The 113,451-nt window shown below is 72.9% G+C and carries 99 protein-coding genes and 3 pseudogenes (2 of these 102 cut by a window edge); 54 read left to right on the forward strand and 48 right to left on the reverse strand.

The annotated features are described in order from the left end of the window. Positions 1-315, reverse strand: partial view of a fumarylacetoacetate hydrolase family protein gene (locus tag ACFV46_RS06980; RefSeq protein WP_385497287.1) — the 5' end (the start) only. The gene continues 537 nt to the left of window position 1, outside the view; 315 of the gene's 852 nt are visible here — the first part of the coding sequence; the start codon lies at positions 313-315; the stop codon falls past the left edge of the window. A gap of 260 nt (positions 316-575) precedes the next feature. Here ACFV46_RS06980 and ACFV46_RS06985 point away from each other — a divergent pair, with 260 nt between their 5' ends. The 3 genes from ACFV46_RS06985 to ACFV46_RS06995 all read left to right on the forward strand — a co-directional run bounded on the left by ACFV46_RS06985 (position 576) and on the right by ACFV46_RS06995 (position 4,561). Then, positions 576-1,358: an IclR family transcriptional regulator gene (locus tag ACFV46_RS06985; protein ID WP_361936839.1), complete on the forward strand. Its 783-nt coding sequence runs from the start codon at positions 576-578 to the stop codon at positions 1,356-1,358. A gap of 835 nt (positions 1,359-2,193) precedes the next feature. Continuing rightward, positions 2,194-2,994: a PTS sugar transporter subunit IIA gene (locus ACFV46_RS06990; protein WP_385497288.1), complete on the forward strand. Its 801-nt coding sequence runs from the start codon at positions 2,194-2,196 to the stop codon at positions 2,992-2,994. A 16-nt stretch (positions 2,995-3,010) separates the two neighbouring features. Next, positions 3,011-4,561 (forward strand): PTS ascorbate transporter subunit IIC, encoded by a 1,551-nt coding sequence (locus tag ACFV46_RS06995; RefSeq protein ID WP_385497290.1) that lies wholly within the window; start codon positions 3,011-3,013, stop codon positions 4,559-4,561. Positions 4,562-5,913: 1,352 nt separating this feature from the next. Here ACFV46_RS06995 and ACFV46_RS07000 read toward each other — a convergent pair. After that, the gene (locus ACFV46_RS07000; protein WP_385497291.1) at positions 5,914-6,825 is read right to left on the reverse strand and encodes an alpha/beta fold hydrolase; all 912 of its coding nucleotides are present in this window, start codon (positions 6,823-6,825) and stop codon (positions 5,914-5,916) included. 785 nt (positions 6,826-7,610) lie between these two features. Here ACFV46_RS07000 and ACFV46_RS07005 point away from each other — a divergent pair. Continuing rightward, positions 7,611-10,373 (forward strand): AAA family ATPase, encoded by a 2,763-nt coding sequence (locus ACFV46_RS07005; RefSeq protein WP_385497292.1) that lies wholly within the window; start codon positions 7,611-7,613, stop codon positions 10,371-10,373. 309 nt (positions 10,374-10,682) lie between these two features. Then, positions 10,683-11,093 (forward strand): hypothetical protein, encoded by a 411-nt coding sequence (locus ACFV46_RS07010; RefSeq protein ID WP_385497293.1) that lies wholly within the window; start codon positions 10,683-10,685, stop codon positions 11,091-11,093. A gap of 131 nt (positions 11,094-11,224) precedes the next feature. On the opposite strand, the gene ACFV46_RS07015 is transcribed toward ACFV46_RS07010, so the two are convergent. The 5 genes and pseudogenes from ACFV46_RS07015 to ACFV46_RS07035 form a co-directional block, all read right to left on the reverse strand. Continuing rightward, positions 11,225-12,139, reverse strand: a complete 915-nt coding sequence (locus ACFV46_RS07015; protein ID WP_385497294.1) for an MBL fold metallo-hydrolase — start codon at positions 12,137-12,139, stop codon at positions 11,225-11,227. Positions 12,140-12,798: 659 nt separating this feature from the next. Further along, entirely contained in the window at positions 12,799-13,428 is a 630-nt protein-coding gene (locus tag ACFV46_RS07020) for a cysteine hydrolase family protein (RefSeq protein WP_385497295.1), read from the reverse strand. A gap of 63 nt (positions 13,429-13,491) precedes the next feature. Further along, positions 13,492-13,991 (reverse strand): annotated as a pseudogene (locus ACFV46_RS07025) (alpha-L-fucosidase); the annotation flags it as partial. A 364-nt stretch (positions 13,992-14,355) separates the two neighbouring features. Further along, positions 14,356-14,946, reverse strand: coding sequence for an HD domain-containing protein (locus ACFV46_RS07030; RefSeq protein ID WP_385497297.1), 591 nt, complete (start codon positions 14,944-14,946; stop codon positions 14,356-14,358). A 49-nt stretch (positions 14,947-14,995) separates the two neighbouring features. Then, entirely contained in the window at positions 14,996-15,820 is an 825-nt protein-coding gene (locus ACFV46_RS07035) for an enoyl-CoA hydratase/isomerase family protein (RefSeq protein ID WP_385497298.1), read from the reverse strand. Positions 15,821-16,091: 271 nt separating this feature from the next. Between ACFV46_RS07035 and ACFV46_RS07040 the strand changes: the two genes are divergently transcribed. Then, complete coding sequence (locus ACFV46_RS07040; RefSeq protein WP_385497299.1) at positions 16,092-16,655, forward strand: NADPH-dependent FMN reductase; 564 nt, start codon at positions 16,092-16,094, stop codon at positions 16,653-16,655. 71 nt (positions 16,656-16,726) lie between these two features. Here the strand turns inward: ACFV46_RS07040 and ACFV46_RS07045 are convergent, their stop codons facing one another. From ACFV46_RS07045 to ACFV46_RS07060, 4 genes are all read right to left on the reverse strand, one after another. Then, a complete protein-coding gene (locus ACFV46_RS07045) occupies positions 16,727-17,185 on the reverse strand; it encodes a MarR family transcriptional regulator (RefSeq protein WP_361937248.1) in 459 nt (152 codons plus the stop codon). Positions 17,186-17,260: 75 nt separating this feature from the next. Further along, a complete protein-coding gene (locus tag ACFV46_RS07050; protein ID WP_385497300.1) occupies positions 17,261-17,953 on the reverse strand; it encodes a type 1 glutamine amidotransferase domain-containing protein in 693 nt (230 codons plus the stop codon). A gap of 163 nt (positions 17,954-18,116) precedes the next feature. Then, positions 18,117-18,923 (reverse strand): MBL fold metallo-hydrolase, encoded by an 807-nt coding sequence (locus ACFV46_RS07055; protein WP_361937244.1) that lies wholly within the window; start codon positions 18,921-18,923, stop codon positions 18,117-18,119. Between the two features lie 74 nt (positions 18,924-18,997). Then, positions 18,998-19,495: a MarR family winged helix-turn-helix transcriptional regulator gene (locus tag ACFV46_RS07060; RefSeq protein ID WP_376726002.1), complete on the reverse strand. Its 498-nt coding sequence runs from the start codon at positions 19,493-19,495 to the stop codon at positions 18,998-19,000. Positions 19,496-19,604: 109 nt separating this feature from the next. Between ACFV46_RS07060 and ACFV46_RS07065 the strand changes: the two genes are divergently transcribed. The 7 genes from ACFV46_RS07065 (at position 19,605) to ACFV46_RS07095 (ending at position 27,625) form a co-directional block, all read left to right on the forward strand. Then, a complete protein-coding gene (locus tag ACFV46_RS07065) occupies positions 19,605-20,669 on the forward strand; it encodes an LLM class flavin-dependent oxidoreductase (protein WP_361937240.1) in 1,065 nt (354 codons plus the stop codon). Between the two features lie 25 nt (positions 20,670-20,694). Continuing rightward, the gene (locus tag ACFV46_RS07070; RefSeq protein WP_385497301.1) at positions 20,695-21,408 is read left to right on the forward strand and encodes an NADPH-dependent F420 reductase; all 714 of its coding nucleotides are present in this window, start codon (positions 20,695-20,697) and stop codon (positions 21,406-21,408) included. A 151-nt stretch (positions 21,409-21,559) separates the two neighbouring features. Further along, positions 21,560-22,324, forward strand: a complete 765-nt coding sequence (locus tag ACFV46_RS07075) for an SDR family NAD(P)-dependent oxidoreductase (protein WP_376726005.1) — start codon at positions 21,560-21,562, stop codon at positions 22,322-22,324. A 188-nt stretch (positions 22,325-22,512) separates the two neighbouring features. Then, positions 22,513-23,232 (forward strand): SDR family oxidoreductase, encoded by a 720-nt coding sequence (locus tag ACFV46_RS07080; protein ID WP_376726006.1) that lies wholly within the window; start codon positions 22,513-22,515, stop codon positions 23,230-23,232. 258 nt (positions 23,233-23,490) lie between these two features. Beyond that, positions 23,491-24,252 carry an HAD family hydrolase gene (locus tag ACFV46_RS07085; RefSeq protein ID WP_385497302.1) on the forward strand — a complete coding sequence of 254 codons (762 nt, stop codon included), beginning with the start codon at positions 23,491-23,493 and terminating at the stop codon, positions 24,250-24,252. A gap of 23 nt (positions 24,253-24,275) precedes the next feature. After that, complete coding sequence (locus ACFV46_RS07090) at positions 24,276-26,651, forward strand: glycoside hydrolase family 65 protein (RefSeq protein ID WP_385497422.1); 2,376 nt, start codon at positions 24,276-24,278, stop codon at positions 26,649-26,651. An 89-nt stretch (positions 26,652-26,740) separates the two neighbouring features. Next, positions 26,741-27,625: a universal stress protein gene (locus ACFV46_RS07095; RefSeq protein WP_376726008.1), complete on the forward strand. Its 885-nt coding sequence runs from the start codon at positions 26,741-26,743 to the stop codon at positions 27,623-27,625. Here the strand turns inward: ACFV46_RS07095 and ppk2 are convergent. The 3 genes from ppk2 to ACFV46_RS07110 all read right to left on the reverse strand — a co-directional run bounded on the left by ppk2 (position 27,622) and on the right by ACFV46_RS07110 (position 29,367). Next, positions 27,622-28,425, reverse strand: coding sequence for a polyphosphate kinase 2 (ppk2, locus tag ACFV46_RS07100; protein WP_361937376.1), 804 nt, complete (start codon positions 28,423-28,425; stop codon positions 27,622-27,624). The two genes, ACFV46_RS07095 and ppk2, sit on opposite strands and share 4 nt — an antisense overlap. 146 nt (positions 28,426-28,571) lie before the next feature. Continuing rightward, positions 28,572-28,925: a hypothetical protein gene (locus ACFV46_RS07105; RefSeq protein WP_376726009.1), complete on the reverse strand. Its 354-nt coding sequence runs from the start codon at positions 28,923-28,925 to the stop codon at positions 28,572-28,574. Positions 28,926-29,010: 85 nt separating this feature from the next. Continuing rightward, positions 29,011-29,367: a DUF6479 family protein gene (locus ACFV46_RS07110; RefSeq protein ID WP_361936953.1), complete on the reverse strand. Its 357-nt coding sequence runs from the start codon at positions 29,365-29,367 to the stop codon at positions 29,011-29,013. 82 nt (positions 29,368-29,449) lie between these two features. Here ACFV46_RS07110 and ACFV46_RS07115 point away from each other — a divergent pair, with 82 nt between their 5' ends. The 5 genes and pseudogenes from ACFV46_RS07115 (at position 29,450) to ACFV46_RS07135 (ending at position 34,760) form a co-directional block, all read left to right on the forward strand. After that, positions 29,450-29,833, forward strand: coding sequence for a ferredoxin (locus ACFV46_RS07115; RefSeq protein WP_385497303.1), 384 nt, complete (start codon positions 29,450-29,452; stop codon positions 29,831-29,833). Between the two features lie 22 nt (positions 29,834-29,855). Further along, positions 29,856-30,008, forward strand: a pseudogene (locus ACFV46_RS07120) (acyl-CoA dehydrogenase family protein); the annotation flags it as partial. A gap of 9 nt (positions 30,009-30,017) precedes the next feature. Next, positions 30,018-30,860 (forward strand): oxygenase MpaB family protein, encoded by an 843-nt coding sequence (locus ACFV46_RS07125; RefSeq protein ID WP_361936956.1) that lies wholly within the window; start codon positions 30,018-30,020, stop codon positions 30,858-30,860. A 55-nt stretch (positions 30,861-30,915) separates the two neighbouring features. Continuing rightward, positions 30,916-33,117 carry a serine/threonine-protein kinase gene (locus ACFV46_RS07130; RefSeq protein WP_361936958.1) on the forward strand — a complete coding sequence of 734 codons (2,202 nt, stop codon included), beginning with the start codon at positions 30,916-30,918 and terminating at the stop codon, positions 33,115-33,117. 62 nt (positions 33,118-33,179) lie between these two features. Continuing rightward, on the forward strand, positions 33,180-34,760 hold the full coding sequence (locus tag ACFV46_RS07135; protein WP_385497304.1) for a phytoene desaturase family protein: 1,581 nt from the start codon (positions 33,180-33,182) through the stop codon (positions 34,758-34,760). Between the two features lie 7 nt (positions 34,761-34,767). On the opposite strand, the gene ACFV46_RS07140 is transcribed toward ACFV46_RS07135, so the two are convergent. Together ACFV46_RS07140 and ACFV46_RS07145 are read right to left on the reverse strand one after the other, a co-directional pair. Continuing rightward, complete coding sequence (locus tag ACFV46_RS07140) at positions 34,768-36,513, reverse strand: serine hydrolase (RefSeq protein WP_385497305.1); 1,746 nt, start codon at positions 36,511-36,513, stop codon at positions 34,768-34,770. A gap of 292 nt (positions 36,514-36,805) precedes the next feature. After that, positions 36,806-39,220: a penicillin acylase family protein gene (locus ACFV46_RS07145; RefSeq protein WP_385497306.1), complete on the reverse strand. Its 2,415-nt coding sequence runs from the start codon at positions 39,218-39,220 to the stop codon at positions 36,806-36,808. Between the two features lie 113 nt (positions 39,221-39,333). On the opposite strand from ACFV46_RS07145, the gene ACFV46_RS07150 reads away from it, so the two are divergent. Beyond that, the gene (locus tag ACFV46_RS07150) at positions 39,334-40,839 is read left to right on the forward strand and encodes an acyl-CoA synthetase (protein WP_385497307.1); all 1,506 of its coding nucleotides are present in this window, start codon (positions 39,334-39,336) and stop codon (positions 40,837-40,839) included. Between the two features lie 5 nt (positions 40,840-40,844). On the opposite strand, the gene paaK is transcribed toward ACFV46_RS07150, so the two are convergent. Then, positions 40,845-42,140, reverse strand: coding sequence for a phenylacetate--CoA ligase PaaK (paaK, locus tag ACFV46_RS07155; protein WP_361936967.1), 1,296 nt, complete (start codon positions 42,138-42,140; stop codon positions 40,845-40,847). Positions 42,141-42,335: 195 nt separating this feature from the next. Between paaK and ACFV46_RS07160 the strand changes: the two genes are divergently transcribed. Beyond that, complete coding sequence (locus ACFV46_RS07160; protein ID WP_376726017.1) at positions 42,336-43,286, forward strand: alpha/beta fold hydrolase; 951 nt, start codon at positions 42,336-42,338, stop codon at positions 43,284-43,286. On the opposite strand, the gene ACFV46_RS07165 is transcribed toward ACFV46_RS07160, so the two are convergent. Continuing rightward, positions 43,243-45,090, reverse strand: coding sequence for a sulfatase (locus tag ACFV46_RS07165; protein ID WP_385497308.1), 1,848 nt, complete (start codon positions 45,088-45,090; stop codon positions 43,243-43,245). The two genes, ACFV46_RS07160 and ACFV46_RS07165, sit on opposite strands and share 44 nt — an antisense overlap. A gap of 351 nt (positions 45,091-45,441) precedes the next feature. Here ACFV46_RS07165 and ACFV46_RS07170 point away from each other — a divergent pair, with 351 nt between their 5' ends. From ACFV46_RS07170 to ACFV46_RS07180, 3 genes are all read left to right on the forward strand, one after another. Continuing rightward, entirely contained in the window at positions 45,442-45,687 is a 246-nt protein-coding gene (locus tag ACFV46_RS07170; protein WP_062669662.1) for a DUF397 domain-containing protein, read from the forward strand. A 221-nt stretch (positions 45,688-45,908) separates the two neighbouring features. Continuing rightward, on the forward strand, positions 45,909-46,814 hold the full coding sequence (locus ACFV46_RS07175) for a universal stress protein (protein WP_385497309.1): 906 nt from the start codon (positions 45,909-45,911) through the stop codon (positions 46,812-46,814). Positions 46,815-46,888: 74 nt separating this feature from the next. Then, on the forward strand, positions 46,889-47,386 hold the full coding sequence (locus ACFV46_RS07180; protein WP_151782592.1) for a hypothetical protein: 498 nt from the start codon (positions 46,889-46,891) through the stop codon (positions 47,384-47,386). Between the two features lie 19 nt (positions 47,387-47,405). Here ACFV46_RS07180 and ACFV46_RS07185 read toward each other — a convergent pair whose 3' ends face one another. After that, positions 47,406-49,328, reverse strand: a complete 1,923-nt coding sequence (locus tag ACFV46_RS07185; RefSeq protein WP_385497310.1) for an N-acetylmuramoyl-L-alanine amidase — start codon at positions 49,326-49,328, stop codon at positions 47,406-47,408. Positions 49,329-49,580: 252 nt separating this feature from the next. After that, complete coding sequence (locus tag ACFV46_RS07190; RefSeq protein ID WP_376726021.1) at positions 49,581-50,723, reverse strand: aminoglycoside phosphotransferase family protein; 1,143 nt, start codon at positions 50,721-50,723, stop codon at positions 49,581-49,583. Between the two features lie 233 nt (positions 50,724-50,956). Here ACFV46_RS07190 and ACFV46_RS07195 point away from each other — a divergent pair, with 233 nt between their 5' ends. Then, complete coding sequence (locus ACFV46_RS07195; RefSeq protein WP_361935744.1) at positions 50,957-52,453, forward strand: hypothetical protein; 1,497 nt, start codon at positions 50,957-50,959, stop codon at positions 52,451-52,453. Positions 52,454-52,495: 42 nt separating this feature from the next. Here the strand turns inward: ACFV46_RS07195 and ACFV46_RS07200 are convergent, their stop codons facing one another. Then, on the reverse strand, positions 52,496-53,869 hold the full coding sequence (locus tag ACFV46_RS07200; protein WP_385497311.1) for a SpoIIE family protein phosphatase: 1,374 nt from the start codon (positions 53,867-53,869) through the stop codon (positions 52,496-52,498). Positions 53,870-54,295: 426 nt separating this feature from the next. Here ACFV46_RS07200 and ACFV46_RS07205 point away from each other — a divergent pair, with 426 nt between their 5' ends. Beyond that, a complete protein-coding gene (locus tag ACFV46_RS07205) occupies positions 54,296-54,709 on the forward strand; it encodes an SsgA family sporulation/cell division regulator (protein ID WP_361935739.1) in 414 nt (137 codons plus the stop codon). A 76-nt stretch (positions 54,710-54,785) separates the two neighbouring features. On the opposite strand, the gene ACFV46_RS07210 is transcribed toward ACFV46_RS07205, so the two are convergent. Both ACFV46_RS07210 and ACFV46_RS07215 read right to left on the reverse strand, forming a co-directional pair. Then, the gene (locus ACFV46_RS07210; RefSeq protein ID WP_376726024.1) at positions 54,786-55,883 is read right to left on the reverse strand and encodes a chemotaxis protein; all 1,098 of its coding nucleotides are present in this window, start codon (positions 55,881-55,883) and stop codon (positions 54,786-54,788) included. A gap of 64 nt (positions 55,884-55,947) precedes the next feature. Continuing rightward, the gene (locus ACFV46_RS07215; protein WP_361935733.1) at positions 55,948-57,525 is read right to left on the reverse strand and encodes an alpha/beta hydrolase; all 1,578 of its coding nucleotides are present in this window, start codon (positions 57,523-57,525) and stop codon (positions 55,948-55,950) included. 293 nt (positions 57,526-57,818) lie between these two features. On the opposite strand from ACFV46_RS07215, the gene ACFV46_RS07220 reads away from it, so the two are divergent. Together ACFV46_RS07220 and ACFV46_RS07225 are read left to right on the forward strand one after the other, a co-directional pair. Beyond that, a complete protein-coding gene (locus tag ACFV46_RS07220) occupies positions 57,819-58,478 on the forward strand; it encodes a chaplin (RefSeq protein WP_361935730.1) in 660 nt (219 codons plus the stop codon). A 184-nt stretch (positions 58,479-58,662) separates the two neighbouring features. Beyond that, positions 58,663-59,517 (forward strand): GNAT family N-acetyltransferase, encoded by an 855-nt coding sequence (locus tag ACFV46_RS07225; RefSeq protein WP_361935728.1) that lies wholly within the window; start codon positions 58,663-58,665, stop codon positions 59,515-59,517. Here the strand turns inward: ACFV46_RS07225 and ACFV46_RS07230 are convergent. The 3 genes from ACFV46_RS07230 to ACFV46_RS07240 form a co-directional block, all read right to left on the reverse strand. Further along, entirely contained in the window at positions 59,514-60,242 is a 729-nt protein-coding gene (locus ACFV46_RS07230) for a class I SAM-dependent methyltransferase (RefSeq protein ID WP_361935725.1), read from the reverse strand. The two genes, ACFV46_RS07225 and ACFV46_RS07230, sit on opposite strands and share 4 nt — an antisense overlap. Beyond that, a complete protein-coding gene (locus ACFV46_RS07235) occupies positions 60,239-64,534 on the reverse strand; it encodes an aminotransferase class I/II-fold pyridoxal phosphate-dependent enzyme (RefSeq protein ID WP_385497423.1) in 4,296 nt (1,431 codons plus the stop codon). Before ACFV46_RS07235 ends, ACFV46_RS07230 begins: the two co-directional genes overlap by 4 nt. A gap of 130 nt (positions 64,535-64,664) precedes the next feature. After that, positions 64,665-65,150 (reverse strand): nucleoside deaminase, encoded by a 486-nt coding sequence (locus ACFV46_RS07240; protein WP_385497312.1) that lies wholly within the window; start codon positions 65,148-65,150, stop codon positions 64,665-64,667. Positions 65,151-65,295: 145 nt separating this feature from the next. Here ACFV46_RS07240 and ACFV46_RS07245 point away from each other — a divergent pair, with 145 nt between their 5' ends. Next, entirely contained in the window at positions 65,296-66,075 is a 780-nt protein-coding gene (locus ACFV46_RS07245) for a GNAT family N-acetyltransferase (RefSeq protein WP_376726029.1), read from the forward strand. Positions 66,076-66,153: 78 nt separating this feature from the next. Here ACFV46_RS07245 and ACFV46_RS07250 read toward each other — a convergent pair whose 3' ends face one another. From ACFV46_RS07250 to ACFV46_RS07265, 4 genes are all read right to left on the reverse strand, one after another. Next, a complete protein-coding gene (locus ACFV46_RS07250) occupies positions 66,154-66,417 on the reverse strand; it encodes a GlsB/YeaQ/YmgE family stress response membrane protein (protein WP_062669638.1) in 264 nt (87 codons plus the stop codon). A 170-nt stretch (positions 66,418-66,587) separates the two neighbouring features. Further along, complete coding sequence (locus ACFV46_RS07255) at positions 66,588-67,028, reverse strand: SPW repeat protein (protein ID WP_361935718.1); 441 nt, start codon at positions 67,026-67,028, stop codon at positions 66,588-66,590. 127 nt (positions 67,029-67,155) lie between these two features. Beyond that, positions 67,156-68,526 carry a cryptochrome/photolyase family protein gene (locus ACFV46_RS07260; protein WP_385497313.1) on the reverse strand — a complete coding sequence of 457 codons (1,371 nt, stop codon included), beginning with the start codon at positions 68,524-68,526 and terminating at the stop codon, positions 67,156-67,158. A gap of 90 nt (positions 68,527-68,616) precedes the next feature. After that, the gene (locus tag ACFV46_RS07265) at positions 68,617-70,146 is read right to left on the reverse strand and encodes an SDR family oxidoreductase (protein WP_376726032.1); all 1,530 of its coding nucleotides are present in this window, start codon (positions 70,144-70,146) and stop codon (positions 68,617-68,619) included. Positions 70,147-70,375: 229 nt separating this feature from the next. Here ACFV46_RS07265 and ACFV46_RS07270 point away from each other — a divergent pair, with 229 nt between their 5' ends. Continuing rightward, the gene (locus ACFV46_RS07270) at positions 70,376-70,543 is read left to right on the forward strand and encodes a hypothetical protein (RefSeq protein ID WP_283289163.1); all 168 of its coding nucleotides are present in this window, start codon (positions 70,376-70,378) and stop codon (positions 70,541-70,543) included. Between the two features lie 31 nt (positions 70,544-70,574). Here ACFV46_RS07270 and ACFV46_RS07275 read toward each other — a convergent pair whose 3' ends face one another. Further along, entirely contained in the window at positions 70,575-71,615 is a 1,041-nt protein-coding gene (locus ACFV46_RS07275; protein WP_376726033.1) for an acyl-CoA dehydrogenase family protein, read from the reverse strand. A 98-nt stretch (positions 71,616-71,713) separates the two neighbouring features. Here ACFV46_RS07275 and ACFV46_RS07280 point away from each other — a divergent pair, with 98 nt between their 5' ends. The 6 genes from ACFV46_RS07280 to ACFV46_RS07305 all read left to right on the forward strand — a co-directional run bounded on the left by ACFV46_RS07280 (position 71,714) and on the right by ACFV46_RS07305 (position 76,864). Then, the gene (locus ACFV46_RS07280) at positions 71,714-72,070 is read left to right on the forward strand and encodes a YciI family protein (protein WP_385497314.1); all 357 of its coding nucleotides are present in this window, start codon (positions 71,714-71,716) and stop codon (positions 72,068-72,070) included. After that, on the forward strand, positions 72,067-73,263 hold the full coding sequence (locus ACFV46_RS07285; RefSeq protein ID WP_385497315.1) for an RNA polymerase sigma factor: 1,197 nt from the start codon (positions 72,067-72,069) through the stop codon (positions 73,261-73,263). Before ACFV46_RS07280 ends, ACFV46_RS07285 begins: the two co-directional genes overlap by 4 nt. 252 nt (positions 73,264-73,515) lie before the next feature. Next, entirely contained in the window at positions 73,516-74,226 is a 711-nt protein-coding gene (locus tag ACFV46_RS07290) for a chitinase (RefSeq protein ID WP_376726036.1), read from the forward strand. Between the two features lie 40 nt (positions 74,227-74,266). Next, complete coding sequence (locus tag ACFV46_RS07295; protein WP_385497316.1) at positions 74,267-75,172, forward strand: aldo/keto reductase; 906 nt, start codon at positions 74,267-74,269, stop codon at positions 75,170-75,172. Positions 75,173-75,366: 194 nt separating this feature from the next. Further along, positions 75,367-75,753 (forward strand): VOC family protein, encoded by a 387-nt coding sequence (locus ACFV46_RS07300; protein WP_385497317.1) that lies wholly within the window; start codon positions 75,367-75,369, stop codon positions 75,751-75,753. Positions 75,754-75,799: 46 nt separating this feature from the next. Further along, entirely contained in the window at positions 75,800-76,864 is a 1,065-nt protein-coding gene (locus ACFV46_RS07305; RefSeq protein WP_385497318.1) for an adenosine deaminase, read from the forward strand. Here ACFV46_RS07305 and ACFV46_RS07310 read toward each other — a convergent pair. Together ACFV46_RS07310 and ACFV46_RS07315 are read right to left on the reverse strand one after the other, a co-directional pair. Further along, positions 76,852-77,361: a DUF664 domain-containing protein gene (locus ACFV46_RS07310; RefSeq protein WP_361935695.1), complete on the reverse strand. Its 510-nt coding sequence runs from the start codon at positions 77,359-77,361 to the stop codon at positions 76,852-76,854. The genes ACFV46_RS07305 and ACFV46_RS07310 overlap by 13 nt on opposite strands. A 25-nt stretch (positions 77,362-77,386) precedes the next feature. Next, positions 77,387-78,274, reverse strand: a complete 888-nt coding sequence (locus ACFV46_RS07315; RefSeq protein WP_361935692.1) for a LysR substrate-binding domain-containing protein — start codon at positions 78,272-78,274, stop codon at positions 77,387-77,389. Positions 78,275-78,411: 137 nt separating this feature from the next. Here ACFV46_RS07315 and mgrA point away from each other — a divergent pair, with 137 nt between their 5' ends. After that, positions 78,412-79,404 (forward strand): L-glyceraldehyde 3-phosphate reductase, encoded by a 993-nt coding sequence (mgrA, locus tag ACFV46_RS07320; RefSeq protein WP_376726039.1) that lies wholly within the window; start codon positions 78,412-78,414, stop codon positions 79,402-79,404. An 18-nt stretch (positions 79,405-79,422) separates the two neighbouring features. Here the strand turns inward: mgrA and ACFV46_RS07325 are convergent, their stop codons facing one another. Further along, positions 79,423-79,710: a DUF1905 domain-containing protein gene (locus tag ACFV46_RS07325; protein ID WP_361935686.1), complete on the reverse strand. Its 288-nt coding sequence runs from the start codon at positions 79,708-79,710 to the stop codon at positions 79,423-79,425. A 356-nt stretch (positions 79,711-80,066) separates the two neighbouring features. Between ACFV46_RS07325 and ACFV46_RS07330 the strand changes: the two genes are divergently transcribed. The 4 genes from ACFV46_RS07330 (at position 80,067) to ACFV46_RS07345 (ending at position 84,474) form a co-directional block, all read left to right on the forward strand. Next, positions 80,067-80,477: a hypothetical protein gene (locus tag ACFV46_RS07330; RefSeq protein ID WP_385497319.1), complete on the forward strand. Its 411-nt coding sequence runs from the start codon at positions 80,067-80,069 to the stop codon at positions 80,475-80,477. A 68-nt stretch (positions 80,478-80,545) separates the two neighbouring features. Next, positions 80,546-82,891, forward strand: a complete 2,346-nt coding sequence (locus tag ACFV46_RS07335) for an FHA domain-containing protein (protein ID WP_385497320.1) — start codon at positions 80,546-80,548, stop codon at positions 82,889-82,891. A 7-nt stretch (positions 82,892-82,898) separates the two neighbouring features. Then, positions 82,899-83,444 carry a hypothetical protein gene (locus ACFV46_RS07340; protein ID WP_361935677.1) on the forward strand — a complete coding sequence of 182 codons (546 nt, stop codon included), beginning with the start codon at positions 82,899-82,901 and terminating at the stop codon, positions 83,442-83,444. After that, positions 83,434-84,474 (forward strand): serine/threonine-protein kinase, encoded by a 1,041-nt coding sequence (locus ACFV46_RS07345; protein ID WP_385497321.1) that lies wholly within the window; start codon positions 83,434-83,436, stop codon positions 84,472-84,474. Before ACFV46_RS07340 ends, ACFV46_RS07345 begins: the two co-directional genes overlap by 11 nt. Before the next feature lie 10 nt (positions 84,475-84,484). On the opposite strand, the gene ACFV46_RS07350 is transcribed toward ACFV46_RS07345, so the two are convergent. After that, positions 84,485-85,783 (reverse strand): streptophobe family protein, encoded by a 1,299-nt coding sequence (locus ACFV46_RS07350; protein ID WP_385497322.1) that lies wholly within the window; start codon positions 85,781-85,783, stop codon positions 84,485-84,487. Positions 85,784-86,005: 222 nt separating this feature from the next. Here ACFV46_RS07350 and ACFV46_RS07355 point away from each other — a divergent pair, with 222 nt between their 5' ends. The 3 genes from ACFV46_RS07355 to ACFV46_RS07365 all read left to right on the forward strand — a co-directional run bounded on the left by ACFV46_RS07355 (position 86,006) and on the right by ACFV46_RS07365 (position 88,262). Then, entirely contained in the window at positions 86,006-87,157 is a 1,152-nt protein-coding gene (locus tag ACFV46_RS07355; protein ID WP_385497323.1) for a DUF6777 domain-containing protein, read from the forward strand. 97 nt (positions 87,158-87,254) lie between these two features. Then, positions 87,255-87,710, forward strand: coding sequence for an ATP-binding protein (locus ACFV46_RS07360; protein ID WP_385497324.1), 456 nt, complete (start codon positions 87,255-87,257; stop codon positions 87,708-87,710). Between the two features lie 78 nt (positions 87,711-87,788). Beyond that, positions 87,789-88,262: a helix-turn-helix domain-containing protein gene (locus tag ACFV46_RS07365; RefSeq protein ID WP_385497325.1), complete on the forward strand. Its 474-nt coding sequence runs from the start codon at positions 87,789-87,791 to the stop codon at positions 88,260-88,262. 15 nt (positions 88,263-88,277) lie between these two features. Here ACFV46_RS07365 and ACFV46_RS07370 read toward each other — a convergent pair whose 3' ends face one another. Both ACFV46_RS07370 and ACFV46_RS07375 read right to left on the reverse strand, forming a co-directional pair. Next, positions 88,278-88,880 (reverse strand): ClpP family protease, encoded by a 603-nt coding sequence (locus tag ACFV46_RS07370; protein WP_151782560.1) that lies wholly within the window; start codon positions 88,878-88,880, stop codon positions 88,278-88,280. Positions 88,881-88,882: 2 nt separating this feature from the next. Then, positions 88,883-89,521, reverse strand: a complete 639-nt coding sequence (locus ACFV46_RS07375; RefSeq protein WP_376726045.1) for an ATP-dependent Clp protease proteolytic subunit — start codon at positions 89,519-89,521, stop codon at positions 88,883-88,885. A gap of 193 nt (positions 89,522-89,714) precedes the next feature. Here ACFV46_RS07375 and ACFV46_RS07380 point away from each other — a divergent pair, with 193 nt between their 5' ends. Together ACFV46_RS07380 and ACFV46_RS07385 are read left to right on the forward strand one after the other, a co-directional pair. Continuing rightward, entirely contained in the window at positions 89,715-90,560 is an 846-nt protein-coding gene (locus ACFV46_RS07380) for a hypothetical protein (protein WP_385497326.1), read from the forward strand. Between the two features lie 76 nt (positions 90,561-90,636). After that, complete coding sequence (locus ACFV46_RS07385; RefSeq protein WP_385497327.1) at positions 90,637-91,410, forward strand: cellulose binding domain-containing protein; 774 nt, start codon at positions 90,637-90,639, stop codon at positions 91,408-91,410. A 20-nt stretch (positions 91,411-91,430) separates the two neighbouring features. On the opposite strand, the gene ACFV46_RS07390 is transcribed toward ACFV46_RS07385, so the two are convergent. From ACFV46_RS07390 to ACFV46_RS07405, 4 genes are all read right to left on the reverse strand, one after another. Next, a complete protein-coding gene (locus tag ACFV46_RS07390) occupies positions 91,431-91,805 on the reverse strand; it encodes a hypothetical protein (protein ID WP_151782557.1) in 375 nt (124 codons plus the stop codon). A 377-nt stretch (positions 91,806-92,182) separates the two neighbouring features. Next, positions 92,183-93,127, reverse strand: coding sequence for a MurR/RpiR family transcriptional regulator (locus ACFV46_RS07395; RefSeq protein ID WP_361935653.1), 945 nt, complete (start codon positions 93,125-93,127; stop codon positions 92,183-92,185). Between the two features lie 55 nt (positions 93,128-93,182). Then, complete coding sequence (locus ACFV46_RS07400; RefSeq protein WP_385497329.1) at positions 93,183-94,856, reverse strand: ArnT family glycosyltransferase; 1,674 nt, start codon at positions 94,854-94,856, stop codon at positions 93,183-93,185. Between the two features lie 52 nt (positions 94,857-94,908). Beyond that, positions 94,909-95,559: a nucleoside/nucleotide kinase family protein gene (locus tag ACFV46_RS07405; protein WP_385497330.1), complete on the reverse strand. Its 651-nt coding sequence runs from the start codon at positions 95,557-95,559 to the stop codon at positions 94,909-94,911. A 217-nt stretch (positions 95,560-95,776) separates the two neighbouring features. On the opposite strand from ACFV46_RS07405, the gene ACFV46_RS07410 reads away from it, so the two are divergent. After that, the gene (locus ACFV46_RS07410; RefSeq protein WP_385497332.1) at positions 95,777-97,273 is read left to right on the forward strand and encodes a hypothetical protein; all 1,497 of its coding nucleotides are present in this window, start codon (positions 95,777-95,779) and stop codon (positions 97,271-97,273) included. Beyond that, positions 97,270-98,211: a YbhN family protein gene (locus ACFV46_RS07415; protein WP_385497333.1), complete on the forward strand. Its 942-nt coding sequence runs from the start codon at positions 97,270-97,272 to the stop codon at positions 98,209-98,211. Before ACFV46_RS07410 ends, ACFV46_RS07415 begins: the two co-directional genes overlap by 4 nt. A gap of 12 nt (positions 98,212-98,223) precedes the next feature. Here the strand turns inward: ACFV46_RS07415 and ACFV46_RS07420 are convergent, their stop codons facing one another. Both ACFV46_RS07420 and ACFV46_RS07425 read right to left on the reverse strand, forming a co-directional pair. Further along, a complete protein-coding gene (locus tag ACFV46_RS07420) occupies positions 98,224-99,195 on the reverse strand; it encodes a hypothetical protein (protein WP_385497334.1) in 972 nt (323 codons plus the stop codon). 11 nt (positions 99,196-99,206) lie between these two features. Next, on the reverse strand, positions 99,207-100,679 hold the full coding sequence (locus ACFV46_RS07425; protein WP_385497336.1) for an APC family permease: 1,473 nt from the start codon (positions 100,677-100,679) through the stop codon (positions 99,207-99,209). 316 nt (positions 100,680-100,995) lie between these two features. Here ACFV46_RS07425 and ACFV46_RS07430 point away from each other — a divergent pair, with 316 nt between their 5' ends. Continuing rightward, on the forward strand, positions 100,996-101,463 hold the full coding sequence (locus ACFV46_RS07430) for a DUF5709 domain-containing protein (protein WP_361937332.1): 468 nt from the start codon (positions 100,996-100,998) through the stop codon (positions 101,461-101,463). Positions 101,464-101,486: 23 nt separating this feature from the next. Here the strand turns inward: ACFV46_RS07430 and sthA are convergent, their stop codons facing one another. Beyond that, positions 101,487-102,890 carry a Si-specific NAD(P)(+) transhydrogenase gene (gene sthA / locus ACFV46_RS07435; RefSeq protein ID WP_385497337.1) on the reverse strand — a complete coding sequence of 468 codons (1,404 nt, stop codon included), beginning with the start codon at positions 102,888-102,890 and terminating at the stop codon, positions 101,487-101,489. 100 nt (positions 102,891-102,990) lie between these two features. Between sthA and ACFV46_RS07440 the strand changes: the two genes are divergently transcribed. Next, the gene (locus ACFV46_RS07440) at positions 102,991-104,109 is read left to right on the forward strand and encodes a sulfite oxidase (protein WP_385497338.1); all 1,119 of its coding nucleotides are present in this window, start codon (positions 102,991-102,993) and stop codon (positions 104,107-104,109) included. Between the two features lie 87 nt (positions 104,110-104,196). Here ACFV46_RS07440 and ACFV46_RS07445 read toward each other — a convergent pair whose 3' ends face one another. Together ACFV46_RS07445 and ACFV46_RS07450 are read right to left on the reverse strand one after the other, a co-directional pair. Then, a complete protein-coding gene (locus ACFV46_RS07445; RefSeq protein WP_151787982.1) occupies positions 104,197-104,403 on the reverse strand; it encodes a hypothetical protein in 207 nt (68 codons plus the stop codon). Between the two features lie 205 nt (positions 104,404-104,608). Then, on the reverse strand, positions 104,609-105,814 hold the full coding sequence (locus ACFV46_RS07450; protein WP_385497340.1) for a glycoside hydrolase family 64 protein: 1,206 nt from the start codon (positions 105,812-105,814) through the stop codon (positions 104,609-104,611). Between the two features lie 377 nt (positions 105,815-106,191). Between ACFV46_RS07450 and ACFV46_RS07455 the strand changes: the two are divergent. Beyond that, positions 106,192-107,073 (forward strand): annotated as a pseudogene (locus tag ACFV46_RS07455) (GNAT family N-acetyltransferase); the annotation flags it as partial. On the opposite strand, the gene ACFV46_RS07460 reads toward ACFV46_RS07455, so the two are convergent. Further along, positions 107,060-107,995 carry an AraC family transcriptional regulator N-terminal domain-containing protein gene (locus ACFV46_RS07460; RefSeq protein ID WP_385497342.1) on the reverse strand — a complete coding sequence of 312 codons (936 nt, stop codon included), beginning with the start codon at positions 107,993-107,995 and terminating at the stop codon, positions 107,060-107,062. The pseudogene ACFV46_RS07455 and the gene ACFV46_RS07460 overlap by 14 nt on opposite strands. Positions 107,996-108,169: 174 nt before the next feature. On the opposite strand from ACFV46_RS07460, the gene ACFV46_RS07465 reads away from it, so the two are divergent. Then, entirely contained in the window at positions 108,170-108,925 is a 756-nt protein-coding gene (locus ACFV46_RS07465) for an SDR family NAD(P)-dependent oxidoreductase (protein ID WP_385497343.1), read from the forward strand. Between the two features lie 64 nt (positions 108,926-108,989). Here the strand turns inward: ACFV46_RS07465 and ACFV46_RS07470 are convergent, their stop codons facing one another. Beyond that, entirely contained in the window at positions 108,990-109,877 is an 888-nt protein-coding gene (locus ACFV46_RS07470) for a Gfo/Idh/MocA family protein (protein WP_385497345.1), read from the reverse strand. 232 nt (positions 109,878-110,109) lie between these two features. On the opposite strand from ACFV46_RS07470, the gene ACFV46_RS07475 reads away from it, so the two are divergent. The 3 genes in view from ACFV46_RS07475 to ACFV46_RS07485 are tightly spaced (at most 56 nt apart) and all read left to right on the forward strand, a layout consistent with a single transcriptional unit that may run on beyond the window. Further along, entirely contained in the window at positions 110,110-110,967 is an 858-nt protein-coding gene (locus ACFV46_RS07475; RefSeq protein WP_385497346.1) for an aldo/keto reductase, read from the forward strand. Positions 110,968-111,010: 43 nt separating this feature from the next. Further along, entirely contained in the window at positions 111,011-112,780 is a 1,770-nt protein-coding gene (locus tag ACFV46_RS07480; RefSeq protein ID WP_385497347.1) for an ABC transporter ATP-binding protein, read from the forward strand. Between the two features lie 56 nt (positions 112,781-112,836). Further along, positions 112,837-113,451, forward strand: partial view of a glycosyltransferase family 4 protein gene (locus ACFV46_RS07485; protein WP_376726060.1) — the beginning only. The gene runs 654 nt beyond the window's last position; only the first 615 of its 1,269 coding nucleotides appear in the window; it begins with the start codon at positions 112,837-112,839; its stop codon lies off the right edge, out of view.

Genomic DNA, 113,451 nt, shown 5'->3' on the forward strand with positions numbered 1-113,451 from the left:
GTTCGGGGGCTTGAGGAAGATGATCGGGCGGGTGGGCGGCTCGCTGCCGGACTCCGCCGCGTGCGCCGCGTAGTTCTGCCCGATGCAGACCACCGCGCCGGGCCGGGCGACGGGCGGTCCCAAGCGCAGCCCTTCGGCCTCCAGCACAGGCAGCGCGCCCTCGGCCAGGGCCTGCCGGGTGCGGGTGATGCCGTGTGCGGCGAGGAAGGCGCCGTCGATGTCGGGGGTGAGGGGGGAGAGGTCCCGGGTGGTGCCCCGGTCGTCGATGACGGCGGGGCGTTCCCGCCCGGGGTCTCCGAGCCGTACGAGTTTCATGTGCCGCTTTCCTGGGTCGGGGGCCGGGTCGGGCCGTTGGCCGCCGGTCGCGTCCTTGCCGGCCGGGCGTGGAGGAGCGTGGCTGGGCGCGCCGTCCTGTCGAGGTCCTGTCGGTCCTCGTCCGCGCGCGGGTGTTCCGTGTCGGCGCCGTCGCGGCGGCCGCCGCTCCGGTGCTTGCCGACTCAGTATCGGTGTACGGCACCGCTTGTTGTCAATGGACTGATGTATTGTCAACAGGCTGACAACTAAGGTGGGGCGCCATGAGTACTGGGGACGGATCGGTATGGGCCAGTGCCGCACCGGCACCGGCGGTGCTGCGGGCGGGCGCGATCCTCGACGCGCTGGCGGACGCCCGTGGCCGGGCGCTGTCGCCCTCTCACCTGGCCGCCGCCGCGGGCGGCATTCCGCGCGCGTCCGTCGTCAACATCTGCGCGGCCCTGTGCGAACGGGGACTGGTCAGGGCCGTGGAGGGCGGCTTCGCCCTGGGCCCGGGGCTACTGCGGCTCGCCCAGTCCTACCTGGACGCTCTCGATCCGGTCCACGCCTTCCGGGAGCAGGTGAGCCGCCTGGGCGACCGGGAGGAGACGCTGCAACTGGCCACCCTGGACGGCACGGACGTCGTCTACCTGGCGGTGCACGAGGGCACCGTCCTGATGCGCCTCGCCAGCAGGGCGGGCGCGAGGCTCCCGGTCACCTGCACGGCGCTGGGCAAGGCCATGCTGGCGGGCCTGGACGACACGGGGGTGCGTGACCTGCTGGCGGACCGCGAGCCGTTCGAGGCCCGTACGTCCTGGTCGATCACGACCCTCGACGCACTGCTCGCGGACGTACGTGACGCGCGCTCGGCCGGTCACGCCGTCGACGACCAGGAGACCGCCGAGGGCATCGTCTGCGTCGCGGCGGCAGTGCCCGGACCGCCGGCGGGCGGCCGGCACTTCGCCGTCAGCTCCTCGCTGCTCAAGTCCCAGGCCACGCCCGAGCGGGTGGCGGCCCTCGCCGCACTCATCAAGGGCGTCGTAGGACGGATGGGCGCAGCAATGTGACCGTGCCCTGACCGCGCCCCATACTCTCTTACTGCTCGCGCCCGATGACCGTCACTCGCGGCGCGGAGACCGCTTGAACCGGCTCGAAACCCCATCGGCGACCGCGACCTGCCGATCGCCGCGACCCTGGTCGGCAACCTCACACTCGCGTCCAGCTCCCCACGGCTGAGGCTTTCCGTACCGGCCGGCCGCACGGCCCCCGGCGGAACGGAGCCCCGGCGTTCCGGTCAGGACACCGGGAGCGACCGGGGGCCCGAACAGAAGAGCGTGGCCGGGTGGGCAGCTGATGTACCTTCATCTCACACGGTAAGTCCGAACGGTGTGGTCACATGTGACAGTGGGACAAGTCGACGTGAACTTGGCCATGCGGTGACGGGACCGCCGTGGATTTTCCCTAACATTGGTTTCCCCGACAGTCGTTCGTGTGCCGGTCGGATGGACTCCGTCTGCCCGACGGGCAGTGACCGAAGTGGCCGAGCGACGACGTCGTCGTGCACGACGACGGGCGCCGCCCGCCACCACGGCGACGCGTTCGTCGAGATCATTGCTGTTCATGTCCGCCAGCGTGGGCCCTCTCCCGGGGGGAGACTCAAGCCCGGCAGTGGCCTAGCAACGATGCTGATGCTACGGAGCCGGGGCAGGTACGAGCTCATCGGGTATCTCGACGGTGCGTCCATTCCAGGTCGTCGCGGGTTCCTGGTTCCGGACAGCGAGAGCCATTTCACACCTTACCGGCGTCACACATCAGGTCACGGGTGGTCAAGTGGGGTGTAACGGCGGAACAGTCATGAGCTGCGACCGACCGACTTACGCCCACGAAGGAGGTTCCACTGTCATGAGCGCACTCACCGACCTTCTGTCGGTCGACGGCATCCGGCTCGATGTGGAAGCGGAGGACTGGAGGTCCGCCGTTCGCGTGTCCGGGCAGGTGCTGGTCGACGAGGGCATCAGTACGGCCGAGTACACCGAGGCGATGGTACGGAACGTCGAGGAGAACGGCCCGTACATCGTCATCGCCCCGGGGTTCGCCCTGGCCCACACCCGCCCCTTCGAGGCGGTGCTGAAGACCGGCATGTCGTGGGTGAGGCTGGCCTCTCCCGTGGCCTTCGGTCACGAGACCAATGATCCGGTGCACCTCGTCGTGGCGCTGGCCGCCGTCGACTCGACGGCGCACACGGCGGCGCTGGCCGCGCTGGCGAAAGTACTCGCCGACGGCGACACCGTCCGCGCCCTACAGCAGGCGACGAGCCCCGAGGAAGTGCTGCGCGTGCTCGAGGGTGAGCCGACCGGCGCCGACGGCCGGCGCGGCTCACCGGCCGCCCCGGCCAAGGACGCCGCTCCGGCCCTGTCGGAGCAGAAGATCCTCACCGTCTGCGGCAACGGCGTGGGAACCAGTCTGTTCCTGAAGAACACCCTGGAGCAGGTCCTCGACCGCTGGGGCTGGTCCCGTCAGGTGTCGGTAGAGGCCACCGACACCATCTCCGCCAAGGGGAAGGCATCGGAAGCGGTCGCCATCCTCACCTCTCAGGAGATAGCCAGAACGCTGGGTGACGTCGGCATCCCCGTGAAGGTCGTCCGCGACTTCAGCAGCACCACCGAGGTCGACGCGGTCCTGCGCGACACCTACGACGTGTGACGAGAGAGAACCTGTCATGGACTGGGTCATAGACATCGCGAAGTTTCTCGTCAACGAGATACTCAGCCAGCCCGCCTACCTGATCGGCATCATCACCGCGGTGGGACTGGCCGCCCTGAAGAGGTCCGTCGGGCAGACGGTCGGCGGCGCCATCAAGGCGACTCTGGGCCTGCTGCTGGTCGGGGCGGGCGCGGGGCTGGTCAGCTCGTCCCTGGATCCGCTGGGCCGGATGATCCAGGGCACCACCGGCACCCACGGGGTGATTCCGACCAACGAGGCCATCGTCGGCATCGCGCAGAGCGAGTTCGGTGCCCGGGTCGCCTGGCTGATGATCCTCGGGTTCCTGGTCAGCCTGGCCCTGGCCCGGTTCACGCCGCTGCGCTACGTGTTCCTCACCGGTCACCACATGCTGTTCATGGCGACCCTGCTGACCATCGTCATGGCCACCGCAGGCCAGGGCTCGGTCGCGGTGGTGCTCGGCGGCGGCGTGCTGCTGGGCATCCTGCTGGTCGCCCTCCCGGCCTTCGCGCACCCCTGGACGAAGAAGGTCACCGGCAACGACACATTGGCCATCGGCCACTTCGGCACCGCCGGCTACATCGTGTCCGGCGCCACGGGGCAGCTCGTGGGCAAGAACAGCCGCAGCACGGAGGAGATGAAGCTGCCCGAGGGGCTGCGCTTCCTGCGCGACTCCATGGTTGCCACCGCTCTGTCGATGGTCCTCATCTACCTGGTGATGTCCCTGCTGTTCCTGGCCAAGGCCGGCCAGGACGCGGCGTTCAAGGCGTTCGTCGGCAGTGGCGGTGACCCGGCCGCCAACCTGGGCGACTACATCATGCAGTCGGTGATGCAGGGCCTGCAGTTCGGCATCGGCGTCGCCGTCATCCTCTTCGGCGTCCGCACCATCCTCGGTGAACTGGTGCCCGCCTTCCAGGGCATCGCCAGGCGGGTGGTGCCCGGTGCCAAGCCGGCCCTGGACGCCCCGATCGTCTTCCCGTACGCGCAGAACGCCGTATTGATCGGGTTCATCTTCAGCTTCCTGGGCGGCCTGACGGGTCTGGCGGCCCTCGTCTGGGTGTTCAACCCGGCCTTCGGTCTGGCGCTGGTGCTGCCCGGCCTGGTGCCGCACTTCTTCACCGGCGGCGCGGCCGGCGTCTACGGCAACGCCACCGGCGGACGCCGGGGTGCCGCGGTGGGCTCCTTTCTCAACGGTCTGCTGATCACGTTCCTGCCGGCGATCCTGCTCAAGGCGCTCGGCTCGTTCGGAGAGGCCAACACGACCTTCGGCGACGCCGACTTCGGCTGGTTCGGTGCCGTACTCGGCAGCATCGGCAAGCTCGACGGAACCGTGGGTCTGATCAGCATGCTGATCTTCGGTCTGCTCATCCTGGCCGGTGCCTTGATCATGCAGACGAAGGTCGTCGACCGCGGCTGGATCCCCGGCGGTGGCATCACCGCCGCCCCCGCGGAAGCGGACGCCGTCGCTTCCGCGCAGGCTGCGGGAACGACGACGTACGCGAAGATCGCCCCACCGCGCGGCGCTCCCACACCACCGCCCGCTCCCTGAGCGGTGTCGGTGGACGGCCGGTGGGCGTCGGTGGGCCGGGCCCGGGACATGCCGACGGCGGCGAGGCGGGCAGGTGAGTGGGCGAGACTCGGCGGACGGCCCTGTCGGCTCCGGGAACGCGGGACGACTCGGCCGCGTGTCAGCGGCCGAGTAGAGAGTCGCAAGCCGCTGAGTAGCCCCCTGGCCGGCCTTTTCACCCGCCCGACGGCGCTCTGTGTGTGACGTACGGGACGCGAGACGCTGACCGCGTGCGAGGAGGTGAGGCTCCGGACCGTGGCGTCCGCGCGTTCGGCCAGGAAGACCTGCGTTCGCGCCGGGATGTTGCGTTCCTCGGTGGCCACGAGAACCCGCGAAGGGATGTCCTTCCACGCCGCGGCCGAGGCGCCCCCCCCCCCCCGAACGCGGCATCGGTCACGGGCCGCTGGACGGCCGCCATGACCGCGGCGGTCTCCGCGGGGACGTCAGCGGGAACTGCCGACGGAAGACGCTCTGCCCGATGCAGAGCGCAGGTGACACCGTGCGTTCGGCTCTCTTCTTCTCCCGTGCGTCAGGAATGGCGCGCGCGGCACACCGAGCGGCGTCGGCTCTCCGCGCGACGGTGCGGGGCCGGGCGCCGCGCCCGGAAGCACGGGGCGGCAGCATCGCAGGGACCGGGGCGGCAGCACATGGGCGGTCCCTTCCTCAGCCGGGCCCACTGTCTCACCGCGCTGGCGGCCTACCGCGCCCACGACCCGGGGCGCGAGTACCGATACGGTACGGACGGCGAAGGCACCTCGAACGTGTACCTCAAAGTGCCTCCTACGTACCGGCCGGACGGCACCGGCACCACGTCGAGCGGGCAGGGCCGCCCGGCCCTCCGGATCGTCCGTCCCGAAGATCACTGACCGACGGCAGCGACAGTTGCGGGCCCGCAGCTCACTCCCTCCGCCCCCCCGCCCCGGACTACGGAAGCGCCACGGTCGGCCGGCCCCGGGGCCACGGATCCCCCAGGGTGCCGCACGCCTCGGCCTACGGCACACCAAGGGCGCCGCAGGAGGACGCAGGGTGTGCACTGGGAGAAAGAAAGGGCCGAGGCCGGACTCACCCACCCTCTGAGCAACCGCTTCGCCCGGACGGCAGTACGAGTGAGGCGATCCGCCGGTCGGCACTGCAAACGCCCCGTGTCTCTCAAGAGGGACGGTAACCAATCCAGGGGTAGACCAGAAACGGCGCCGTCGGATCAGCCCACGGAACCCCCAGACGCGGTCGTGTCACGTGCTGGTCTCGGAGAGTACGGGAGTGACCCCGTTCCCCCGAGCGTGGTCGCGCCCTGCCACCGGACGCAGCACTCGCTGGATATGGGGGTGCTGACGTCACCCGGCGGTCCGGTGCGGCCGCGTGTTCTCCTGCCGCAGTACGCGTACGTCGCACACGGCCGCAGCGAACGCCTCGGGACGTTCCTGGGGGAGGTTGTGACCGGCGCCGGCCACCTTGCGGTGCAGACGGAGTCCGGTGAAGTGCCGGGCCGTCGCGGAGCCGTCCGTAGCGGGAAAGTTGCCGTCGGCCAGGCCGTCGAGGGTGACCGTCGGCACGGGAACGGTCGGGAGGCCGGCGAGACGCGCCTCGAGCTTCGCGTACGCATCCGCGCCGGGCGCGAAGCCCAGTCGGTGCCGGTAGGAGTGGACCACGACCTCGGTGTAGTCGGGGTTGGCGAAGGCCCTCGCGGTCCGATCCAGGTCACGCGCGTGGAAGGCCCACTCGGGGGAGTTGCGTTCCCAGATGACCCGGGCGACCTCGCGGGGGTCGGCGGCCAGACCGGTACGGCCCCGTTCGGTGAGGAAGTAGTAGAAGTACCAGAAGCCCGCCTCGCGTTCGGGCGGGAGGGGCCGCGTCGCGGCGCCGATGTCCTGGATGAGATAGCCGTTCACCGAGACGAGGCCGAGGACGCGTTCGGGCCACAGGGCCGCGGCGACGCAGGCGGCGCGCCCTCCCCAGTCGTAGCCCGCGAGGTAGGCCCGTTCGATGCCCAGTGCGTCCATGAGGGCGAGGACGTCGGCGCCAAGCGCCGCCTGTTGCCCGGAGCGGGGAGTCGACGGCGACAGGAAGACCGTGGGGCCGTGGCCCCGCAGGTAGGGGACCACGACGTGGAAACCGTGTCCCGCCAGCAGCGGGGCCACGTCCACGTAGCTGTGGACGTCGTAGGGGAAGCCGTGCAGGAGCAGGACGGTGTCACCGTCCTCGGGGCCCGCCTCGTGGTAAGCGACGTCCAGGACGTCCGTCCGCACGCGTCGGAGGGGGAAGAGTGTCCGGCGTTCTCGCATGGTGATCCTCTGTGCTCCGCGTCAGGGGGACAGTCTGGAAACCTCGCCGCACAGCTCCTCGGGAACGGCGAGGTTACGGACCACAGACCGCATACCCATCAGAAGTGTGACAAGGAGGTCGGCACCAGAAGCGAGCGAGGGACGTCGAGCCTTGATACCCCGACGAGCACGGGCTGTGGCCCGCATGGTGAGGAAGCACCGCGCCGCGTCCGACCACCACCGGGCCTTCGGACGCCGTCTCTCGACCGTTCTACCCGCTCATCCGAATCGGCGCGTCCGCCCACGGGCGCACCGGGTCGGTGAGCGAGGGCGGTTGCGGCGGCCGACTGGGTGTGCACCCACCGTCGGGCCGTGCACAGCCCGGCGGCCCTGCTACGGACGGTCACCGTCCGGTGGTCGTCAATGTCGTCCAGCAGCGCCTCGACACCTCACGGCGACGGCAGGCGACGACACCGCCACGCACTGTCGCGTCGTGCGGGCGTTCCCCGGCGCCGCGCGAGGCGGCGACCTGGAGGCTCTGGAGCGGACCCTGCTGCGTGACGCGTCGACCCCCCAGCCGAACGGGCACCCGCGGCGGTGCACCGCGCGGTACCCGGCGGGGGCCCACGCCCAGCCACGTCCGAAGCCAAGAGGAAAGCTGCTGGTGGCGGCTTCAGGAGGACGCGCGCCGACGTTCGCAGCGCGGGACGCGCGACACCCGCAGGAGTAGGCTCGCCGTTGTCACTGCCTTCTGGCCCAGTGCGGGGTGCATGGTGCTCGGTCGCAGCCGTGATCGCCAGACCGTGGAACAATTGGCGGCGCAAGTACGGGACGGCCGTAGCGCCGCCCTTGTGGTGCGGGGAGAGGCAGGCATCGGCAAGACCGCACTCCTCGACTACCTGGCGGCCCACGCGCAGGGCTGCCGCACGGTTCGTGCCGCGGGCAGCGAGGCCGAGATGGAGCTGCCGTTCGCCGGCCTCCACCAGCTCTGCGCCCCCCTGCTCGACGACGCCGGCCAGCTCTCCACCCCCCAGCGCGAAGCACTCGACGTGGCCTTCGGTCTCGTCACCGGGCCCGCCCCGAACGCGTTCCTCCTGGGTCTGGCGACCCTGAACACGGTCGCGGAGGCGGCCCGGGAGAGACCGCTGATCTGCCTGGTGGACGACGCACAGTGGCTCGACCGCGCGTCCGTGCAGGTGCTCGGGTTCGTCGCACGGCGCCTGCAAGCGGAATCGGTCGGTCTCGTCTTCGCCGTGCGGGACTCTGACACCGAGCGGCTGCTCGAGGGGCTGCCGACGCTGACGCTCGAAGGGCTGCCGGAGGACGAAGCCCTGGCCCTGCTGCGTTCGGTGATACCCGGACCGATCGACGCGCACGTCCGCAGCCGGATCCTCGCCGAAGCCCGGGGCAATCCGCTCGCTCTGATGGAGCTGCCGCGCGGCATCACCATGGCGGATCTGGGCGGCGGCTTCCCCCGCAGAGCGTCCCGGCCTTCGGCGAGCCGCATCGAGGAGAGCTTCCGGGACCGGATCGGGTCCCTGCCGCCCGCCACCCGGCGCCTGCTGCTCCTCGCGGCGGCCGAACCGCTCGGCGACGTCACCCTGCTGCGTCGAGGAGCGGAGCGGCTCGGCATCTCCATGGACGCGGCGTCACCGGCCCTGGCACTCGGACTGATCGAGATCGGCGGCCGGGTCCGCTTCCGTCATCCGCTCGTGCGCTCGGCCTGCTACGACCACGCGAGCGAGTACGACCGCACCGAGGTCCACCGCGCCCTGGCCGAGGTCACCGACCCGGTGCGGGACGCGGACCGCCGGGCCTGGCACCGCGCCCTGGCCACCGTGCTCCCCGACGAGGAGGTGGCCGCCGAACTGGTGCGGTGCGCCGACCGGGCGCGCGCGAGGGGCGGGCTGGCCGCGGCGGCAGCCTTCTTCGAACGCGCCACGGAGCTGACCCCGGACCGTAGGACGCGGAGCGCGCGTGCCCTGACGGCCGCCGAGGCGGCATTCGACGCGGCATCGGTCGACTCCGCCTATCACCTGGCCAGAGCGGCGGAGGCCGGCCCCCTCGACCCTCTCCAGTCTGCCCGGGTGCGGCGGTTGCACGCGCGGATCGTCTTCGTTCGCAGCCGCGGCAGCGAGGCCGCCCCGCTCTTCCTGGAGGCAGCCGACCGCCTGGCACCGCTCGACGCGGAGCTGACCCGCGAAGCGTGTCTCGAGGCCTTGGCGGCGGCGATCTTCGCCGGCCGGCTGGGCGGCGCGACAACCGTCCGGGAGGCGGCGGACTTCGCCCAGGCCGCTCCTCGCGCGCCCGGCCGGCCCAGCCGCGTGGACCACATCCTGGAGGGGGTCTCGACGCGGTTCACGGCCGGTTACGCCGCCGCAGTGGAACCGCTCAGGGGTGCTCTGCGGGCCTTCCAGCGGGAAGCCGGCGGCGGACACGTGGACACCGTCCGCTGGCTGTGGCTGGCCTGCCCCGTGGCTCCCGAGCCCATCGCGCCGGAGCTGTGGGACGACGAGGCGTGGCACGACCTGGCGGACAGTGCCGTCAGGCTGGCCCGCGGCACCGGCGCGCTCGCGTCGCTCCCCGTCGCGCTCACCTACCGGGCAGGCGTGCACCTTCAGGCCGGTGAGTTCGCCGATGCGTCCGCCCTGATCGACGAGGCGAACGCGCTGAACACGGCCACCGGCAACACCCCGCCGGACTACACGTCCCTGTTGCTGGTCGCCTGGCGCGACGACGAGCACCAGGCGAAGAAGGCGATCGACGAGGCGGCTCGGACGGCGACCGACAAGGGCCAAGGACGGGCCCTCGGTCTGGCTCACCATGCGACGGCCGTCCTGTACAACGGCCTGTCCCGGTACGGTGCCGCGCTTGCCGGTGCCCAGCGCGCCTGCGCGTACGAGGACTTCGGCTTCTTCGGCTGGTACCTCGTCGAGCTGGTGGAGGCGGGCGCGCGCAGCGGTGCGCAGGAAGCCGCGCACGACGCGCTGGACCGGCTCACCGAGACGACGGAGGCCGCCGGGACGAACTGGGCGCTGGGGGTGCAGGCGCGTTCCCGTGCGTTGCTGGAGAAGGAAAGAGACGCCGAGAAGTCCTACCGGGAGGCCGTCGACCGGCTGGGCCGCACCCGACTACGGGTGGAACTGGCCCGCGCGCACCTGGTGTACGGGGAGTGGCTGCGGCGGGAGAACCGAAAGGGCGACGCCCGGGAACAGCTACGGACGGCCTGCGACATGTTCACCGACTTCGGCGCAAGCGGGTACGCGGCCCGTGCCGCCGCTGAGTTGCAGGCCACCGGGGAGACAGTGGTGCGGCGCGGCACGGCGGCCGGTGCGGCCCTGACCCCGCAGGAGGCGCACATCGCGGGGCTCGCCCGGGACGGGCTGACCAATCCGGAGATCGGTGCGCAGCTGTTCCTCAGCCCGCACACGGTCGAGTGGCACCTGCGCAAGGTGTTCGCCAAGCTCGGGATCAGTTCCAGACGGCAACTGCGCACGGTGCTCGCCGAACGGCCGACGACGACACCCGGCTGAACGGGGAGCCCGCACGGAGGCACAGGTCAGGGACCGGACCGGCAAGCCTCGCCCGAGTCGCCAGCCCGCCGGACGACGCGACCGCGTGCGGCAGGAACGCCGCACCGCCGACGGAACCCAGCGGCTCCTGTCCGCCTTGCGCGGCGTCCGGGACCAGATCACGGGCACCGACAACCAGCCCACCGCAGGGTCGTCACAGAACGAGGGGCCGTCCAGTCAAACAGGGTGAAGAGACTACGGACCACGTGCGTCGCTGATCCCACGTCGATCCCTCGCGGCTCACGACGCAGCCGGAACGGAGACGAGATCATGCTGCTCGAAATGGACCCTCCGGGGCTTGAGGCCATTTCCGGTCCCGAGTTCGCGGAACAGACCGGCCCGACGGGCGACGGCACAGGACGGATGGCGAGCGGTCCGAGGACGGGCAGCCGTGCTGACGGCACCCAGTCGGTGACGTGGCTGATCGGAGTGCCTTTCCGTGCTCAAGGCTCCCGCCTCGTCTGGATGTACTACGTGGTGGACGGGGCCCGCGACGATGCGCAAGCGGTGCACGCGGCGATGGAACGTGCCTACAGCGCGAAGAAGGGGCAGGCCCGCGGAGCCATGGGCGCGTCGACGGAGCCCCTCAAGATCCAGCGAATCCTGCGGGACGCCATTGGCCGGGTCACTCTGGACGCCGGACAGCTGAACCACGACCAGCGTGATCGGTCCGACGAGTGATGATCACAGACCCTCGTGGTACTGCCGAACGCAACGTCTTCCTGGCCGGGCGGACCGGCCTGCGCCGGTCCGCCGCTGAGCGGGCTCCGCCCAACCCCTCAGACTGACGGAACCGGCAGCGATGCCGAGACTCAGTAGTCCCAGACCGTCGGCACGAAACGGAAGGCGTTGCCGGCGGTCGCCACGTGGCAGACGGACGGGAACGGCAGGTGACTGGCCATCAGGTGCTCACCGCTCGCCGCCATCTCCTTCAACAGACGCATCCGGACCCGAGCCGATTCCTCGGGGTCGTGTTCGAAACCGTTGTACCAGCCGGGCTGGTCGAACCCGCACTGGAACACAGCGTCGCCGGCGAAGGTGAGCCGCTCTCCACCCGACTCCAGGCGGACGATGCTGTGACCGGGAGTGTGACCGCCGGTGCGCTCGATCAGTACACCGGGCGCCACCTCGAACTCGGTCTCGAAGGGGCGCAACTGGCCGCGGTAGACATCCAGGAACCGCGCGGCGGTCGTGACGAGCGTCTCGGGCACCGGCGCCGGCATGGCCGTGCGGGAGAAGTCGGGCGCCTGCCAGAACTCGGCTTCGGCGGCGGCCAGGTGGACCCGGAGGTCCTTGCGCAGGCGGCCCTTCAGACCCTCGACGAGCAGTCCCCCGATGTGGTCCATGTGCAAGTGGGTGAGCACCACGTCGGTCACGGACGCGGGATCGATCCCGGCGGCGTCCAGCCTCATGGCCAACTGCCCGGCCCGGGGGAAGCCCGGGAACTCCGTACCCAGCCCGGAGTCGATGAGGATGGTCCGGTCCCCACTGCGGACCACCGACACGTTCAGCGGGTAGTCGATCACCTCAGGCGGCAGGAAGTTGTCACGGAGCCAGGCCGACAGCTCGGCCTTGTCCGCGTTGGTGGCCAGCGTCGTGGGGTCGATCGCCAGCACCCCGTCACTGATCACCGTGACAGCGATGTCGCCGACCTTCAGCGCGTAGCGCGACGGAACTGCCTCGTCCCTCATCGGTGCGTCCGGGCGTGCGACGTTGATCTGACTCATGTGGTCGTCCTTCGGAAAGCGTCGACAGAAGTCATCGACGAAGTGACGAGGTCACTCCGTCCTCTTCTCTCCACGACAATCCACGATCGGTACTTGTGACGACCCATCACATAACCCACACGATCGCGCGAAAGTCGCCGCCACGACCTCACATGGCGATCACACGGTCGTCGTGAGCGGGACTGTCAGAGAACGGCGCGGCCTTCGTCGTCCGGTGCTCGGCCTGGAGGTTCGCGACGCGCGTCCGGGGTGGGGGTGTCGGTGAAAGTGGTCACCGACTGCGCGGAGGTCGAGAACCCCGTCCTGTTCCTGACCACGATCACCACCCGCCTGGCACATCAGCTGCCACGGCTGACCCGGTCACCCACGCACACGAGCCGGCCGCCTGCCGCGTTCCGCAACGCGGCCATCTCCGCCTCGTCCGTAGCCGAGTCCGTAGTCTTCCTGTGCACTACGAATCGTGCGCATGCGGACCATGCCCTGGTAACTGCTGCCGCGCGCGGAGTGCTCGCCAGGGCGCACATCCGAGGGGTGCGTCGGCGTTCGGCATCAACCGCGCCGCATGGCCTCCTGCCTGGTCGGCACGGGTGCCACCAGCTCGCCCGTCCGACCCGACGCCCCTGGTTGACCCGGGCGTGCCACTCCGGCGCAGGACTGGCTCAGATGTGGGTGGCGCGGACGGCCTCCAGGTACTGATCGACGTCGTACACGGCGTGGGAGATGGCCGGGTAGCGTTTGATCATCGCGTCGTAGGCCTCAGGTCCCGCGTCCGAGGCGGTGGCGTCCCTGAACATGGTCACGTGGTACCCGCGTTCCATGCAGCTACGGGCCGTGGACTCGACGCACATGGTGCCGATCATCCCGGCGATGGCGATGTATTCCACCCCATGCTGGCGGAGCTGCACGTCAAGGTCGGTCGTGGCCAGGACGTCGATGTTCTTGTGCGGCGCGATGACGATCTCTCCCCGGGCGGGAGAGAGGTCCGGGTGGAACTCCGCGCCCCAGCTGCCCTCCTCGAACATGCGGTTCTCGAACATCACCTGGTGGATGCCGGCCGGGCGCTTCCAGGTGGTGTAGTCCTCCTCGGTGTACGACATGGGGGCGAAGAACACCGGGAGGCCCAGTTCGCGCGCCCCGGCCAGCAGCCGCTTCAGGTTGTGGAAGGTGCCGATCCGGTCGAACTCCGCCTGGTAGAACGGATATCCCTTCCCGTCCGCGTGGAATACCTCGTTCGTTGTGTCGATGAGGAGCAGCCCGATCCGGCCCGCTTCGTACGGTGTGCTGTTCATGGCGAGGCGCTTTCGACGGTGTTGTGAGGCTTTTACCCGATGACCGACAGGGCGCCCGGAGTGTTACACACCGGGGTGCCGGAACCCGTTCCCCGCACACTGCGACATCCGCCAGGGGAGTCCATCTCCGTCCAACTCCACGGCGAGCACGCTGCCGTGTGGGGCGAGGTCCGACGGCGCGGGCGGGTCGATCCATAGGTCCCCGGGGACGTCGTGCAGACCACCGGTGCGCCGGTGGGCGAGTTCCGTCCCGGTTCCCAGGACGGTGACCCGGCGTACTGGCTTTCACAGGCCGCGCACGGAGAAGACCGCTTCACTCGGAGGGGCGAAGCAGACCAGGCAAGGAGTACGGCGGTCGGGGCCAGGGTGCTCGGTCCGTAGTGGTGCCCGGGCGGCAGACCCGCGACGCTGCCGTGGTCGGCTGCGGAGTGACGCCGTATCCACTCTCCGAGCCGTTCGAGCCGTCGAGCCTGCTCCGGAGCCACGGTGCCGTCGGCACGCGGGCCGGTAACGAGCAGAAGGTTTCCCCCCATGCCGATCGTTTCGGCGAAGTACCGGACGAGTGGGCCCCGCGGTCTTGTGGTGTCCTAGAAGCCGGTGACCTGTGTGGTCGGCCGTCCGGAGAGGACGCGGGCGGTCATCCAGATGGTCAGGTGGACGATCGAGTCGTTGAGGTCTGCGGCCGCGCCAGACTACGGGACGTTGATCAGCATCTTCATGGGTACCTCCCGGGAAGCTCTCACAGGTGGCCAGGCGACCTGCGTCGGTGCTGTTCAGAGTGGGTACGGGCCAACGATCGCACGCGGGGCGCCGAGAAGTCCCGCTGTCGGAAGTATCGGTCCTGCGGGAGCGCGGGTCATCTGCGCGGGCGTGCCGGTGTCCCGCGGGACGCGAGTCGCGCACCCGGCACGGTCCCGCGTCGGCGCGTCAGAACGCCGGGTCCGCGCCGGCCCGGTGCGCGGCGAGCAGCCCGCCCGGCCAGCTCGACGGCGGGGCCTTCTCCGGCTGCCGGAGCGCCTGCGCGACGACCGCGCCGCTCAGCACGGCTTCGACGTCCATGCGCGGGAAGGCGGCGAGGGCGGCGGTCAGGGACTCCTCGTCGCCGGGCGGGATCAGGTCGGTCCGCCCGAAGTCGGCCAGGACGCCCTCCCGGACGAGGCGGGGCAGGTGCCCCATCCGCTCGGCGATCCCCGGCGAGGTGTGCAGCGCGATCGCCTCCCACACGCTCTGGACGAGCGGACGCGGCCAGTCGTGCTCCGCGAGGAACGCCCGCGCGGCGTCGGCGCCCTCCACCTCGAACCGCTGCGGCCCGTCGTAGACGTCGGCCGTGCCCGCGTCGTGGAACAGGCAGGCCACGGCGAGGGCTTCGCGTTCGAGACCGTCGACGCCCTGCGGCCGGCCGATGTGGTCGGCGAGCAGCCACACCCGGACGCTGTGCTGCAGGACGGGCGGGGCGAGCACCTCGTTCACCTGCGCGTACGCGGCGTCCGCGACGGCTCCGGGGAAGGTGATCCGCATGGCGGGGCCTCCTGTTCATCGTGAGGCGAGGCATGGACGGGCAAGGCCCTCAGGACGATGGTCCCAGGTGCCGCCCCAGGTCGCGTTCGACGCCGTCCGGCTGCTGCAGCCCGGCGTCGAACAGCCGCTTGACACGGGCGCTGTTCTCCGGGCGCCCGGAGGTCCGGAAGAACGCGGCCAGAGACGCGGCGAACTCCTCCACGGGCGGCTCGGTGACCGCGTCGACCAGGGCCTTCGCCTGCCGCACCGCCACCTTGTCGAAACCGGCGACGCGGCGTGCGAAACCGTCCACGAAGTCCTCCAGCCGGTCCTCCGGCAGCACGCGGTTGACATAGCCGTACCGCGCCGCGAGGTCGGCGGGGAAGTCGTCGGCTCCCAGCAGGACCTCGAGGGCGCGGCCCCGGCCGAGCAGCCGGGCCAGCCGCCCGGAGGGGTTCCCGCCGGGCACCGAGCCGATGCCGACCTCGAAGTGCCCGAGGACGGCGCCCGGACCCGCGAACCGGACGTCGGTCGCCAGGACGAACTCGCTTCCGGCGCCCCGTGTGCGGCCGGCGATCTCGCTGACGGTGAGAGCGGGCACCCGCGCGAGCCGGTACAGGTTGTCGGCGTAGGGGTGCAGTCCGGAGGCGGCCGGGCTCATGGCGGCCACCCGGGCGGTGTCGGCCAGCATGTCCCAGTGCGCCATGAAGAAGTCCGGCCGGGCGCTGCGGAAGACGACGACCGTGAGGTCGGGGGCCTCCTCGATACGGGTGATCAGCTCCGCGAGCTGATCGAGGGTGTCGGCGTCGATCAGGTTGATCGCTCCGTTGGAGAAGGTCACCCGCCAGTAGGACGGGCTGACCTCCTGCACGTCGAACTGCGCGGCGGCGCTCATGGACCGGTCCTTGCGTGAGGGGGCATCGCTCGTGACTGTGCCCTTCCGAGGCGCCCCGCCCACACGACGGCACCCACGAGGGTGACACCGGGCGACGAGCGCCCCCCACGGCATTGCTTGACTCGTCAATCAAATGGAGTTACCTTCTCGGTGAGGTTGCTTGACGGAGCAAGTATTTCCGTGGGCCGCCTCACGCCTCACCGCAGACACGCCTCACCGCGTGCACGCAGTACCGCACTCACGCATCACGCATCACGCACGGAAGGTCCCCATGACCAAGATCGGAATCATCATCGGCAGCACGCGCCCGGGCAGGAACGGCGAGGCCGTGGCGCGCTGGGTGCACGAGGTCGCCGCCGAGCGCACCGACGCCCAGTTCGAAGTCGTCGACCTGCTGGACTACAAGCTCCCCGTCCTCGACGAGGCGTACCCGGCGTCCCTCGGCAACTACACCCAGCCCCACACCCAGGCGTTCGCCGAGAAGATCGCCTCGCTGGACGGCTTCGTCATCGTGACGCCGGAGTACAACCGCTCCGTGCCGGGCGCGCTGAAGAACGCGATCGACTTCCTCTACGCCGAGTGGAACAACAAGGCTGTGGGGTTCGTCAGCTACGGCTCGGTCGGCGGCACCCGTGCCGTGGAGCACCTGCGCGGCATCGCGGGCGAGCTCCAGCTGGCCGACGTCCGCTCGCAGGTGGCGCTCTCGCTGTTCACCGACTTCGAGAACTTCACCACCTTCACGCCGGCGCCCGTCCAGCGCGACACCCTGGTGACGACGCTCGACCAGGTGGTGGCCTGGTCGAAGGCGCTGGCCCCGCTGCGGACCGCCGCCTGACGCGACGGCCGCCCCGGCCACCCGTGCGCGCGGTGGTCGGGGCGGCCGGTGCCGTGGACGTCCGGCCGCGGTCAGTCGCCCGCGGCGATGCGCTCCAGGACCCGGGCGGCCGCGGCGATGTCACAGCCCTCGAGGCGGGAGAAGACATGCCGCCGCACGCTCGCGAGGTTGGTCGGCCAGGCCAGCTCCAGACGCTCCCAGCCCGCGTCGGTGAGGACGGCGAGCCAGGCCCGGCCGTCGTCCGGGCACTTCTGGCGGAGCACCAGCGACTGCGCCTCCAGGCGCTTGACCACGCGGGTCACCCCGCTCAGGGAGAGCCCGCACATACGGGCCAGGTCGCTCATCCGCAGCCGGTTCTCCGGAGCTTCGGAGAGATGCACCAGCACGGTGTACTCGGTGCTGGTGATCGGCTGTTCCTTGGCCATGTCGGCGTCGACGACGCGCGGCAGGTACGCCATGACCCGTCCGAGGGCCCGGAGGAACGCTTCCTCGTCCTGATCGAGGGGCTTGATCGCCGTCGTATCTGCCATGAACACAGTGTAATTGGGCACCACGCACGGCTTGCCGCTGACCGGCCCCTCCCCTGGAGGGCCTTCAGAGGACCCTCAGAGGACCTTCAGCAGTTCGGCCGCGAGTGCCGCCGCCGACGCCGGGTTCTGCCCCGTGTAGAGGTTGCGGTCCACCACCGTGTACGGCTTCCACATCTCGCCGCGTACGAAGTCCACGCCGAGCACCTTCAGTTCGTCCTCCAGGAGCCACCGTGCCCGGGAGGCCAGCCCGACGCCGTCCTCCTCGTCGTTGGTGAAGGCGGTCACCCGGTAGCCGGCGAAGGGGGAGACGCCGTGGAGCCGGGTCGAGAGCATGGCGGCCGGCGCGTGGCAGACGACGGCCAGCGGCTTGCCCGAGGCGAGGGCCGCGGTCAGCATCCGTCCGGCGTCGGGGTCCTCCCAGAGGTCCTCCATCGGGCCGTGGCCGCCCGGGAAGTAGACGGCGTCGTAGTCCTCCAGCCGCGCGACGGCCAGCTGCAGCGGCCGGCGCATCTCCTCCGCGGAACGGATGATCCCCTCCAGTTCCAGCGCGGTGTCCGCGCCGCCCGCCATGTCGGGGCGCAGGCTCATCATGTCGACGGTCGGGACCACACCGCGGGGGGTCGCCACCGTGACCCGGTGGCCGGCGTCCGTGAACGCCTTGTAGGGGGCCGCGAACTCCTCGGCCCAGTAGCCGGTCGCGTGCCTCGTCCCGTCCTTGAGCGTCCAGTAGGAGGCCCCGGTCATCACGAAAAGCAGCTTCGCGCTCATGGTCGCTCCCGTCGTCGCGGCAGGCTGCGGAGAGGGGGTGCTCGCCACGCCCGCGGACGGGGCCATGGCCGCGATCCCCACGGCCCCATGCTGCTCCCCTTCCCTCTGGGTCGCACCCGCGGACGCCCGGCACTCCCGCCGGCCGTCCCCGGGCCGAGGGCCGTCAGGGGCGCAGATCCACCCAGGAGCCGTGCGGGGCGGTCCGCAGCAGCGAGGACAGTCCGGCCTCGTGGAAGGCCAGTTCCAGGTCGGTGAACCCCTCGGAGAAGTGGGCCCAGCCGTCGTAGTGGGCCGGCACGATCACGCCGGCTCCGAGGACGGCCGCCGCGGCGGCGGCCCGCCGGCTGTCGAGGGACAGGGGACGCCCGTCGAACTTCGCCGGCACCCGGGCCGCTCCGGCGTGCAGCAGGGCGGCGGCGATGTCGGGGACGCGGCGGGAGATCTCCGCCACGACCCGGATCGAGGCGTTGTCGCCGCTGACGTACAGCGTGGGCAGCCCCTGGCCGGACAGGACGAAGCCGGTGACCTCGCAGTTGACGTTACCGTCGGCGTCGCGTTCGGCGTCGTCGGGGCCGTGCGTCGCGGGTACCGCGAGCACGGTGAGGTCGCCCTCGCCGTCGGCGCGGGGCAGGGAGTGGCTGGTCCAGGGGGCGAGGCCGAGCGCCGGCGAGCCGAGCCGGGCGGCGGTGACGGGCCCGGTCAGGACCAGCGGGGCGGTCAGCGCGAACGCGCGGCCCCGCTCGTCGAGGTTGTCCGGGTGCAGATCGTGGCTGACCAGGACGAGGTCCACCGGGCCCACCGCGTCCTCGGTCCGGGCCGGCCCCGCCGTCTTGGTGAGGTATCCGTGCGGGCCCGCCTCGTCGAAGGTCGGGTCGCTCACGATCCGCAGACCGCCCATGTCGATGACGGCGGTCGGCCCGCCCAGGACGGCGACCGCGCAGTCCTGGCGAGCGAGTGGCGTGGTCGTCATGGCGACTCCGTCCGGTGATCGGGCACGTGGTGCCGAGAGATGCCTGTCGGAAAACGATCGTGACGTCAGGGAATCTACGGCACCACCGGCGGCCCGTGTTCAGCCGTCCCGCCGCGCGCCCGGCCCGGCGCCAGGGCCTTCACGGCGTCGCCCACCGCGGTGATCTGCTCCGGCGTGAGCGGGGCGACGAACAGCTCGCGGATCGCGAGCAGGTGGGGGAGCGCCGCCGCCCGGAACGCCCGGGCGCCCTCGTCGGTGAGTACCACTTCGGCGCCGCGGCTGTCGGTGGCGCACTCCTCACGCCGTACCAGCCCGCGGCGCTCCATGCGTCCCAGCTGATGGGAGAGGCGGCTGCGCTCCCAGCCGAGGGTCAGCGCCAGCGCGGAGGGTCGCAGTCGCCCGCCGTCCGCCTCGCTCAGCGCCAGCAGGGTGGCGTAGTCGCCGGGGGAGAGCGAGGAGTCCTTCTGCAGGCGTGCGGCCAGCTCGGTGCGGAGCGCCTGCGCGGTCTCGATGAAGTCCCGCCAGATCCGCAGCTCTTCGGTCGTCGGGTAGGCCCGGCGTCTGCCGCTCATGCCGCCTCCTTTCGTTTGACGAGTCAAGTATGCCGAGCAATACTTGACGTGTCAAGCAAAACGACGGCCGTGCGCCGTGCTCGCGCGGACCACTCATCCAGGAGCCCTCATGTCCCACCCGAACGACTCCCACCGGAACGACCCGTCCGCGCTCGTCCTCGGCCTCGACACGTTCGGTGACGTGCCCGTGGACGACTCCGGCGTCCTGCTCACCGACGCCGCGGCCATCCGGCAGGTCGTCGACGAGGCCGTCCTGGCCGACGGCCTCGGCGTCGACGTGCTCGCCGTGGGGGAGCACCACCGCCCCGAGTGGGCCGTGTCGACCCCGGAGACCGTGCTCGCCGGCATCGCCACCCGCACCAGCCGCATCCGCCTGTCCTCCGGGGTGACCGTCCTGAGCTCCGACGACCCGGTCCGGGTCTTCCAGCGGTTCGCCACGGTCGACGCGCTGTCCGGCGGGCGCGCCGAGGTCATCCTCGGCCGCGGCTCGTCCACCGAGTCGTTCCCGCTCTTCGGCTTCGACCTCGCCGACTACGAGGTGCTGTTCGAGGAGAAGCTCGACCTGTTCGTGCGTCTCCTCCAGGAGCGGCCCGTCACCTGGGAGGGCACGGTGCGGCCCCCGCTCAGGGACGCCCAGGTCCTGCCCCGGACCGAGTCCGGGCGCCTCACCACCTGGGTCGGCGTCGGCGGCTCGCCCCAGTCCGTCCTGCGCACCGCCCGCCACGGCCTCGCGATGATGCTCGCGATCATCGGCGGCCCCCCGGAGCGCTTCGCCCCGTACGTGGACCTCTACCGGCGCGCCACGGACCAGCTCGGCACCCCGGCCCACCCGGTCGGCATGCACTCGCCCGGCTTCGTCGCCGACACCGACGAGGAGGCGCGGGAGACGTACTGGCGGCCGTACCGGGAGATCCGCGACCGCATCGGCGCCCAGCGCGGCTGGCCCCCGCTGCGGCGCGCCGAGTACGAGGCCGAGATCGAGCGCGGCTCCCTGTACATCGGCTCGCCCGAGACGGTCGCCCGCAAGATGGCCGCCACCGTCCGCTCGCTCGGCGTCGGCCGGTTCGACCTCCTCTACACCGCCGGGGCGCTGCCCGTCAGCGCCCGGCTCCGCGCGGTCGAGCTGTACGGCACCAAGGTGATCCCGATGGTCCGCGACCTGCTGGCCGGCTGACCCGGACGGAACGGAAGGAGATCCGATGGACACGGACATACGCACGATCGGCATCCTGGGCGCAGGCAAGCTCGGCACCGTACTGGCCCGGCTCGCCCTCGCCGCGGGCCACCACGTACTGATCTCGGGGTCGGGCGAGCCCGGCGCCATCGCCCTCACCGTGGACGTCCTCGCGCCCGGCGCGGTCCCGGTCACCGCCGCCGAGGCCGCCGAGGCCGCCGACGTGGTGATCCTGGCCCTGCCCCTGGGCCGGTACCGGAGCCTCCCGGTGGAGGCGCTGCGGGGCAGGCTGGTGATCGACGCCATGAACTACTGGTGGGAGGTCGACGGCGTACGCGAGGAGTTCGCCGACCCGCGCCGCTCCACCAGCGAACTGGTCCAGGCGTTCCTGTCGGACTCGCGCGTCGTCAAGGCGTTCAACCACATGGGCTATCACGACCTGGAGGGCGGGGCCCGGCCCGCCGGTGCCGACGACCGCACGGCGATCGCGGTCGCCGGTGACCGCCCCGAGGACCGGGCCGTGGTGGCCCGGCTGGTCGGGAGCCTCGGCTTCGACCCGGTCCTGGCGGGGGCCCTCGCCGACGGGGTGCGGCTCCAGCCGGGCACCGAGCCCTTCGGCGCGTATGTCGGGGCCCGCGAACTGCGCGCCATGCTCGACCGGTTCCCGCGGACCGAGCTGGGCCGCGCCGTGAGCCGGGCCCGCGCCGCAGCGCGGGCGGCGTCCGGCGAGGCGACCTGACGCCGGGACCCGTCCCGGGAATGAATCGGCGAGGGCCGGGGTTCCGCATATTGCTTGACTCGTCAAGCAAATGTCGGAGGGCTGCGAGCCCCCGCATCACCCACCGCGTGGCGCATCCCCGCCCACGCGTCTCACACCTAGGAGCAGTGCCATGGGAACACTCGACGGCAAGGTGGCGCTCATCACCGGCACCGCGGGCGGCATGGGCCGGGTGGCGGCCCAGATCTTCGCCCGCGAGGGCGCCCGTATCGTCGGCACCGACATCCAGGCCGCCGCCGACGCGGAGACGGTCGAACTCGTCCGCCGCGCGGGCGGCGAGATGACGAGCATCGCCCCGGTCGACCTCACCGACGCGGACGACGTGCGGCGACTCGCCGACGAGGCCGCCGCGGCCTACGGCGGACTCGACGTGATCTACAACAACGCGGCCATGCAGCGCTTCGGCCCGATGCCCGACTTCCCGGTGCAGGACTGGCACGCGACCATCGCCGGCGAACTCGACATCCCCTTCCTGGTGTCGAAGTTCACCTGGCCCCACCTGGTCCGGCGCGGCGGCGGCGTCATCATCAACGTCGCCTCGGAGGCCGGTCTCATCGCCGGTGCCACCCCTCCGATGGTCGCCCACACCGCCGCCAACGCCGGTGTCATCGGCATGACCCGGCAACTCGCGCTGGAAGGGGCCCCGCACGGCATCCGCGCGGTGGCGATCAGCCCCGGCCCGGTGCTCACCCCCGCCAGCGACCGGGACCTCGGGGACGACCAGGCCGCGCGGGACGCGATCACCAGCAAGACGCTCCTCAAGCGGTTCGCCCGCCCCGAGGAGATCGTCGAACTCGCCGCGTTCCTCGCCTCGGACCGGGCGGCCTACATCACCGGCGCCGACTACGCCGTCGACGGCGGCGCGAGCGCCTGGTGACCCACGCGGTCCCCGCGCCCGCGACGGTCTCGAACCCGTTCCGGGCGCGGGCCGGGGCGCGCGGCCGGTGTCAAGTGGTGGCGGCCGGTCGGGCGATATAGCTTCGGAGAGACCGCCACGGGCCGGCGGACCCCGGCGCGACCGACCGGTCGCCGGCCCCCGGGACCACCTGCCGGGAAGGTACGCGCATGAAGGTGGAAGGGTCTGTCGCGTTCGTCACCGGGGCCAACCGCGGGCTCGGGGAGCAGTTCGTCCGGGCGCTGTTCGACGCCGGAGCCGCCAAGGTCTACGCCGGGGCCCGCGATCCCGCGAAGGTCGCCGTGCCGGAGGCCGAACCCGTCGCCGTGGACATCACCGACCACGAGTCGGTCCGCGCCGCGGCGGATCTCGCCGAGGACGTCACCCTCCTGATCAACAACGCCGGTTCCACGACCCGGGCGCACATCCTCACCACGGAACTGGACTCGTTCCGCACGGAGTTCGAGACCCATGTGCTCGGCACGCTCGCCATGAGCCGCGCCTTCGCCCCCGTCCTCGCCCGCAACGGCGGCGGCGCCCTCGTCAACGTCCTGTCCGTGCTGTCCTGGGTGTCGATCGTCCCCAGCGCCGGATACGCCGCCGCGAAGTCCGCCGAGTGGTCGGTGACCAACGCCCTGCGGCTGGCCCTCGCCGACCAGGGGACCCAGGTCACCGCCCTGCATGTCAGCTACCTCGCCACGGACATGGCCGCGGCCGTCCCCGGTCCGAAGGCCGACCCCGCCGTGGTGGCCCGCGCGACGCTGGAGGGCGTCGACGCCGGGCTGCACGAGGTGCTCGCCGACGACGTCAGCCGGCGCGTGCAGGGCGTGCTGTCCGAGGGGACCGAGGCGCTGTACCCGCAGCTGCGCGGCGGCCCGTCCCTGCTCTGACCCCGCCCCGCGCGCCACCCGGGACGCCGCGCGGGACGTTCGGCCCATGGGCGGCACAGCCGTGAGAGGACGACGATCGGCGGGTACGCATGAGCGGACCCCGCCGGACGCGGGACCGCCGTGACAGGGAGGTGAGGAGGCCGTGGGCCTCACGATCCACGACGCCGGCCCGGCAGAGGGCCACCCGGACGGCCCACCGGCACCGCCCTGCGGGGCGGCCCGCCCTGCCCTGCCCCTCACCCGTCCGGGGCACCGGCCATGACCGCACCCGCTTCCGAGGGGTCCCTCGCCCCCATCCTGCGGGGCGTGGGCGCCGTCGTCTTCGACACCGACGGGGTGATCACCGACTCGGCCAAGGTGCACGCGGCGGCCTGGAAGGTGGCCTTCGACGACTTCCTGCGCGCCCATCCGCCCGCCGACCCCGCGGCCCGCCGCCCGTTCGACGTACGGGACGACTATCTGCGCCACGTGGACGGCAGATCCCGGCTCGACGGGGCCGCCGCCTTCCTCGCCGCGCGCGGCGTCGACGCCACGCCCGAGACCGTGCGGGAGGTCGCCGCGGCCAAGGAGCGCCTGTTCACCGACCGGCTCCGTGAGCAGGGCGTCGACGCCTACCCGGGGACCGTACGGCTGGTGCGGGAGCTGCGGGCGGCGGGCGTGCCCCGGGCCGCCGCCTCCGCGTCCCGGCACGCCGGGGAACTGCTGGACCGCGCCGGGGTGCTCGACCTGTTCGACGCACTCGTGGACGGCGGAGAGGCGGCCCGGCTGGGCCTCGCCGGCAAACCGGAGCCCGACCTGTTCCTGGAGGCGGCCGGCCGGCTCGGCGTGCCCGCCGGGCGGTCCGCCGTCGTCGAGGACGCCCTGGCGGGCGTCGAGGCGGGGCGGCGCGGCGGCTTCGCCCTGGTCGTCGGCGTCGACCGGGCGGCCGGCGCGGACACCGCCGCGCGCCTGTTGCGGCACGGCGCCGACATCGTCGTACGCGACCTCGGGGAACTGTGCGCGGGAGGAGAGCCGAAGTGACGGACGTGGGCCGGGACGCCGAGGTGGACGGCTGGAGCTGGGAGTACGAGGGGTACAAGGCCGCCGACGAACGGCTGCGGGAGTCCCTGTGCACGCTCGGCAACGGCTACTTCGCCACCCGGGGCGCGCTCCCCGAGTGCGACGCCGACGACGTCCACTACCCGGGAACCTATGTGGCGGGCATCTACAACCGCCTCACCTCGGAGGTCTCGGGCCGCGAGGTCGAGAACGAGGACATGGTCAACGTCCCCAACTGGCTTCCGCTGCGCTACCGGCTGCCCGAGGGGGACTGGATCGACCCCGACTCCGCGGACGTGCTGGAGCACCGGCAGGGCCTCGACCTGGCCACGGGCGTGCTGGAGCGGCTGACCCGGTACAGCCTCGGCGGCGGACGCATCCTGACCGTGCGTCAGCGCCGTCTCGTGCACATGGCCGACCCCCATGTCGCCGCGCTGCGGACCGAGTTCACGGGCGAGGGGCTCACCGGTCCGCTGGAGGTGGAGGCGGCCCTGGACGGGGGGGTGACCAACGCGGGCGTACCGCGCTACCGGGACCTCGACGGCCGTCACCTCACCCATGTGCACACCGGCACCTCCGCCCCGGACACCGTCTGGCTGCGCTGCCGCACCCGTACGTCCGACGTCCGGGTCGGCCTCGCCGCCCGGCTGACCGCCGACGCCCCCGTCACCGTCACCGTCCGCCGCGAGACCTCCCGGATCGTCCAGTGCGTCACGCTCGACCTCGCCCCCGGCCGCCCCGCCACCGTCGACAAGACCGTCGCCCTGCACACCTCCCACGACCCGGCCATCAGCGACCCCCTGCACGCCGCCGTCGACCGCGTCGCCCGCGCACCCGGATTCGACGCGCTGTCCGGCACCCACCGCGTCGCCTGGGGCCAGCTGTGGCGGCGCGCCGAACTCGACGTGCCCGGCGAACCGGGCCGCATCCTGCGGCTGCACCTCTTCCACGTCCTGCAGACCCTCTCCCCGCACACCGCCGACCTCGACGTCGGCGTGCCCGCGCGCGGACTGCACGGCGAGGCCTACCGCGGTCATGTCTTCTGGGACGAGCTGTTCGTCCTGCCCTACCTCAACCTGCACTTCCCCGAGGTCTCCCGCGCCCTGCTGCACTACCGTCACCGGCGCCTCGAACAGGCCTGCACCACCGCCGCGCGGGCCGGCCGGCGCGGTGCGATGTACCCGTGGCAGAGCGGCAGCGACGGACGCGAGGAGACCCAGCAGCTCCACCTCAACCCGCGCTCCGGGCGCTGGCTGCCCGACCACTCCTGGCTCCAGCACCACGTCGGCTCGGCGATCGCGTACAACGTGTGGCAGTACTGCGAGGCCAGCGGCGACACGGACTTCCTGCACACCAAGGGCGCCGAGATGCTGCTGCAGATCGCGCGCTTCTGGGCGGACAAGGCCGAGTACGACGACGCCCTGGGCCGGCACCGCATCAAGGGTGTCGTCGGGCCCGACGAGTACCACGAGGCCTACCCGGACGCCGGCACCCCCGGACTCGACGACAACGCCTACACGAACGTCACCGCGGCCTGGGTGCTCGCCCGCACGCTCGACCTCATGGACACCCTGCCCGAGCCGCGCCGCCGGGAACTCGTCGAGCGGACCGCCCTGGACGGCGGGGAGCTGGAACGCTGGCAGGAGGTCTCCCGCACCCTGCACCTCCCCTTCCACGACGGGGTCATCAGCCAGTTCGAGGGCTACGGCGACCTGTCCGAACTGGACTGGCACGGCTACCGGCAGCGGTACGGCGACATCCGGCGGCTCGACCGGATCCTGGAGGCGGAGGGCGACACCGTCAACCGCTACAAGGCGTCCAAGCAGGCCGACGTCCTGATGCTCGGCTACCTGTTCTCACCGTCCGAACTGGGCGCGCTGTTCCGCCGGCTGGGGCACCGGCTGGACGAGGGCGTGTGGCGGCGCACCGTCGAGTACTACCTGCACCGCACCAGTCACGGCTCCACCCTCAGCGGTCTCGTGCACGGCTGGGTGCTCGCCCGGTGCCGGCGCAGCGAGGCGTGGACGTTCGTGCAGGAGGCCCTCCAGGGCGACATCGCCGATGTGCAGGGCGGCACCACCGGCGAGGGCATCCACCTGGGCGCCATGGCCGGCACCCTCGACCTCGTCCAGCGCGGCCTGACCGGTCTGGAGACCCGCGACGGCGCCCTGCGCCTCGACCCGGTACCGCTGCCCGAGCTGTCCTCGTACGGCTTCTCGCTGCGCTACCAGGGCAACTGGGGCGTACGGCTGCGGCTGGAGCGCGGCCTGCTGGAGATCGCGGTGCCGTCCTCCGACATCTCCCCGATCACCATCCGGCTTCCGGACCGCGAGGTCTCCGTCGAGCCCGGCGACAGGGCCCGGCTGGTCCTCCCCGGCTGACGCGCGGGCCTCGTGCGGCCGGGCCTGCGCGACACCGGCCGCGGGGCGACCCTGGAAGAGCGGGGGAGTGGCCCGGAAAGGGGACGACCATGGACGGTGCCGGTCCGGTGGTGGTGGGCGTGGACGGGTCGCCGTCGAGCCTCACGGCGGTGGAGGCCGCCGCCCGCGAGGCCCGCGCGCACGGGGTCGCGCTGCGCGTGGTGCACGCCTTCGGCAGGCCGCCCGCGCGCATCCCGGCCGGCGGCCGCCCCTGGGAGCCCGCCTCCGCCGCCGGGGTGCGCCAGCTCATCGACGGCACGCTCGGCGAGGCCGAGCAGCGCGCCCACGCGGCTGCCCCCGGCGTCGAGGCCGCCCACGAGGTCGTCGTCGGCGACCCCGTCGAGGTGCTGGAGATCGAGTCGCGCACCGCGTCCATGATCGTCGTCGGCAGCCGGGGACTGAGCCGCTTCGGCGCCCTGATGGTGGGGTCCACCGCCGGGCAGCTCGCCGCCCACGCCTCCTGCCCGGTCCTCGTGGTGCGCGGCGACCCCCGACCCGCCGGGCCGGTCCTGCTCGCCGTCGACGGCTCGCCCGCCGCCCGCGGCGCCGTCGAGTTCGCCTTCTCCCAGGCGTCCCGGCACGGCACCGATCTGGTCGCGCTGCACGTCTGGAGCAACCGCACCGAGCGCGCCTACGCCTCACCGGCCGACCCGCCCTTCGTCACCTACGACGAGGGGCGGCTGCACGACGAGGAGGAACGGGTGCTCGCCGAGGCCCTCGGCGGACTGGGCGACCTGTACCCGGACGTGCGGGTCGAGCGCCGGCTGGTGCGCGGCCGGGTCCGGCACACCCTGATCGAGGCCGGCGCGGACGCCGGGCTCCTCGTGGTCGGCGCCCGCGGCCGGGGCGGCTTCACCGGCCTGTTGCTGGGCTCGGTCAGCCAGGCCGTCCTCCACCACGCGCCCTGCCCGGTCGCCGTCGTCCGCCCCCTCTAGAGACCGGCGGCGTGGTCCGGGACGTAGGTGCGCAGCTCACGGGGCGGGCGCTGGTAGCCGGTCGACTCCGGCCGCTCGGGCAGCTCGATCACCGGCGGGGGGACCTCGCCGTAGGGCACGGAGTCCAGCAGATGGGCGATCATGTTGATCCGGGCCCGGCGCTTGTCGTCGCTCTCCACGACGTACCAGGGTGCCTCGGTGATGTCGGTGTGGACCATCATCTCGTCCTTCGCCCGCGAGTAGTCCTCCCAGCGGGTGATCGACTCCAGGTCCATCGGGGACAGCTTCCAGCGCCGCAGCGGGTCCTCCAGACGCCGCCGGAACCGCTCCTGCTGCTCCTCGTCGCTCACCGAGAACCAGTACTTGCGCAGCAGGATGCCGTCCTCCACCAGCATCCGCTCGAACTGCGGGCACTGCCGCAGGAACAGCTCGTACTCCTGCTTGGTGCAGAAGCCCATGACGTGCTCGACGCCCGCGCGGTTGTACCAGCTGCGGTCGAACAGCACGATCTCACCGGCCGCCGGCAGATGCTCGATGTACCGCTGGAAGTACCACTGGGTGCGCTGGCGCTCGGTCGGCCGGGGCAGCGCCGCGATCCGGGCCACCCGGGGGTTGAGATGCTCCGTGACGCGCTTGATGGTGCCGCCCTTGCCCGCCGCGTCCCGGCCCTCGAAGACCACGACCAGCCGGGCCCCCTCGGCCCGCACCCACTCCTGGAGCCTCACCAGCTCCGTCTGCAGCCGCAGCAGCTCCTTCTCGTACGTCTTGCGCCGCAGCTTCCCCGTGTTGTCGCCGGACATGGCGTCTCCCCACTACCCGATCCCGGTCACCCGAACTGCACCGTACTGAGCGGGTCCACCGGGCGCACCCCGGGTACCCCCGGTGCGGTGCACGACGACGGCGCGGACCCCGGGTGTTCCCGGGATCCGCGCCGTGCGACGGACTCTCATCCGGTGCGGTCGCCCTTCGGGCGGCCCCGCTGGTCGGGGGTGCCGTGCGGCGGCGGGCCGAAGGGCTGCGGCGAGGTCGCCGGCGACACCGGGGAGCCCGTGCGGCGCCCGCCGCTCTCGGGGCGCAGGGCCCCCGGATCGCCCGAGGTCGGTTCGGCACCGGCGTGCAGCTGGTCGAGCCGGGCGTCCAGCAGTTCCGTCACCGGGAGGCGGTCGCCGTGGGCGTGCTCGTACGCCAGCAACTCCTCCACCTCCCCGGCGGTCAGCGACCGAACGCGGCTCTGCAGACCGCCGAGCGGCAGATGGTCGTAGTCGGGCAACGGCAGTGCGTGGTGGGAACGGTCGGGCATGGTTCTCACTTCCCTGTGGACGACTGCGTCGGACGGACCGGGCACGCGCCCGGCGTACCCGTCTCCGGCGCCGACGGGACGGGCGTCAGCCCGAGCCGCCGCTGCCGAACGAGCCGCTGCGGCCCTCGTCCCAGCGCGGCCGCCCCTCGGCGGAGCTGCCGCGGGAGGAGACGTTGCCGCCGCCCGGCATCTCGTGCGGGCTCAGGCGCTGGTCGCTCCGGGGCACCTCGTCGGGCTCGCGGTTCTCCCGGATCTCGTGGACCGGGCCGTCCGCGGGCAGCCGCGGCTGTTCCTCGGGGCGGGGGCGGGGCGGTTCCCGGCGCTTGGAGCGCACCCCCAGGGCGAAGGCGCCGATGAGCAGCGCCACGAGGACCAGGCCGACCACGGCCAGTCCGACACCCAGGGCACCCGATGCGGCGATGTCCGTCGATGCGATGTTCATGGCCCGCGGGTACCCCCGGAACCCCGGGCGAACCAGGCCCGGCGCGGGTTTGACGCCGGGCGGGCGGGGCTACCCGGCCCACGTGACATCGACGGCATCGCAGCAAGAACTCGTCCGGTTCCTGGAGGACCGCTTCACCTGCGCGCAGGCCTGCACCGAGTGCGCCCGGGCATGCGCCCTGCGCGCCAGCCTCGTCGACCCGGACGGGGCCGAGGACCACGAACTGCTGCGCCGCAAGGGCATCCTGTGCGCCGAGGTCTGCGACGCGACCTGCCGGATGCTGTCCGACCAGGGTCACTTCGACGCGGACGCCGAGGACACGCTGCGCATGCAGCTGGAGTGGACCCGGACGGTCTGCCTGGAGAGCGCGCATGTCTTCGAGCGGCACCCGGAGGCCGAGGAGACCGCCCTCACCTGCCGCGCGTGCGCCCGCGCCTGCACCGAATTCATGGCGCTGCTCGTCTGAGACCCCCCGCCGGGATCGCGGGCTCTCCTCGCCCTGTGCGGGCGCCGTCCTGCGGGGCGAACTGGAACGCGGCTACCGCTCGGCGGTCATCTTCACCTTCGGCGGCGGCAACAACGGGATCCAGCGCGAGATCATCGCCCGGATCGGGCTGGGGATGCCGCGGGTGCGGCGTTAGCCTGCCGGTATGGGCGATCCCGGGCTGTTCACCCCGCACTCGGTCACCTGGCAGCTGCACGGCGATCCCATGATGTGGGTCGCCGGCATCCGTGCCCTCTACCTCCAGGCGCTGCACCCGCGCGCGGTGCGCGGCGTCCTGCAGAACTCCGACTTCCGCCGGGACGCCTGGGGCCGGCTGCGGCGCACCGCCGACTTCGTCGGCACCACCACCTACGGCACCACCGAGGCCGCGGAGAAGGCCGGCGCCCGGGTCCGGAAGATCCACCGCATGCTCGGTGCCACCGACCCCGACACCGGCGAGCGGTACGGCGTCGACGAGCCCGCGCTGCTGCTGTGGGTGCACTGCGCCGAGATCGACTCCTACCTCCAGGTCGCCCGCCGCTCCGGCTTCCCGCTCACCGACGCGCAGGCCGACCGGTACATCGCCGAACACCGGGTCAGCGCCCGCCTGGTGGGCCTCGACCCCCACGCCGTACCGGGCGACCAGGAGGAGATGGCGGCGTACTTCGAGACCGTGCGGCCCGAGCTGACCTGCGGACCCGAGGCGCGCGTCGTGGACGACTTCCTGCTCCGTCCGCCGACGCACCCCCTCCTCGTCCCGGCGCGCGAGGTGCTGTGGCGGCGCGTGGCCCGGCTCGCGTACGCCGCTCTGCCGCCGTACGCCCACGACCTGTACGGACGTCCGGCCCCGGAACCGGCCGCCGTCACCCGCCGGTTGCGTGCCACGGGCACCGCGCTGCGCTGTGTTCCCGCACGTCTGCGCTGGCAACTCCCGCCCAAACACATCCTGCGCGCCATGGACCGGCTCGGCCCCGGCGCCCGCCCGGCACCGTACAAACTCGGACGATAGCTCGCCATACTGGACGAGCCGGAAGGGCGGACCATACGGGGGGCGAGCGCGGCAGATGGGGGAAAGCAGGCTGATCCAGGGCCGGTACCGGCTGCTCGAACCGATCGGGCGGGGCGGTATGGGCGAGGTCTGGAAGGCACGCGACGAGTCACTGGGCCGGCGCGTCGCCGTCAAGTGCCTCAATCCGCTGGGGCCGCACCACGACCCGTCCTTCATGCGGGTCCTGCGGGAGCGGTTCCGCCGGGAGGCCCGGGTCGCGGCCGCGCTCCAGCACCGCGGGGTCACCGTCGTCCACGACTTCGGCGAGTCCGACGAGGTGCTGTTCCTCGTGATGGAGCTGCTGGAGGGCCGCAACCTCAGCCAGCTCCTTGAGGACAACAAGCACCACCCGCTGCCCGTCGCCGACGTCGTCGACATCGCCGAGCAGGTCGCCGCCGCCCTCGCCTACACCCACCAGCAGGGCATCGTGCACCGCGATCTGAAACCGGCGAACATCATGCGCGTCGCCGACGGCACCGTGAAGATCTGCGACTTCGGCATAGCGCGCCTCGCCCACGACATCGGGTTCACCTCCCGGCTCACCGGCACGAACGTGGCGATGGGCACCCCCCACTACATGTCGCCGGAGCAGATCGGCGGAGAGGACGTCGACCAGCGCAGCGACCTGTACTCCCTGGGCTGCGTGCTGTACGAGATCGCCACCGGCGTCCCGCCGTTCGACCTCGACGACCCCTGGGCGGTCCTCGTCGGCCACCGCGACACCCCGCCCCGGCCGCCGCGCGGCCACCGCGCAGACCTCCCCGAGTACCTGGAGCAGGTCATCCTGGACCTGCTCGCCAAACGCCCCGAGGAACGCCCGCACGACGGACGCGAACTGGGTCGCCGGATCAGCCTCGGCCGCACCACCCCGGCCTACGTCCCCACCGTGGTGACCGCGCGGCCGGCGACCGGGCCCGAGCGGCCCGCCCCCCGCCTGCCGTCCTGGACCCGGGGCATGACCACCGGCCACAAGGCCACCGGCACCGGACCGCGCGGCACACCGCCCGACGCCGCGGCCGGTCTGACCGGCGAATGGATCCCGCGGCCGTCCGGCACCGACCCCGCCCCCACGGCCGCCGCGCTCACCGCGCTGGCCGGACGGCACGGCGCCGGGCTGAGCCTGGGCCGCCTCGGCCGCTGGACGGAGGCCCGCGAGGTGCACCGGGCGGTGGCCGCCGAACGCGAACACCTCCTCGGCCCCGACCACCCCGACACCCTCGCCAGCCGCTACGAACTCGCCTTCGCCCTCAGCCGGACCGGCCGCGCGGCCGACGCGCTGCGCGCGTACAAGCACGTCGCCCGCTCCCGCAGCCTCGCGCTCGGCCCGGACCACCCCGACACGCTCGCCGCACGCCAGGAGATGGCATACGTCCTGGGTCAGTTGGGCCGGCACGTCGACGCCCACCAGGTCTACACGTCCGTGCTGGCCGACCGGGAGCGCGCGATGGGCGCCGACCACCCCGACACCCTGCGCTGCCGCCACAACCTCGCGTTCAACCTCAGCAGACTCGGCCGCCCGGAGGACTCCCACCGCATGGCCGAGGAGGTGGCCGCCGCCCGCGCCCGCGTCCTCGGCCCGCACCACCCCGACACCCTGGTCACCCGGTACGAAGTCGCCTACGCGCTGGGACAGTTGGGGCGCTGGACGGAGGCGCTCCAGACCTACCGCGAGGTCGCCGAGGCCCGCGCCCACGCCCTCGGCCCGGACCACCCGGACACCCTCGCCGCCCGCTACGAGGTCGGCATCAGCCTCGGCCGGCTCGGCCGCGGCGCGGAGGCGCTCCAGCTCTACCGCGCCCTCGTCGACGACCGCACCCGGGTGCACGGCCCCGCCCATCCGGAGACCCTGCGCGCCCGCCACGGCCTCGGCGTCAACCTGGGCCGGCTGGGCCGCTGGGAGGAGGCGCTCGCCGAGGCCCGCGACGTGTGCGCGATCCGCGAGCGCGTCCTCGGCGCCGACCACCCGGACACCCTGGTCAGCCGGCGCGAGGTCGCCGTGGGCCTGGGCTGGCTCGGCCGCTGGCCGGACGCGCTGTCCGAGTACCGCCGGGTGGCCGGCGCCCGGGAACGGGTCCTGGGCGCCGGCCACCCCGACACCCTCGCCAGCCGCACCGACGAGGCCCATTGCCTGGGCCGGCTCGGCCACGCCGCGGAGGCGGCCGAGCTGTACCGCCGGGTGGCGCTGCAGCGGCAGCAGCGGGTGGCCGGGGACCGCTGACCCGGGCGCGTCCCAGCCCTCCAGCCCTGGCCGCAGTGGATCACCCCGTGTTACCAAGGACCATGCCCGCACACGACGCACGCCCCGGACAGCGCACCTACGACGCCGTGATCGTCGGGGGAGGACACAACGGCCTGGTCGCCGCCGCCTATCTGGCCCGGGCCGGACGGTCCGTGCTGGTGCTGGAGCGGCTGGGGACCACGGGCGGGGCGGCCGTGTCGACGCGTCCCTTCGCCGGGGTGGACGCCCGGCTGTCGCGCTACTCGTACCTGGTCAGCCTGCTGCCCGACAAGATCGTCCGGGATCTCGGGCTGAGCTTCCGGGTCCGCAAGAGGGACGTCTCCTCGTACACGCCGGTCGAGCGGGACGGACGGCCGACCGGGCTGCTGGTCGGCGGCGGACCGGAGCGCACCCGGGAGGCGTTCGCCGGGCTGACCGGCGACGACCGCGAGTACGGGGCGTGGCAGCGCTTCTACGGTTTGACCGGCGAGGTCGCCCGGCGCGTGTTCCCGACCCTCACCGAACCCCTGCCGAGCCGGGACGAGCTGCGCCGCCGGGTGGCCGACGACGACGCCTGGCGGATGCTCTTCGAGGAGCCGGTCGGGGTCGCGATCGAGGAGCGGTTCACGGACGACCTGGTGCGGGGCGTCGTCCTCACGGACGCCCTCATCGGCACGTTCGCCGACGCCCACGACCCCTCGCTGAAGCAGAACCGCTGCTTCCTCTACCACGTGATCGGCGGCGGCACCGGCGACTGGGACGTCCCCGTCGGCGGCATGGGCGCGCTCACCGACGCCCTCGCCGAGGCGGCCCGCGCGGCCGGAGCCGACCTGGTCACCGGCCACGAGGCCGTCCGCATCGACACCGACGGGCGCACCGCAGAGGTCACCTACCGCACCGCGGACGGCGAGGGCGTCGCCGGCGCCCGCCACGTCCTGGTGAACGCCTCCCCGCAGGAGCTGGCCGCCCTCACCGGCGACCCGGCCCCGGCGCCCGCCGAGGGCGCCCAGCTGAAGGTCAACATGCTGCTGAAGCGGCTGCCCCGGCTGCGCGACACCTCCGTCGACCCCCGCGAGGCGTTCTCCGGCACCTTCCACATCGCCGAGGGCTACGGCCAGCTCGCCGCCGCCCACGCCCAGGCCGCCGCCGGGGAGCTGCCCACCGCGCCGCCGTCCGAGATCTACTGCCACTCGCTGACGGACCCGACGATCCTCGGCCCGGACCTCGTCGAACAGGGCTACCAGACGCTCACCCTGTTCGGCCTGCACACCCCCGCCCGGCTGTTCGAGCGCGACAACGACGCGGTCCGCGAGGACCTGCTGACATCGACCCTGGCCCAGCTGGACGCCCACCTCGCCGAACCGCTCGCCGACTGCCTGGCGACCGACGCCGACGGAAGTCCCTGCATCGAGGCGAAGACGCCCCTCGACCTGGAACGCGACCTGCGCCTGCCCGGCGGCAACATCTTCCACCGTGACCTGTCCTGGCCGTACGCCGACGAGTCGACCGGCCGCTGGGGTGTGGAGACCCGCCACGCGAACGTCCTGCTCTGCGGGGCGGGCGCCGTGCGCGGGGGAGGGGTGAGCGGGGTGCCGGGGCACAACGCGGCGATGGCCGTGCTGGAGGCCGGCGACGGCTCCTGACGGAGCGTCAGTCCGCAGAGGCCGTCCAGCCGGTGGCCGTCAGCCGGGCGGTGTCCGCGGGCCGGGACTCGTCGAACAGGACCCGGTGGGATCCCTCGACCCGCAGCCCGTCCACGTACGCGCCCCGGCCGACGTAGAGCCGGTCGGTGGTGTAGCGCCAGCGCACCCGCAGGGCGGGGTCGGCGGGCAGCGGCGCGGCCAGCCGGTGCCAGGCCCGCCCCGACCAGCCGGTGGCCGTGCCCGTGGGGTGCTCCTCGCTTCCGTCGCCCTTGCGCGTGGTCGTGAAGGGCAGTGGCTCCCAGGTGGCGCCCTCGTCGGTGGACGCCTCCAGCGCGAGGACGTCCGCCGCCGGCTCGGTGTCCCACCACACGGCACACGTCAGCCGCGCTCCGCCGCGCGAGGTGTCGAGCGCGGGGAGCGTGAGGGTGGCTGTCGTGGCGCCGGCCATGCCCGAGAACCAGGCGGTGCGGCCATGGGCCGGGCGCACCGGCACCGCGCGCGCCATGTTGTTGCCCGCGGCCACCCGGGGCGCCGACCCGGACCGCCAACCGCGCACCGGGTGCACGGAGTTGCCGAGGACGACGAGGAAGGAGTCGGTCGTCGGGTCGAGGACCAGCGAGGTGCCCGTGAAGCCGGTGTGGCCGGCCGTGCGCGGGGTGGCCATGGCCCCCATGTACCAGTGCTGGTAGAGCTCGAAGCCGAGGCCGTGCTCGTCCCCGGGGAACGCGGTGTTGAAGTCCGTGAACATCAGCTCCACGGAGTCCGGCGCGAGGATGCGCGCCCGGCCGTAGGAGCCGCCGTTGAGCAGGGTCCGGCCGAGGACCGCGAGGTCCCAGGCGGTGGAGAACACCCCGGCGTGGCCCGCGACGCCGCCCAGGCTGAAGGCGTTCTCGTCGTGCACCTCGCCCCACACCAGCCCGCGGTCCAGGCCGGACCACGGCGTGCGGGCGTCCTCGGTCGCCGCGATCCGCGGCTTCCACGAGGCGGGCGGATTGTAGCGCGTGTGCCTCATCCCGAGCGGGCCGGTGATCTCGTCGTGGAGCAGGGTGTCGAGGGCGCGGCCGGTGATCTTCTCCAGGACCAGCTGGAGGGAGATCAGGTTGAGGTCCGAGTAGAGGTACGTGCTGCCCGGCGGGTTGAGCGGCGCCTCGTCCCAGATGAGCTGGAGCTTCCCCGCGTGGGTGGGCGCGCTGTAGAGCGGGATCCAGGCCCGGAACCCCGAGGTGTGGGTGAGGAGCTGACGGATCGTGATGTCCTGCTTGCCGGCCCGCCCGAAGTCCGGGAGGTAGGAGGCGACCGTCGCCTCCAGGCCGAGCGTGCCGCGCTCGATCTGCTGGACGGCGAGGATCGAGGTGAACAGCTTGGAGACCGAGGCCAGGTCGAAGACGGTGTCCTCGGCCATCGGTATCTGCTGGTCGGCGGGGAACTCCACGCCCGTGTCGGTCTTCTCGTCGTACGCCCGGTAGCGCACCGCCATGCCGATCGGCTCGTGCAGGGCGACCGTGCCGCCGCGCCCGGCCAGCAGGACCGCGCCCGCGTACCAGGGGTGCTGCGGGGAGGGGCCGAGGAACGCCTCGGCGTCGGTGACGAGCCGGCGCAGCGCGAAGGAGAGGAGGCCGGCGCGCTCCGGGGAGCCGTGCCGCAGGGTGCCGGCGCGGCGGGTCGCGGCGGCCGCGGGGAGGGCCGGGAGAGGGGCGAGTGCGAAGGCGCCGCCCAGGGCCATGACGCCCTTGCCGAGTCGACGTCGCGTCATGCCTGCCTTGTCGTCCGCCACCGAGGTCCTCCCACCGTCCGGCTGAAACTATCTTTCGTGATCGCCGTGCCCGGTGAAACTTTCCTGTCAGAACGGGGTCATGTCAACGGTGTGCGCCCATTCCATGACTCGCACATGATCTGACGATGCATCAGAAAAGGCCGTCCGTCGTCCTGCCCATGCGGCGAACGGCGGTTGGGCGACCCGTACCGGCACGGCCGCGCCCGGCCCGTGTGCGACGGCACGGCCCCGCCCCGCGCCCGGCGAGGACGCGCGGCGGGGCCGTGACCGCTCAGCGTTCGCGCACCCGCACGATCCGCAGCGCGGGCGACGCCAGGACGTCCTTCTCGCAGAACCGTGCCGTCACCCACTTCTCACCCGAGAACAGCCGGGTCTGGTCGCTGAAGTGCGGCGACCTCGGGTTCGACGACTGCGCGTACGTCAGCAGCGTCCGCGCCACCGGGCAGCGGCTGCCGTCCCAGCCGACCGCCTGGATGTGGCTGGACCCTGTCGTCACCTCCGTGTAGCCGCCCCGCGCCGGACTCCACACCGGCTCGACCTTGTTCCACACCCCCAGCTGCTCGGTGCCGCCCGGAACGGCGATGCGCTGCCCGTTGCGTACGACGAACTGGTGGTCGCCCAGCCGGGAGTCCAGCGCGATGCCCGCCCCCCTCAGCTCGGCCACCGTGTCCGCGAGCGCCCTCGCGAACCCGGGTGCGCCGGTGTCGAGGGTGTTCGGGGTGCGCACCGGGTCCGCCGCCGAGAACGGCACCTTCCACCGTTCGGCGGCCGGCACGGTGGCGTTGAACTTCCGCCAGAACCGGTCGAACAGCAGGGCGCCACGGCTGCCGGTGTCCATGGTGCGGTCCCACTTCGCGAGGACCCGGCACGCCGCCGACACGTCGACCGCCGTGCCGTCGCTGCCCGTCGCCGTGCCGCCCGGCAGCGCGGCGCACGCCTTCGCCACGTCGGCGGCCGCCAGATCCGCGGCGGGCACCCGGTTCGCGAACTGCTGCCGCTGAAGGTCCCGTACGGTCAGCGAGCCCTCGCGCGCGAGCGCCGCCACGTCCTCGACGGCACCGCGCGTGCGCAGCGAACGCGGGGTGCCCACCGTGCCGAAGATCCGCTCGTACCCGGTCAGCGGCCGGTCGGCGTTGGCGAGCCAGGCGCTGTCGTTGGAGTTCTCCACATACGGAGCGTCCTTCAGGGTCGGCATGCGCGCCGGCCCGAACGTCCCCGGCTGGACGGCGTCGGCGTCCCGGCCGAGCGCGCAGTCACCGCGCGAACCGTCGAGGACCGCGAGGCCCGCCGCCGGATACGTCGCCCTGCCCAGCGGGGTGGAGCAGCGCGCCGCCAGCTCGTCGGTGATCCGGGGCAGCACCTGCGACTGGCTGAACAGCGAGTGCCCCGAGGAGTCCGCGGCGATGGTGTTCACCCACGGCAGACCCTGGTGCCGGGACAGCGACTTCAGCACGTCGGCCGTGCTGCGGGCCTTGCTGAAAACCAGCGAGGTGTCGGCGAACCGCATGTTCGCGGCGTTCGGGTCGTGCAGCGCGAACGCGGTGGTCGCCGTCCAGGGCAGCGGGGGATTCCCGGCGGGGTCGGCGACGACGGGTCCGTACCGGGTCCACCACTGGGTACGGGTCACCGGGGCGGCACCCTTGACCGCGACCGTCACGGTCCGCTTCGTCATCCGCTCACGCCGGCCGTCCACGAGGTAGACGGTCGGGTCGGCCGGGTCCAGCGTGAGCTGGTGCAGGCTGAACGGCACACCCGTCGACACGGTGTGGCTCCACGCCACATGCGCGTTGTAGCCGATGGAGATCGTCGGCGAACCCAGCAACGACCCGCCCGCGACGTCGAGTTCCCCGGGAATGGTCTGCTGCGCCTGCCAGAAGCGGCGCCCGCCCTGCCACGGGTAGTGCGGATTGCCCAGCAGCAGACCGCGACCGCTCGCCGTGGTGTCGCCCCGGAAGGCCACCGCGTTCGACCCCATGGCGGCGTCGGCAGTCCGCTGCCGGACGGCACGGATCACGGCGTCGGCGTCCGGCGCCGCGGTGCCCTTGGCGCCCGCGGCACCGGTGGGCGGTTGCGCCGAGGTGATGTCGTCGACGGAGCCGCCCTGGCCGCCGAGCACCGCGAAGGCGTAGAAGCGGGCCGCCACGTCCAGCGCGGTCACGGGCCGCACCCAGGCGGCCCCCTCGCAGGCCGGGTCGGTGACACGGTTCTGCCTCAGCCAGGCGTTGTACCCGGAGGCGAAACCGCGCAGCAGATCGGAGACCTGGCGGCTCGGCCCGAGCGGCGCGGGCCGCGCGAGCAGCTTCTCGACCGTCCGTGTCCGGCGCACCCCGCGGAAGTACAGGTCGCTGGAGAGGTTCGTGCTCGCCGACGACAGGGAGAAGTCGGTCGCCGCGTCCGGCCCGAGGAACCGGGAGCGTTCGCCGCGCACGGTCAGGAACCCGTCGGCGAGGGTGCAGACCTGGTCGGCGGCCTGCGCCCAACCGGTGCCGAAACCGAGGGACTTGTAGTCCCTGGCGACGATATGGGGGATGCCGTACTCGGTGTAGCGGATCTCGGCCGACAGGCCGCCGTGCGAAGGGTGGTCGTGCCGGCCCGGCCGTTCGGCCGCGGCGGCCGGCAGGGCCGCGGTGGCGGTGAGCAGGACGGTGGCCGCGGCGGCCAGTCGTCTCAGGCGGGTGGTGCGCATCGTGCCTCCCGACGTCGTTGAGGGAAGGAGCGGTTGAGCGTACCTACTGGTCGGTGCAATCGACCCCCCGGATGCTTGACCTGTCCCCGGGGGCGCACCGAGGATCATGGGTCATGACGCAGGGACAGGGCAGCACGGTCGACGGGGTGCTGCGGCGCAGCGCCCACCGCACCCCGGCACGCATCGCGGTGGAGTACGGCGACCGCTCGTGGACGTACGCCGAACTCGACGACGCCGTCTCGCGCGCGGCGACCGTCCTGCTCGGCCAGGGGCTCGCCCCCGGCGACCGGGTCGGCGCCTACGGCCACAACTCGGACGCCTATCTGATCGGCTTCCTCGCCTGCGCCCGCGCGGGACTCGTCCACGTCCCGGTCAACCAGAACCTGACCGGCGAGGACCTCGCCTACCTGGTCCACCAGTCCGGCAGCGCGCTGGTCCTCGCCGACCCCGGCCTCGCCGCCCGGCTGCCCGAGGGCACCCGGACCCTGGCGCTGCGCGACGCCGACGACTCCCTCCTCGCCCGGCTCGCCGGTGCGGAACCCTACGACGGTCCCGAGCCGCGCACCGAGGACCTGGTCCAGCTCCTCTACACCTCCGGAACGACGGCCCTCCCCAAGGGCGCGATGATGACGCACCGCGCGCTGGTCCACGAGTACCTGAGCGCCATCACCGCGCTCGACCTCAGCGCGGGCGACCGGCCCGTGCACTCCCTGCCGCTGTACCACTCGGCGCAGATGCACGTCTTCCTGGTGCCCTACCTCGCGGTCGGCGCCACCAACATCATCCTGGACGCCCCCGACGGCGACCGGCTGCTGGACCTGATCGAGGCCGGCCGGGTGGACAGCCTGTTCGCCCCGCCCACGGTGTGGATCGCCCTGGCGGGCCGCGACGACTTCGCCGACCGCGACCTGAGCGGGCTGCGCAAGGCGTACTACGGCGCCTCGATCATGCCGGTGCCCGTGCTGGAGCGGCTGCGCGAACGGCTCCCGGAGCTGGGCTTCTACAACTGCTTCGGGCAGAGCGAGATCGGCCCCCTCGCCACCGTCCTCGCGCCGGACGAGCACAACGGCCGGATGGACTCCTGCGGCAGGCCCGTGCTGTTCGTGGACGCACGCGTGGTCGACGAGGACGGCAAGGACGTGCCCGACGGCACGCCCGGCGAGATCGTGTACCGCTCCCCGCAGCTGTGCGAGGGCTACTGGGACAAGCCCGAGGAGACCGCGGCGGCCTTCCGGGACGGCTGGTTCCGCTCCGGCGACCTCGCGGTGCGCGACGCGCACGGCTACTTCACGATCGTCGACCGGGTGAAGGACGTCATCAACTCCGGTGGGGTCCTGGTCGCCTCACGACAGGTCGAGGACGCCCTCTACACCCACGAGGGCGTCGCCGAGGCCGCCGTGATCGGGCTGCCGGACGAGCGGTGGATCGAGGCGGTCACCGCGGTCGTCGTGCCGCGCGGCCAGGTCACCGAGGCGGAGCTGATCGAGCACGCGCGCGAGAAGCTCGCCCACTTCAAGGCCCCGAAGCGGGTGGTGTTCGTGGACGGGCTCCCGCGCAACGCCAGCGGCAAGATCCTCAAGCGGGAACTGCGCGACCGGTTCGCGCGGGACAGCTCCTGAGAGTCCTACCTGGGGCGCAGGTCCACGATCCGCCGGATCTTGCCCACCGAGCGCTCCAGCGACTCCGGCTCGACGATCTCCACGGTGACCGAGACGCCGATGCCGTCCTTCACGGCCGCCGCGATCGACCGCGCGGCGGCGTCCCGGACCGCCGGCGACGCGTCCGGGCGGGCCTCGGCCCGCACGGTCAGCGCGTCCATCCGGCCCTCCCGGCTCAGCCGCAGCTGGAAGTGGGGCGCCACGCCCGGCGTGCGCAGCACGATCTCCTCGACCTGGGTGGGGAAGAGATTGACGCCGCGCAGGATGACCATGTCGTCGCTGCGCCCGGTGATCTTCTCCATCCGCCGGAACACCCGGGCCGTGCCCGGGAGCAGCCGGGTCAGGTCGCGGGTGCGGTACCGGACGATCGGCATGGCCTCCTTGGTGAGCGAGGTGAAGACCAGCTCGCCCTCCTCGCCGTCGGGCAGCGGCTCACCGGTGACCGGGTCGACGATCTCCGGGAAGAAGTGGTCCTCCCACACATGGAGGCCGTCCTTGGTCTCCACGCACTCCTGGGCCACACCCGGTCCGATGACCTCGGACAGCCCGTAGATGTCGACCGCGTCGATGGCGAAGCGCTCCTCGATCTCGCGCCGCATCTGCTCGGTCCACGGTTCGGCGCCGAAGACGCCCACCCGCAGCGACGTGCCGCGCGGATCGACGCCCTGCCGCTCGAACTCGTCGAGCAGGGTCAGCATGTACGACGGCGTCACCATGATGATCTCGGGCTTGAGGTCCTGGATCAGCTGCACCTGGCGGGCGGTCATGCCGCCGGACGCGGGGATGACCGTGCAGCCGAGCCGCTCGGCCCCGTAGTGCGCGCCGAGCCCGCCGGTGAACAGCCCGTAGCCGTACGCCACATGCACCTTGTCGCCGGGCCGCCCGCCCGCCGCCCGGATCGAGCGGGCCACCATGTCCGCCCACAGGGAGAGATCGCCGTCGGTGTAGCCGACGACCGTGGGCCGCCCGGTGGTGCCGCTGGAGGCGTGGAGGCGGCGGATACGCTCCTGGGGCACCGCGAACATCCCGTACGGGTAGTTCTCGCGCAGGTCGGCCTTGGTCGTGAACGGGAACCGGGCCAGGTCGGCGAGCGAACGGCAGTCCTGCGGCCGTATCCCTGCCTTGTCGAAGGACTCCCGGTAGAAGGGCACGTTGTCGTACGCGTGCCGCAGCGAGGCCCGCAGCCGCTCCAGCTGGAGCGCCCGCAGCCCCTCCAGGTCGAGGCGTTCCCCCGCGTCCCGCAGGTCCGTCACATCCGTCATAGGGATATCTCCCACCAACCGTGCCAATCCGGACGACCGATCATTCGGTCAGGGTCTTCCGGGATCAGTAATTCAGGGAGTGCGTGATCAGGCAAGGGGGTCGCACGGATTTTTCGGCTAGCTGAGAACGGCCGCGCCGGGAGCCGCCCGCAATCACCTTGCGGGCCGGCGCGTGCCACGACCATGATCGGGCCCATGCCCACCCTGCGCGCCGCCGACGGCACCGAACTCGCCTACCACCTGCGCGGGGACGGTGAACCGCTGCTGGTGCTGCCGGGTGGGCCGATGCGTGCCTCCGCCTACCTCGGTGACCTGGGCGGGCTGTCCGCGCACCGGCGCCTCGTCCTGCTCGACCTGCGCGGCACCGGAGCCTCCGGGACACCCGCCGACCCCGCCACCTACCGCTGCGACCGTCTCGTCGACGACGTCGACCGGGTGCGGGAGCACCTGGGGCTCTCCCGCATGGACGTGCTCGGCCACTCCGCCGGCGGCAGCCTCGCCCTGCTGTACGCCGCCCGGCACCCGGAGCGGGTGGCACGGCTGGCGCTGGTCACCACGACCCCGTGGGTCCTGGGCATGCCGGCGACGGCCGAGGAGCGCCGGGCCGCGGCTCGGCGGCGGCAGGGTGAGCCCTGGTTCGCCGAGGCGTACCCGCTGTTCGAGCGGTGGTTGACCGGGGACGGCGACTTCGACCCGGCCATCGCCCCGTTCTTCTACGGCCGCTGGGACGACGCCGCCCGGGAGCACGACGCCCGCGCCGAGGACGAGTCCAACGACGAGGCCGCCGACGTCTACTTCTCCGAGGGCGTCTGCGATCCGGCGGCCACCCGCGCCGCCCTGGCCCGTCTGACGGCCCCGGTCCTCGTCCTCGCGGGCGGGGCCGACGGCGGCCCCTGCCCCGATCTGGCCCGCCGTACCGCCGCCGTTCTGCCGCGCGCCGAACCGGCCGTGCAGCCCGGCGCCGGGCACTACCCGTGGCTGGACGACCCGGTGTGGTTCGTCCGGCGGATCACGGCCTTCCTGGACGCCGCCGGGGATCCGGAGGAACCGGCCGCGCCCGGCCGGTCCGTGCCCGGGCAGGCGGCGCCCGCCCGGCGGACGGTCACCGGCCCTGAGGGCCGTACGCCGTCAGGAAACGGTCCCTGAACCGGTCCATGCCCCAGGCCGGGGCGTCGTCGGCGGGCTTGAGACCCTCCGTCCAGTTCCAGCCCTCGATCCGCTCCAGGACCTTCGGGTCCCGGGCGACGATCGTGATCGGCACGTCCCTGCTCGCGCTCCCCCCGGTGACCGTCGGCACGGGCTGATGGTCGCCGAGGAAGACCAGTACGGTGTCGTCGGTGCCGTAGCGCTCGACCCACTCGGTGAGGCTCTGGACCGAGTACTCGATGGCACGCCGGTACTCGGTGCGCACCCGGTCGGAGTCCTTCCAGACCTGCGCCGGGTCGGTGCCCTCCTTCTCGATCCCGTCGAACACCGAGCCGTCGCCCAGGTCGTCCCAGTCGACCATGCGGGGGATCGGCGACCACGGGTTGTGGCTGGAGGCGAGGATGATCTCCGCCATGATCGGGTCGCGGTTCTTCTTCCCGTGCTCCAGCCGCTGGAACGCCTCCAGACTGAACTGGTCCGGCACCGGCGACCAGCTGAAGTACGGGCCCTGGTACCCCAGGTGCTCGGAGTCGTAGATGTGGTCCAGGCCGAAGTACTTGCCCTCGGGCCAGGCCTTGCGGACGCCGGGGACGATACCGACGGTCCGCCACGCGCCGGTCTTCTGGAAGTAGCTCGTGAGGGTGGCGCGGTCGCTGGTGGTCAGGGAGCGGTAGCGCTGCTGGTTCTTCACCCACAGGCCCGACAGGAACGTGGAGTGGGCGAGCCAGCTGCCGGCGCCCGTCACCGGCGACCTGAGCCAGCCGCTGCGCGCGGAGAAGCCCGCGGCCTTCAGCCGGGCGTCACCCGCCTTGAGCGTCGCGTCGACGTGCGGTCCCATCTCCGGGTCGTCGATGGCGACCCGGCCGTAGCTCTCGACGAAGGTGAGCATCACGTCCTTGCCGCGCAGCCCGGTCAGCAGCTGGTCGGACGGGGTCCTGGCGTAGGCGTCGACGGTGAGCTGCTTCTTGAACACCTCGGCGTCGGCGAGGCCCTCGCGGACGTACTGCACACGGTTCGACAGATACTGGGCGTAGCCCTTGGTGGCCACGGTGACGCCGCCGGTCTGCACGCCCACGGTGAAGCAGACGATCCACACGACGCCGAGGACCAGCGTGGAGCGTGCGGCCACCCGGCGGTGGCGGGCCAGCACGTCCGCCAGCCGCAGCATCGCGAGCGCGCTCAGCACCAGCACGGCCACGGTCAGGGCGATGACCCCGATCACCGCGAGCACCTCGCCCGTACGGCCGAGCGAGTCCTTCAGGAAGTCCGCGGCGTCCGCGAGCAGCACCCAGTCGAAGACCAGGTCGAACGGCCGGGCCAGGGTCTGCCGGAAGCCCATGTCGAGGCACTTCAGCACGGCCGACAGCCCGAGGAACACGCCCAGGACGGCGGCCGTGATCCGCCGTGGCCGCGGCGGCAGGGCGAGCAGGACGACCGCGAGGACGAGTCCTTCGACGGGGAGGCGGAGGAACGACTGGACGGGCATCTGGTCGAGCCGGTTGGGCACGATCAGCACGACGTACACCAGCACGGCGGCCAGCACGGTCGTGCCCAGCCACACCCCGCGGGCGGTCCGCGGGAAACGCCGGCGCCAGCCGAACCAGCCGCCGCGGGAGGGGGAGGGGTCCTGCGCGGCGGGCTCGTCCGCGTCGGGGGCGGCGGGTTCCCCGGCGTCGGGCTTCCGCGTGCCGGGCTCGGAGTCCTTCCCGTCGGGCCCGTCCGCCGCCGTCACGTCGGGGTCCGGGCTCCCGTCGGCGTCCGCGTCCGTGTCCGGCAGCTGGCGAGGGGGCGTGAGGTGCGACACCCGTGATCCTTCCGTGCGGTTTCCCTGCTGGTACGGCGGACCGGGCCCGCGGGTCGGGACCGCCTCCCTCGCGTACGGCGCGCCCCCGCCCCCCGTTCAGATCCGCAGGTCAATCGCGGGCAAAGACTTGGCGGCGGGCGGACGGAGCCCGCCGGGTGCCCGGGCACGCCTACGGCGGCGGCTCGCAGTTCTTCGCGCTGCGGCTCGTGGGCTCCACCCCGCCGCACGCGTGAGCGGCACCCCGTGCGACGGAGACGACCATTGGCACAAAGGTCCCCCTCACGTGGCCTGTTGGCGTCAGGAACCGGTCGCTAGGCTGGCCGCGGACGACGAACCGGGAGGAGCACGGACGTGGCCGAGAGCACCATCCAGCAGCAGTCGCCGCTCGCGGGCTGGGACAAGCCGGAGCTGGACCTCAGCAACGCCGACTGGCACTCGAGCAGCCGTGGCCTCGGCGATGTCCAGATCGCCTTCGTCGAGGGCTTCATCGCGATGCGCAACGGCGACCGGCCGGAGAGCCCCTCCCTGATCTTCACCCCGGCCGAATGGGGCGCCTTCGTGTCGGGCGCCAGGGAAGGCGAGTTCGACCTGACCTAGGACCTGTCGTCTGGATCATTCCGGCGTCGCGGGCTCTGGTCGGCGGCGAGCGCCGTGGCCGGGCCGGACTGATCCGAACGACAGGCCTAGGGGTCCCGAGCCGATCCGGGGGTGTCGCCCTCGTTTTTCCGGACACGCGACCTGGACAACCGCACCCCGGCCGGTGCCTGCGTCAGGCTGGCCCCGGGGCGCGAAGGTCGTACTCCGGAGGTGAGGAACCCATGAGCACCCTGCCGGTCATCGCGGCGGTAGACGGTTCGGACGACAGCCTGGTCGCACTGGACTGGGCGTTCGAGGCCGCGCTCACGCGCGACGCGCAGCTGAGCGTGGTCCACGTCCAGCAGTACCCCGCGTGGGCCAGGCCCGACGCCCTGCCCGTCGGCCGTCCGGAACCGGAGGACGACACGGTCCTGAACCTGGCGCGCCGCTACCTGGCGGGCCGCGACGAGAAGCCGCCGATCGCGTACCACGCCCTGGAGGGCGCCGTCGGGACGCTGTCCGCGCTCGGCGCGACCGCCCAGCTGCTGGTGCTCGGCTCCCGGGGCCGCGGCGGCTTCGCCAGCCTCCTGCTCGGCTCCACCGGTCTGGCCGCCGCCCGTGACGCCGAGTGCCCGGTCGTCGTCGTGCCCAAGCCGGGACGCCGGGTCCATGAGGGCGGTGTGCCCGTCGGACCGGGGCCACGCGTCGTCGTCGGCCTCCAGGTCGACAGCCCCGACGAGGCCACGCTGTCCTTCGCCTTCGCCGAGGCCGCCCGGCGCGGCGCCCGGCTCCAGGCCGTCGCCGCCTACACCTGGCCGCTGCACCTGTGGACGACGGCCACCGCGCAGATCATGCCCCCGGACGAGGACCAGGACGCCGTCGAGGCGGAGACCCGCAGCCTCGCCGAGGGCTTCCTCGCCCCGCACCGTGCCCGCCACCCGGAGGTGCGCGCCGAGGCGGTCGTGGCCCCCGGCGACGCGGCCGGTCAGCTCGTCGCCGCCAGCCGGGACGCGACCCTCGTCGTCGTGGGCCGGCACCGCCGCCGGCTGCTGGCCCCGGCCCGCATGATGGGCTCGGTCACCCAGGCCGTCCTGCTGCACGCCGCCGCCCCGGTGGCCGTGGTCCCGCCCGCCCCCGCGGAGGAGTAGCGGACGGTCGGGGGTGGTGTCCGCACGCCCCGCCCGCACGCCGTGGAACGGGCCCGGCCACGTACCATGGCGGCATGTCGTTCCTCCGCCGCCGCAGCGCCACGCCCGCCGGGCCCGACTTCGACGTACTGGCCATGGACCCGGGCGACTGGCCCGGGAACCTCGGCGCCGGGCTGCTGCCCGCCCCCGACGGCAGCTGCCAGGGCGTCTTCCTGCGGTACGACCTCTTCGGCGGCCGCGGCCCCGCCATGATCATCGGCAATCTGCCGGAGGGCTCCCCGGCCCGGGAGACCGACGAGGACGAGATCCCGTTCGAGGTGGCGCAGTTGCTGCTGGCGCTGGAGAACGAGGAGGACGTCACCGTCGTCGGCAGCGAGGACGTCCCCGTGATGCAGGGCGACAACCTGCTGATCGTGCGCCGGCTGAAGCTCTCCGAGAGCCGTATCTCCTGCGTGCAGTTCGACCGCAGCGACAACGTCCTGGTGACCATCGCCGCCTGGGACCGCCCCATCACCGACGACCTGTACGCGCTGCTGAAGCCGCTTCCCGCCGAGCTCTTCCAGCAGGGCTGAGCCCGGCGGGGCGGCCCCGTCAGCTGCCCGACCGCACCACGTTCACGTCGGCCGCCCGGACGAACGCCACCCGGTGCCCGTACTGGATCTCGTAGTACTGGTCCGTGCCCCGCACGACCCGGTGCGAGCCCTCGTCGAAGGTCACCGCGTAGTAGTACTCGCCCGGCACCTTGCCGCCCACCACGTACCGCTGCCCGGCCGGCAGGGTGTACGGCAGCGGCGACACCGCCTGCGCGGGCACGTCCGCCGGATACGCGGACGCCTCGGGGTACGCGCGTCCGTACACCGGCACACTCCCCGCGCCGTCCTTCGGCGTGACCACGTCACCGACCGCGTGCACGGCCGTCGGCGACTTCGCCGGGTTCTTGAACCACGCCTTCTGCCCGAGGTACCAGATCGCCGTCCAGTCGCCGTCCTGGCCGGCCACCGCGAACTGCTGCCCGGTCGACACCCGCGAGGACAGGTCGTTGACGTCCTTGGTCGGGGTGGACCCGAGACCGATGTCCTTGATGAGCGAGTACGACTCGCCGGGCCCGGAGTACAGCCGCACCTCGCTGGAACCGTGGTCCGCGCATCGCTCGCCCGCCGTCGTGCAGCCCGTGAACTCGGGCCGGTTCGTGGCGTAGTCGGGGCGGATCGTCACCAGGCCGCCCTTCGCGCCGGCGGTCGGCGCCAGGGGCCGGCCGAGCAGCTCGAAGTAGTGCCGCCAGTCCCAGTACGGGCCCGGGTCGGTGTGCATCCCGCCGATCGTCGACGTCGTCGGGCCCGGCACGGTGTCGTGCCCGAGGATGTGCTGCCGGTCCAGCGGGATGCCGTGCCGCTTGGCGAGGTACGCCACCAGCCGCGCCGACGAGCGGTACATCGCCTCCGTGTACCAGGAGTCCGGCCGGGTCAGGAAGCCCTCGTGCTCCAGACCGATCGACTTGGCGTTGACGTACCAGTTCCCCGCGTGCCAGGCCACGTCCTTGGCCTTCACATGCTGGGCGATGTGCCCGTCGGTGGACCGCAGCGTGTACTGCCAGGACACATAGGTCGGGTCCTGCACCATGTCCAGGACGCCCTCCCAGGCGCCCTCGGTGTCATGGACGACGATGTACTCGATCTTCTGGCCCGCCGGGCGGTTCCCCAGGTCGTGGTTGCCGTAGTCGCCGTCCCCGAACTCCTCGTAGGGCGCCGGGATCCACTCGCAGGACACCGTCGGCGGGCACTCCGTCTCCGCGGTCTTCGCCCGGCGCAGCCCGGCGTGCCGCAGCTGCGCGGGGTCGGGGGCGAGTCCGGGACGCGCGGCCAGCGACACCCGCTGCCCCTCGTCGGTGCGCCGCTCCTGACCGGTGCGCAGCACTTCGAAGACGTCGTTCGCGTACGCCGTGGCCGTCGCCGTGTCGTCGGCGCCGGAGAACCGGGCCACCGCCCCGTACCAGTCGGCCGGGTCGGAGCTCAGCGGCTCGCCCAGCGCGCGCTGCGCGGCCGCGAGCAGCGCGGCGCCGCCCGCCACATTCGCGGCCGGGTCGGTCCGCAGCCGCTCGGGGCTCAGCCCGGTCAGCTCCGCCGCCTTCGGCAGCGTCCTGAGCCGGGCCGGGACCTCCGAGGTCTTCAGCGCCTTCGCCACGGGGGGCGGCGCCGGGCGGGCACTGTCCCCGCGCGGGTCCTCGGTGCCCTCGCTGTGGTGCGCGGGCGCGTCGGCCAGCGCGGCGCGCGCGTCGGTCAGATGCATCGGGCCGTAACCGCCGGACACGCTGGGCGCGCCGCTGTGCGCGTCCCAGCGGGACTGGAGATAGGAGACGCCGAGCAGCACGCTCGACGGCACGTGGTACTCGGCGGCGGCCGCGGTGAACGCCGACTGGAGCCGGTCGCCGGAGTCGGCGCGGACCCCGGACGGGGCGGCGCCGAGCAGGGGCACCAACAGGGCCGCGGCGGCGACGGCGGTGACGGATCCTCGCAAAGCAGCCTCCTGGGACGGTCGTGCGCGGTGAGCCGTGCGGGCCGGGCGTGGTCAGTGGTACCCGCTGTCAGACGATCCGTCAATCATGCCAAGGGCTGGGCGAATACCCATGTCAACCGAGTGTTCCCGGGAGTTTCGCGGGGGCGGTGGCCGGGCCTGCGCGGCGTCAGTGGCCTACACCGATGACCGGACGCACGAAGGCCCGCGGAACGCCTCCGAATCCGGAGGGCGCGCCACGGGCCGTCGACCCCGTCAGCGAGTGCCGACCGCCGCACGCACGGCCCGGCGGGCCAGCTGGCAGTCGTCGTGCAGCCGCCTCAGCAGCAGCCGCTGTTCCTCGCCGGACGGCGCGGCACCCTGGTGGGCCGTTCCCGGTGCCGTCGGGGCCGGGTCGTGCATCGAACGCTGCACCGCCATCTCGTAGGTGCGGATCTCACGGGTGAGCACCAGCATCAGGTTCACCAGGAAGGCGTCCCGGGAGGCCGGGCCCGCCGACTGGGCGATCTGGCTGATCTGCCGCCGGGCCACCGGCGCGTCCCCGAGCACCGACCACAGCGTCGCCAGGTCGTAGCCCGGCAGGTACCAGCCCGCGTGCTCCCAGTCCACCAGCACTGGACCGGCCGGTGAGAGCAGGATGTTCGAGAGCAGTGCGTCGCCGTGGCAGAACTGGCCCATGCCCTGCCGGCCCGCGGAGGCCGCGATGCCGTGCAGGAGCTTCTGCAGGTCACCCATGTCCCGGTCGGTGAGCAGGCCCAGATCGTGGTACCGGGAGATCCGGGTCGCGTAGTCCAGCGGCGCGTCGAACGTCCCCGCGGGCGGGCGCCACGCGTTGAGCCGGCAGATCGCGCCGAGCGCCGCTCTGATGTCCGCCCGCGGCGGCGACTCCACCGGATGCCGCTGGAGTGCCGCCACCCGGCCCGGCATCCGCTCGATCACCAGGGTGCCGTTGTCCGGATCCGCCGCGATCAGTCTCGGCACCCGCACCGGGGGGCGGTGCCGGACGAACGAGCGGTAGGCCGCTATTTCGTGCCGGATCCGCTCCGCCCAGGCGGGGGACTGGTCGAGTAAGCACTTGGCGACCGCCGTGCTGCGACCGGTCGTGCCGACCAGGAGCACGGACCGTCCGCTGCGGCGCAGCACCTGCACCGGCGCGAACTCCGGACAGATGCGGTGCACCGACGCGATCGCCGCGCGCAGCTGGGCGCCCTGAGGGCCGGACAAGTCGAGTCTCCCGCTGAGCGGTTGGGTGCCGAGCCCCGCGGGGCGCCGCGGCCGGCCCGCGCCGAGCACGGGAGCGGGCGCCGGACGCGCGGGGTCGAGGTAGGGACCGCCACCCGCCGGGCGGGCTCGCAGCGGCCGGGGCGGGGCGGACACGGAGGACGATGCTGCGTACATGGGAGAGACAGATCCCTTCGTGTGCCTGCGACGTCAGTGCGCCACCCGACCCGGCCGCCGGGACACACCCTGGGGAATGTCCCCCGGCGACCGGGTCGGGGTGGCGCGTTCCTACCTGACACCCGGCGCCCAGTGGCACACCATCTGGCGCACCCTGGCGAACCCTGGCGAATAGTCCCGAGGCACCTTTCACCGGGCTACTGTCAACTCAGCCGAGAACCTGGGGGCTTGACGTGAGCGGAGAACCCAACACCCGTCTTTCGGATCTGTTCGGCCTGGCCGGCTGGTCCAAGGGCGAACTCGCGAGGCTGGTCAACCGGCAGGCGGCGGCCATGGGCCACCCCCAGCTGGCGACCGACACCTCACGGGTGCGGCGGTGGATCGACATGGGAGAGATCCCGCGCGATCCGGTGCCGCGGGTGCTGGCGGCCCTGTTCACCGAGCGTCTCGGCCGTGTCGTGACCATCGAGGACCTCGGTCTGGTCCGGCACGGGCGTGCGGGGAGACGGCAGGACGCCGGGAGCGTGGAGCATCCCGACGGTGTGCCGTGGGCGCCCGAGCGAACCGCCGCGGTCCTCACCGAATTCACGGGAATGGACCTCATGCTCAACCGACGCGGCTTGGTGGGCGCGGGTGCCGCGCTCGCCGCGGGATCCGCACTCAGCAGCGCCATGCACGACTGGCTGCGCACCGACCCGGCCCTCAGGGCCGACGCCCCCCAGTTCGACGACCCCTTGCACGCCGACCCCGCCGGGTTCGACCGTTACGAGGCCGCCCCCATCGGATCGCAGGAGATCGAGGAGCTGGAGCGCTCGGTCGAGGTGTTCCGGGCCTGGGACGCCGCCCGTGGCGGCGGACTCCAGCGGAAGGCCGTGGTGGGCCAGTTGAACGAGGTGGGCGGCATGCTCGCCTACCGTCATCCCGACCATCTCCAGCGGCGCCTGTGGGGCGTCGCCGCCAACCTCGCCGTGCTCGCCGGCTGGATGTCGCACGACGTCGGCCTGGAGCCCACGGCCCAGAAGTACTTCGTCATCGCCGCCCACGCGGCCCGTGAGGGCGGCGACCGGCCCCGTGCCGGGGAGGCCCTCTCGCGGGCCGCGCGCCAGATGGTGCACCTCGGCCGGCCCGACGACGCGCTCGACCTGATGAAGCTCGCCCAGTCCGGCTCGGGCGACCAGGTCCTGCCGCGCACCAGGGCCATGTTCCACACCATCGAAGCCTGGGCGCAGGCGTCCATGGGCAAGGGCCAGGCCATGCGCCGCACTCTGGGGCAGGCCGAGGACCTGTTCGTCTCCGACAAGAGCGACGTACCGCCGCCGAGCTGGATGCAGACCTTCAAGGACGAGGATCTGTACGGCATGCAGGCCCTGGCCTACCGCACCCTGGCCGAGTTCGAGCCGGGGGCGGCCGCCCACGCCCAGCACTTCGCGGAGAAGGCCCTCGCCCTGCGCGTCGACGGCCGGGAGCGGTCGAAGATCTTCGACCATCTGTCCATGGCGTCCGCCTGCTTCATCGCGGACGACCCCGAACAGGCCGACCGCTACGCCCGGCTGGCGCTCATGTCGATGGGCTCCAACTCCTCGGGTCGCACCTGGGACCGGCTCCGGCAGATGTACCGGCTCACCGCCGAGTACTCCAGCTACCCGAAGATCCATGAGTTGCGGGAGGAGATCCGGCTGGCGCTGCCCAAGGCGAGGAAGCCACAGGGAGGAGCCAGCGCCCAGGCGTAGCGGGAGCGTGCGCCCGGTGCGCGCGGCCCGTCGATGTGACGGCTAGGCCGTCACCCTGGCCATGAGCACGCAGGCGTCGACCTCGTGCTCCCTGTCACCGAACTCCTCTGCGACCAGCCGTACGCAGTCCTGTGCGGTGCCCGCCTCGACGAAGCGGGGGGCGAGGTCGAGGAGCCGGCGCGAGGAGTCCATGTCGCCCTGCCCCGGCAGCAGTCCGTCGGTGTGCAGCACGATCAGGTCGCCCGCCCGGAGGGTCTCCTCGGCGTCGCCGTAGCCGGCGCCCGGCGTCGCCCCCAGCAGGGGGCCGCAGGGGGAGTCCAGCCTGCGCCCGGCCCCGCCGCGGAACAGCAGCGGGGCGGGGTGTCCGGCCCTCGCCCAGGTGAGCGTGCGGGTCTCGCGCCGGTAGCGGCAGCACACGGCGCTGCCGAGGGCCGGCTGGTCACCGGTGTCGAGCAAGTGGCCCAGCCAGGAGAGCAGTTGTCCCGGCTGGGTCCCGGCCATCGCCATGCCGCGTACGGCGCCCAGCAGCGTCGCCGTGCCCGAGGCCGCGGCGATGTCCTGACCGGTGAGGTCACCGACGCTGAACAGCGTTGCCCCGTCCGGCAGTTCGAGCGAGTCGTACCAGTCGACCCCGATCGGTGTGCTCGCCGGGGACGACAGCCGGTGCGCCGCGATGTCCAGGGTGCCGGAGCCCTGCCGCGCCGGGTTCCGGGAGGTTCGGCACGGTGGCGCCGCCTCCCGCGCCGTGAGCCGGTGCTCTCCCGGCGCGGGACGCCGGGTCCCGGGGAGCGCGTCACGGGTCTCGCTGACCGTGTGCCGGCGGCGGCGGACCTCGCTGACGTCCCGCAGCACGGCCCACATGGAGGCCGCGGCGCCGTCGGCGTCGAGCACGGGCTCGCCCATCATGTGCACGGTCCGCGCCTGTCCGTCCGGCCGGACGATCCGGAACTCCCCGTCGATCGGCTGGGCGTCGATCAGGCAGGCGGTGACCATTGTGGTGAGCCGGCGCCGGTCCTCGTCGTGCACGAGGGACGGGAGTTCGTCGAGCGTCAGGGGTGGCGCGGCCGGGTCCCGGCCGAGGATCTGGTAGAGCTCCCCGGACCAGCTCGCCTCGTCCGTCAGCAGGTTCCACTCGGCGCTGCCGACCCGGCTCAGCACGGCCCCGGAGCGCGGCGCCGGGGCGGGGCCGTCCCGCAGCTGGGCCAGATGCGCGTCCAGGTCGTCGAGTTGGTGCAGGGCGAGGTCGCACAGGGCGCGCTGCCAGCGCTCGCGGGGTCCGGAGGCGTCGCTCGGGGTGTCCCGCCGCACGGCGTCCACGTCGCCCTTGAGCCGTCGCGTCTGCGTGATCAACGCGTCGACCGGACCGGGTCCGGGTGGCGGCGCGGCGGGGCGGTCCGCGGAGACATGGGGCGGCATGACGCTCTCCGATGAGGGGACGGTACGACCAGGAACGACGGAGGGACCGTTACGACTGTCGCACAGCCCGCGACGCCCCGTAAGGGATTTGGCAACACCCGATGCGGTGGTGCGTCCGGCATATGCCAGAGTCTCCAGGAACAGGTCGGACGGTACGCATGGTGTACGCGCCCGGGAGGGGCGTGTCGTATGCGGCGTACGCGATCCGGGGGGTTTGCGGGGTGGTCGCGCGGCGCTCATGCGCACGTTCGACGGCCAAGTGTTCTAGAAGGGGGAGCCGGCGGCCGTGTGCCGAGGGGGTGCGTCTTCACCGGAGTGACGCAGCTCACAAAAAGAATCCGCGCACAAGTGTCATGCGAAAGGTGATTGCAGGGTCCTAAAAGCAAGCCGCAAAAATCACCGCCGCCGAAACAGGGGAGAGTGCCCATGGAGATCGCCCTGGAGCAGCCCGCCCGCGCCCGTCTGATCACCGGCGAGGAGCGCGAACTCCCCGTCCCCGCCACGCTGCGGTACCGGTCCTCGGACCCGCTGGCCGTGCACCTCGACTTCCCGGGCGAGGTCTCCCTCGACGGCCGGGGCGCCGTCTGGACGTTCGCCCGCGGACTGCTGGACGCCGGTCTGCGCGGTCCGGCCGGGGACGGCGACGTCCGCGTCTGGCCCTGCGGCCGCGAGCGCACGGTCGTCGAACTGCACTCCCCGCACGGCATGGCGCTGCTCCAGTTCGACACGCCCGCCCTGGAGCGCTTCCTGCTGCGGACGTGCGCCGTCGTCGCGCCGGGCGAGGAGGACCTGGGCGAGGCCGTGGAACGCGGCCTGAGCGCCCTCTTCGACGGCGTGTGACCGAGGGCGTGTTCCGCCCTGGGGGCGGCACGACGAGGAGGCCGACCGCGGCCGTACCTCCTCGTCGCCCCCTCGTTCAGTAGCGCAGCACGCCCGCGATCCGCTCGGCGTCGTCCAGGGTGCCGTCCGGTACGAACCGGACGTCGGCGCCGGTCTCCAGGCACTGCTCGACGATCTCGTCCACGATGTCCTCGCGGGCGTCGAGTTCGCCGCTCGCCGCCGGGATCAGATGGCCGCCCTCGTCGCCGCGCACCGTCATCCGGAAGTTCTCCTCGACGGCCAGCATCCGCACCCGGCCCTCCCGGGCGCTCTGCCAGACCTCGTCGACACCGGCCGCGTACGCCCTGCGCCCTCGGGCCGCGACGAGTTCACGCATCACCTCGTCGGTGCTCTCCCGGAGGTCGGCGGTGATCCGGGGCGCGACCGCGTGCCACACCGCGTCGCGTGTGCCGTGCGCCAGACCGCCGTGCGGGATGTGCACGGCGAGCTTCGCGGCGCCGCCGATCTCGTCCAGCAGGGACAGCGCCGCCGGTTCGCCGGTGACGTAGAGCCGCCGGGGGTGGCGCCGCACGACCGCGCTCAGCGCGGAGTCGGCGTCCTTGAGGAAGTGCCGGGTGTCCTCGTCGCGGAAGGTGCTCGGCGTGTCGCCGATCCGCTCGCGCCGTTCGGCGTCGAAGTTCTCCGGGCGCCGGGTGAGCGGGAAGCCGCCGGTCCTGGCCTCGGTGATGCGGTCCAGGGTGCCGGTCCACAGGGTCACGCGGTCGGCCGCGACCGAGCAGACCCAGTACGGCCGTTCGGCCGCCTGCGCGGAGACGAGGTTGCGGGTGAGGAAGGTGTCCGAGAGCACCACACGCTCGGGTACGGTCCGGGCGAGCGACCACACCTGGTGCTCGCCGGGGGCCGCGAAGATCACCAGGCCGTCCTCCGCGTACGTGAGGTCCACCTCGGCGAGGGCCCGGTCGAGTTCCCGCTCGACCTCCGCGCGGCGCTCCCGGGTGACCGACGGATCGGACTCCAGCTGCTTCTTGGCCTCGGCCACGACGTTGCGCAGCCGGACCTGGTCCTGGGCCCGGTAGGGCTCGCGGCGATGGGTGGGCGTCAGCACGGACACGGCCGGGTAGGGGCGCGGCCGCCTCAGCTCGGACAGGGTGGTGGGACTCAGTGCGTGCTCCATAAGAAGACGATAGGTCCGATTCGCCTTTAGGGCATTTGGGGCAATCCCTCACCTGGTCGGGGGACTACCGCCGGTCCTCGTCGGGCGCGCACGAACTGCCGTCGGGCGGCAGCGTGCCGTACAGCAGGAACGCGTCGACCTTGCCGTGCACGCACTTGGAGGAGGCGTAACCGGTGTGCCCGCTGCCCTTGTTGTCCAGCACCACGGCGGAGGAGCCGAGCCGCCGCGCGGTCTCCATAGTCCAGCGGTACGGCGTCGCCGGGTCGCCGCGGGTGCCCACGAGCAGCATCTTCGGCGTGTCCACGTCCTTGACGTCCTCGCGGATGAAATCCGTGCCGGCGGGGCGGCCGTAGCACATCAGCACCTCGTTCAGCCGCTGCCGGCCGAAGACCGGGGACGCCTCCTCGTACCGGGCGCGCAGCCGGTCCAGACCGTCGGTGATCTCCCGGCCGGTGGGGCGGTCGGGGTCGTCGGCGCAGTTGATCGCCATCATGGCCGCGGCGGGGTTGTCGAGCGGGACGTCCTCCGCGTCGACCAGGCCGCCGTCGCCGGCCTTCGCCCGCCGCCCGGGGGAGCCCCCACCGCCGGCGAACGCCTCGATGGCGTGCGTGCTGCCGTCCTCGACCAGGGTGGCCAGAGCGCGTTCCAGGGAGGGCCACAGCTCCTTGCTGTACAGGGCGCTGCTCACCGCGGCGACCAGGTCCTGCCCGGTGAACGGCTCGCCGAAGACCGAGGGCACCGGGTCCTTGTCCAGCGAGTCGACGAGCATCACGACGTATCGGCGGGCCTGTCGCGCGTCCTGCCCGAACGGGCACGCGACGTCCTCGGCGCACCAGTCGGTGAACTCGTCCAGCGCCTTCTGCTGCCCCTCGGCCCCCGCCACCCCCTGCTCGGTCAGCGGCTCCGTGAGGGTGTCCACGCCGTCGAGCACCAACCGGCCGACCCTGTCCGGGAACTGGGCGGCGTACACCGCGCCGAGCCGCGTCCCGTACGAGAATCCGAGGTAGTTGAGCTTGCTGTCGCCGAGCGCCGCGCGCATCACGTCCAGGTCGCGCGAGGCGTCGACGGTGCCTATGTGCGGCAGGACCGGGCCCGAGTGCCGGGCACAGGCGGCGGCCGCCTCGCGCAGCCTGTCGAGGACGCCCTGCGGATCGCGCCGGACCTCGGCCGGATCGTCCGGGAGGTCGATCTGCTCCTTGCCGTCCCCGCAGCTGACCGGTGAGGAGCGGCCGACCCCGCGCGGATCGAACGTCACGATGTCGTAGTCGTCCGTGAGGCTCATGAACTCCTTGCCCGCGCTCGCGAACTGGGGCACGCCCGCGCCGCCCGGCCCGCCGAAGTTGACCAGCACCGAACCCTTGCGGTCACCCGTAGCCCGATAACGGGCGAGTGCCAGTTCGAGTGTCCCGTCGCGGGGGTGGCCGTAGTCGAGCGGCACGGTGACCTTGCCGCACTGCATGTCCTTGGGCATGCCCTCGCCCGGGCACTTGCCCCAGGCCACCTTCTGGTCGTAGAAGCGGGACACGGCGGGCTCGGACGGCCTGCCCGTCGGCAGACCCGTGCCGATCACGGCCAGTCCGACCGCGCAGGTGACGGCGGCGCCGCGCCACAGGGTGGGGCGCGTTGACAGCTTTGCCGGCATCGAAGCCTCCAGGGACGCCCGTCGCGGGCCGGGAAGCGGCGTCCTCGGCTCACGATAAGCGGCACCCGGAAGGCACGCCTCCGCACGAACGGCGGACAGGCACCCCCGCCGACCGGGCGAGATATGCAGTGATCGGACTTTTTACCCCTAGTTCGACAACCCTGCACTCGATGGGGTGAATGGCCGATAAGCCATAACTCGGATGGATCGCTCGCGTTTTATCCGGTGCGGGCGAGTGCTCGTGACCATGTCTGGAAGGCAGGGACCCTATGAGACGGGTTACCCGAAACGGTGTGATCGCCATCGCTGCCGCCTCGGGCGCGATGGCCGTGACGTTCCCGGCTTACGCCGACTCCGCGGCGGACGGTGCCGCGGCCGACTCGCCCGGAGTGCTCTCCGGGAACACCGTCCAGGTTCCGGTGCACGTGCCGGTGAACGTGTGCGGGAACACCGTGAACGTGGTGGGGCTGCTGAACCCCGCCGTGGGCAACAAGTGCGTCAACGAGGACGCGGGCGCCAAGAGCGACAGCAAGAAGGAGGACAGCACGTCCGCCACGTCCTCCGTGAGCGGGGCGAAGGCGGAGGGCGTCTCGACGGAGTCCGGCGGCATCGGGTCCGGCAACGTCGTCCAGCTCCCGGTGCACGTGCCGGTCAACGTCACGGGCAACAGCGTGAACGTGATCGGTGCCGGCAACGCCGCGATCGAGAACGAGTCGGCGAACGTCTCCGGCGAGGAGACGCCGGCGACCACGCTGCCGGCGCCCGAGAAGGCGAAGCCGCGGGCGCCGAAGCCGCGGTCCGTGCCGCCCGTGCACGTGCCGCACGAGGAGGCCGGACCCGTCCTCGCCCACACGGGCGCGGACGCGACCGCCCCGCTCGCCGCGGGCGCCTCGGCGCTCATCCTGGGCGGTGCCGTCCTCTACCGGCGGTTCCGTACCCAGGCGGTGCGCTGACCTCGTCGTCAGGCACCGCGTGAAGGCCCCACCCGCGTGACACGAGCGGTGGGGCCTTCCGTGCGTCACGGCGCAGCCCCATGCGCCCGTCGGGCCCGGCAACGGCTCGATCACGTCGTGACCGCCGTCCCGGAGATCAGCGAGGATGCCGCGTGACCGCATCCCCCACCGAACGGAGCGCCCCATGGCCCTCGCGGCCCCCACGGACCTCGTCGTCGGCCGGGCCGGACCGGACGACTGGCCGGTCATCAGCGGATGGGCCGCCGCCGAGGGCTGGAACCCGGGGACGTCCGACGGACCGGCGTTCTTCGCCCAGGATCCCGACGGCTTCTTCCTCGGCCGCGTCGACGGCGAGCCCGTCTCCGCGATCTCCGTCGTCACCTACGGCCCCGACTACGCGTTCCTCGGCTGCTACCTGGTCCGCCCCGACCTGCGCGGCCGCGGCCTCGGCCTGACCACCTGGAACACCGCCCTCGCCCACGCCGGGAACCGCACGGTCGGCCTCGACGGCGTCGTCGCCCAGCAGGACAACTACCGCCGCTCCGGCTTCACGCAGGCCCACCGCACCACCCGCTTCACCGGCGTCGCCCGCACCACCGCTCCGCCGGCCGGAGTCCACCGCGCACGCCCGGAGGACTTCACAGACATCGCCGCGTACGACGCGCTGTGCACCCCCGCCGACCGGCCCCGCTTCCTGCGGCACTGGCTCGGCGCCCCCGGCCACCACGCCGTGGTCCGCCGCTCCGGCACCCGCGTCACCGGCTACGGCGTCGTCCGTCCCGGACACGACGGCCCGCGCATCGGCCCGCTCTTCGCCGACGGCCCCGAGGACGCCCAGGCCCTGTTCGACGCGCTGACCGCCCACACCGGCGGCCAGGAGGTCGCCGTCGACGTACCCGGGACCAACCCGGCCGGCCTCGCCCTGGTCCGGACGGCCGGCTTCACCCCGTCCTTCGAGACGGCCCGCATGTACACCGGCCCGGTCCGGCCGTACGCCCAGGAACGGGTGTTCGGGGTGACCACCCTGGAACTCGGCTAACGCGCCCGCCCCGCCAGCAGCACCATGCCCGAGTCGCCGTAGTCCGGGAGTGTCGGGTCGGTGTCGATGCGGGTGACGGACAGCTCGCGGGTGAGGGGCGCGAACACCGCCGTGACGATGCCGGGGTCCACCGGGCAGCCCGGCCAGCGCGAGGCCGGGCCGATCCGGTACGTCGGCAGGTTCTCCATGAACGCCGCCACCAGGTACCCGCCCGGCGCCACGCACCGCACGAACGCCTGGCAGAACGCGGCGAACTCGGCGCGGTCCTCGGTGGCGCCCTCCGCGACGAAGTGCATGGAGGCCAGGCCGTAGTGGCCGGACGGCAGGTCCCGTACGTCGGCGTGGACCACGTGCACCCGCGCCAGCGCCCCGGCCGGCGTGGCGGGCAGCGCGGGATTCAGGCGGCGGCACAGCTCGTGGAACGGCAGCCAGCTGGCGTCCGGACCGTCCAGGATCTGCTGCTCCAGATAGGCCACGTTGCCCGCGCCCGCCTCCACCGCCTCCACCCGGCGGCTCGCCGCGGCGGCCAGGATCAGCGGATACACGTTCGGTCCCGCGCCGAACTCGACGGAGCGGCCGAGGGAGCCGGGCGGCAGCCGGCGGTAGAACGCCGAGTGATGCGCGATCACAGCCGCGTCGCAGGGGTGCACCTCGCGGTAGTTCTCCGCCAGGTAGTCGGCCACCGGCCAGCGGTCCCAGTCCACGTCGTCGTTGTGCGTGGTCATGCTCGGTCCTTCGGACGCAGCGGGTAGCGCGCGGCGAGCCGGGTGAGGACGTCGTTCAGCCGGTCGATGTCCTCGTCCGTGTGCAGCGCCGTGAGCTGGACACGGAAGCCGACCCGGTCACGGGGGACCAGCGGATAGGCGGCCACCGTCACATAGATCCCCTCCTGCCACAGGAACCGCGCGACCTGCTCCAGGTCGGACGGGTCGGCCAGCGGCACCTCCACGATCGGCAGCCGGTCGCTGTTCAGGGTGCCGACGTCGAGGGCGTCCAGGTGGTCCAGGACCCGGGCGGTCAGGCGGAACAGGTCGGCCCGCAGGGCGTCACCGCGCCGGTCGTTCACATCGAGCCCGGCGAGCGCGGTCGCCAGGGACGCCGTGGGGGAGGGACCCGAGTAGAGGTAGGGGGCGGCGGCCGTCTTCAGCCGGTTCTTCAGCTCGGTGGGCAGCGCCAGGAAGGCCAGCAGCGACGAGTACGCCTTGGAGAACCCGGCGGCCAGGACGACACCGTCGTAGGACTCGCCGGTGTGCCGCACCACCGCGTTGCCCCGCACGCCGTACGGGCACGGCTCGGCGGGGGAGCGCTCGCCGATGACACCGAAACCGTGCGCGTCGTCGACGTACAGCGTGGCTCCGTGGGCCCGGCAGACGGAGGCCAGCGCGGCCAGGTCGGGGATGTTGCCGGTCATGCTGTTCACCCCGTCCAGGCAGACCAGCCGGGGCGCGCTCGCCGGGGCCGCGGCCAGCAGGGCGTCCAGCTCCTCGGGGCGTTCGGCGTGGAACCGGCGCAGGGTCGCGCCCTGTCCCCGGGCCACGGTGCAGCCGTCGTAGATCGTGCGGTGCGCGGTCGCCTCCACGAAGGCGTACCCGTCGTCGGCGAGGACCGGGATCACCGAGGTGTGGATGATCGTCAGCGTCGGCAGCAGCAGGGTGTCCGGGGCGCCCAGCAGCTCCGCCAGCCGCTCCTCGATCCGCGGGTACAGCCGCGGGCTGCCCAGCAGCCGGGACCAGCTGGGGTGCGTGCCCCACTCCTGCACGGCCGGGTCGATGGTGGCGGCGATCTCCGGGTCCCAGTCGAAGCCGAGGTAGTTGCACGAGGCGAAGTCGATCAGCCAGTGGCCCCGGCTGCGGATGTGCCGGCCGCGGACCTCGTCCAGGACAGCGTCCGTCATCGGGCTGGTGCGGCGCAGCCGGTCCAGGTCGGCCTCCCGCACGGCCCGCCTGCCGCGCGCCGGCAGGATCCGGCGGTCGCCGTCGCGGCGCCGCTCGGCGGTCCCCGGTGCGGACCGGCCGCCCTCGCGGCGCAGCACCTCCCGGCTCTGCTCCAGCGTCATCGGCCGGGCGAACAGATAGCCCTGCCCGAACCGGCAGCCCATCCGGGCCAGCAGGTCCCGCTGCTCGGGCTCCTCGATGCCCTCGGCGATCACCTGGAGCCCCAGGGTGTCCGCGATGTGCACGATGCCCTCGACCAGCGCGACCTGCTGGGCGTCGCGCGGGATGTCGTCGATGTAGGACTTGTCGATCTTCAGGACGTCGATGGGGAAGTCCCGCAGGTAGCGCAGCGACGAGAAGCCGGTGCCGAAGTCGTCGACCGCGATGTGCACCCCCAGGTCCTTCAGGGACCGCAGCATCGCCTGGACCTGGGTGTCCCGGCGCAGCAGCACCGTCTCCGTCAGCTCCAGCTGAAGACTGCCCGGCGCGAGCCCCGGCGTCCGCAGGGCCTGGTCGACCTGCCGCACGAACCCGTTGTCACGGAACTGGCGGGCGGAGACGTTGACGCTGACGTAGGGGGGCCGCCCGGGCACCCGCTCCTCCTGCAGTCCCGCCATGTCGCGGGCCGCCTGCTCCAGCACCCAGGAGCCGAGGGCGCCGATGTGCCCGGTCTCCTCGGCCAGGCTGATGAACTGCTCCGGGGTGACCGGCCGTTGCGCGGTGTGCGGCCAGCGGGCCAGCGCCTCGAAGCCGACGACCTCGCCCGCGGTGATGTCCACGACGGGCTGGTAGCGCACCGCGAACTCGCGTGCGGCGACCGCCTGGGCGAGCCGGCTCTGCAGGTCGTGCCGTTCGATCATGCGGCTGTGCAGCAGGGGGCGGAAGCGGCGCCACTGCCGTTTGCCCGCGGCCTTCGCCGCGTACAGCGCCAGATCCGCGTGGCCCAGCAGTTCGTCGGCGTCCGTGCTGTCCCGTGCCGTGGCCACCCCCACGCTCGCCGACACGGTCACGGACTCGCCGCCCAGCGCGAAGGGCCGGCCCAGGGTCTGGATCACCTGCGCGGCCAGCAGCTCCGCGTCGAGCTGCTGCCGCGCGTCCTCCATCAGGACGGCGAACTCGTCGCCGCCGAGGCGGGCCGCGGTGTCGGTGCGGCGCAGCGTCCGCGACAGCCGTATCCCGACGTCCTTGAGCAGATGGTCGCCCGCCGAGTGCCCGAGCGTGTCGTTGACCAGCTTGAAGTCGTCGAGGTCGATGAAGAGCAGGCAGGTCAGCGACGCCTCGCGGCGGCCCCGCAGCAGGGCCCGCTCGATCCGCTCGAGGAGCAGCGTCCGGTTCGGCAGCCCGGTCAGCGAGTCGTGGAAGGCGCGCTCGGTCAGCTCGTGCTCCAGCCGCCGCTGCTCGGTCACGTCCCGCAGGGTGACCACCAGGCCGGCGACCGTGCGCTCGTCACGGAAGTCGCTGCACCGCACCTCCACCTCGACCTGCCCGTCGGGATGCCGTACCCACCAGTGGTCGTGCGTGGCCCGCGGCCCGATCTCGCGGACGGCCGCGAGCTGCCGGGCCGCCCGCAGCCGGTCGCGGGGGTCCACCAGCTCCGGCAGCGTCCGCCCCACCAGGTCCGAGCTGCCGAACACGGTGGCGGCGGACGGGCTGGCGTACCGGATCACGTCGTCGTCCTCCAGGATCAGGATGACGTCGGACGCGTTGCGCACCAGCGTGCGGAAGTACGCCTCGCTCTCCCGCCGGATGACCTCCTGGCGCAGCACCACCCGCTCCTTGGCGAGGCCCGCGTGCGAGGCGAGGATCTCCAGCGAGCTCCGGGTCTCGTTGAGCCGCGCGGGAGGCCCCGCCACCAGCAGCACACCCGGGATGTCGCCCGCCGGACGGTCGGGCGGGACCATCGGGCAGACCAGGGCGGACGACAGCCCGTCCAGACGGGCCTGGACCTTCGGTTCGAGGCTGTCGGCGGGGACCAGCCGGGCGTGGCGCGGGGTGAGTGCCGACGTCCGCTCGGCCGGCAGCAGCAGGGTGCGATGGTGGACGGCGGGACCGAGGAGCCGGTCGACGGCCGCCTCGCAGGAGCGGACGACCTCCTCCTGCCGGACCGCCGACACCAGCGAGGCGCCGGCCGCGCGCAGCGCCAGCTCCCGCTCCACGGCCCGGCGATGGGCCACCACCATGCCGGCCAGACGCAGGATGACCAGCAGGAACAGCGTTCCCGAGAACGCCGCGATGATCGGCACGCCGTGCGGCTTGTCCTTCAGTCCCTCGATCAGCAGGACCGTCGGGGCGACGAACGTGGCCACCGTGAGGAGCACCAGCCGGCGCGGCGGCGGGAGCAGGGACTCGCGCACCGGCTCCGCCGCGGTCAGCTCCACCATCGCGGGGTGCAGCGCGGCCAGGCCCCACGCCGTGTAGAAGACGATCCACCCGGCGTCGACCAGGGTGCCGGTCCGCCACTCGTCGTGCAGCTGCATGATCCCGTAGGTGATGTCGAAGCCGAGCAGCGTCACGGTGCCCACGACGAGCAGCGCCAGCGACGCGTTGTGCCGGCTCGCGGCGCTCGGGGTCAGCAGCCGGGCGAGCAGGGCCAGCACGAGCACGTCGCCGAGCGGGTAGGCGATGCTGATGGCCCGCTGCTGCCAGGTGAGCCCGTCGATCTCGGTCAGCGGCTGGACCAGGAACACCCAGACGGGGAGCGCGAGTCCGGCGGTGAGGATGAGCGCGTCCACCAGCCCGGGCAGGTCGTGTCCGGTCCAGCGGTGGCGGATGAGACCGGACAGGCCGACGGCGAACAGCACGTAGTTCGCGAGGTAGAAGGCGTCGGCGGGGGACGGGAACGGGTTCTCGACGTGGAAGTACGTCTCCATCACGTTGTAGTACGTGTCGCCCGTGACGAAGCAGAACAGCCCCGCGGCCAGGATCCACCAGGGCCAGCGGTGGGCGGGCCGGTTCACATGGATGCCGACCAGCATGGCGGCGAACCCGAGCAGACCGATCGACGCCCATACCGGGGTGAGCGCCGCCGGGACCGTCATGTAGACGACCGTCGCCGCCGCGACCAGGACGAGAAGGGCGCACATCAGCCGCCGCGGCGACGGCCACGACCGGCGCCCCGCACCGTCGGAGGAGACCGGGCTCCCCACCTGGTCCGTGCCCATCCTCGATCGTAGGCACCGCCGATCGGCGCCTGCATCTCGGGCGGACGGGTTGTCAGCCGGCGCGTGTGTGGAACCGCAGATGCAGGGCGCGGATGTCCTCCGTCAGCTCGGGGACCGGCCCCTCGACGGTCACACCCGGTGCCACCTCACGCACGGGGAGCGGCCGCACCGGCGCCGCAGGGACACCCAACTCGGCCAGCCAGCCGGTCAGTTGCTCCGACGAGGCGACGTACACGATCCGTCCCAGGCCCACCCAGGCGTGCGCGGCGGCACACATCGGGCAGTGCTCGCCGGAGGTGTACACCGTGGCCGAAGCCCGTTCCTTCGGGGACAGGTGGGCGGCGGACCAGCGCGCCAGCTCGAACTCCGGGTGCCGGGTGCGGTCCCCGGAGGCCACCCGGTTGTGGTCCTCGGCCAGTACGGTGCCGTCCGCTCCCACCAGGACCGAGCCGAAGGGCTCGTCCCCGGCGTCCAGGGCCTCGGCGGCCAGTTCGACGCAGCGGCGCAGGTACGGCAGTTCGGCGTCCTCGACGGCCATGGTGCGGGTCCTCCTCCAGACGGGGTTGCTCCGGCCCTTCCATGGTCGCCGACGGACGGCACCCGTGGCGTGGCCGAGCCCGGCGCGGGCCGAATCAGGTGCTAAAGCGCTTGCCCCAGCTCCGGGTTGGTGCTGAGGTGACCGCATGGATCCCGCCGCCGTTCTCGCCCTGTTCGACCGTGATCTGCGCGAGCACGCGCGGCCGGACAGCCCGGACTCCGTGGTGGAGCGGATCGGCCCGGTCGTCCGCCAGGTGTCGTCAGGCCCGGGGTGGAACGGCGTCGTGTGGTCGGCGCTGGACGGGACGACGGCCGACGCGGCGATCGCCGCGCAGATCGCCCACTTCGACGGGCTCGGGCTGGAATTCGAGTGGAAGCTCTATGGCCACGACCGCCCGGTCGACCTGGGCCGGCGACTCCGGGACGCCGGTTTCACGGCCGAGCCGGAGGAGACGGTGATGATCGCGGAGGCCGCCGCCCTGGACCTGGACGCCCGGCCGCCGGCCGGTGTCCGCCTCGTCCCGGTGACCGACGCGGCCGGCGCCGATCTCGTCGCCGAGGTGCACCGCGAGGCGTTCGGCGGCGACGGCGCGCGCATCCGGCACCAGCTCCTCGCGCATCTCGCGACCGGCGCGGACACGGTGCTGGCCGTGGTCGCCCTGACGGACGACGGGACGCCGGTGAGCGCCGCGCGGATGGAACTCGTGCCCGGGACCCGGTTCGCCGGGCTCTGGGGCGGCGGGACCGTGGAGGGCTGGCGGGGCCGTGGCGTCTACCGCGCGCTCGTCGCGCACCGCGCCCGTGTCGCGGTGGACCGGGGCTACCGGTACCTCCAGGTCGACGCCATGAGTACCAGCCGCCCCGTCCTGGAGCGCCTCGGCTTCGAGCCGCTGACCACGACGACGCCGTACGTGCACAGGCCCTGAGGCGCGCACGCGAAGGCCCGCGACCGGAACGCCGGTCGCGGGCCTGTGCCTGGTGCGCGGTGGTTTCCCGCGCGGGTGTCAGCGATGGGCCTTCGCACGGTCCAGTGCGGCGACGCCCACTGCGGCGAGACCGATCTGGATGAGCCACTCGATCCAGTCCACGCCGTTCGTGTCGTTCACGTCCAGTCCGGCGGCGATCGCCGACCCGATGAGTGCGGCCACGATGCCGACGAGGATCGTCCACAGCACGCCGATGTGCTGCCGCCCCGGTACCACGAGCCGTCCGAGCACACCGATGACAATGCCGATCACGATGGCACTGATGATCCCCGAGATCTCCATTTCGCTCCTCTTCTCCGATCCCCGCATCACTGCGGACTGTGCCCGCGTCACAGCGTGTGCCCCCAGGAGCGGGGAACAGTCCTCATCCGGTCGCACAGGCGTGCGCCGAGCGGCATGAGGAGGCCGGTCCGTCGAGCGGACCGGCCCGGGCGAAGCCCGTTCGTCGTGCGCTACGACCTGGTGGTGCTCCTCGCCGCCGTGCCGGCGCACAGGAGGCCGAGGACCACGGCCAGCGCACCGATGACGATGTTGTTCACGACCACGCCGGCGTCCGGGCTGTCCCCGACGATCCATGGCGCGATGATCATCCAGACGCCCAGTGCGCAGAAGGCCCAGCTCAGGCCGTACATGCGCTCAGGAGCGCGGGTGAATCCGAGGGCCAGCAGCCCGATGGCGATGCCCATGATCAGGTTGTGGGTCACCAGCGGGGGCTGGCTGGTCGTGTAGTGGAGTATCCAGGGGGACGCGGCGCAGTACAGACCGAGCAGGAACACCGGTCCGTCCAGGAGCGTCACATCGCGGCCCCCGAGCATGCGGTCGTAGCGATCCCGCATCTCGGGTACGTCCGGATGGCTGGCTATGTCACCTCTGGTGTGCGAGACGTCGGCCATGACTCGTCTCCTTTGACTCGCAGGCCTGACCGCTCCGTGAGCGGGGTGCTGTTGAAGCCACCTTCAACCATTCTGCGCTTATTTTTTCCTTATGTGTAGCGGGGGGCGCGGACGGGGGCCGGGCTCCTCACCGGCCACGTGCCCGCCGGAAGCGCTCCAGGCCCTCGCCGAGCCCGACGACCGGCGCCGGGTAGCCGAGCGCGGCACGGTCGTCGTCGCCGAGCCGCCACGGTTCGTGCACCCGCACCCCCTCGACCTCCGTCAGCTCGGGCACCCAGCGGCGCACGTAGCGCCCCTCGGGGTCGTACCGCTTGGCCTGCAGGACGGGGTTGAGGACCCGGTGGGGCCGGGTGTCCGTGCCCGTCCCGGCCACCCACTGCCAGTTCAGCTGGTTGTTGGCCAGGTCGCCGTCGACCAGCAGGTCGAGGAAGTGCCGGGCGCCGATCCGCCAGTCCACGTACAGCGTCTTGGTGAGGAAGCTCGCCGTCAGCAGCCGCCCCCGGTTGTGCATCCAGCCCTCGTGCCGCAGCTGACGCATCGCCGCGTCCACGACCGGGTAGCCGGTACGGCCCTCCCGCCAGGCGGCGATGTCCCCCGCCGCCTCCTTCTCCGGCCGCCAGCGGTCGCCGCGCGTGCGGTAGTCGGTCGTGGCGGCGGCGGGCCGCGCGGCGAGGACCTGCCGGTGGAAGTCACGCCAGGCGAGCTGCCGTACGAACGCGTCCGCGCCCGCGCCACCCTCCCGGCGGGCGCGGTGGACCAGCTCGACGGGGGAGAGGGTGCCGAAGTGCAGATGCGGCGAGAGCCGGGAGGTCGCGTCACCGGCGAGGTCGTCGTGCCGGTCCTCGTAGACCGCGAGGCCCCCGCGCAGCCAGGCCGTGAGCCGGCGGCGGCCCTCCGTCTCCCCGCCGGCCGCGAGCCCTTCCGCCAGCCCGGACAGGCCGCTGCGTCCGGGGAGCGGCTCGGACCCCACGCCGTCCGGCACGCGCACCGCCCGGGGCGCGCCGAGCGGGTCCCGCAGCCGGTGGTCGGACCAGCGCCGGAGGTACGGCGTGAAGACGGCGAAGTGGTCGGAGGAGGCCGGGGTCACCGCGCCGGGAGCGACGGCCGTCGTGACCGTGTCGTGCACGTGCAGCCGCACTCCCTGCGCCTCCAGTGCCCGGCGCAGCCGTTCCTCCCGGCGCTGGGCGTGGGCGCTGACGTCGGACGCCATGTGCACCTCGTCGGCGTCCGCCTCCGTCACCACCCGGCACACCTGCTCGACGAGGTCGCCCCGGCGCACGACCAGCCGGCCGCCCCGCTCGCGCAGCCCGGCGTCCAGGTCGCGCAGGCAGTCCGCGAGGAACGCCAGCCGGTTGGGCGCCGCGAACCCGGCCGCGTCGACGGCCGGGTCCCGCACGAACAGCGGAACGGTCCCCTCGGTGCCGTCCAGGGCCGCACGCAGCGGCGGATGGTCGTGCAGACGCAGGTCGCTGGTGAACAGGACGACCGAGATGCTCATGGCGCGTACTCCGGGGGCGGACTTCGAGGACTGCGGGGCGCGGGTCGGCGGTGGGGTTCGCGACGCGTGGGTCGAGGACGTCCGGGCAGCTCAGGGGTGGGTGGCGCGGTCCGTCGCCGCGGGCAGGGGGGACGCGGCAGCCGCTCGCGCGATGTTGCGGGCCATCCCGCCGAACACGATCGCGTGGAACGGCGACACACTCCACCAGTACGCGTGGCCGAGCAGCCCGCGCGGGTGGAACAGGGCGCGCTGCCGATAACGGGTGCGGCCGTCCGGGCCGGTGAGCGCCCGCATCTCCAGCCAGGCCAGTCCCGGCAGCCGCATCTCCGCGCGCAGCCGCAGCAGCCGGCCCGGCTCGATCTCCTCGACCCGCCAGAAGTCCAGCGAGTCGCCGACCCTCAGCCGTGCCGCGTCCCGCCGCCCCCGGCGCAGCCCCACCCCGCCCACCAGCCGGTCCAGCCAGCCGCGCACCGCCCAGGCGAGCGGGAACGAGTACCAGCCGTTCTCCCCGCCGATGCCCTCGACGACCCGCCACAGTGCCTCGGGCGAGGCGTGCACGACCAGTTCGCGGTGGTCGGTGTAGAGGCTGCCGCCCGCCCAGTCGGGGTCGGTGGGGAGCGGGTCGCTGGGCGCGCCGGGCACCGACGCCGACGACCACCGGGTCGTCACCCGCGCGTCGCGCACCCGCCGCAGGGCGAGCCGCACCGCCTCGTCGAAGCCGATCGGATGCCCCGGCGGATCGGGCACGTACCGGGCGATGTCGTGCTCGCGGCACACCACCTCGTGGCGCAGCGACTCGGTCAGCGGCCGGGCGATGGAGGCAGGCACCGGGGTCACCAGGCCCACCCAGTGGCTGGACAGCCCCGGGGTGAGCACCGGCACCGGCAGGATGACCCGGCGAGCGAGCCCGGCCACCCGCGCGTACCGGACCATCATGTCCCGGTACGTCAGGACGTCCGGGCCGCCGATGTCGAAGGTCCGGTTCACGTCCGGCGGCATGAGCGCGCTGCCGGCGAGGGCGCGCAGGACGTCCCGGACGGCCACCGGCTGGATACGGGTGTGCACCCAGCTGGGCGTGACCATCACGGGCAGCCGTTCGGTGAGGTAGCGCAGCATCTCGAAGGAGGCGGAGCCCGAGCCGATGATGACGGCCGCCCGCAGCACGGTGGCCGGCACCGGGGAGTCGAGCAGGATGCGCCCGACCTCCGCCCGCGAGCGCAGATGCGGGGAGAGCGTGTGCTCGGGCACCCCGGCCGGGGTGAGGCCGCCCAGGTAGACGATCCGCCGGACACCCGCGGCCCGGGCCTGCTCGGCGAAGGTCCGGGCCGCCCTGCGGTCGGTCTCCTCGAAGTCCTTTCCGGTGCCCAGCGCGTGCACCAGGTAGTAGGCGACGTCGACGCCCTCCATGGCGCGGGCCACGGACCCGGCGTCCATGACGTCGCCGCGCACCACCTCCACGTCCGGGGCCCACGGATGGTCGCGCAGCCGTTCCGGTGAGCGGGCCAGACAGCGCACGCGGTGCCCGGCGGCGAGCAGTTCGGGCACGAGGCGCCCGCCGATGTATCCCGTGGCGCCCGTCACCAGGCACCGCACTCCCTCACCCACCGCGTCGCGTTCCATGCCGTCGGACGTCCTCACCTGTCGGGGCCTTCACGAGGACTTCCCCGCCGGGGGCCGTCCGGGATGCGGGCGCGGTACGGCACACCCCCGGACGGGCGAACACGCCGGAGGCGGGCGAAGTCGTGGACATGCTCACGGCGGCCGGGGGCAGACGGTTGTGTACCGGGCAGGACAGGACGATCCGGCCCGGGCTCGATGGGTGGAAGACGGTGTGGAGGTGGCTGCCGCCATGGGTGCGAAGGTGTTGGAGCGGTTTCCGGCGGGGTCTCCGCGCGGATCGTGGCCGGCGGAGGAGTACGCGGCCGAGCGCCGCGCCGAGGGTGAACCCGCGACGGTCGTCATGGACCTGAAGTCGGACGCGTTCCTCGTCGTGGTCCCCGTGGGCGACGACGACTGAGCCCTTCCGGCCGCACAGAGGCGGGGTCCGCTCAGGGCGCCTTCGAGGTCAGCACGTCCAGATGGGCGCCGCGCGACTCCGCCGTCTGGCCCTGCACCAGCAGGAACAGGGCCTCCCGGGCGAGGCGTTGAGCCGTGCCGGTCAGAGCGAGGGAGCGTCCGCCGCCGGCGACCACCGCCGCGGTCGTGGCCGTGCGCATCAGCTCGGCCGCGTCGACCCGCAGCGCCAGCCGCTCCGCCAGGGTCGCGTCGGTGACGGGCGCGTCGGCCAGCTCGTAGGCCCGCGAGCGGACCGCCCCCACACGGGTGCGCAGCGGCCCGGCCACCTCGTCGTCCAGGAGCGCGAGCGCCGCCTCCGTGATCCCGAACACCGCCGGGGAGGCGCTGACCGCCTTCGCGCGGTCCTTCACCGCCCACTCCTCGTACGGCACGCGCAGCGCGACCGACTCGGGCGGCAGCCACAGCCCGTCCAGCTCGAGCGAGACCGTGCTCGACGCGGTGAGGGCCGCGAGCCGCATCGGCGCCGACGGCCGCAGCCCCGGCTGCTCCCTGGCCTCGGTGAAGGCGAACACCGCCTCGCCGCCCTCCGCGATCCCGGCGAGCAGCATCACGTCGTTGAGCCCCCAGCCGGTGTACCAGGGCACCCTCCCGTCGAACCGCAGCCCGCCGCGCTCCCCGCTGACCCGCACCGGCGTCCGTGGGTACGCCCGCAGATGCGCGTACGCCACCCCCGACAGCAGCTCCCCACGGGCCAGCGGGCCGAGCAGGCGCTCGCGCACCGGCCCCTCGCTCGCCGCCAGCGTCGCCACCGGCGTGTGGTGCTGGGTCTGCACGAACCACGTCGAGCAGCAGGCCCCCGCGAGGATCTCCGCGGTGCGCCGGGCCACCACCGCGGGCGCCGCCCAGCCGCCGTACTCCCGCGGGGCGCTCACCCCGAGCAGCCCCGAACGCCGGATCGCCTCGATGTGGGACGCGGGCACGCCCTCCTGGTCGACCCGCGCGGCGTGCGGGGCGAGCAGATCGGCGGCGACGTGCCGGGCGCGGTCGACGAGGGGGTGGTCCAGGGTGGTCATGACGAGAATTCTCGCGGCAGGATCCCGCGAGGTGTCGATCCGGGGGCGTGCCGTTCGTGTAGAGGGTGAGAACCGCTACGACGCCGCAGGAGGCCGCCGTGAAGTACTACCTGCTCAATGTGATGCAACCGGTCGGGGAGCCGCCCGCCCCGGAGGTCCTCGCCGAGATCGGGAAGAAGCTCGACGCCCTCAACCAGGACCTGCGCGAGGCGGGCGCCTGGGTCTTCGCCGGAGGACTGCACGGCCCGGAGTCCTCCACGGTGCTGCGGCCCCGCGACGGCGACGTCCTCGTCACCGACGGGCCGTACGCCGAGGGCAAGGAGATCCTCGGCGGCATCAGCCTCATCAAGGCGCCCGACCTGGACGCCGCCCTGGAGTGGGGCCGCAGGCTGGCCCTGGCCACCACCCTGCCCATCGAGGTCCGGCCGTTCGCGGACGAAGCCGGGGACCGATGACCGCAGCGGACGTCGAAACCGTCTTCCGCGCGGAGTACGGCCGCGCGGTGGCGGTCCTCGTCCGCCTCCTCGGCGACATCGACCTCGCCGAGGAGGCCGTCCAGGACGCCTTCACGACCGCCCTGGAGCGGTGGCCGCGCTCCGGTGTGCCGCCGAGCCCGGCGGGCTGGATCATCACCACCGCCCGCAACCGCGCCATCGACCGGCTGCGCCGCGAGACGACCCGGGACGGGCGGCAGGCGCAGGCGGCCCTGCTGCACGCCTCCGACGCACCGCCCGAGGAGGGTCCCGTGCGCGACGAACGGCTCCGCCTGATCTTCACCTGCTGCCATCCCGCCCTCGCCGTGCCCGCCCGGGTCGCCCTCACCCTGCGCCTGCTCGGCGGGCTCAGCACCGCGCAGATCGCCCGGGCCTTCCTCGTGCCCGAACCGACGATGGCCCAGCGGCTGGTGCGGGCCAAGGCGAAGATCCGTGACGCCCGCATCCCCTACCGGGTGCCGCGCGACGCCGACCTGCCCGACCGCCTCGCCGCCGTGCTCGCGGTCGTCTACCTGATCTTCAACCAGGGCTTCGAGGGGGAGTCCGGGCTGTGCGAGGAGGCCGTGCGCCTCGGGCGGCTGCTGGCGGAACTCATGCCGGACGAGCCCGAGGTGAGCGGACTGCTGGCCCTGATGCTCCTCGTCGAGTCCCGCCGGGCCGCCCGCCAGGACGAGCACGGCACGCTCGTGCCGCTCCCCGAACAGGACCGCGGCCGCTGGGACCGCTCCCTGATCGCCGAGGGCCGGACGCTGGTGCGACGGTGCCTGCGGCGCGGCCGGCCGGGCCCGTACCAGATCCAGGCCGCCATCCAGGCCGTGCACAGCGACGCGCCGGGCCCCGCGCACACGGACTGGGGGCAGATCCTGCGGCTCTACGACCAGCTCATGGCCGTCGCGCCCAGCCCCGTCGTGGCTCTGAACCGTGCCGTCGCGGTCGCCGAGACGGAGGGGCCGGCGCCTGCTCTCACCCTGGTGGACTCCCTGGACCTCGACGGCTATCGCGTCCTGCACGCCGTCCGGGCCGACCTGCTGCGCCGCCTGGGCCGGACCGACGAGGCCGTGCGCGCGTACGAGCGAGCCGTCGAGCTGTCCGAGAGTCCGGCGGAGCGCGCCTACCTCACCCGCCGGCGCCTGGAGATCGCCCCGTCGCCCTGACCCCAGCCAGGCCGTACGACCCCGACGACCCCTCGGAGACGCCCCGCGAACCCGACTTCCCCTCCGCGCGGCCGAGTTGACTGGTCTACACCCTTGACTGGTACAGACCAAAGGGGTTGAGTGTGTCCCCACACCCCCCACCACGGCCGCCCCCACGCCGTGGCCGACCTCGTCGGCACGTGCGCACAAGGTCCTTGCTTTGTCATGCCCTTGTCCGGGTGCGGCCGTGCTCTCCGCAAAGGAGCTGATCACGTGCTGAAGCGCCGTCTGGCCGCACTCGTCTCCTCGCTCGTCCTGGGCAGCACCGCTCTGCTGCTCCAGCCGGCCCAGAGTGCCTCCGCCGCAGGATTCGTCGTCAGCGAGGCCCAGTTCAACCAGATGTTCCCGGGCCGGAACTCGTTCTACACCTACAGCGGTCTGGTCGCGGCGCTCAGCGCCTACCCCGGCTTCGCGAACTCCGGCAGTGACACGGTCAGGAAGCAGGAGGCCGCCGCCTTCCTCGCCAACGTCAACCACGAGACCGGCGGGCTGGTCCACATCGTCGAGCAGAACACCGCCAACTACCCCCACTACTGCGACTGGGGGCAGCCCTACGGCTGCCCCGCCGGCCAGGCCGCCTACTACGGGCGGGGCCCCATCCAGCTGTCCTGGAACTTCAACTACAAGGCCGCCGGGGACGCGCTCGGCATCGACCTGCTCAACAATCCCTGGCGCGTGCAGAACGAAGCGGCCGTCGCCTGGAAGACCGGCCTGTGGTACTGGAACACCCAGAGCGGTCCCGGCTCCATGACCCCCCACAACGCCATGGTCAACCAGGCGGGCTTCGGCCAGACCATCCGTTCCATCAACGGCTCCCTGGAGTGCGACGGCAAGAACCCCGCCCAGGTCCAGAGCCGCGTCGACGCCTACCAGCGCTTCACCCGGATCCTCGGCGTCGCCCCCGGCGCCAACCTGTACTGCTGACCGCTCTCCCGGGTCCCGCGGGGTGTGCGACACTCCGCCGATGACCACCGGAACGATCACCGCGCACGCCGCGGGCACCTGGGACCTCGGCGACCTGCCCGTCAACCGCCTCGGCTTCGGCGCGATGCGGCTGACGGGCAGCGCCGCCTTCCACCACGGCGTCCCCAGCCGGAGGGACCGTTCGATCGCCGTCCTGCGCGCGGCGGTCGAACTCGGTGTGAACCACATCGACACGGCCGCCTTCTACTTCTCCGCCCTGCGCTCCGCCAACGAACTGATCAACACCGCGCTGTCGCCGTACGCCGACGACCTCGTCATCGCCACGAAGGTCGGCCCCCACCGCGAGTACGACGGCGAGTGGGGCACCGCCGCCCGCCCCGAGCAGCTGCGCGGCCAGGTCGAGGAGAACCTCCGCCAGCTCGGCCGCGACCACCTGGACCTCGTGTACCTGCGCCGCATGCGGCAGGACTCCATCGCCGAGCACTTCGGCGCCCTGGCCGAACTGCGCGAGGCCGGCCTCGTCCGCCACCTCGGCATCTCCTCCGTCCGGCCGCACCATCTCGCCGAGGCCCGGGCCATCGCCCCCGTGGTCGCGGTCCAGAACCGCTACGCCCTCGACCGGCCCGACCCGGACGCCGACGAACTGCTGCGCCTGTGCGGTGCGGCCGGCATCGCGTTCGTGCCCTTCTACGCGGTGGCCGGGGACGCGGGCGAGCACGGCGCGACCGACGCGCACGACGCGAACGTGCTGGCTGTCGCACGGGCGCACGGTGTGACCCCGGCCCAGACGCGCATCGCCTGGACCCTGAGTCAGGGCCCGCACGTCCTCGCCATCCCCGGCACCGGCAACCCCGACCACCTGAGGGAGAACGTGGCGGCGGGCGCGGTGCGCCTGACGGAGGAGGAGCTGAACCTGCTGAACGCGCGGCGTGTCCAGGGGAGTTGAGCTCCGTGAGGCGGCTGCCCGGGGGAGTGCCGCGCCGGTAGGCCGTCGCCGGCGGGTGTGGTGTTCCCGGGCGGGCCCGGCTCTCTCCTGGAGCCCTGCGTGACACTGCCGTCGGCACGCTTCCTCCCGAGACTGGCGCCGCCCACGTTTTACGTATAACCTCTCCCGTCAACCACCCGTCCCGGAAGGTCCCGATGTCCCGTCTCGCCCTGGTCACCCTCGTCGTCGACGACTACGACGAGGCGATCCGCTTCTACACCGACGCCCTCGGGTTCCGGCTCGTCGAGGACGCCCCGCGGCCCGACGGCTCCCGCTGGGTCGTCGTGGCGCCGGACGGTCAGGACACCGGACTGCTGCTGGCCCGCGCCAAGGGGGACGGCCAGCGGGCCCGCGTCGGGGACCAGACCGGAGGGCGGGTCGGGTTCTTCCTGCACACCGACGACTTCGCCCGCGACCACGCCCGTATGCTCGCGGCCGGCGTGACCTTCCTGGAGGAGCCCCGGCACGAGCCGTACGGTTCCGTCGCCGTCTTCCAGGACCTGTACGGCAACCGCTGGGACCTCCTCCAGCCCGCCGGCTGACCCGCTCCCTCCCGTCGCACCCCGCCCGACCGAGAAAGACCGCACCATGACCGCTACGCGCGTAGACGCCGATGTGATCCGCCGCCTTCCCAAGGCCGTCCTGCACGACCACCTCGACGGCGGACTGCGCCCCGCCACCGTGGTCGAGCTCGCGGCGGAGATCGGGCACACCCTGCCCACCACCGCCCCCGACGAGCTCGCCGCCTGGTACTTCGAGGCCGCCAACTCCGGCGACCTGGTCCGCTACATAGCCACCTTCGAGCACACCCTCGCCGTGATGCAGACCCGTGAAGGTCTGCTGCGCACCGCCGAGGAGTACGTCCTGGACCTCGCCGCCGACGGCGTGGTCTACGGCGAGGTGCGCTACGCCCCCGAGCTGAACACCCGGGGCGGACTGACCATGGCCGAGGTCGTGGAGACCGTCCAGGAGGGCCTCGCCGCCGGCATGGCCAAGGCCGCGGCGGCCGGCACCCCGGTGCGGGTGGGCACGCTGCTGTGCGGCATGCGGATGTTCGACCGGGTGCGCGAGGCCGCCGACCTGGCCGTCGCCTTCCGGGACGCCGGTGTCGTCGGCTTCGACATCGCCGGGGCCGAGGACGGCTTCCCCGCCGCCGACCACCTCGACGCGTTCCAGCATCTGCGCCGCGAGAGCGTGCCCTTCACCATCCACGCCGGCGAGGCGCACGGCCTGCCGAGCATCCACCAGGCCGTGCAGGTCTGCGGTGCCCAGCGCATCGGCCACGGTGTGCGGATCACCGAGGACATCGTCGACGGCAAGCTCGGCCGGCTGGCCGGCTGGGTGCGGGACCGCCGGATCGCCCTGGAGATGTGCCCCACCTCCAACCTCCAGACCGGTGCGGCCACGTCGATCGCCGGGCACCCGATCACCGCGCTGAAGGACCTCGGCTTCCGGGTCACCCTCAACACCGACAACCGGCTCGTGTCCGGCACGACGATGACCCGCGAGATGACCCTGCTGGTCGAGGAGGCCGGCTGGACGGTCGAGGACCTGCGCACGGTCACCGTGAACGCCGTCAAGAGCGCCTTCATCCCGTTCGACGAGCGCAAGGCCCTCCTGGAGGACGTCGTCCTGCCGGGCTACGCGCTCTGAAGGAGCCCGCGGACGTAGGCGGCCTGTCCGACGTGCTGGAGATCGTCGGACAGGACGCTGACCAGCCGAACCCCCAGCGTGACCGGCGGGTCCCAGTGCTCGTCCACGACCCGCTCCAGGTCCTTGGCGGCCACCGTCCGCAGCACGCCCAGGGACTGCTCGTGCACGGCGTCGTAGTAGCCGGTCAGCAGGTCGCCCGAGGTCACCTGGACCTTGGCGACCTTCGCCGGGGTGTGCCCGTAGCCGGTGTCGTGGCGGGGCAGGTCGAGCCCGAACCTGCCGTGCCAGTCCTGCGCCAGCCACACCTGTTCGAGCCCGAAGGCGTCGGCGACGTGGTCGTCCTGGATCCGGGTGAGATGCCAGATCAGCCAGGCGACGGAGTTGGCCTCCGGAGAGGGGCGGGCACCCAGCTCGTCCGGGCCGAGGCCCTCGACGGCCGCGTGGACCTCTTCGCGGATACGGCCGTAGGCCTCGATGAGGATGTCCTTCGCATGCATGGCTCCACCATCGCGCAGGAACGCGTCAGGCGCCCTCGGTCTCCAGCAGACCCATCAGCGCCCGGGCGGCCGGGCTCGTGGCCTGCTCCGGCGGCAGCAGGGCGACCGTCCGGTACACGGTGTCGCCCGTGTCCTTGACCGGCAGGGCCGTGAGGGACGGGCGCTTGTGCCGGAAGTGGCGCGGCACGACGGCGATCCCCAGGTTCTCGTCGACCAGGTCCAGCAGACCGTGCACGTCGTTGACCTCCAGCGCGACCGTCCGGCGCACCCCCGCCGCGGCGAACACGCTGTCGGTGGCCCGGCGCGGCCCCCAGTCCGGGTGGAAGTCGACGAACACCTCGCCGCCCAGGTCCTCCGGGGTGACCGCGGCCCCGGCCAGGGCCAGCGGGTGGCTCGGATGGCACAGCACCGTCATGGGCTCGCTGGTCAGCGGGACGGCCCGCAGCTGGTCGGTCTCCTCCTGGGCGGTGCGCACGGCGAAGGCGAGGTCGAGCCGCCCGGCCGCGACCTCCTCCGCGAGCGCGCCCGAGCCCGCCTGCCGCAGACAGATCTCCACGTCCGGATGCTCCCGCCGGAACGCCGCGAGCAGCCCCGCCACGTGCACCCCGGCGACGCACTGCTCCGAGCCGAGCGCGAGCATCCCGCGCAGCACGCCCTGTACGGCCGCCACCGCCTCGTGCGCGGCCCGCACCTGTGCCAGGATGCGCTCCGCCTCGCACAGCAGCGCCCGCCCGGCCGGGGTGAGCGTCACCCGGCGGGTCGTCCGCACGAACAGCGGCGTCTGCAGCTCACGCTCCAGGGCCCGGATGGAGGCCGACAGGCCGGACTGGGACACCATGAGGCGTTCGGCCGCACGGGTGAAATGCTGGTCCTCGGCGACCGCCACGAAGTGCTGGAGATGGCGCAGTTCCATGATTGAGCAGCCTAGCCGCTGAATCCCATCTGATTTACCTGTTGGACCACTGCCCGCAGGTCGCGACAGCATGAACACGACCGGAACGGCGTCGCACGCGCGCCGCCTCCCCGTGTGCCCACCCCTCTGGAGTCGCGTTGTACACCGCACACCCCGACCGTTACGCGGACATGCCCTACCGGCGCACCGGACGCAGCGGCCTCAAGCTCCCCGCGCTGTCGCTCGGCCTCTGGCACAACTTCGGGCCCGACCGGCCCGCCGAGACCCAGCGCGCCATCCTGCGCCGCGCCTTCGACCTGGGCGTCACCCACTTCGACCTGGCCAACAACTACGGCCCGCCGCCCGGCGCCGCCGAGACGGCGTTCGGGGAGGCGCTGAAGGCGGACCTTGCGCCCTACCGGGACGAGCTGATCATCTCCACCAAGGCCGGCTATCTGATGTGGCCCGGCCCGTACGGCGAGTGGGGCTCGCGCAAGTACCTGCTGTCCTCGCTCGACCAGAGCCTGCGGCGGATGGGTCTGGAGTACGTCGACATCTTCTACTCGCACCGCCCCGACCCGAAGACTCCGCTGGAGGAGACGATGGGCGCGCTGCACACGGCGGTGCAGCAGGGCAAGGCGCTGTACGTCGGCATCTCCAACTACTCGGCGGAGCAGACCCGGGAAGCCGCCCGCATCCTGGGCGAGCTGGGCACCCCGCTCCTCATCCACCAGCCGCGCTACTCGATGCTCGACCGGCGCCCCGAGGACGAGGGTCTGCTCGACGCCCTCGACGAGCTCCAGGTCGGCTCGATCGTCTTCTCGCCGCTGGAGCAGGGCGTGCTGACCGGCCGCTACCTCGACGGCATCCCCGAGGGGTCGCGCGCGGCGAGCGACAGCCCGTTCCTGAACTCCGACGCCATCACCGAGGACCTGGTCGCCCGGCTGCGCGCGCTGAACGAGATCGCCGCGTCCCGTGGCCAGACGCTGGCGCAGCTGGCCCTGGCCTGGGTGCTGCGCGGCGGCCGGGTCACCTCGGCGCTGGTCGGCGCGAGCAGCGCCCGCCAGATCGAGGACAGCGTCGCCGCGACCCGCAACCTGGACTTCGACGCGGACGAACTGGCCCGCATCGACGCGGTGATCAAGGGCTGACCCCTGCGGGAGGGGTACTCAGGGGCCGATCCGCTCGGTGAGGCGGACGGTGATCGTGTCTCCCTCCTCCTTCCCGATGGCCTTGCGCACCTCGGCCTTGACGGGGAGCTTGTGGGTGCCGTCCCCGAGCGCCATGAACGAACTGCGGAACGGGTGCCCGTCGACGGTCCCGCGGACCTTGACCAGTCCGCGGGTGCCGAAGAAGGCGGCGGACCGCGGCCAGACCACGTAGGTCCAGCCCCCTTCGGCGGGGCTCTTCCGCAGGACGGCGGTGAACTCGGCGTCCAGGTGCGTGTGCGTGCTCATGGCGTCCTCCGGGGCGCGGCGGTCTCCGTGACCGGGGCGGTCCTCCCGCCTCCACAGGGGCAGACCGTCGCGCCCCGCCGAACTCATCGCCAGGGCCCACGGAACGCGCGCTCGTGCCCGGCGGTGCCGCCGCCTCGGCGAGGGGTGACCAGGTACCCGTCCCGTTTCGGCCAACAGCCGCCGTGAATATGCCAGGAGACTGGCCGGAAAGTCATGGTGACAGTGTTTCAGTAGTGAACATACTCGACAGCGAGGGTGCTTCACATGGGGCGACGGCGCGCTCACACACCGCTCACGAGCCGCACGGGAAGCGAGGTCCGCCGACAGGCGAACACGGGCACCACGGGGGAGGCCACGTGCACGACGAGTTCCTTTGCCACGTCACCGCGTACGGCGTCTGCGACGGACGGCGGATCGGCGTACCCCTCGGGACCTACCGGGCCCCCACCCTGGCCCTCGCCCTGTGGTGGCTGCGGGACCGGGCGTCCTGGATGGCCGAGCGATTAGACCCGCGACCGGAGTCCGAGCACCTTCCGCCCGGTGCGCTCGTCCCGGTCGCCGACACCGTGCCCGACGTCCCCGCCGTGCTGCGCGCCTGGTGCGGAGACGTCGATCAACAAGAACTCATCGCCGACGAGTTGGCGGCGGGCCGGCTCGTGCGGATCGCCGTGAGCGACGACACCACCGAGTACGAACTCCTCGCCGAGTCGGTGGACGCCCTGCGCATGCAGCGCACCGTCCCCGCCCTGATCCTGCCCGTCGGCTAGACCCCAGGTCCGGGGCCCGGGTCGAAGGCGATCAGGCGCGGATACGGACAGATCGATAGAATCCAGGCATGGCGGAGCGTTCGATCGCACCGACTGCGCCCGTACTGGTCCTGGAGACCGAGGCGGGCTCCACGGTGATGACACCGGGCCGCGACTACCACGTCGGACGCGACCCGCTCAGCGACATCGTCATCGACGACGCCCGTGTCTCCTGGCACCACGCAGTGCTGCGGCCCGAGGCCGACCACTGGACCCTCGCCGACGAGCACAGCACCAACGGCACCTACACCGACGGGCAGCGCGTCGACCACGGGGACGTCGGCCCCGGCACCGTCATCCGCTTCGGCAACCCCGCCGACGGACCCCGTGCCGTCCTGCTCGACCGCCCCACTCCGGCCGCCGCGCCCGAGCGGCCCTCGGCCGTGTCGATGCCCAGCCGTACCGGCACCTTCCGGCAGCCGACCAACGTCCGGCCGCTGCCCGCCCGCACCATCCGGGTCGGCCGCGCCGGCGACAACGACCTCGTCGTCGACGACCTGATCGTCTCCCGCCACCACGCCGAGCTGCGCGCCCTGCCCGACGGGACCTACGAGATCACCGACCTGGGCAGCCACAACGGCACCTACCTCAACGGCACTCCGGTCACGAGCGCCCCGATCGCGGAGGGCGACATCGTCGGCATCGGCCACTCCGCGTTCTGCCTGGTCGGCGACCAGCTGCAGGAGTACGTCGACACCGGCGAGGTGTCCCTGGAGGTGCAGGACCTCGCCGTCGCCGTCGACCACGGCCGCAAGACCCTGCTCGACCACGTCTCCTTCCCGGTGGGGGAGAAGTGCCTGCTCGCCGTCGTCGGCCCGAGCGGCGCGGGGAAGTCCACCCTCCTCAACGCCCTCACCGGGCAGCGCCCCGCCGACCACGGCACGGTCCTCTACGACGGCCGCGACCTCTACCACGACTACGCCGAGCTGCGTCAGCGCATCGGCCTCGTCCCGCAGGACGACATCCTGCACGGTCAGCTCACCGTCCGCAGCGCCCTGTCCTACGCCGCCGAACTGCGCTTCCCGCAGGACACCGCGAAAGCCGAACGCCAGGCCCGCGTCGACGAGGTCATCCACGAACTGGGCCTGGAACAGCGCGCCAAGCAGCCCGTGCACAGCCTCTCCGGCGGCCAGCGCAAGCGCGTCAGCGTCGCCCTGGAACTGCTGACCAAGCCGTCACTGCTCTTCCTCGACGAGCCGACCTCCGGACTCGACCCCGGCATGGACCGCTCCGTGATGCACATGCTGCGCGGCCTCGCCGACGACGGCCGCACCGTCATCGTCGTCACCCACAGCGTCCTCAGCCTCGACGTCTGCGACCGGCTCCTCGTCCTCGCCCCCGGCGGACGCATCGCCTACTACGGACCTCCCGAGGAGGCGCTGTCCTACTTCGGCTTCGACCACTGGCCGGAGGCCTTCGAGGCGTTCGAACGCGACCAGGACCGGGACTGGGACGGCGACTACCGGACCTCGCCGCAGCACCGGCGCTACATCGCCGACGCCACCGCGCAGCCCCGGCAGGACCGCACCGACCCCGTCGTCATCAGCCGGCCCCCCAGACCCCGCAGCCGCGGCGCCCAGCTGCGCACCCTGATCCGCCGCTACGCCGCCGCGCTCAGCGCCGACCGGACCTTCCTCATCATCATGATCGCCCTGCCGTTCGTGATGGGGGTGATGGCCCGCGCCCTGGCGGGGAGCAAGCTGACCCAGGAGACGGCGATGAACGCGCTGCTCATCCTGTGCGTCGGCGGCGTCCTCACCGGCGCGGCGAACGCGGTGCGCGAACTCGTCAAGGAACGCGTGATCTACCAGCGGGAACGGGCCGTCGGCCTGTCCAGATCGGCGTACCTGATGTCCAAGGTGGTGGTCCTCGGGACGATCACCGTGCTGCAGGCCGTCGTCCTGACCCTGGTCGCCCTGCTCGGCGTCGACCTCAACGCACCGCGCGGCGAGGGCGTGCTGCTGCCGCCCCTCGTCGAGATCACCATCGCCGTCGCCCTGCTCGCGTTCACCGCGATGATGCTCGGCCTCGTCGTCTCCGCCCTGGTGCGCAAGGAGGAGGTGACGATGCCGCTGCTGGTGCTGCTCGCCATCGTGCAGGTCGTGTTCTGCGGAGCCCTGCTGAAGCTGCACGGCGTCCCCGGCCTGGAGCAGCTGTCCTGGCTGGTGCCCTCGCGCTGGGCGCTCGGCGCCATGGCCGGCACCGTCGAACTGTCCCGGATCGTGCCCGGCGACCTCACCGGCGACCCGCTGTTCGAACACTCGACGGCGATCTGGCTGTTCAACATCGGCATGCTCGTGGTGCTCTCGCTGATCTTCGGCTTCCTCGTCTCCCGGCTGCTGCGCCGGCGTGAACCCGTCGTGATGCGGAAGTAGGCACCCGATGGCGACCCCCGGCTTCCGGCCCACCCACGTCGTCCCCCAGCACGGCATGCCCGCCTGGGAGACCCCCGATCCCGACCGGCCCACCGTGGCCCTCGACGCGCTGCTGCCGGTCCAGCTCACCGAACGCCGGGGCGACTGGGGGCACGTGCTGTGCGCCAACGGCTGGTCCGCCTGGGTCGATGCCCGAAGTCTCGTCACCGTCCCGCAGGACCCGCCCACCGCCGGCGCGGGCCCCCTCGCCCGCACCGCCGACCCGCGCCCGCTCCTCGCCCGGGTCGAACGGGCGCTGGGCGCCTACCGGTCCGCCGTCGAGGAACTCGCCGCCGGCGGCCTGGACGGCGAGACGTTCCACTCCCGCACCCACGGCGTCCGGGTCGGAATCGTCGTCGACGGCGAGTCCGTGTGGCTGTACGACACCGAGCACGAGCGGTGGGTGTACGCGGACGGGGCCCGGATGAGCACCTACGCGACGGACGACGCCCCCCACGCGCGGGCCGAGCCCGGGCACGCCCCGACGCAGGTCGTGACGCCCGATGGCCCGTGAGACCAGCCTGTTCTCCGGGCGCCCCTCCGAGCTGATCGGCCGGCAGGTCGCGGGCTACCGCATCGAACGCGAGATCGGCCGGGGCGGCATGGCCGTGGTCTACCGGGCTCGGGACCTGCGCCTGGAGCGCACGGTCGCGCTGAAGCTGCTCGCCCCGGAACTCGCCCGCAACGACACCTTCCGCCGCCGCTTCACCCACGAGTCCCGCACGGCCGCCGCGATCGACCACCCGCACATCGTGCCGGTGTTCGAGGCGGGCGAGACCGACGGGGTGCTGTACATCGCCATGCGGTACGTCGCCGGCAGCGACCTGCGTCACCTGCTGGACCAGCAGGGACCGTTGCCGCCCCCGACGGCCCTGCGGATCGCCGCGCAGGTCGCCTCCGCGCTCGACGCCGCCCACGAGAACGGCCTCGTCCACCGGGACGTCAAACCGGGCAACATCCTCGTCGCGCGCGGCACCGACAGCGACCACCCCGAGCACGCCTACCTCACCGACTTCGGGCTGACCAAGAAGTCCCTGTCGCTGACCGGATTCACGACCGTGGGCCAGTTCGTCGGCACCCTCGACTACGTCGCGCCCGAGCAGATCTCCGGCAAACCGGTCGACGCGCGCTGCGACGTGTACGGGTTCGCCGGCGTGGTCTACGAGTGCCTGGCCATGCGCCCGCCGTTCCAGCGCGACGACGACATGGCCCTGCTGTGGGCCCACCAGTACGACGAGCCGCCCCCGCTGACCGAGGCGCGCCCCGACCTCGCCCCGGCCGTGGACGCCGTGTTCGCCTCGGCGCTGGCCAAGAGCCCCGACGACCGCCAGGACTCCTGCCTCGCCTTCGTCGCCGAACTGCGCGCCGCCGTGGCCGGCGGCACCCGCGGGGCACACCCGCCGACCCGCGTCGACCACGACGTCACCCACCTACGGGACCCCCACCCCCCGTCCGCCGCCCCCCGGGACGCCACCGGCGCCGGAAAGCCCATGGCGCCCCCGCCGGAACCCCCGCCGTGGGCCCTCCCGGTGTACCGCCGCTGATCAGCCGCCCTCAGCGCCGGCCCGTGGGCTCCGCCCCCGCCGGGACCTCGCCGTGATGCCGCAGGCGTCGCGCCAGCAGGCCGCCCAGGAAACCCGTGACCAGGCCCCACAGGAGGGCGAGGCCCAGGGCCCCCCATGTCCGCGGTCTGAGGAAGAGGTTGCCGGCCAGGCCGCCGCCCAGGTCACCGATGCCGAGGATCGACAGACCGTAGCGCGCGGAGATCCGGCCGACGAGGCAGATCATCAGCACCGTCAGCGCCAGCGCGACCGCCATGTGCACCGCGTGCTGCCACGGCCGCACCCGGGCGGGTGAACGCCGGGCCATCACGACCGCGGCGGCCAGCAGCAGCACGGCGTCGACGACGAGCAGCCACCACACCCGGCCGTCCTGCTCGGCCAGCGTGCCCAGGTTGACCTCGGAGACGTCCCGGCCGCGCAGCACCTCGTCGAGCACATGCGGCATGGGCAGCCCGAACGGCCCCTCCACCCGGCCGTTCCAGGTCGCGCCGAGCCCGATCGTCAGGGCCAGCCACACCAGATTGGGCAGCCCGAGCAGCAGTACCGCGAAGGTCTCCGCCACATGGCCGCGCGTCGCCGCGACCACCAGGCCGATCACGACGCCCAGCACGACGTAGGCCAGCAGCAGGACCACCATCGCGTACGCGGCGGGCCGCACCGACTCCTGGAAGCGCAGCAGCGGGCCCGGCAGCGGGGCGCCGCGCGCGACCAGCAGCGCCAGCACCAACACGCCCAGCAGCCACAGGACGCCGAAGAGGACGCTCAGCGCCACGTCCGTCGTGAAGCCGACCTTCGGTTCGATACCGAACAGGTCCCCCAGATCGCCGAGCGCGTCCTCGCCCAGGTCGCCCAACGAGAGGGTGAAGGTCTGGCGCGCCCCGAAGGACAGGGCCAGCAGGGCCAGGACCCACAGGCCGGCGATCCGGCCCGCCCAACCCGCCAGTTCCCCGGCGCCGGCGACCGCCCGGTGCCGCAGCGGCCGCAGGAACCCGGCCGCCAGCACCAGCGCCCCGGTGAGCGTCACGGACAGCGGGATCACCGTCAGCTCGGCGTCGGACGAGGCCAGCCCCCCGGCGCTGCCCGTGAGTTCGACCGTGCCGCCGACCGCCGTGACCACGGTCGCGGCGACCACCCGGGGGAAGGCGCCGTCCGGCAGGTCGGCCGCCCCGGCCGCCCACAGCCCCAGCGTCGCGACCACCCCCATGGCGACGGCCGTCGCGAGGACCACGACGAGTGCCTGCACCCAGCCGTGGGCGGCGACGGCCGGACGGGAAGGGGTCTGCGCGCTCACCCTGCCCACGCTAAGCAGCACCCCGGTGCGCCGCCCGCCGGGAGGGCCGTCCGCGTCGGCTTGCGAGCCCTGAGGACCCGGGGCACAGAATGGGAACGAAGCACTACGAATCACAGGAACTGCGACAAGAGCGGCACTGCGGTGCTCCGGTGTCGCGGGACGGGCCGGGCGGGCGACGCGCCGCCGGTGTCCCGCGGGAGCCCGCGTCGGGAAGAAGGCCTCGTGAGCGTCGACCCTCCGTCGTCCGGCCGTCCCACAGGACCGCCCTCGGGCCCCCTGTCGGGCCCCTCCCAGCCACCCTCGGGACCGCCCTCCCAGCCCCCGTCCGGCGGTGGCGGCGGTGCGTCCGGCGGCCCCGGACCGCAGCCACCGTGGTGGAGGTCCGTGCCCCGTGTCGCGGCCCTCACCGCCGTGGTCGTGGCCGCCGTGGTCGTCGCCGTGGTGCTGTCCCGCGGTGACGGCGGCTCGAACAACACCGCGGCCGACGGCGAGGTCTTCCTCACGGCGGCCGACAAGAAGGGCCCCGACCCCTTCACCGAGTCCACCGCGAAGGACAGCACGACCAAGCGCGCCACCCCGTCCGGGGCCACCGAATCGGCGCCCTCGAACGCCGTGCGCGCGGTCGACGGCGGCACGGACGGCCTCTACGGCGGCACCCGTGACGTCGCCAGCTGCGACGTCGAGAAGCAGATCCGCTTCTTGCGGGACGACCCCGCCAAGAACAAGGCGTTCGCCTCCGTCGCCCACGTCGAACCGTCCGGCGTACCCGCCTACCTGCGCTCCCTCACCCCCGTGCAGCTGCGCCTGGACACCCGCGTCACCAACCACGGCTTCAAGGACGGCGCCGCCACCAGCTACCAGGCCGTGCTCCAGGCCGGCACCGCCGTCCTCGTCGACGACAAGGGCGTGCCCCGGGCGCGCTGCGCGTGCGGCAACCCGCTGACCCCGCCGGTGCAGCAGAAGGGCACGGTCCGCCACACCGGCGACTCCTGGCCCGGCTTCCGCTCCTCCGAGGTCGTCGTGGTGATGCCCGCGAAGGAGCCCGTCGACGAGTTCGTCATCTACGACGACGAGCACGACGAGTGGATCGCCCGGGAGCCCGGCGACGACGTGCACAAGGACAAGAAGACCCACCGCCCGGAGAAGCCCTCGCCGTCGGTGAGCGAGTCCTCCTCCCCCTCCACCTCGCCCGGCACGGGCACCCCGACGGCTCCGGGCACCTCCACCCCGGAGACCTCCACGCCCGAGACCAGGACGTCCGAGCCGACCTCCGAGCCCGGCACCACGACGTCCGAACCGCCCCCGGACGGCGGTACGACGACCACCACGGGCTCCGCCTCCACAGGACCGGAGACGGCCTCGTCGTCGCTGTGACGTACAGCGCGAAACGGAGGTGGACTGCACGGCGCAGGACTGGGTACCAGGACTGGTGCACTGGCGTCCGGCGGTGCCGGCTTCCGAGAGAGAAACGATGATCGACCTTGTGGACGGGGCAGTGATTCCGACTGGTTTCGACGTGCCCGTGGAGCCGCTGCGGCGCGCGGCCCACTTCAGTGGGGAACAGGGCTGCATCGCCGAGGCGCGGTCCTTCGCCGCGGTGTTCCTCGGCCGGCTCAGGACCGAGTGGTGCGCCACCATCGGGCAGCCCGTGGAGGACAAGGTGCTCCTCGTGGTCAGCGAGCTGATCACCAACGCCGACCGGCACAGCAACGGACCGTACATCCTCGACCTCGAGGGCACCGACGACTCCGTGTCGATCTGCGTGTACGACAGCAGCTCCGCGCTGCCCCGCCGCTTCCCCAAGGACCCCGAACGCATCGGCCGGCACGGCCTGGAGATCGTCCACGCGCTGGCCGCCGAGGTCGTCGTGGAACGCGTCCCGGTCGGCAAGCGCGTCCGCGCGGTCCTGTGCCTCGGCGCCGAGTGACGAGCGCCCGCGCCCGATTTCGTCCAGGGCGGAACGCGCGCACCTTCCCCTGACGCTCCCGGCTCCTAGGCTGGGCGGGTGAGCGAACAAGCGCCGAACGAAGCCCGCGTCATCCCGCTGCGCCGGGCGGCCGTCCGCCCGGCCGCCGTACGCCCCGGGACGACCCGCCCCCCGTCCGAACGCCCCGCCCCCGCCCGCCCGTCCGCCGCGCCCGGCACCGCCGCGCCCTCGCCGGCCGCGCCCCGGGAGCCCCTGTGGCGCGACCTGGTCGGTGACGTCCTGCGCCGCGAACGCCTCGCCCAGGAGCGCACGCTCAAGGACGTGGCGGACGCGGCGCGGATCTCCATGCCCTACCTCTCCGAGGTCGAGCGCGGCCGCAAGGAGGCCTCCTCCGAGGTCCTCGCGGCCGCCGCCCACGCCCTGGGCCTCGGTCTGGGCGACCTGCTGACGCTGGTCCAGGGCGAGTTGACGCGGGTCACGTCCCGCAGGGTGCCCCCCTCGGGACGCGCCGGGACGGGATCGCCGTACGACGGGCTGTGCCTGGCCGCGTGACGCGGCGCCGGCGCCTCAGACCCGCACCAGGCGCCGGCTCACCACCTCGTCGGCCAGCCCGTACGCGACGGCCTCCGGAGCGGTGAACACCTTGTCGCGGTCCATGTCCGCGCGCAGCGTCGTGATGTCGTGGTGGGTGTGCCGCGCCAGCACCTCCTCGACCTGCGAGCGGATGCGGACCATCTCCTTGGCCTGGAGCGCCAGGTCGGACACCACGCCCCGGCTGCCGCCGGTCGCGGGCTGGCCCAGCAGGACCCGGGCGTGCTCCAGCACGAACCGCCGGCCCGGGTCCCCTCCGGCCAGCAGCACGGCGGCCGTCGACGCCGCCTGTCCCACGCAGAACGTGGAGATCGGCGCCTGGACGTACGTCATGGTGTCGTAGATCGCCATGAGCGAGGTGTACGAGCCGCCGGGGGAGTTGATGTAGAGCGAGATCTCACTCTCCGGCGCCGACGACTCCAGGTGCAGGAGCTGCGCGATGACGACATTGGCGACGCCGTCGTCGATCTCGGTGCCGAGGAAGATGATCCGCTCCGACAGCAGCCGGCTGAAGACGTCCGAGGACCGCTCGCCGTGCGGGGTGCGCTCCGTGACGTACGGAATCGTGTAGTTGCCCATGATCACAGTCCCATCCGTCGCCGGGAGGCGGCCGGGCGGACGTCCGCGAGGGACTCCAGGACCTGGTCCACCATGCCGTACTCCTTGGCCTGCTCGGCCGTGAACCAGCGGTCGCGGTCCCCGTCCCGGGAGATGGTCTCCGGGGTCTGGCCGGTGTGCTCGGCGGTGATCCGCTCGATGGTCCGCTTGGTGAACTCGAGGTTGTCCGCCTGGATCTCGATGTCCGCGGTGGTGCCCCCGATGCCCGCCGACGGCTGGTGCATCATGATGCGCGCGTTCGGCAGCGCGTACCGCTTGCCCGCCGTGCCGACGCTCAGCAGGAACTGGCCCATGCTGGCCGCGAACCCCATCGCGAGCGTGGAGACGTCGTTCGGGATGAGCCGCATGGTGTCGTAGATGGCCAGGCCCGCGTGGACCGAGCCGCCCGGGCTGTTGATGTACAGGCTGATGTCGGTACGCGGATCCTCCGCCGACAGCAGGAGCAGCTGGGCGCACACCCGGTTGGCGGACGCCTCGGTGACCTCGGTGCCCAGCAACACGATGCGCTGGCCCAGCAGTTGGGAGGCGAGCTGGTCGTCGAAGCGGGTCGGCGGGGTCTCGCCCTCCTCCGCGCGGGGCGCGAACGTGACAGGTGGAGTCATCGGTCCTCCTCGGTGATGGGATGCCGTCGCCTCCACTGTCGGCCGGGCCGGGCCCCACCGGCGGCTTTCTCTGCCTGCGGCAGATCGGCCGAGGGCAGAACGCCCCCACCCCCGGCCGTCACCGAGCCGACGTTTGTCCGGACATCGGGGCGCCGCATACGATCGGCTGCCACCGCAGCCCCAGGAGCCCCGCATGCCAGCCGCCCGTCCCCGCATCCTGTACGTCAGCGACCTCGCGTACCCGGCCCGCGGGCGCCGCTACTGCGACGAGGACATCCACCTCACCTCCCGGCTGCGCGAGGACTTCGACCTGGCGCTGTGCCACCCCCGCGACGCGGCGGCGCTGATGGACGCCTTCGACGCCGTCGTCGTCCGCAACAGCGGCCCCGTCCTCGGCTACCAGGACGTGTACGAGGACTTCCGGCGCCGCGCGCTCGCCGCCGGGACCCGCGTCTACAACCCGCTCACCGGCAGGGGGGACATGACGGGCAAGCAGTACCTGCTCGACCTGACCGCCGCCGGGTTCCCGGTCATCCCCACCGTGGACCGGGCCGAGGACCTGCACCTGCTGCCCGGCGCCGGGCGGTACGTGGTCAAGCCGAAGCTCGGCGCCGACTCCCTAGGGCTGCGGATCGTCTCCGCACCCGAGGCGCGCGAGGCCGCCGACGGCACCGTCCTCGTGCAGCCGCACATCGACTTCGCCTACGAGGTGTCCTTCTACTTCGTCGACGACGCCTTCCAGTACGCCCTCTACGCCCCGCACACCGACCGGCGCTGGCAGCTCGAACCCTACGAACCGAGCGCCGCCGACCTGGACTTCGCCCGGCGCTTCGTCGACTGGAACGCCCTCGCGCACGGCATCCAGCGCGTCGACGCCTGCCGCGCCCCCGACGGCACACTGCTGCTGGTGGAGCTGGAGGACCTCAACCCGTATCTCTCCCTGGACTCCGTGGACGGCACCCGGCGGGACGCCTTCGTCGCCGCCATGAAGGAGTCCCTGCGCCGCTGCGTCACCGGCCCCGCGCCAACGGGCGCCTGAACCGGCCGGGCGGCACCGCCGTATCTCTCTCGGGGGAATGGCCAACCCGTGCACGACGGGACGGAAGGAGAGCGGTGTGCCCACCCAGCCCGACCCCGCGGAATCCGGCGAAGGACCGGCCCTGGAACCGATCCACGTGCTGCGCCCACGCCGTACCGACGCCCTCGCGGAACTCTTCCGCGAGTGGGAGGAGGACACCGCCGGCGGATACGAGACGGTCGCGCTGCCCCGGCCCGCGCCCGGTGCCGAGGACGCGACGCAGGAGCTGCCGGCCGTCCCCGGGGAAGGGGAGACCGTCCCGTACGGCGGCAGCGCTCCCGCTCCCACGCCCGTCGCGCACGGCGCGGGCTTTCGCCGTACCGCCCTCGCGGTGACCGTGACGGCCGCGGCGGTCCTCGGCTTCGGCGGGGCCCTCCTGCTGGTGGAGCGCGACGACGGCGGCACCCGGGCCGCGGCCCGGGAGCCCGCCTCGGACGCGAAGCCCTCCGCCTCCGCGTCCGAGGCTCCTGCGGGAGCCGCGCCCGGCGCCGACGCGGGCTGCACCGCGTCCTTCCGGACCGTCTCCAGCTGGCAGGGCGGCTTCCAGGGGGAGGTGACGGTGACCGGCGCCCCGTCCGCCGCCGTCTCGGCCTGGACGGCGACGGTCGTACCGGCCGACGGCGCCAGGCTCACCCAGGTCTGGGACGGCACGCTGTCCACCGGGACCGACGGCTCGGCGACCGTCGCCAACGCGGACTGGAACGGCAGCCTCGCCCCGGGGGCCAGCGTCACCTTCGGCTTCCTGGCGGCGACCGCGTCCGGCGCCTCGCCGTCGGCGGAGGTCAGCTGCGCGGCGCGCGGCGCGTCCTGATCAGGGGATCCGCCGCCGTGTCAGCGCCCGCGCTCGACCAGGGCCTGCGACACCGCGCGGACACTGCGCGCGATGTGCTGCAGCTGCATGACCTCGGCGGCGTACATCTTGATGGTGTGCTCGATGACCGACTCGGGAAGCCCCAGCCCCGGCAGGTCGGCCCGGGCGGTCTGCAGCGCGGTGCGCGCGACCCGGATCTCCTGCTGCACCTGGATCTGCGCGTGCCGGGCCAGCAGGACGGGGTGGCGGATCAGCGCCGGGTAGCTCGCGTAGCGGGCCGGCACGAGGTCGCGCAGCCACTTGGCCGCGGAGCGTTCCCAGTCGTAGGAGCCGGGGGTCTTGACCTGGCACGGCCAGTCCGGGCTGATGCGCGTCGTCGTCAAGGGCATGATCATCGCTTCCACGGGTGTGCGGCGTCGTCCGGGGTGTCCGACGGGGTTTCGGCGCGGCCCCGGCCTAGGGGATGACCGGGGCCGCCGCCACCGGGCACACACGCAGGCGGTGCCCGACCGAACAGCCCGTGCGCCGACGCGGGTAGGAGACGGCGGCAGGAGCTGTTCGTTGTGGAGCCCGACGCGGCAGCCGGGATGCACACGACGGATGGGAGGACGTGTGCATGAGCGGACCGGCTGCCTTCTGTCGGGCGGGTGATGCGCCTGCAGTATTTATATATGCCGTCTGGTTTGCAAGGCGTATGAAAACATTCATGCGTGATTTGAAGCGAAAGCTGCCCGTGTGCCGTGGTTCGGCAGGTGGGGTGGGAGCGGTCCCGTCAGTCCCGCAGGAAGAACTGGTGCTGCTCGGAGATCTGCTCGTAGTCCTCCAGGCGTCCCTGGGTGCGCTCCGGGTCGGCGTCGGTCATGGCCTGGAGGAGCGCGGCCGCCATCACGCCGGGCGCCGCGTAGGAGTCGAAGACCAGGCGGGAGCCGGTGCCCGTGGCGAAGACGACGTCGGCGGCGTCCGCCACCGGGCCCAGCGCGAGATCGGTGACGAGGGCGATCTTCAGGCCGGCGCTGCGCGCCACCTGCACCGCGGTGAGCGTCTCCTGGGCGTGCCGGGGCATCGAGAACGCCAGCACCCAGGTCCCCCCGGCCTCGCGCGACTGGAGCAGGGCGTCGTAGGCGACGCTGCCGCCCCGGGTGACCAGCCGTACGTCGGGGTGGATACGGCGGGCCGCGTAGGCGAAGTACTCGGCGAGGGAGGCCGAGATGCGCAGCCCGAGGACGGTCAGCGGCGTGGAGCGGGACAGCTTGCGGCCGACCTCGATCACCTCGTCGGGGTCGACGAAGTCCCGCCGCAGGTTCTCCAGGTTCTCGATCTCGGCGTCCACGGCGGCCTGCAACTCGTTGGCGCCGTTCTCCTCGGACGCGGGACCGCCCGTGAACGTCCCCAGGGCGATCGACTGCAGCTTCTCCCGCAGCGCCGGGTACCCGCTGAACCCCACCGCCGCGGCGAACCGCGTCACCGACGGCTGGCTGACCCCGACCCGCTCGGCGAGATCGGTGATCGACAGGAACGCCGCCTCCGTGAGGTGCTCGATCAGGTACTGGGCGATCCGGCGCTGCCCGGGCGACAGCCTCGGCTGGTCGAAGAGGTCCCGGAGCTGGGAAGTCGGGGAAGCCTCCGCTTCCGGAGCGGTCTTTCCCGAGGTGATCGCGGACGCCTGCGCGCGCGCCTGCTGGGGCGAGGGCGAAGGCGCGCCTCCATTGTCTTCCACAGTGCTTCAACATAGCCCACGCACCGTGGTGACCAGGGATCGAACGGGCGCCCGCTCACCGCCGGTACAGGGTGATCGAGTGCCCGATCGTATCGACGGGACGGCTGCCGGCGATCAACCGGGCCAGCCGGCCGGTCGCCTTGGCCGCCGCCGAGTCCGACACGACGAGCAGTCCGCGCACCTCGTCCGGGGGCACCTCGCGCGGATCGCGGGCCCGGATGCCGTAGTACGACGGCACCCCGCTGCCCTTGTAGACCAGCCAGACCCGCTCGCCCGAGTACCGCTCGCGGAGCCGGTCGGCCAGCCGGCCCAGGTCCTGGCCCCAGTCCACGTTCGAGTCGTGCAGCCGCAGCCGCGTCTGCTCCGGACCGCCGAACGCCTCGTTGGAGTACGGGAGATAGTAGGGGAACGTCCGCAGCGAACTGACCGCGACGAACACCACCAGCGCCGCCACCCCGGCCGTGACCCACCGCCGCCGCACGGCGAGCGCGCATCCCGCGGCCACGGCCAGGAACATCGGCATGAACAGGGCGTAGCGCGTACCGAAGTTGCGGGCCCCGAGCATCGCCGTGGCCAGCAGCACGGCGGCGGGCACCAGCAGATAGGGCGCCGCCGGCCGCAGCCGCCGTACCGAGAGCACCGCCGCCGCGCCCGCCGCCCAGAGGGCGAGCATGCCGAGCGGTGTCTTCACGAGCAGCGCGGCCGGCAGGTAGTACCAGAGCGCGCCCGTGTAGAGCCGGCCGAACAGGAAGCCCTGCCAGGGGTGGTTCTCGAAGGCGAACTGCACGCGCATGCCGTCCCGGTAGGCCTCCGGGAACGGCAGCAGGTCGACCGCCAGGCCCCGCAGGCCGTGCACGACCGGCACCGGCTGGTCCGGGTCCCAGCGCAGCCGCGGATCGACCACCAGGTACGTCACCCAGACGACGGCGACCGCGACCACCGCCACCACGACGGCGGCCACGGCAGCCCGGCGCACCGCCGGGCGCCGGGACGACGACGGCGGCCGCCCGGACCACACGGACAGCGCGGTGAGCGCGAGCAGGACGGGTACGGCGGGGAGCGTGCTCATCTTCGTGGCCAGGGCCGCCCCGAGCGCCACCCCGGTGAGCGGTACGTACCGGCGCGGCCGGTGACGCGCCCGCCACGCCAGCCATACGGACGTCAGCACGAAGCCGGCCGCCGGGACGTCCAGCGTGGCGAGCGAACCGTGCGCGACGAGGTCGGGGGAGAAGGCGTACAGCCCGAGTGCCGTCAACCCGGCGAGCGGGCCCGCGAGTTCACGGGCGAAGACGAACACGACCCAGCCGAACGCCAGCGTCAGCACGATCACCGGAAGCCGTGCGAACAGCATCACCCGCCATGGGTCGTTGGCCGACCCGTACAGCAGGTGCCGGCCCAACTCGCCCTGGTCGGCGCTTGATCGGGCGTCCACATGCGGACCGGCGAGCGCCACCCCCACCCCGATCACGAGCTTGCCGAGCGGCGGGTGCTCGGGGTTGTGGACCAGCTCGTGCGTGTGCAGGTACTCGGCGGCCGTCCCCACGTACACGGGTTCGTCGATCGTCGGTGTCTGCTGCACGGCCGTCGTCACCATGGCCACGGCCATCTGCGCGAGCAGCAGCACCACCAGCAGGGGCAGCGGCCACCGCCGGCGTGGCCCGCCGGGGCCGGGAGGCGTCTGCGGCGCCGGGGGCGCGACCGCGACCGGGTTCTGTTCGAGCGCCATCATCCGCACCTTCCGCCGTGCCCAGGGGTACGGCTCACGTGGCGCCCGGGTTCACTCACGAGGGCAGCGCGGTCGCCGCCGGCACCACCAGGTCGGCCCGGTCCCGGGTCGCGGCGACCAGCTCCGCGTTGCGCTGGTCCGAGCGCGTCACCCAGGCCACCGCCTCCTCGTGCGTCTTGCCGAACCGCTCATGACGGGCGATCAGCCGCCGCAGCCGCTCGCGCTCCTCCAGTTCGCAGAACCAGACCTCGTCCAGCTGGGGCCGCACCAGCGCCCACGCGCCCGTGTCCAGCAGCAGGTAGTTCCCCTCGGTGACGACCAGGCGGGCCGCCGGCTCCACCGGCACGGCACCGGCGATCGGCTGCTCCAGGACCCGTTCGAACCCGGGTGCGTAGACGGTGATGTCACGGGGCTCCTCACGCAGCCGCCGCAGCAGGGCCGCGTACCCGGCGGCGTCGAAGGTGTCCGGGGCGCCCTTGCGGTCGCGGCGGCCGAGCCGTTCGAGCTCGGCGTCGGCGAGATGGAAGCCGTCCATGGGCACATGGGCGACCCAGGGGTCACCCGTGCCGTTCAGCTCCCGCACCAGGGTCTCGGCCAGGGTCGTCTTGCCCGCCCCGGGGCTGCCTGCGATGCCCAGGACGGCACGGCCGCCCCCGTCGGCCAGGGCGCGGGCACGGTCGAGGAGGTCTGCGAAGGTCGGAGCCACACAGCAGAGTGTGGCATCCGGGTGGCGCCGGTCCACCCCCGGTGGACGCGCTGACCGGGGCGGACGCGCCGTTCGTGCGGCACCTGGCCCAACCCACCCCACCGCCATGCCCGGTACGGGTTAGTTTGTCGGTGTTTTTAATCTTTTCGGCTCCCCGCGCCACTCGCCGGGCCGCGGGGCCGCAAGACCCGCGACACGCGGGGGTGAGGGGTGATCGATGGCGCACGGCACCAAGCCCATGCTCATCAGCACGGGACGGCCCGACCGGCGGACCGGGACCGGCGGGCCACGGCGGCTGCGCGGCGACCTCCTGCTCGCGGCCGTGGCCGGCGCCTTCACCGTCGCCCAACTCCTGCTCGTCGGCCCCGCCATGGGCCTGGGCTGGGACGAGATCGTCTACGTCAGCCAGGTCTCCGCCGACCGGCCCGCCGCCTTCTTCAGCGCCCCCCGCTCGCGCGGCGTCTCCCTGCTGGTCTGGCCGATCGCCTCCTGGTCGTCGTCCACGGTCCTGCTCCGCGTCTACCTCGCCGTCCTGTCCGGACTCGGCCTGTACCTCGCCCTGCGGGTGTGGCGGGGACTCTTCCCCGCCCGGGTCCTGGCCGGCGCCGGTGCCTTCTTCGTCACCCTGTGGATCACCATGTTCTACGGCCCCCAGGCCATGCCCAACCTCTGGGTCGCGTTCGGCGCGCTGATCTGCGTCGGCTGCTTCCTGCGGGTGAGCGCCGACCGCTTCGACACCCCCGCCCTGTGGGGTGTCGTGGGCGGCGCCGCGCTGATGGCCTGGATGCGGCCCACGGACGCGGTGTGGGTGACGCTGCCGCTGCTCGCCCTCGTGGCCGTCCGGCGCCGGTGGCGGCTCGGCGCCGCCCTCGCCGGGGGCCTGGCCGCCGGGGGCGTCGAGTGGGTCGTCGAGGCGTTCCTCGCCTTCGGCGGACTGCGCGAACGGCTCAACGAGGCGTCCCGTATCCAGGGCGACCTGGGCTGGAACATCGCCGTCGACGACCAGATGCGCAGCCTCATGGGGTCCGCCCTGTGCCGGCCCTGCGGCGGCGAACTCCCCGACCCGGGCATCTACGCCTGGTGGCTCACGCTCCCGGTGCTCGCCGGCTACGGCCTCTTCGCCGCCGTCCGCGCCGGACGCACCGAGCGCACCCTGCTCCCGCTGGCCTGCGCCACCACGGCCGCCGTCCCCTACCTGTTCCTCATCGGCTACGCCGCCCCGCGCTTCCTGCTGCCCGCCTACGCGCTGCTCGCCATCCCGGTCGTGGACGCGCTGTTCCACCTGGCCGTCGGCAGGAACGGACGCCCGCGCCCGGTGGCCCTCGCCGTGATCGGGCTGGCGCTGATCGGTCACCTCGGCGTGCAGTACTCCGTCCTGGACAGCACCGTCGACCGCACCACCAAGGCCCGGATCGCCTGGGCCCGTTCGGCCACCGAACTGCACCGGCTCGGCGTACGCCCGCCCTGCCTGCTCACCGGGGAGCAGTCCATCCCCATCGCCTTCTACGCCGGCTGCACCTCCGGCGCCGTCGCCGGCCACAACGCCGACACCTCCGAGGCCGCGATCCTGGACACCGCCCGCCACACGCCCGTCGCGGCCCTCAGCCCGCGGCGCGGTGACGGCCCGTCGTACGCCCGCACCTGGGAACTGCACCACCTGCCCCGCCTGGACGCCCGGGTCGCCCCGCTCCCGGGCGCGGGCGGACCTGGATGACGCCGGACCCGGCCCTCACCCCCGCCCGGCGCGCCCGCGCCTACGCGCACACCGCCCTCACCCTCGCCGTCCTGCTGGCCCTGGTCTGGCTGGCCCGGCGGCACTGGCCGGTGCTGCACACCGGCGCCGTCCGGCTCGCCGCCGCCGACCGGGCCTGGCTGCTGGCGGCCGCCGTGGCCACCCTGACCACCTGGCCGTGCGCGGCGCTCGCCCAGCAGGGCGCCGTGCTGCGGCGGCTGCCGCCCACGGCTCTGCTGGGCGCCCAGTTCGCCGCGTCCGCCGCGGGCCATGTGCTGCCCGTCGGACTCGGCTCCGGCGCGGTGAACCTGCGCTACCTCGTACGGGCCGGCCTGCCCCTCGCCCGCGCCGCCCTCGCGATGGCCGTCAAGGGCACCGCCGGGGTGGCCGTGCGGGCCGCCCTGATCGCCGGTCTGGTGCTGTCCTGCCCGGGCGTGCTGCGGCTGCCGCGTGGCGGCGGGGGAGTGCCGGCCGCCCTGTGCGCGGTGGCTCTGTGCCTCCTGCTGCTGAGCGACACCGTACGGTCCCGGGGCCGCGCCGCCCTGGCCGCACTGCGCGGCCACAGCGTCGCCGTCCACGCCCGGCCGGCCCGGGCGGCGGCCCTGTGGGGCGGCTCCCTCGGCTATGTCCTCGGGCACTGCGCCGCGCTCACCGCCGTCGCCCACGCGGTCGGGCTGAGTCTCGGCCCGGCCCGGCTGGCCCTGCTGTACCTCGCGGCGAGCGGGGCGGCCGCGCTGCTGCCGACGCCAGGCGGCCTCGGCTCCCTGGACGCGGTGCTCGCCTACGCGCTCACCACGGCGGGGGCGCCGGCGGCGACCGCCGCCTCCGCGGTGCTCGGCTACCGGCTGCTGACGGTGTGGCTGCCGCTGCTGCCGGGGCTGCTGGTCCTGGCGCTGCTGGTCCGGCGCCGCACGCTGTGAGCCGTACGGTGTTCAGTCCCGTACCTCCGTCTCGCGCCGCCATCGCACGAACTGTTTGGCCGGGTCGCCGGTGTACGCCCACGGCGTGCGGGTGGCGCGTCCGTCCAGCATCCGCAGCAGCGGCCCGGCGATGTCGTGGACGCCCGCCTGACAGGCGGCGTGCGCCAGGTGGTTGAGGTCCCGCACCTCGGCCGGCGCCACGGCGGTGCCGGGGCGGCCCATGATCCAGCGCTCCCAGGTGCGGCGGACGTCCCCGACGGCGCCCGGGCCGCTCCAGTGCGTGCCGAGCCCCATGGAGGCGTGCTGCCCGCCGCTGGCGTCCAGGGCGTAGCGGTACTCCTCGACCCGGGCGTACTGCACGAGCACCGGCAGCGGGCAGCCGGGCGGCGCCACCCCGGCCGCGTCCCGGGCGAAGTCGTACATCAGGCCGTGCGAGCCGTGCCACCGGGACGAGTAGTAGTGGAGCACCTGCAGATGCCCCTCCACGCTGTACGGGTCGCGGCGGTGCAACTCGTCCCACCAGCGCCCCAGTTCCTGCCGCCGCACCCCCGACGGGTACAGCCGCGCGACGGAGATGAGCGACACCCAAGGGGTCGGGTCCTGCGGGTGCGCCTCGGTGGCCCGCAGGCACGCCAGGACCGCCGCGTCCACGCGCCGCTGGTCGACGGGGACGCCCCGGCCGGCGGCCACGGCCAGGCTGAACGCCCGGGCCGTCTCGGTCGCCGCCCGCAGCACCAGCGCGTCGGCGTCGCGGGGTTCGGCGGCCAGCCAGGACTCCGCCGTCGAGCTGGCCGCGCACGCCTGCGCCAGCGAGCGGACCCGGTGCCCCCGGGACGCCCAGCAGGGGCCGGTGTCCCGCAGCAGCTCCCGCAGACCCTGCCAGCGGCCGATGACGATGTCCTGGCGGGCGCGGGTGAGGGCGGCGTCGCCGCAGTCGGGGTCGAAGTCGGGGGTGAGATCGCGTCGGGAACCGCCCCGTGCCATCCGGGCCTCCGTCAGAAGTCGGTGGGAGAGCCCTCGTGCACGAGGGAGGAGGAGCCGTGCCGGGCGGCGGGCACGTAGTCCGCCACGACGGTCCGTGTGGCGTCCAGCGGGGCCGGCCGGTAGTACTCGCTGCCCTGCCGCCAGTACCAGAGCATCGGGATCGCGCCGGCCGCCAGGCCGCCGATGCCGATGGTGATCGCGCAGCCGCTCAGTTCGCTCAGCGACTCGACGAGGATCGCGAACATGAACAGCGACCCGAACAGCGGCCACACCCCGGCGAGCACGAAGTCCCGCACCGACCGCAGCAGCAGCCTGCGGTACGCGACGACCGCCGCGAGCCCCGTCAGCCCGTAGTAGACGGCGATCTGCAGCCCTATCGCGGCGATCGCCTCGTGGAGGATGTCGCCCACCGTGCCGAGGAGATTGGACGCGACGAACATCGCCGGCGCCACCACCCCGACGACCGCGATCGCCACCCACGGCGTGTTCCAGCGCCGGTGCACCCGCCCGAGCGCCGCCGGCATCGTCCGGTCCCGGCCCATCGCGAACAGCGAGCGCGTCACCTGGATCAGCGTGGTCTCCAGGGTGGCGACGGTGGACAGCATCACCGCCCCGATCAGCACCTTGCCGCCCCAGCCCGGCCACACCTCCTCGCCGAGCACGGCCAGCACGTTCGCGTCGTTCTCCCGGATCTGCCGGGACGACAGGATCACGTTGACCGCGATGGTGAACACCTCGAACAGCAGGAAGACGACACCGACCCCGACCAGACCGGCCAGCCCCGTCGTCCGGCGGCCGTCCCGGGTCTCCTCGCTCAGATTGCTCGCGACGTCCCAGCCCCAGTAGTAGAACGCCGCGATCAGCGCCCCGGAGGAGAACCCGGCGACGCCGTCGAAGTGCCCGAGACCCAGCCACGACCAGTCGAACGCGCGGGCCCCGTCGGCGCGGAACAGGGCGAGCACCGCGAACAGCACCAGGACGAGCAGTTCGGCCCCGGTCAGCACGAACTGGGCCCGCACGGTGAGCCGGGCCCCGCCCAGCACCACCAGCAGCATGACCAGGAACCAGCACGCGCCCACCAGCGTGGACAGCGCGGTGTCGTGGGCGAGGCCCTCGTCGAAGAGGGCCAGCGTCATCGCACCGGCCGGCAGCGACCCCGCCACCATGAAGATCGTCGCGGAGACGACCAGCGCCCACCCGCAGAGGAACCCGAGGAAGGGATGGAGCGTGCGCCCCACCCAGGAGTAGCCGGCCCCGGCGTGCACCGCGATCCGGTTGAGCCGGCTGAAGGCGAGCGCGATGCCCAGCATGGGTATCGCGCAGTACAGCAGCGCGGCGGGGCTGGCCAGGCCCACCGCGCCCACCAGGACCGCGGTGGTCGCGGCGATCGAGTACGCCGGGGCACTGCCCGCGACCGCCATCACCACGGTGTCGAGGGTGCCGAGGGCGTTGGCCTGGAGCCCTCGGCCCCGGGGGTTGCTCATGGCTGCGCCGCTTTCCGTCGTGCACGGCGCACGGGACCCCGGCCCCGGCGCCGTAAAGAGTGTGGGGGGTGGGACAACGCCGCGAACCTCCAAGGGATGACCTCGGGTCGGGGGCGGCCGACAGGGGGGTGGCGGACACTGTACGCCGTTGCGTCGCCGGGTGGTCACGCGGTGTGCGCGAGTGATGATAGCCACAAGTGGGCGGCCGTACGGGGGCGTCGGGGATCTTCCTGGGTTGGACGCGGTGCTTTGGGAAACGCGGTTCAGGACACGCGCGGGCACGACAGCCGCCGCGCCTGGAGTGAGGGAGGCAGGCATGGGCGAGAACACCCCGATGGCCGACGACGCGTACCAGCCGACCGGCAGCAACGAAGAGCAGGAGGACGGGGCGCCCCTCGACATGCAGGACGCCCTCGACGAACGGACGTACGACGACACCCTGGACGAGGGCTACTCACCGCCGGAGAAGCCGCTCGGCGTGACCAAGTACGGCACCACGGCGGCCGAGCAGCACGAGGGCGAGAGCCTCGACCAGCGCCTGGCCGAGGAGGTCCCGGACGTCGGGGTGCCCGCCGGGGACGAGGTGGGCGACCTGCCCGGCGGCGAGGGGGAACCCGTCGACCCGGAGGCGGGCGACGAGCGGGCCGGCCGCCTGGTCGCCCCGGACGAGGGCGCGCACACCGACGCCGTGAAGGAGGAGGTCGCCTCCGACGTGGGCATCGACGCCGGGGCGGCCGGCGCCGAGGAGGCCGCGATGCACGTGGTGGACGACGAGGACCTGTAGACGCCGCCTGGCCCCTCGGCCGCTCAGTCGACGATGTGGTCGATCTGCCGCAGCCGGTTGGTGGCGTCGAGGGCGGCCACCTTGTAGGACTCCGCGAGCGTCGGGTAGTTGAACACCGCGTTGACCAGGTAGTCGACGGTCCCGCCGCACCCCATCACCGACTGGCCGATGTGGATGAGCTCGGTCGCGCCCGTGCCGAAGCAGTGGACTCCCAGCAGCGTTCGGTCCTCGGGCGAGACCAGCAGCTTCAGCATGCCGTGCGAGTCACCGATGATCTGCCCGCGGGCCAGCTCGCGGTAGCGGGAGATGCCCACCTCGAACGGCACCCGCTCCTCCGTGAGCTGGTCCTCGGTCCGGCCGATGAAGCTGATCTCCGGAATGGTGTAGATCCCGATGGGCTGCAGATGGTGCGTCCTGCCGACGGGCTCCCCGCACGCGTGGTACGCCGCCGCCCGCCCCTGTTCCATCGAGGTGGCCGCCAGCGCGGGGAACCCGATGACGTCGCCGACCGCGTAGATGTGCGGCACCTCGGTGCGATAGTGCTCGTCCACCGCGATCCGGCCCCGGGCGTCCGCGCCCAACCCCGCCTTGGGCAGGTCCAGTTCGTCGGTGAGGCCCTGCCGGCCCGCCGAGTACATCACGGCGTCGGCCGGTATCTTCTTGCCGCTCTCCAGGACGGTGAGCGTGCCGCGGGCGTGCCGTTCCACGGCGGCGACCGTCTCGCCGAAGCGGAACGTCACCGCGAGGTCCCGCAGGTGGTACTTCAGCGACTCGATGACCTCGACGTCGCACATGTCGAGCATCCCCGGGCGCTTCTCGACCACGGTGACCTTGCTGCCGAGCGCGGCGAACATCGACGCGTACTCCATGCCGATCACCCCGGCCCCGACGATCACCATGGAGCGCGGGACCCGCTCCAGCGACAGGACGTTGTCCGAGTCCATGATCGTCCGAGCGTCGAACTCGACACTGGCGGGCCGCGCGGGCCGGGTGCCGGTGGCGATGACGATGCGCTCGGCGGTGAGCAGCCGTTCCTGGCCGGAGATCTCGCGCAGCGCGACCGTGTGCGGGTCGACGAAACGGCCGACGCCGGCGTACAGGGAGACCTGGTTGCGGGAGAGCTGGCTGCGGATGACGTCGACCTCGCGGCCCACCACGTGCCGGGTGCGCGAGGTCAGGTCGGCGACGGTGATGTCGTCCTTCAGCCGGTAGCTCTGGCCGTACAGATCGCGCTGGGTGAGGCCGGTCAGGTAGAGCACGGCCTCGCGCATGGTCTTGGACGGGATGGTCCCGGTGTGGAGGGAGACGCCGCCGACCATGTCGGGGCGGTCCACGACGGCGACGCGACGGCCGAGCTTGGCGGCGGCGATGGCGGCCTTCTGGCCGCCCGGTCCTGATCCGATGACGAGCATGTCGTAGTCGGGCACCTCAGGAGTCTGGCAGCCGGTGGCCCTCTTCCGGAAGGGTGAGCGGGCAACCATCCGCGCGGACGGGCGGCCCGGCGGACCCGCGCGGATAATGGCGGGCATGGGTCACCGACTCGCCGACGCGAGCGCACCGGCCCGGCTGGCCGGCCCCGGCGAGGGCATCGGCCCGGACGAGCTGGCGCTCGCCGCGCGCAACCACGGTCTGCCGCTGGAGACTCTGCGCCACGACCTCACGCCGCCCGGCCTGCACTACGTGCTCACGCACTACGACATCCCGTACGTCCCCGACGGCACCGCCTGGCGGCTGGCCGTCGACGGCCGGGTCCGGCGCCCGCTGAGCCTCGCCCCGGCCGACCTCGCGGCGTTCCCGCGGGTGACCACCCGGGTCACGCTGGAGTGCGCCGGCAACGGGCGGGCCCTGCTGGAGCCCCGCCCGGTCAGCCAGCCCTGGCTCGTCGAGGCCGTCGGCACCGCCGAGTGGACCGGTGTCCCGCTGCGGGTGCTGCTGGCCGAGGCGTCGGTGCGGGCGGAGGGCGTCGAGGTCGTCTTCACCGGCGCCGACCACGGGGTGGAGCGCGGAGTCGAGCAGGACTACCAGCGGGCGCTGCCGATGGAGGTGGCCGCGGGCGAGGACCCCGAGGTGCTGGTCGCCTACGCGATGAACGGTGCCCCGATGCCCCCGCAGCACGGCTACCCGCTACGTCTGATCGTGCCCGGCTGGTACGGCATGGCACACGTCAAGTGGCTGCGCGGCATCACGGTCGTCGACGAGCCGTTCACCGGGTTCCAGCAGACCGCCGCCTACCGGCTGCGCCGACGGCCCGAGGACCCGGGGGAGCCCGTGACCCGGATCGCCCCGCGCGCCCTGCTGGTCCCGCCGGGCTTCCCCGACTTCATGTCCCGCTCCCGGGTGCTGCGGCCCGGCCCGGTGACCCTGGAGGGGCGGGCCTGGTCCGGGTGCGCGCCGGTCACCCGCGTCGACGTCAGCACGGACGCGGGCGCCACCTGGCGCGAGGCGGAGCTGGAACCGGGGGACGGGCACCGCTGGGCCTGGCGCCGCTGGCGGCACCCGTGGACCGCGGTCCCGGGCGGGCATGTGCTCAGCGCCCGCGCGACCGACGCCGACGGCCGGACCCAGCCCCTGCGGCAGCCGTGGAACCGCGGCGGGTTCGCCAACAACCTCGTGCAGCGGGTGCCGGTCCTCTGCCTGGACGAGTGACCCCGGCGGGCGTACGACGGCGCGCGGGCCGCCCCGGGCGTCGGCTCGCACCCGGGGCGGCCCGCGCGCTGGGGGCCGTGGGGACTTCTACGGCAGCAGCTTCTCCAGGGCGGAGGGCCCTTCCGCCTCGATCTTGCGCTTGGCCCATTCCAGGTTGTGCGCGGTGAGGTCCTTGCCCGAGGCAAGCACGATGTCCTCGGGCGACACTTCGGTGCCGGTGCGGGCGTGGAGCAGGTCGTCCGGGGTGCAACGCTCCTCGGACGGCCCGGACGCTTCGGGCTGGGACGTCGGCATCATCTCTGCTCCTCGGATCCGGGGATCTTCGGTTCGTTCGGGCCCGGTGCGGTCATCGGGTCTGCTACCCACCATTCATCGCGGGAGCGCCTCCTGCATCCGGAGGACCCCGCGGGCCCGCTCGCGCACCGTGCCCCGGACCCTCGGGGTACCTCTCCCGGGTGGGACGGAAACCCCGCCCGGCCCGCCCCGGGTGCCGGAGGAATCAGGCGAACGGCGTGAGCGTCAGTGTCAGCCCGGTCGGCGCCGTGTCCTGGATGTACGACGCGAAGTCGGCGACGTCGTCGAAGGCGAAGCCGTACGCCTTGCCGTCCTCGGTGGCCGCGTGCACGGCCTTCGCGTAGTGGTTGGTGAGGTCGGTGCCGTAGAACCGGGCGGGGTCGGCCGTCGGCTGGGCGGGATCGGTGAGGAGCGTCGAGCGGTTGAAGCCGGCGCCGAGGATCGCCGCCACCGGACCGGTGGTGCCGTCGTTGGGGGCGGCCAGATTGCCGTCGCAGAACAGCACGTCACGGGTCGACGGCTTGGCGAAGGACACCTGGGCGGGTCCGTCGAAGGTGAAGCGGTCGCCGCGCACCCGGCCCGTGAACGTGCCCGCGTTGGTCTTCACGGTGAGGTCCCGGCCCGTGTACGTGCTCCACACCTCGTCGATGTACGGGGCGAGGTAGTCCTTGGCGAACAGGCCGGCGTCCAGGCCGTGACCAGGGGCGATGACCCGGGTGTCGTCCACGACGAGCTTGGCGAAGTCCTCCGCCGCGCGGACCGCGTCGAAGACGCCCGCGCGCCCGCCCGCCTTCAGCTCGCCCGTCGTCTGGTCCTTGTCGCCGGTGAGCCGGATGCTCAGCGGAACGCTGAACATGTCGACCATGGTGGTGTTGCAGAACATCCCGGAGGAGTTGAACGTGAACTCGGCACAGTCGTGCAGCACCGGGAAGTTGGGGTCCGAGGAGACCCAGCCCGCCGGGTACTGGAGCGCGGCGTTGCCGTTCCCGTCGGCGACCGCCTTGAACTTGAGCTTCTCGCCGAGCGCCACATAGATCCGGCCGGACATGTGGGGGAGGGACAGCTTGGTCTCGCCGCTCCCGGCGAGGCTGATCGCGTAGTCCGTGAAGCCGTCGGCACCGTTGTCCGAGAGGGCGATCGGCGCGAGCGTGCCGTCCGGGGTGAGGCGCACCTGACGCCCGTCCTGGTTGCCGACGACGTAGACGTGGACGTTCGCGTTGTCGAACTCGCCGCTGTTGTTGACGATCGTCAGCGGCAGTGTGTCCGCCGCGGCCTTCGTCCCACCGTCCTCGGACGTCCCGGCGAGGGCGTAGGGCGCCACGGTGGCGATGGCGGGGACGGCGACCGCCGCGCCGCCGAGGGCGAACAGGAGCCGGCGGCGGCCGAGGGGGCGCTGGTGTCGGGATGTCATGTGGGGGGTCTCCCGGGGGTGTCGAGCGGGTGCCTGGGTCGGCGGCTGCTCCTGCGACGTTCGCGAGAACCCTCTGAGAGCGCTCTCTGAAACGAGGGCCATGCCGTCGATGGGCCCCGATGGTACGCACCCCTTTCGCAGGCGCCAACAGGTCCGCACAGCACGGAAGTTGCGCTGACCTGCGAAAACGGTGATGGTCATCAAACATGCACGATCGTTTAATCCTTGCCTAAGGTGCCTTTAAGGCACCCGGAGCCTTTGAGAGCGCTCCCTGGAAGCGGGTGCGCAAGCCCGCTGGCCGGGGAAAAGCCGTGGACGGCGGGGTAAGTGGCCACGTACCGTCCGGGGGCTTTCACCGTCCGCGACCCGGAGGACTCATGACCGATCCGGTCATCCGCACGCTCACCGTCGACGACGCGGCCTTCTTCGACGCCCACCCCGATCCGCTCTCCGCCGCCGAAGGGCACCGGAAGACCGTGTTCCGCCCCGAGTGGAAACGGGTGGCCCTGCGTGACGGAACCGTCGTCGCCCGCGGTGCCTGGTGGGGCGGCCCGGACGACCAGCAGCCGGTCAACGTCAACTGGTTCGACGTCGCCGAGGGCGAGGAGGAGGCCGGAGCCGCGCTTCTGCGCACCTCACCGTGGCAGGTCGAGCTGGAGATCAATGTGCCCGGCGGCCGGCGGGACGACCCCGTCCTCAAGGCGGCCGCCGAGGCCCGCTTCGCCGCCGCGCGCGCGGCCGGCTACACCCTGCTCGTCGAGCGCTTCCAGTACCGCTGGACGCCCGACCTGGGGCTGCCCGAGCGCCCCGGACGTCTGCGGTTCGAGGCCGAGCCCGACGACGCCGTCTTCTTCGACGCCCTGCGGCGCATCCACTCCGCCACCCTCGACGCCCACGCGCTGCGGGCCGTGGAGACGGGTGGCCTCGACCTCGCCGCCCAGGAGGAGCTGGACTTCTTCCGCTGGTGCCCCTCCCCGCGGGAGTGGTGGCAGGTCGCCCGGACACCCGACGGCGAGCTGGCCGGCATCCACGTCCCCGCGCACAACCCGTCCGGGCCCACCATCGGGTTCATCGGCGTCGTCCCCGAACAGCGCGGCCACGGCTACGCCTACGACCTGCTCGCCGAGTGCACGCACCATCTGGTCCGGCACGGCGCCGAGCGGGTCACCGCGTCCACCGACCAGGGCAACGCCCCCATGGCCGCGCACTTCGCCAAGGCGGGCTTCCCCGTGGTCGGTGAACGGATCAACTTCCAGCCGCCGAGCGGGAACCAGCCGACGGGCCGTCCACCCCTCCGCGCGCCGTACGGCGCAGCCGGGCGGCGTCCCGGCTGGGCGGCGTCCCGAACCGGCGGCGGTACTCCCGGCTGAACTGCGACGGGTTGTCGTAGCCGACGCTGCGGCCGACGCCCGTGACGTCGCCGGGCCGGGTGGCCAGCAGCAGCCGGGCCTCCTGGAGGCGGATCTGCTTCTGGAACTGGATGGGGCTCATGGCGGTCACCGCCTGGAAGTTGCGGTAGAACGCGGAGGTGCTCATGCCGGACATCCTGGCCACGTCCTCGACCTGGAAGGGCTCCGCGTAGTGCTCGCGGATCCAGCGCACGGCGCGTGACACATGGCTCAGACCGCTGTCGGCGAGGCCCAGTTGACGCACCGTCGCGCCCTGCTCGCCGGTGATCACCCGCCACAGGATCTCCCGCTTCACCAGCGGGGCGAGGACGTCGCGGTCGCGCGGCTCGTCCAGCAGGCGCAGCAGCCGCACCACGGCGTCCAGCAGCGCGTCGGAGGCCGTGCTGACGGCGATCCCCGAGGGCGTGGCCCCGCCGCCGGTCCGGGTGCCGGCCCCCGGCCCGGCCTGGAGGAGCAGCTCCGCGACCGCCGACGGCTCCAGGACCAGGCCGAAGCCGAGCGCCGGGTGCTCGGGGTCGGCCCGGGTGAAGTGGCCGGTCACGGGCAGGTCGACGGAGGCGACCAGGTACTCGCCGGGGCCGTACTCGAAGACGCGGTCCCCGAGCGCGAGCCGTTTGGCACCCTGGGCGATGACCGCGAGGATCGTGCCCGACGTCTCGGGGGCCGGCGGTTCGGACCGGTCGATCCGCGCGACATGGACGCCCTCGATCGCGGTCGTCGCGTCGGGCCGCGCATGCCGGGCCAGCAGCGCCTTGAGTTCGGTGAGGTCCATACGTCCATTGGAGCACCGCGCCGGATCCCTGTTCCCGTACGCGAGAGGATCGTGCAGGTCCACGAGAGGATCGTTATAACGTTTTTGCAGGTCAGAGGCTTTGAATGGAGGCATCGAGGTTGTTCCGGTGAGAGCCGGGGCGGCAGATCCGAACATCCATGAAGGAGAGACGCCATGAAGGTCGCCATCGTCACTGGGGCCAGCTCCGGCATCGGGCGCGGCGCAGCCCTCGAGATCGCCCGGCGCGGTGTCGGGGTGATCCTCACCTACGGCAGGAACAAGGAGGGCGGCCTGGAGACCGTCGCCGAGATCGAGAAGACGGGCGGCACCGCCGTCGCCCTGCCCCTGGACGTCGGTGACAGCGCCGGCTTCCCGGCCTTCCGCGACGCGGTCACGGACGCGCTGCGGGACGTCTGGCAGCGCGACACCTTCGACCACCTGGTGAACAACGCCGGCATCGCCCACACCGCGATGTTCGAGGACACGACCGAGGACGACTTCGACCGGCTGATGCGGGTGCTGCTGAAGGGCCCCTACTTCCTCACCCAGACCCTGCTCCCGCTGCTGGCGGACGGCGGCTCCGTCGTCAACACGAGCAGCAACGTCACGTCCTCCGGGATGCAGCCCGGCTACTCCGCCTACGCCGCCGTCAAGGGCGGACTGGACGTCCTGACCCGGGCCCTGGCCAAGGAGTTCAGCCCGCGCGGCATCCGCGTCAACGGGGTCGCCCCGGGCGCGACCCGCACCCGGCTCGGCGACGACGCCTTCACCCGGTTCCCGGAGATCATCCCGGCGCTCGCCGAGCGGACCGCGCTCGGCCGGGTCGGGGAGCCCGACGACATCGGCGCGATGATCGCCACCCTCGTCTCCGACGAGAGCCGCTGGGTCACCGCCCAGACCATCGAGGTGTCCGGCGGCTACAACCTCTAGCAACCTCCAGGCACGCGGGTCGTGGCGGCGGGGCCGCCGGCGCGTCAGGCCGGTGGCCCGCTCGTCAGCCGTCGGCGGCGAGCCGGGCCTCCGCGTCCGCCAGGATCTCCGTCACCCGCAGGCCGAACCGCGCGTCGCAGGCGTGCGGCTCTCCGGTGCGGACCGCGCCCAGCAGGGCGTCCGCCGCCCGGCGCAGGGAGTCCACCGCGGTCGCGGGGGACTCCGGGAACCGGGCCACTCCGGTCGCGCCCCGCAGCTCCACCGTCGCCCCGGCCGCCGCGGGAGGTGCCGTGAGACTGAGCGTGAGCGTGCTGGACGCGCCGCCGGTGTGCTCCAGCACCAGATGGACGGTGTCCCCGGGGCCGTGCGCGGCCGCCGCGACCCGCCGGGCGTCGCCCAGCACCGGCAGGAGCACCGACAGGGCGTGCGGGCCGACGTCCCACAGGGCGCCCTTGTCCCGCCGCCACGGCGAGTCCGCGAACGGGCTGCCCTCGCCGCTGAACACCGCGCCCAGCCACTCGGCCCGCCCCGTGAACCAGCGACCGGCGGCGGCCTGCCGGCCGATCCAGTCCTCGGTCTCCGGCTGGAACCGCGCGGTGAAGAACACCACGGAGGCGACCCCGGTCTCCTCGGCGGCCGCCACGACCTCCCGTGCCTGGGCCGCCGTCGGCGCGAGGGGTTTGTCCAGCAGCAGATGCCGGCCGGCCCGCGCGGCCCGGGCCGCCAGCTCCGCCTGGATGTCCGGCGGCAGCGCCACGGCCACCGCGTCCACGTCGGCGATCAGCGCGTCGGCGTCGTCGTAGGCGCGGACGCCGTGGGCGTCGGCGAGTTCCCGCGTGGGAGCCGTACGGCGGCCCCACACGCCGACGAAGTCCAGGTCGCCGTGCTCGCTCAGGGCGGGGGCGTGGGCCATCCGGGCCCACGGGCCGGTTCCGAGCAGTCCGATGCGCATGCCGCCGCCTCTCACAGTCCGGGAAACACCGGCCGAGCGTGCCACACCGGTCCGGGCACCACGCAAGCGGCCCGGTTTGCGGCCCCCGCCACCGGGGACCCGCCACGCGATTCAGCGGCACCGTCGCTGAATGCGTTCTCATTCTTCTATTGGACCTCGCGCGGCACGGCGGTCAGGCTGGTGAGGTCCGGGAACGCCCACCACCGCGCGACGCGAAAGAGGTCACGAACCCATGCACACCCGCCGTATCGGGGACGTCGAGGTCAGCGCCATCGGACTGGGCGGGATGCCCATGTCCATCGAGGGACGCCCGGACGAGGCCCGGTCCCTCGCCACCCTGCACGCCGCGCTCGACGCGGGCGTCACGCTCATCGACACCGCGGACGCCTACCACCGCGACGCCGACGAGGTCGGCCACAACGAGACCCTGATCGCCAAGGCCCTCGCCTCCCACGACCGGGGCCAGGACGTCCTCGTCGCCACCAAGGGCGGACATCTGCGACCCGGCGACGGCAGCTGGACGCTGGACGGCAGCCCCCGGCACCTCAAGGAGGCCTGCGAGGCGTCCCTGCGCCGGCTCGGCGTGGAGGCCATCGGGCTCTACCAGTTCCATCGCCCCGACCCCCGGGTGCCGTACGCCGAGTCCGTCGGCGCCCTGCGGGAACTGCTCGACGAGGGCAAGATCCGCATGGCGGGCATCTCCAACGCGAACCCCGACCAGATCCGCGAGGCCGACGAGATCCTCGGCGGCCGGCTCGTCTCCGTGCAGAACCAGTTCTCCCCGGCCTTCCGCTCCAGCGAGCCGGAGCTGCGCCTGTGCGACGAGCGTGGCATCGCGTTCCTGCCGTGGAGCCCGCTCGGCGGCATCTCCAAGGCCCGTGAACTCGGCTCCGCCTACGCCCCGTTCGCCCGGGTCGCCGAGGCCCACGGGGTGAGCCCGCAGCAGGTCTGCCTGGCCTGGATGCTCGCCAAGTCCCCGGTGGTCGTGCCGATCCCGGGCTCCAGCCGGCCCGAGACCATCCGGGACTCGCTCGCCGCGGCCGAACTGCGGCTCACCGAGAAGGAGTTCGCCGAGCTCGACGCCGTGTGACCCGCCGTCCCGATCCCACGGCCCCGCGGGGAGGGCACCGCCGATGGCGTCGTCGCACGAGAGACCGCTCGACCACCGCTACCGGGACGAGCATCCGGTCCGCACGCTCGCCTACCTGTTCCGCGCCGACCGTCACCGCCTCGCGGCGGCGGTCGGCGTGTTCACCGTCAAGCACAGCCCGATCTGGCTGCTGCCCCTGGTCACCGCGTTCATCATCGACACCGTCGTGCAGCACCAGCCGGTCTCCCGGCTCTGGCTGAGCACCGGCGTCATCCTGCTCATCCTGCTGGTCAACTACCCCCTGCACGTCCTCTACGTCCGTCTGCTGTACGGCAGCGTGCGCCGGATGGGAACCGCACTGCGCTCCGCGCTGTGCACCCGGATGCAGCAGCTGTCCATCGGCTACCACGCCCGCGTCAGCGCCGGTGTGCTCCAGGCCAAGGTCGTCCGCGACGTGGAGACCGTCGAGCAGATGGTGCAGCAGACCGCGGAGACCGGTCTCGGCGCCATCACCGTGCTCATCGGCGGCCTCGCCATCATCGCCGTCCGCACACCCGAGTTCGTGCCCGTCTTCCTCGTCGTCGTCCCCGCCGCCGCCCTCGTCGTCGCCCGGCTGCGGGCCCGGCTGCGCACCCACAACGAGCACTTCCGGCACGAGGTGGAGACCCTGTCCTCCCGGGTCACCGAGATGACCCGCCTCATCCCCGTCACCCGCGCCCACGGCCTGGAGGGTAAGGCGCTGCGCCGTATGGACGGCACCCTCCACCGGCTGCTCACCTCCGGCATCCGGCTCGACCTCGTCAACGGCCGCTTCGGCTCGCTCGCCTGGGTCGTGCTCAACGTCGTCGGCGTCCTCGTCCTCGCCGGCGCGGCACTCGTCTCGTACTACGGCGTCTGGGGCGTCACACCGGGCGACGTGGTCATGCTCAGCGCGTTCCTGACCACCCTCACCAACTCCACGACCACGCTCGCCGGTCTGGCGCCCGTCATCACCAAGGGCCTGGAGTCGGTCCGTTCGGTCGGCGAGGTCCTGCAGGCGCCCGAACTGGAGGACAACGAGGGCAAGGACGAACTCACCGCGCTGCGCGGCGCCGTGACCTTCGAGGCCGTCACCCACGCCTACGAGGACGGCGACCGGCCCGCCGTCCGGGACTTCACCCTCGACGTGGCGCCGGGCGAGACCATCGCCCTCGTCGGCGCGTCCGGCGCCGGCAAGTCCACCGTGCTCAACCTCGTGATCGGCTTCATCCGCCCCACCGCCGGCCGCGTCCTCGTGGACGGCACCGACATGAACACCCTCGACCTGCGCACCTACCGGCGGTTCCTGTCGGTCGTGCCGCAGGAGTCCATCCTGTTCGACGGCACCGTCCGCGAGAACGTCGCCTACGGCATGGACGACGCCGACGAGGAGACCGTCCGGGCGGCCCTGCGGGACGCCAACGCGCTGGAGTTCGTCGACCGCCTGCCGCAGGGCCTGGACACCCTGGTCGGCGAGCGCGGCGCACGGCTGTCCGGCGGGCAGAAGCAGCGCCTGGCCATCGCGCGGGCCCTCATCCGCGACCCCCGGGTCCTCGTCCTCGACGAGGCGACCTCCGCCCTGGACACCCGCTCCGAGGCGCTCGTCCAGGAGGCCCTGGCCCGCCTGCTGCGCGGCCGGACCACGTTCGTGGTCGCCCACCGCCTGTCCACCGTGCGGGGCGCGGACCGGATCGTGGTGATGGGCGACGGCCGTATCCAGGAGACCGGCACCCACGAGGAACTCCTCGCCCGCGACGGTGCCTACACCGCCCTGCACAGCGGCCAGGTCGCCTAGACAACAGTGCGATAACGCGAAGCAACTGATGGGGCCTCGGCTCGGTCTGGTCCACTATGAAGATCTCTTTCCTGCTGCACAACGCCTATGGGATAGGGGGCACGATCACCACCACCTTCAACCTGGCCCAGGCACTCGCCGACCGGCACGAGGTGGAGATCGTCTCGGTGCTCCGGCACCGCGAACATCCCAACAACCCGCTGGACCCGCGGATATCGCTGCGCCCCCTGGTGGATCTGCGGCAGGAGAAGGAACACCCCCTGCACCAGCGCCCGGCCCGCGTCTTCCCCGTCGCCGAGTACCGCTACCACCAGTACAGCGAGCTGACGGACCAGCGGATCGCCGAGGCCCTGGCCACGACCGACGCCGAGGTCGTCATCGGTACCCGGCCCGGCCTCAACGTGCACCTGGCGCGGCAGGCACCCGACCACGTCCTGCGCATCGGGCAGGAACACCTCACCCTCGACAACCACCCGCCCCGGCTGCGCACCACGCTGCGTCGCGCCTACCGCCGGCTCGACGTGCTCACCACCGTCACCGAGGCCGACGCCGCCGCGTACCGGCGCAAGATGCGGCTGCCCGGCGTCCACGTGGAGGCCCTGCCCAACAGCGTGCCCGACCCGGTGCTGCCCCCCGCCGACGGCACCGCCAAGGTGATCGTCGCCGCCGGA

It is taken from the genome of Streptomyces sp. NPDC059852 (genome assembly GCF_042731455.1).
Classification (GTDB): Bacteria; Actinomycetota; Actinomycetes; order Streptomycetales; family Streptomycetaceae; genus Streptomyces.

Coding starts and splice junctions, on each gene's coding strand:
- ACFV46_RS06985 (WP_361936839.1), top strand. CDS start 576: ATGAGTACTGGGGACGGATCGGTATGGGCCAGTGCCGCACCGGCACCG.
- ACFV46_RS06990 (WP_385497288.1), top strand. CDS start 2,194: ATGAGCGCACTCACCGACCTTCTGTCGGTCGACGGCATCCGGCTCGAT.
- ACFV46_RS06995 (WP_385497290.1), top strand. CDS start 3,011: ATGGACTGGGTCATAGACATCGCGAAGTTTCTCGTCAACGAGATACTC.
- ACFV46_RS07005 (WP_385497292.1), top strand. CDS start 7,611: ATGGTGCTCGGTCGCAGCCGTGATCGCCAGACCGTGGAACAATTGGCG.
- ACFV46_RS07010 (WP_385497293.1), top strand. CDS start 10,683: ATGCTGCTCGAAATGGACCCTCCGGGGCTTGAGGCCATTTCCGGTCCC.
- ACFV46_RS07015 (WP_385497294.1), bottom strand. CDS start 12,139: ATGAGTCAGATCAACGTCGCACGCCCGGACGCACCGATGAGGGACGAG.
- ACFV46_RS07020 (WP_385497295.1), bottom strand. CDS start 13,428: ATGAACAGCACACCGTACGAAGCGGGCCGGATCGGGCTGCTCCTCATC.
- ACFV46_RS07030 (WP_385497297.1), bottom strand. CDS start 14,946: ATGCGGATCACCTTCCCCGGAGCCGTCGCGGACGCCGCGTACGCGCAG.
- ACFV46_RS07035 (WP_385497298.1), bottom strand. CDS start 15,820: ATGAGCGCCGCCGCGCAGTTCGACGTGCAGGAGGTCAGCCCGTCCTAC.
- ACFV46_RS07040 (WP_385497299.1), top strand. CDS start 16,092: ATGACCAAGATCGGAATCATCATCGGCAGCACGCGCCCGGGCAGGAAC.
- ACFV46_RS07045 (WP_361937248.1), bottom strand. CDS start 17,185: ATGGCAGATACGACGGCGATCAAGCCCCTCGATCAGGACGAGGAAGCG.
- ACFV46_RS07050 (WP_385497300.1), bottom strand. CDS start 17,953: ATGAGCGCGAAGCTGCTTTTCGTGATGACCGGGGCCTCCTACTGGACG.
- ACFV46_RS07055 (WP_361937244.1), bottom strand. CDS start 18,923: ATGACGACCACGCCACTCGCTCGCCAGGACTGCGCGGTCGCCGTCCTG.
- ACFV46_RS07060 (WP_376726002.1), bottom strand. CDS start 19,495: ATGAGCGGCAGACGCCGGGCCTACCCGACGACCGAAGAGCTGCGGATC.
- ACFV46_RS07065 (WP_361937240.1), top strand. CDS start 19,605: ATGTCCCACCCGAACGACTCCCACCGGAACGACCCGTCCGCGCTCGTC.
- ACFV46_RS07070 (WP_385497301.1), top strand. CDS start 20,695: ATGGACACGGACATACGCACGATCGGCATCCTGGGCGCAGGCAAGCTC.
- ACFV46_RS07075 (WP_376726005.1), top strand. CDS start 21,560: ATGGGAACACTCGACGGCAAGGTGGCGCTCATCACCGGCACCGCGGGC.
- ACFV46_RS07080 (WP_376726006.1), top strand. CDS start 22,513: ATGAAGGTGGAAGGGTCTGTCGCGTTCGTCACCGGGGCCAACCGCGGG.
- ACFV46_RS07085 (WP_385497302.1), top strand. CDS start 23,491: ATGACCGCACCCGCTTCCGAGGGGTCCCTCGCCCCCATCCTGCGGGGC.
- ACFV46_RS07095 (WP_376726008.1), top strand. CDS start 26,741: ATGGACGGTGCCGGTCCGGTGGTGGTGGGCGTGGACGGGTCGCCGTCG.
- ppk2 (WP_361937376.1), bottom strand. CDS start 28,425: ATGTCCGGCGACAACACGGGGAAGCTGCGGCGCAAGACGTACGAGAAG.
- ACFV46_RS07105 (WP_376726009.1), bottom strand. CDS start 28,925: ATGCCCGACCGTTCCCACCACGCACTGCCGTTGCCCGACTACGACCAT.
- ACFV46_RS07110 (WP_361936953.1), bottom strand. CDS start 29,367: ATGAACATCGCATCGACGGACATCGCCGCATCGGGTGCCCTGGGTGTC.
- ACFV46_RS07125 (WP_361936956.1), top strand. CDS start 30,018: ATGGGCGATCCCGGGCTGTTCACCCCGCACTCGGTCACCTGGCAGCTG.
- ACFV46_RS07130 (WP_361936958.1), top strand. CDS start 30,916: ATGGGGGAAAGCAGGCTGATCCAGGGCCGGTACCGGCTGCTCGAACCG.
- ACFV46_RS07135 (WP_385497304.1), top strand. CDS start 33,180: ATGCCCGCACACGACGCACGCCCCGGACAGCGCACCTACGACGCCGTG.
- ACFV46_RS07140 (WP_385497305.1), bottom strand. CDS start 36,513: ATGACGCGACGTCGACTCGGCAAGGGCGTCATGGCCCTGGGCGGCGCC.
- ACFV46_RS07145 (WP_385497306.1), bottom strand. CDS start 39,220: ATGCGCACCACCCGCCTGAGACGACTGGCCGCCGCGGCCACCGTCCTG.
- ACFV46_RS07150 (WP_385497307.1), top strand. CDS start 39,334: ATGACGCAGGGACAGGGCAGCACGGTCGACGGGGTGCTGCGGCGCAGC.
- paaK (WP_361936967.1), bottom strand. CDS start 42,140: ATGACGGATGTGACGGACCTGCGGGACGCGGGGGAACGCCTCGACCTG.
- ACFV46_RS07160 (WP_376726017.1), top strand. CDS start 42,336: ATGCCCACCCTGCGCGCCGCCGACGGCACCGAACTCGCCTACCACCTG.
- ACFV46_RS07175 (WP_385497309.1), top strand. CDS start 45,909: ATGAGCACCCTGCCGGTCATCGCGGCGGTAGACGGTTCGGACGACAGC.
- ACFV46_RS07180 (WP_151782592.1), top strand. CDS start 46,889: ATGTCGTTCCTCCGCCGCCGCAGCGCCACGCCCGCCGGGCCCGACTTC.
- ACFV46_RS07190 (WP_376726021.1), bottom strand. CDS start 50,723: ATGTACGCAGCATCGTCCTCCGTGTCCGCCCCGCCCCGGCCGCTGCGA.
- ACFV46_RS07200 (WP_385497311.1), bottom strand. CDS start 53,869: ATGCCGCCCCATGTCTCCGCGGACCGCCCCGCCGCGCCGCCACCCGGA.
- ACFV46_RS07205 (WP_361935739.1), top strand. CDS start 54,296: ATGGAGATCGCCCTGGAGCAGCCCGCCCGCGCCCGTCTGATCACCGGC.
- ACFV46_RS07210 (WP_376726024.1), bottom strand. CDS start 55,883: ATGGAGCACGCACTGAGTCCCACCACCCTGTCCGAGCTGAGGCGGCCG.
- ACFV46_RS07215 (WP_361935733.1), bottom strand. CDS start 57,525: ATGCCGGCAAAGCTGTCAACGCGCCCCACCCTGTGGCGCGGCGCCGCC.
- ACFV46_RS07225 (WP_361935728.1), top strand. CDS start 58,663: ATGGCCCTCGCGGCCCCCACGGACCTCGTCGTCGGCCGGGCCGGACCG.
- ACFV46_RS07230 (WP_361935725.1), bottom strand. CDS start 60,242: ATGACCACGCACAACGACGACGTGGACTGGGACCGCTGGCCGGTGGCC.
- ACFV46_RS07235 (WP_385497423.1), bottom strand. CDS start 64,534: ATGTGCGCCCTTCTCGTCCTGGTCGCGGCGGCGACGGTCGTCTACATG.
- ACFV46_RS07240 (WP_385497312.1), bottom strand. CDS start 65,150: ATGGCCGTCGAGGACGCCGAACTGCCGTACCTGCGCCGCTGCGTCGAA.
- ACFV46_RS07245 (WP_376726029.1), top strand. CDS start 65,296: ATGGATCCCGCCGCCGTTCTCGCCCTGTTCGACCGTGATCTGCGCGAG.
- ACFV46_RS07250 (WP_062669638.1), bottom strand. CDS start 66,417: ATGGAGATCTCGGGGATCATCAGTGCCATCGTGATCGGCATTGTCATC.
- ACFV46_RS07255 (WP_361935718.1), bottom strand. CDS start 67,028: ATGGCCGACGTCTCGCACACCAGAGGTGACATAGCCAGCCATCCGGAC.
- ACFV46_RS07260 (WP_385497313.1), bottom strand. CDS start 68,526: ATGAGCATCTCGGTCGTCCTGTTCACCAGCGACCTGCGTCTGCACGAC.
- ACFV46_RS07265 (WP_376726032.1), bottom strand. CDS start 70,146: ATGGAACGCGACGCGGTGGGTGAGGGAGTGCGGTGCCTGGTGACGGGC.
- ACFV46_RS07270 (WP_283289163.1), top strand. CDS start 70,376: ATGGGTGCGAAGGTGTTGGAGCGGTTTCCGGCGGGGTCTCCGCGCGGA.
- ACFV46_RS07275 (WP_376726033.1), bottom strand. CDS start 71,615: ATGACCACCCTGGACCACCCCCTCGTCGACCGCGCCCGGCACGTCGCC.
- ACFV46_RS07285 (WP_385497315.1), top strand. CDS start 72,067: ATGACCGCAGCGGACGTCGAAACCGTCTTCCGCGCGGAGTACGGCCGC.
- ACFV46_RS07295 (WP_385497316.1), top strand. CDS start 74,267: ATGACCACCGGAACGATCACCGCGCACGCCGCGGGCACCTGGGACCTC.
- ACFV46_RS07300 (WP_385497317.1), top strand. CDS start 75,367: ATGTCCCGTCTCGCCCTGGTCACCCTCGTCGTCGACGACTACGACGAG.
- ACFV46_RS07305 (WP_385497318.1), top strand. CDS start 75,800: ATGACCGCTACGCGCGTAGACGCCGATGTGATCCGCCGCCTTCCCAAG.
- ACFV46_RS07310 (WP_361935695.1), bottom strand. CDS start 77,361: ATGCATGCGAAGGACATCCTCATCGAGGCCTACGGCCGTATCCGCGAA.
- ACFV46_RS07315 (WP_361935692.1), bottom strand. CDS start 78,274: ATGGAACTGCGCCATCTCCAGCACTTCGTGGCGGTCGCCGAGGACCAG.
- ACFV46_RS07325 (WP_361935686.1), bottom strand. CDS start 79,710: ATGAGCACGCACACGCACCTGGACGCCGAGTTCACCGCCGTCCTGCGG.
- ACFV46_RS07335 (WP_385497320.1), top strand. CDS start 80,546: ATGGCGGAGCGTTCGATCGCACCGACTGCGCCCGTACTGGTCCTGGAG.
- ACFV46_RS07340 (WP_361935677.1), top strand. CDS start 82,899: ATGGCGACCCCCGGCTTCCGGCCCACCCACGTCGTCCCCCAGCACGGC.
- ACFV46_RS07345 (WP_385497321.1), top strand. CDS start 83,434: ATGGCCCGTGAGACCAGCCTGTTCTCCGGGCGCCCCTCCGAGCTGATC.
- ACFV46_RS07360 (WP_385497324.1), top strand. CDS start 87,255: ATGATCGACCTTGTGGACGGGGCAGTGATTCCGACTGGTTTCGACGTG.
- ACFV46_RS07370 (WP_151782560.1), bottom strand. CDS start 88,880: ATGGGCAACTACACGATTCCGTACGTCACGGAGCGCACCCCGCACGGC.
- ACFV46_RS07375 (WP_376726045.1), bottom strand. CDS start 89,521: ATGACTCCACCTGTCACGTTCGCGCCCCGCGCGGAGGAGGGCGAGACC.
- ACFV46_RS07380 (WP_385497326.1), top strand. CDS start 89,715: ATGCCAGCCGCCCGTCCCCGCATCCTGTACGTCAGCGACCTCGCGTAC.
- ACFV46_RS07390 (WP_151782557.1), bottom strand. CDS start 91,805: ATGATCATGCCCTTGACGACGACGCGCATCAGCCCGGACTGGCCGTGC.
- ACFV46_RS07400 (WP_385497329.1), bottom strand. CDS start 94,856: ATGATGGCGCTCGAACAGAACCCGGTCGCGGTCGCGCCCCCGGCGCCG.
- ACFV46_RS07410 (WP_385497332.1), top strand. CDS start 95,777: ATGGCGCACGGCACCAAGCCCATGCTCATCAGCACGGGACGGCCCGAC.
- ACFV46_RS07415 (WP_385497333.1), top strand. CDS start 97,270: ATGACGCCGGACCCGGCCCTCACCCCCGCCCGGCGCGCCCGCGCCTAC.
- ACFV46_RS07420 (WP_385497334.1), bottom strand. CDS start 99,195: ATGGCACGGGGCGGTTCCCGACGCGATCTCACCCCCGACTTCGACCCC.
- ACFV46_RS07425 (WP_385497336.1), bottom strand. CDS start 100,679: ATGAGCAACCCCCGGGGCCGAGGGCTCCAGGCCAACGCCCTCGGCACC.
- ACFV46_RS07430 (WP_361937332.1), top strand. CDS start 100,996: ATGGGCGAGAACACCCCGATGGCCGACGACGCGTACCAGCCGACCGGC.
- ACFV46_RS07440 (WP_385497338.1), top strand. CDS start 102,991: ATGGGTCACCGACTCGCCGACGCGAGCGCACCGGCCCGGCTGGCCGGC.
- ACFV46_RS07445 (WP_151787982.1), bottom strand. CDS start 104,403: ATGCCGACGTCCCAGCCCGAAGCGTCCGGGCCGTCCGAGGAGCGTTGC.
- ACFV46_RS07450 (WP_385497340.1), bottom strand. CDS start 105,814: ATGACATCCCGACACCAGCGCCCCCTCGGCCGCCGCCGGCTCCTGTTC.
- ACFV46_RS07460 (WP_385497342.1), bottom strand. CDS start 107,995: ATGGACCTCACCGAACTCAAGGCGCTGCTGGCCCGGCATGCGCGGCCC.
- ACFV46_RS07465 (WP_385497343.1), top strand. CDS start 108,170: ATGAAGGTCGCCATCGTCACTGGGGCCAGCTCCGGCATCGGGCGCGGC.
- ACFV46_RS07470 (WP_385497345.1), bottom strand. CDS start 109,877: ATGCGCATCGGACTGCTCGGAACCGGCCCGTGGGCCCGGATGGCCCAC.
- ACFV46_RS07475 (WP_385497346.1), top strand. CDS start 110,110: ATGCACACCCGCCGTATCGGGGACGTCGAGGTCAGCGCCATCGGACTG.
- ACFV46_RS07480 (WP_385497347.1), top strand. CDS start 111,011: ATGGCGTCGTCGCACGAGAGACCGCTCGACCACCGCTACCGGGACGAG.